At 69.8% G+C, this 115,343-nt stretch carries 108 protein-coding genes and 1 tRNA gene (2 of these 109 running past the window's edge); 25 read left to right on the top strand and 84 right to left on the bottom strand.

From position 1 onward, the window contains the following. A protein-coding gene (locus ACPW96_RS05595) for a RecQ family ATP-dependent DNA helicase (protein ID WP_425882299.1) crosses the window boundary here: on the top strand, positions 1–807 show its end. It extends 1,320 nt beyond the left edge of the window; only the last 807 of its 2,127 coding nucleotides appear in the window; the start codon falls outside the window, past its left edge; its stop codon occupies positions 805–807. Here ACPW96_RS05595 and ACPW96_RS05600 read toward each other — a convergent pair. From ACPW96_RS05600 to efeU, 4 genes are read right to left on the bottom strand one after another with little or no spacing between them, the layout of a single operon-like run. Next, entirely contained in the window at positions 804–1,505 is a 702-nt protein-coding gene (locus ACPW96_RS05600; RefSeq protein WP_425882300.1) for an NAD(P)H-hydrate epimerase, read from the bottom strand. The genes ACPW96_RS05595 and ACPW96_RS05600 overlap by 4 nt on opposite strands. 49 nt (positions 1,506–1,554) lie before the next feature. Then, on the bottom strand, positions 1,555–2,877 hold the full coding sequence (gene efeB, locus ACPW96_RS05605; RefSeq protein WP_425882301.1) for an iron uptake transporter deferrochelatase/peroxidase subunit: 1,323 nt from the start codon (positions 2,875–2,877) through the stop codon (positions 1,555–1,557). A 1-nt stretch (position 2,878) separates the two neighbouring features. Continuing rightward, positions 2,879–4,108 (bottom strand): iron uptake system protein EfeO, encoded by a 1,230-nt coding sequence (efeO, locus tag ACPW96_RS05610; protein WP_425882302.1) that lies wholly within the window; start codon positions 4,106–4,108, stop codon positions 2,879–2,881. Beyond that, on the bottom strand, positions 4,105–5,109 hold the full coding sequence (gene efeU / locus ACPW96_RS05615) for an iron uptake transporter permease EfeU (protein WP_425882303.1): 1,005 nt from the start codon (positions 5,107–5,109) through the stop codon (positions 4,105–4,107). Before efeU ends, efeO begins: the two co-directional genes overlap by 4 nt. A gap of 206 nt (positions 5,110–5,315) precedes the next feature. Between efeU and ACPW96_RS05620 the strand changes: the two genes are divergently transcribed. Next, positions 5,316–6,341 (top strand): isopenicillin N synthase family dioxygenase, encoded by a 1,026-nt coding sequence (locus ACPW96_RS05620; protein ID WP_425882304.1) that lies wholly within the window; start codon positions 5,316–5,318, stop codon positions 6,339–6,341. 216 nt (positions 6,342–6,557) lie between these two features. Here ACPW96_RS05620 and rpsO read toward each other — a convergent pair whose 3' ends face one another. Then, positions 6,558–6,827 carry a 30S ribosomal protein S15 gene (rpsO, locus tag ACPW96_RS05625; protein WP_325485341.1) on the bottom strand — a complete coding sequence of 90 codons (270 nt, stop codon included), beginning with the start codon at positions 6,825–6,827 and terminating at the stop codon, positions 6,558–6,560. Between the two features lie 216 nt (positions 6,828–7,043). Between rpsO and ACPW96_RS05630 the strand changes: the two genes are divergently transcribed. Beyond that, positions 7,044–8,351: an MFS transporter gene (locus ACPW96_RS05630; RefSeq protein WP_425882305.1), complete on the top strand. Its 1,308-nt coding sequence runs from the start codon at positions 7,044–7,046 to the stop codon at positions 8,349–8,351. 89 nt (positions 8,352–8,440) lie between these two features. Beyond that, positions 8,441–9,517: a DMT family transporter gene (locus tag ACPW96_RS05635; RefSeq protein ID WP_425882306.1), complete on the top strand. Its 1,077-nt coding sequence runs from the start codon at positions 8,441–8,443 to the stop codon at positions 9,515–9,517. Here ACPW96_RS05635 and ACPW96_RS05640 read toward each other — a convergent pair. The 3 genes from ACPW96_RS05640 to ACPW96_RS05650 all read right to left on the bottom strand — a co-directional run bounded on the left by ACPW96_RS05640 (position 9,480) and on the right by ACPW96_RS05650 (position 11,991). Beyond that, positions 9,480–10,049, bottom strand: a complete 570-nt coding sequence (locus ACPW96_RS05640; RefSeq protein ID WP_425817511.1) for a YceI family protein — start codon at positions 10,047–10,049, stop codon at positions 9,480–9,482. The two genes, ACPW96_RS05635 and ACPW96_RS05640, sit on opposite strands and share 38 nt — an antisense overlap. Before the next feature lie 157 nt (positions 10,050–10,206). Further along, positions 10,207–10,578, bottom strand: coding sequence for an FKBP-type peptidyl-prolyl cis-trans isomerase (locus ACPW96_RS05645; protein WP_425817509.1), 372 nt, complete (start codon positions 10,576–10,578; stop codon positions 10,207–10,209). A 207-nt stretch (positions 10,579–10,785) separates the two neighbouring features. After that, a complete protein-coding gene (locus ACPW96_RS05650; protein WP_425882307.1) occupies positions 10,786–11,991 on the bottom strand; it encodes a PrsW family intramembrane metalloprotease in 1,206 nt (401 codons plus the stop codon). Positions 11,992–12,050: 59 nt separating this feature from the next. On the opposite strand from ACPW96_RS05650, the gene ACPW96_RS05655 reads away from it, so the two are divergent. Beyond that, positions 12,051–12,926, top strand: a complete 876-nt coding sequence (locus ACPW96_RS05655; protein ID WP_425882308.1) for a fumarylacetoacetate hydrolase family protein — start codon at positions 12,051–12,053, stop codon at positions 12,924–12,926. 45 nt (positions 12,927–12,971) lie between these two features. On the opposite strand, the gene ACPW96_RS05660 is transcribed toward ACPW96_RS05655, so the two are convergent. From ACPW96_RS05660 to ACPW96_RS05690, 7 genes are all read right to left on the bottom strand, one after another. Next, positions 12,972–13,415 carry a DUF4190 domain-containing protein gene (locus tag ACPW96_RS05660; RefSeq protein WP_425817503.1) on the bottom strand — a complete coding sequence of 148 codons (444 nt, stop codon included), beginning with the start codon at positions 13,413–13,415 and terminating at the stop codon, positions 12,972–12,974. A gap of 82 nt (positions 13,416–13,497) precedes the next feature. Beyond that, on the bottom strand, positions 13,498–14,964 hold the full coding sequence (locus tag ACPW96_RS05665; RefSeq protein WP_425817501.1) for an aspartate ammonia-lyase: 1,467 nt from the start codon (positions 14,962–14,964) through the stop codon (positions 13,498–13,500). 100 nt (positions 14,965–15,064) lie between these two features. Next, positions 15,065–16,042, bottom strand: coding sequence for an aldo/keto reductase (locus ACPW96_RS05670; protein ID WP_425817499.1), 978 nt, complete (start codon positions 16,040–16,042; stop codon positions 15,065–15,067). Beyond that, positions 16,039–16,419 carry a MerR family transcriptional regulator gene (locus tag ACPW96_RS05675; protein ID WP_425817497.1) on the bottom strand — a complete coding sequence of 127 codons (381 nt, stop codon included), beginning with the start codon at positions 16,417–16,419 and terminating at the stop codon, positions 16,039–16,041. The genes ACPW96_RS05670 and ACPW96_RS05675 overlap by 4 nt, the downstream gene beginning before the upstream one ends. A 33-nt stretch (positions 16,420–16,452) precedes the next feature. Beyond that, the gene (locus ACPW96_RS05680; RefSeq protein ID WP_425882309.1) at positions 16,453–17,379 is read right to left on the bottom strand and encodes a phosphodiesterase; all 927 of its coding nucleotides are present in this window, start codon (positions 17,377–17,379) and stop codon (positions 16,453–16,455) included. A gap of 51 nt (positions 17,380–17,430) precedes the next feature. Then, positions 17,431–17,766 (bottom strand): peptidase, encoded by a 336-nt coding sequence (locus ACPW96_RS05685; protein ID WP_425817493.1) that lies wholly within the window; start codon positions 17,764–17,766, stop codon positions 17,431–17,433. Continuing rightward, positions 17,763–19,136, bottom strand: coding sequence for an anion permease (locus tag ACPW96_RS05690; protein ID WP_425817491.1), 1,374 nt, complete (start codon positions 19,134–19,136; stop codon positions 17,763–17,765). The genes ACPW96_RS05685 and ACPW96_RS05690 overlap by 4 nt, the downstream gene beginning before the upstream one ends. A 175-nt stretch (positions 19,137–19,311) precedes the next feature. Here ACPW96_RS05690 and ACPW96_RS05695 point away from each other — a divergent pair, with 175 nt between their 5' ends. Both ACPW96_RS05695 and ACPW96_RS05700 read left to right on the top strand, forming a co-directional pair. Further along, positions 19,312–21,429, top strand: coding sequence for a S9 family peptidase (locus ACPW96_RS05695; RefSeq protein WP_425882310.1), 2,118 nt, complete (start codon positions 19,312–19,314; stop codon positions 21,427–21,429). A 179-nt stretch (positions 21,430–21,608) separates the two neighbouring features. Then, positions 21,609–22,445, top strand: coding sequence for a DUF559 domain-containing protein (locus ACPW96_RS05700; protein ID WP_425882311.1), 837 nt, complete (start codon positions 21,609–21,611; stop codon positions 22,443–22,445). A gap of 78 nt (positions 22,446–22,523) precedes the next feature. Here ACPW96_RS05700 and ACPW96_RS05705 read toward each other — a convergent pair whose 3' ends face one another. From ACPW96_RS05705 to ACPW96_RS05770, 14 genes are all read right to left on the bottom strand, one after another. Next, entirely contained in the window at positions 22,524–23,552 is a 1,029-nt protein-coding gene (locus ACPW96_RS05705; RefSeq protein ID WP_425817485.1) for an ATP-dependent 6-phosphofructokinase, read from the bottom strand. Positions 23,553–23,652: 100 nt separating this feature from the next. After that, positions 23,653–25,806 carry a DEAD/DEAH box helicase gene (locus ACPW96_RS05710; RefSeq protein WP_425882312.1) on the bottom strand — a complete coding sequence of 718 codons (2,154 nt, stop codon included), beginning with the start codon at positions 25,804–25,806 and terminating at the stop codon, positions 23,653–23,655. Between the two features lie 200 nt (positions 25,807–26,006). After that, positions 26,007–26,672, bottom strand: a complete 666-nt coding sequence (locus ACPW96_RS05715) for a hypothetical protein (RefSeq protein WP_425817481.1) — start codon at positions 26,670–26,672, stop codon at positions 26,007–26,009. Between the two features lie 111 nt (positions 26,673–26,783). Beyond that, the gene (locus tag ACPW96_RS05720; protein ID WP_425882313.1) at positions 26,784–27,677 is read right to left on the bottom strand and encodes a glycerophosphodiester phosphodiesterase; all 894 of its coding nucleotides are present in this window, start codon (positions 27,675–27,677) and stop codon (positions 26,784–26,786) included. Between the two features lie 96 nt (positions 27,678–27,773). Further along, on the bottom strand, positions 27,774–28,637 hold the full coding sequence (locus ACPW96_RS05725; protein WP_425817477.1) for an aldehyde dehydrogenase family protein: 864 nt from the start codon (positions 28,635–28,637) through the stop codon (positions 27,774–27,776). Beyond that, the gene (locus tag ACPW96_RS05730; protein WP_425817475.1) at positions 28,634–30,076 is read right to left on the bottom strand and encodes an aldehyde dehydrogenase family protein; all 1,443 of its coding nucleotides are present in this window, start codon (positions 30,074–30,076) and stop codon (positions 28,634–28,636) included. The genes ACPW96_RS05725 and ACPW96_RS05730 overlap by 4 nt, the downstream gene beginning before the upstream one ends. Positions 30,077–30,088: 12 nt before the next feature. Continuing rightward, positions 30,089–31,078, bottom strand: coding sequence for a deoxyribose-phosphate aldolase (gene deoC, locus ACPW96_RS05735; protein ID WP_425882592.1), 990 nt, complete (start codon positions 31,076–31,078; stop codon positions 30,089–30,091). Positions 31,079–31,182: 104 nt separating this feature from the next. Next, a complete protein-coding gene (locus tag ACPW96_RS05740; RefSeq protein WP_425817471.1) occupies positions 31,183–31,962 on the bottom strand; it encodes a hypothetical protein in 780 nt (259 codons plus the stop codon). Further along, positions 31,959–32,918, bottom strand: coding sequence for a bifunctional riboflavin kinase/FAD synthetase (locus ACPW96_RS05745; protein WP_425817469.1), 960 nt, complete (start codon positions 32,916–32,918; stop codon positions 31,959–31,961). The genes ACPW96_RS05740 and ACPW96_RS05745 overlap by 4 nt, the downstream gene beginning before the upstream one ends. Next, entirely contained in the window at positions 32,915–33,352 is a 438-nt protein-coding gene (locus ACPW96_RS05750; RefSeq protein WP_425817467.1) for a hypothetical protein, read from the bottom strand. The genes ACPW96_RS05745 and ACPW96_RS05750 overlap by 4 nt, the downstream gene beginning before the upstream one ends. Before the next feature lie 129 nt (positions 33,353–33,481). Continuing rightward, positions 33,482–33,850: a hypothetical protein gene (locus ACPW96_RS05755; protein ID WP_425817465.1), complete on the bottom strand. Its 369-nt coding sequence runs from the start codon at positions 33,848–33,850 to the stop codon at positions 33,482–33,484. Then, positions 33,847–34,749 carry a tRNA pseudouridine(55) synthase TruB gene (truB, locus tag ACPW96_RS05760; RefSeq protein ID WP_425882314.1) on the bottom strand — a complete coding sequence of 301 codons (903 nt, stop codon included), beginning with the start codon at positions 34,747–34,749 and terminating at the stop codon, positions 33,847–33,849. Before truB ends, ACPW96_RS05755 begins: the two co-directional genes overlap by 4 nt. Then, positions 34,749–35,435 carry a uridine kinase gene (locus ACPW96_RS05765; RefSeq protein ID WP_425882315.1) on the bottom strand — a complete coding sequence of 229 codons (687 nt, stop codon included), beginning with the start codon at positions 35,433–35,435 and terminating at the stop codon, positions 34,749–34,751. Before ACPW96_RS05765 ends, truB begins: the two co-directional genes overlap by 1 nt. A 15-nt stretch (positions 35,436–35,450) precedes the next feature. After that, positions 35,451–36,107 carry a hypothetical protein gene (locus ACPW96_RS05770; RefSeq protein WP_425882316.1) on the bottom strand — a complete coding sequence of 219 codons (657 nt, stop codon included), beginning with the start codon at positions 36,105–36,107 and terminating at the stop codon, positions 35,451–35,453. Positions 36,108–36,212: 105 nt separating this feature from the next. On the opposite strand from ACPW96_RS05770, the gene ACPW96_RS05775 reads away from it, so the two are divergent. After that, on the top strand, positions 36,213–37,088 hold the full coding sequence (locus tag ACPW96_RS05775) for an A/G-specific adenine glycosylase (RefSeq protein ID WP_425882593.1): 876 nt from the start codon (positions 36,213–36,215) through the stop codon (positions 37,086–37,088). A gap of 85 nt (positions 37,089–37,173) precedes the next feature. On the opposite strand, the gene rbfA is transcribed toward ACPW96_RS05775, so the two are convergent. The 5 genes from rbfA to ACPW96_RS05800 form a co-directional block, all read right to left on the bottom strand. After that, positions 37,174–37,680: a 30S ribosome-binding factor RbfA gene (gene rbfA, locus ACPW96_RS05780; RefSeq protein ID WP_425882317.1), complete on the bottom strand. Its 507-nt coding sequence runs from the start codon at positions 37,678–37,680 to the stop codon at positions 37,174–37,176. A 145-nt stretch (positions 37,681–37,825) separates the two neighbouring features. Then, on the bottom strand, positions 37,826–40,645 hold the full coding sequence (gene infB / locus ACPW96_RS05785; RefSeq protein WP_425817453.1) for a translation initiation factor IF-2: 2,820 nt from the start codon (positions 40,643–40,645) through the stop codon (positions 37,826–37,828). A 58-nt stretch (positions 40,646–40,703) separates the two neighbouring features. Then, complete coding sequence (locus ACPW96_RS05790) at positions 40,704–40,988, bottom strand: YlxR family protein (protein WP_425817451.1); 285 nt, start codon at positions 40,986–40,988, stop codon at positions 40,704–40,706. A 49-nt stretch (positions 40,989–41,037) separates the two neighbouring features. Continuing rightward, entirely contained in the window at positions 41,038–42,027 is a 990-nt protein-coding gene (gene nusA, locus ACPW96_RS05795; RefSeq protein WP_425817449.1) for a transcription termination factor NusA, read from the bottom strand. A gap of 88 nt (positions 42,028–42,115) precedes the next feature. Then, a complete protein-coding gene (locus tag ACPW96_RS05800) occupies positions 42,116–43,939 on the bottom strand; it encodes a lipase family protein (RefSeq protein WP_425817447.1) in 1,824 nt (607 codons plus the stop codon). A 31-nt stretch (positions 43,940–43,970) separates the two neighbouring features. Between ACPW96_RS05800 and ACPW96_RS05805 the strand changes: the two genes are divergently transcribed. Together ACPW96_RS05805 and ACPW96_RS05810 are read left to right on the top strand one after the other, a co-directional pair. Next, positions 43,971–44,792, top strand: a complete 822-nt coding sequence (locus tag ACPW96_RS05805) for a DUF1206 domain-containing protein (protein ID WP_425817445.1) — start codon at positions 43,971–43,973, stop codon at positions 44,790–44,792. Between the two features lie 69 nt (positions 44,793–44,861). Continuing rightward, positions 44,862–45,368: a pyridoxamine 5'-phosphate oxidase family protein gene (locus ACPW96_RS05810; RefSeq protein WP_425817443.1), complete on the top strand. Its 507-nt coding sequence runs from the start codon at positions 44,862–44,864 to the stop codon at positions 45,366–45,368. A gap of 4 nt (positions 45,369–45,372) precedes the next feature. On the opposite strand, the gene ACPW96_RS05815 is transcribed toward ACPW96_RS05810, so the two are convergent. The 3 genes from ACPW96_RS05815 to ACPW96_RS05825 all read right to left on the bottom strand — a co-directional run bounded on the left by ACPW96_RS05815 (position 45,373) and on the right by ACPW96_RS05825 (position 50,964). Continuing rightward, entirely contained in the window at positions 45,373–47,454 is a 2,082-nt protein-coding gene (locus ACPW96_RS05815) for a PhoX family protein (RefSeq protein ID WP_425882318.1), read from the bottom strand. A 161-nt stretch (positions 47,455–47,615) separates the two neighbouring features. After that, complete coding sequence (locus tag ACPW96_RS05820; RefSeq protein WP_425882319.1) at positions 47,616–49,415, bottom strand: proline--tRNA ligase; 1,800 nt, start codon at positions 49,413–49,415, stop codon at positions 47,616–47,618. Between the two features lie 208 nt (positions 49,416–49,623). Then, positions 49,624–50,964: a DUF222 domain-containing protein gene (locus ACPW96_RS05825; RefSeq protein WP_425882320.1), complete on the bottom strand. Its 1,341-nt coding sequence runs from the start codon at positions 50,962–50,964 to the stop codon at positions 49,624–49,626. Positions 50,965–51,287: 323 nt separating this feature from the next. Here ACPW96_RS05825 and ACPW96_RS05830 point away from each other — a divergent pair, with 323 nt between their 5' ends. Then, positions 51,288–52,307 (top strand): 1-aminocyclopropane-1-carboxylate deaminase, encoded by a 1,020-nt coding sequence (locus ACPW96_RS05830; RefSeq protein WP_425882321.1) that lies wholly within the window; start codon positions 51,288–51,290, stop codon positions 52,305–52,307. An 81-nt stretch (positions 52,308–52,388) separates the two neighbouring features. On the opposite strand, the gene ACPW96_RS05835 is transcribed toward ACPW96_RS05830, so the two are convergent. After that, entirely contained in the window at positions 52,389–54,668 is a 2,280-nt protein-coding gene (locus tag ACPW96_RS05835; RefSeq protein ID WP_425882322.1) for a PKD domain-containing protein, read from the bottom strand. Between the two features lie 11 nt (positions 54,669–54,679). Here ACPW96_RS05835 and ACPW96_RS05840 point away from each other — a divergent pair, with 11 nt between their 5' ends. Further along, positions 54,680–54,910 carry a hypothetical protein gene (locus tag ACPW96_RS05840; protein ID WP_425882323.1) on the top strand — a complete coding sequence of 77 codons (231 nt, stop codon included), beginning with the start codon at positions 54,680–54,682 and terminating at the stop codon, positions 54,908–54,910. Positions 54,911–54,913: 3 nt separating this feature from the next. On the opposite strand, the gene ispG is transcribed toward ACPW96_RS05840, so the two are convergent. Further along, entirely contained in the window at positions 54,914–56,065 is a 1,152-nt protein-coding gene (gene ispG, locus ACPW96_RS05845; RefSeq protein WP_425882324.1) for a flavodoxin-dependent (E)-4-hydroxy-3-methylbut-2-enyl-diphosphate synthase, read from the bottom strand. A gap of 203 nt (positions 56,066–56,268) precedes the next feature. Here ispG and ACPW96_RS05850 point away from each other — a divergent pair, with 203 nt between their 5' ends. Continuing rightward, the gene (locus tag ACPW96_RS05850) at positions 56,269–58,224 is read left to right on the top strand and encodes an anthranilate synthase family protein (protein WP_425882325.1); all 1,956 of its coding nucleotides are present in this window, start codon (positions 56,269–56,271) and stop codon (positions 58,222–58,224) included. Positions 58,225–58,237: 13 nt separating this feature from the next. Here ACPW96_RS05850 and ACPW96_RS05855 read toward each other — a convergent pair whose 3' ends face one another. From ACPW96_RS05855 to ACPW96_RS05865, 3 genes are all read right to left on the bottom strand, one after another. Beyond that, a complete protein-coding gene (locus ACPW96_RS05855) occupies positions 58,238–59,473 on the bottom strand; it encodes an RNA polymerase sigma factor (protein WP_425882326.1) in 1,236 nt (411 codons plus the stop codon). 3 nt (positions 59,474–59,476) lie between these two features. Continuing rightward, complete coding sequence (locus tag ACPW96_RS05860) at positions 59,477–59,845, bottom strand: YciI family protein (RefSeq protein ID WP_425817426.1); 369 nt, start codon at positions 59,843–59,845, stop codon at positions 59,477–59,479. A 166-nt stretch (positions 59,846–60,011) separates the two neighbouring features. Continuing rightward, positions 60,012–61,358 (bottom strand): M50 family metallopeptidase, encoded by a 1,347-nt coding sequence (locus ACPW96_RS05865; protein ID WP_425882327.1) that lies wholly within the window; start codon positions 61,356–61,358, stop codon positions 60,012–60,014. Between the two features lie 100 nt (positions 61,359–61,458). On the opposite strand from ACPW96_RS05865, the gene ACPW96_RS05870 reads away from it, so the two are divergent. Next, on the top strand, positions 61,459–63,084 hold the full coding sequence (locus tag ACPW96_RS05870) for a Mur ligase family protein (RefSeq protein WP_425817420.1): 1,626 nt from the start codon (positions 61,459–61,461) through the stop codon (positions 63,082–63,084). A gap of 188 nt (positions 63,085–63,272) precedes the next feature. On the opposite strand, the gene dxr is transcribed toward ACPW96_RS05870, so the two are convergent. Together dxr and ACPW96_RS05880 are read right to left on the bottom strand one after the other, a co-directional pair. Beyond that, on the bottom strand, positions 63,273–64,358 hold the full coding sequence (gene dxr, locus ACPW96_RS05875; RefSeq protein ID WP_425882328.1) for a 1-deoxy-D-xylulose-5-phosphate reductoisomerase: 1,086 nt from the start codon (positions 64,356–64,358) through the stop codon (positions 63,273–63,275). 75 nt (positions 64,359–64,433) lie between these two features. Next, complete coding sequence (locus ACPW96_RS05880; protein WP_425817417.1) at positions 64,434–65,378, bottom strand: FKBP-type peptidyl-prolyl cis-trans isomerase; 945 nt, start codon at positions 65,376–65,378, stop codon at positions 64,434–64,436. Positions 65,379–65,492: 114 nt separating this feature from the next. On the opposite strand from ACPW96_RS05880, the gene ACPW96_RS05885 reads away from it, so the two are divergent. Beyond that, positions 65,493–66,269 (top strand): lysophospholipid acyltransferase family protein, encoded by a 777-nt coding sequence (locus ACPW96_RS05885; RefSeq protein WP_425817415.1) that lies wholly within the window; start codon positions 65,493–65,495, stop codon positions 66,267–66,269. Between the two features lie 33 nt (positions 66,270–66,302). Here the strand turns inward: ACPW96_RS05885 and ACPW96_RS05890 are convergent, their stop codons facing one another. Beyond that, positions 66,303–66,782 (bottom strand): OsmC family protein, encoded by a 480-nt coding sequence (locus ACPW96_RS05890; protein ID WP_425817413.1) that lies wholly within the window; start codon positions 66,780–66,782, stop codon positions 66,303–66,305. Between the two features lie 69 nt (positions 66,783–66,851). Here ACPW96_RS05890 and ACPW96_RS05895 point away from each other — a divergent pair, with 69 nt between their 5' ends. Next, on the top strand, positions 66,852–67,847 hold the full coding sequence (locus ACPW96_RS05895; RefSeq protein ID WP_425882329.1) for an asparaginase: 996 nt from the start codon (positions 66,852–66,854) through the stop codon (positions 67,845–67,847). Positions 67,848–67,885: 38 nt separating this feature from the next. After that, on the top strand, positions 67,886–69,001 hold the full coding sequence (gene ald / locus ACPW96_RS05900; protein WP_425882330.1) for an alanine dehydrogenase: 1,116 nt from the start codon (positions 67,886–67,888) through the stop codon (positions 68,999–69,001). Between the two features lie 54 nt (positions 69,002–69,055). On the opposite strand, the gene ACPW96_RS05905 is transcribed toward ald, so the two are convergent. The 18 genes from ACPW96_RS05905 to prmC form a co-directional block, all read right to left on the bottom strand. Beyond that, entirely contained in the window at positions 69,056–70,603 is a 1,548-nt protein-coding gene (locus tag ACPW96_RS05905) for an APC family permease (protein WP_425882331.1), read from the bottom strand. Positions 70,604–70,675: 72 nt separating this feature from the next. Continuing rightward, complete coding sequence (locus ACPW96_RS05910; protein ID WP_425882332.1) at positions 70,676–73,453, bottom strand: FtsK/SpoIIIE domain-containing protein; 2,778 nt, start codon at positions 73,451–73,453, stop codon at positions 70,676–70,678. Positions 73,454–73,510: 57 nt separating this feature from the next. Further along, a complete protein-coding gene (locus ACPW96_RS05915) occupies positions 73,511–74,341 on the bottom strand; it encodes a PP2C family protein-serine/threonine phosphatase (protein ID WP_425882333.1) in 831 nt (276 codons plus the stop codon). Positions 74,342–74,465: 124 nt separating this feature from the next. After that, positions 74,466–75,446, bottom strand: coding sequence for an aldo/keto reductase (locus tag ACPW96_RS05920; protein ID WP_425882334.1), 981 nt, complete (start codon positions 75,444–75,446; stop codon positions 74,466–74,468). A gap of 136 nt (positions 75,447–75,582) precedes the next feature. Next, the gene (locus ACPW96_RS05925; protein WP_425882335.1) at positions 75,583–76,446 is read right to left on the bottom strand and encodes a hypothetical protein; all 864 of its coding nucleotides are present in this window, start codon (positions 76,444–76,446) and stop codon (positions 75,583–75,585) included. 78 nt (positions 76,447–76,524) lie between these two features. Further along, on the bottom strand, positions 76,525–77,325 hold the full coding sequence (locus ACPW96_RS05930; RefSeq protein ID WP_425882336.1) for a YaaA family protein: 801 nt from the start codon (positions 77,323–77,325) through the stop codon (positions 76,525–76,527). Between the two features lie 81 nt (positions 77,326–77,406). Beyond that, positions 77,407–77,667: a F0F1 ATP synthase subunit epsilon gene (locus tag ACPW96_RS05935; RefSeq protein ID WP_425817395.1), complete on the bottom strand. Its 261-nt coding sequence runs from the start codon at positions 77,665–77,667 to the stop codon at positions 77,407–77,409. A 2-nt stretch (positions 77,668–77,669) separates the two neighbouring features. Next, positions 77,670–79,127, bottom strand: coding sequence for a F0F1 ATP synthase subunit beta (gene atpD, locus ACPW96_RS05940; RefSeq protein WP_425817393.1), 1,458 nt, complete (start codon positions 79,125–79,127; stop codon positions 77,670–77,672). A 61-nt stretch (positions 79,128–79,188) separates the two neighbouring features. Beyond that, positions 79,189–80,088, bottom strand: coding sequence for a F0F1 ATP synthase subunit gamma (locus ACPW96_RS05945; protein ID WP_425882337.1), 900 nt, complete (start codon positions 80,086–80,088; stop codon positions 79,189–79,191). A gap of 18 nt (positions 80,089–80,106) precedes the next feature. Beyond that, positions 80,107–81,747, bottom strand: a complete 1,641-nt coding sequence (atpA, locus tag ACPW96_RS05950) for a F0F1 ATP synthase subunit alpha (protein WP_425882338.1) — start codon at positions 81,745–81,747, stop codon at positions 80,107–80,109. A 58-nt stretch (positions 81,748–81,805) separates the two neighbouring features. Further along, complete coding sequence (locus ACPW96_RS05955) at positions 81,806–82,597, bottom strand: F0F1 ATP synthase subunit delta (protein ID WP_425817387.1); 792 nt, start codon at positions 82,595–82,597, stop codon at positions 81,806–81,808. After that, positions 82,597–83,169 (bottom strand): F0F1 ATP synthase subunit B, encoded by a 573-nt coding sequence (locus tag ACPW96_RS05960; protein WP_425817385.1) that lies wholly within the window; start codon positions 83,167–83,169, stop codon positions 82,597–82,599. The genes ACPW96_RS05955 and ACPW96_RS05960 overlap by 1 nt, the downstream gene beginning before the upstream one ends. Positions 83,170–83,197: 28 nt before the next feature. Beyond that, complete coding sequence (atpE, locus tag ACPW96_RS05965; protein WP_425882339.1) at positions 83,198–83,434, bottom strand: F0F1 ATP synthase subunit C; 237 nt, start codon at positions 83,432–83,434, stop codon at positions 83,198–83,200. Between the two features lie 40 nt (positions 83,435–83,474). Beyond that, on the bottom strand, positions 83,475–84,284 hold the full coding sequence (gene atpB, locus ACPW96_RS05970) for a F0F1 ATP synthase subunit A (protein WP_425882340.1): 810 nt from the start codon (positions 84,282–84,284) through the stop codon (positions 83,475–83,477). A 144-nt stretch (positions 84,285–84,428) separates the two neighbouring features. Continuing rightward, on the bottom strand, positions 84,429–84,920 hold the full coding sequence (locus ACPW96_RS05975) for a hypothetical protein (RefSeq protein WP_425882341.1): 492 nt from the start codon (positions 84,918–84,920) through the stop codon (positions 84,429–84,431). After that, on the bottom strand, positions 84,917–86,140 hold the full coding sequence (locus ACPW96_RS05980) for an MraY family glycosyltransferase (protein ID WP_425817377.1): 1,224 nt from the start codon (positions 86,138–86,140) through the stop codon (positions 84,917–84,919). The genes ACPW96_RS05975 and ACPW96_RS05980 overlap by 4 nt, the downstream gene beginning before the upstream one ends. Next, positions 86,137–86,841 carry an L-threonylcarbamoyladenylate synthase gene (locus tag ACPW96_RS05985; protein WP_425882342.1) on the bottom strand — a complete coding sequence of 235 codons (705 nt, stop codon included), beginning with the start codon at positions 86,839–86,841 and terminating at the stop codon, positions 86,137–86,139. Before ACPW96_RS05985 ends, ACPW96_RS05980 begins: the two co-directional genes overlap by 4 nt. 34 nt (positions 86,842–86,875) lie before the next feature. After that, entirely contained in the window at positions 86,876–87,772 is an 897-nt protein-coding gene (gene prmC, locus ACPW96_RS05990; RefSeq protein WP_425817373.1) for a peptide chain release factor N(5)-glutamine methyltransferase, read from the bottom strand. A 125-nt stretch (positions 87,773–87,897) separates the two neighbouring features. Between prmC and cysK the strand changes: the two genes are divergently transcribed. After that, the gene (cysK, locus tag ACPW96_RS05995) at positions 87,898–88,836 is read left to right on the top strand and encodes a cysteine synthase A (protein WP_425817371.1); all 939 of its coding nucleotides are present in this window, start codon (positions 87,898–87,900) and stop codon (positions 88,834–88,836) included. Between the two features lie 2 nt (positions 88,837–88,838). Continuing rightward, a complete protein-coding gene (gene epsC, locus ACPW96_RS06000) occupies positions 88,839–89,408 on the top strand; it encodes a serine O-acetyltransferase EpsC (RefSeq protein ID WP_425882343.1) in 570 nt (189 codons plus the stop codon). Between the two features lie 4 nt (positions 89,409–89,412). Here epsC and ACPW96_RS06005 read toward each other — a convergent pair whose 3' ends face one another. The 11 genes from ACPW96_RS06005 to ACPW96_RS06055 form a co-directional block, all read right to left on the bottom strand. Further along, positions 89,413–89,823: a phage holin family protein gene (locus ACPW96_RS06005; RefSeq protein WP_425882344.1), complete on the bottom strand. Its 411-nt coding sequence runs from the start codon at positions 89,821–89,823 to the stop codon at positions 89,413–89,415. A 65-nt stretch (positions 89,824–89,888) separates the two neighbouring features. After that, positions 89,889–90,659, bottom strand: a complete 771-nt coding sequence (locus ACPW96_RS06010) for a hypothetical protein (RefSeq protein ID WP_425882345.1) — start codon at positions 90,657–90,659, stop codon at positions 89,889–89,891. Between the two features lie 101 nt (positions 90,660–90,760). Further along, entirely contained in the window at positions 90,761–91,840 is a 1,080-nt protein-coding gene (gene prfA, locus ACPW96_RS06015; protein WP_425817367.1) for a peptide chain release factor 1, read from the bottom strand. A gap of 21 nt (positions 91,841–91,861) precedes the next feature. Next, positions 91,862–94,057, bottom strand: coding sequence for a transcription termination factor Rho (gene rho, locus ACPW96_RS06020; protein WP_425882346.1), 2,196 nt, complete (start codon positions 94,055–94,057; stop codon positions 91,862–91,864). Between the two features lie 171 nt (positions 94,058–94,228). Continuing rightward, entirely contained in the window at positions 94,229–95,179 is a 951-nt protein-coding gene (gene thrB / locus ACPW96_RS06025; protein ID WP_425882347.1) for a homoserine kinase, read from the bottom strand. After that, entirely contained in the window at positions 95,176–96,264 is a 1,089-nt protein-coding gene (gene thrC / locus ACPW96_RS06030; protein WP_425882348.1) for a threonine synthase, read from the bottom strand. Before thrC ends, thrB begins: the two co-directional genes overlap by 4 nt. A 1-nt stretch (position 96,265) precedes the next feature. Further along, positions 96,266–97,672: a homoserine dehydrogenase gene (locus ACPW96_RS06035; RefSeq protein ID WP_425882594.1), complete on the bottom strand. Its 1,407-nt coding sequence runs from the start codon at positions 97,670–97,672 to the stop codon at positions 96,266–96,268. Between the two features lie 49 nt (positions 97,673–97,721). Then, on the bottom strand, positions 97,722–99,146 hold the full coding sequence (gene lysA / locus ACPW96_RS06040; RefSeq protein WP_425882349.1) for a diaminopimelate decarboxylase: 1,425 nt from the start codon (positions 99,144–99,146) through the stop codon (positions 97,722–97,724). Between the two features lie 149 nt (positions 99,147–99,295). Continuing rightward, positions 99,296–100,138 (bottom strand): DUF2993 domain-containing protein, encoded by an 843-nt coding sequence (locus ACPW96_RS06045; protein WP_425817355.1) that lies wholly within the window; start codon positions 100,136–100,138, stop codon positions 99,296–99,298. A 2-nt stretch (positions 100,139–100,140) separates the two neighbouring features. Then, positions 100,141–101,805: an arginine--tRNA ligase gene (locus tag ACPW96_RS06050; protein ID WP_425882350.1), complete on the bottom strand. Its 1,665-nt coding sequence runs from the start codon at positions 101,803–101,805 to the stop codon at positions 100,141–100,143. A gap of 59 nt (positions 101,806–101,864) precedes the next feature. Next, positions 101,865–102,683, bottom strand: a complete 819-nt coding sequence (locus ACPW96_RS06055) for a transglutaminase-like domain-containing protein (protein WP_425882351.1) — start codon at positions 102,681–102,683, stop codon at positions 101,865–101,867. A 159-nt stretch (positions 102,684–102,842) separates the two neighbouring features. Here ACPW96_RS06055 and ACPW96_RS06060 point away from each other — a divergent pair, with 159 nt between their 5' ends. Next, a complete protein-coding gene (locus ACPW96_RS06060) occupies positions 102,843–103,649 on the top strand; it encodes an SGNH/GDSL hydrolase family protein (RefSeq protein ID WP_425882352.1) in 807 nt (268 codons plus the stop codon). Positions 103,650–103,751: 102 nt separating this feature from the next. Here ACPW96_RS06060 and ACPW96_RS06065 read toward each other — a convergent pair. The 6 genes from ACPW96_RS06065 to ACPW96_RS06090 all read right to left on the bottom strand — a co-directional run bounded on the left by ACPW96_RS06065 (position 103,752) and on the right by ACPW96_RS06090 (position 108,327). Beyond that, positions 103,752–103,827: transfer RNA gene (locus ACPW96_RS06065), tRNA-Arg, on the bottom strand. A gap of 16 nt (positions 103,828–103,843) precedes the next feature. Beyond that, complete coding sequence (locus ACPW96_RS06070) at positions 103,844–104,257, bottom strand: hypothetical protein (protein WP_425882353.1); 414 nt, start codon at positions 104,255–104,257, stop codon at positions 103,844–103,846. A 213-nt stretch (positions 104,258–104,470) separates the two neighbouring features. Next, the gene (locus tag ACPW96_RS06075; protein WP_425817345.1) at positions 104,471–105,328 is read right to left on the bottom strand and encodes a CPBP family intramembrane glutamic endopeptidase; all 858 of its coding nucleotides are present in this window, start codon (positions 105,326–105,328) and stop codon (positions 104,471–104,473) included. A gap of 4 nt (positions 105,329–105,332) precedes the next feature. Next, a complete protein-coding gene (locus tag ACPW96_RS06080; protein ID WP_425818591.1) occupies positions 105,333–106,577 on the bottom strand; it encodes an MFS transporter in 1,245 nt (414 codons plus the stop codon). Positions 106,578–106,651: 74 nt separating this feature from the next. Then, the gene (gene trmB / locus ACPW96_RS06085) at positions 106,652–107,386 is read right to left on the bottom strand and encodes a tRNA (guanosine(46)-N7)-methyltransferase TrmB (RefSeq protein ID WP_425882354.1); all 735 of its coding nucleotides are present in this window, start codon (positions 107,384–107,386) and stop codon (positions 106,652–106,654) included. A gap of 107 nt (positions 107,387–107,493) precedes the next feature. Then, positions 107,494–108,327: a DUF3097 domain-containing protein gene (locus tag ACPW96_RS06090; RefSeq protein WP_425882355.1), complete on the bottom strand. Its 834-nt coding sequence runs from the start codon at positions 108,325–108,327 to the stop codon at positions 107,494–107,496. Positions 108,328–108,514: 187 nt separating this feature from the next. Here ACPW96_RS06090 and ACPW96_RS06095 point away from each other — a divergent pair, with 187 nt between their 5' ends. From ACPW96_RS06095 to ACPW96_RS06110, 4 genes are all read left to right on the top strand, one after another. Further along, positions 108,515–110,545 carry a TPM domain-containing protein gene (locus tag ACPW96_RS06095; RefSeq protein ID WP_425882356.1) on the top strand — a complete coding sequence of 677 codons (2,031 nt, stop codon included), beginning with the start codon at positions 108,515–108,517 and terminating at the stop codon, positions 110,543–110,545. Positions 110,546–110,627: 82 nt separating this feature from the next. Further along, positions 110,628–111,392, top strand: coding sequence for a PspA/IM30 family protein (locus ACPW96_RS06100; protein WP_425882357.1), 765 nt, complete (start codon positions 110,628–110,630; stop codon positions 111,390–111,392). A 132-nt stretch (positions 111,393–111,524) separates the two neighbouring features. After that, positions 111,525–112,346, top strand: coding sequence for an arginase family protein (locus ACPW96_RS06105; RefSeq protein WP_425817339.1), 822 nt, complete (start codon positions 111,525–111,527; stop codon positions 112,344–112,346). Further along, on the top strand, positions 112,343–112,801 hold the full coding sequence (locus ACPW96_RS06110) for a Fe-S oxidoreductase (RefSeq protein ID WP_425817337.1): 459 nt from the start codon (positions 112,343–112,345) through the stop codon (positions 112,799–112,801). The genes ACPW96_RS06105 and ACPW96_RS06110 overlap by 4 nt, the downstream gene beginning before the upstream one ends. Positions 112,802–112,860: 59 nt before the next feature. On the opposite strand, the gene ACPW96_RS06115 is transcribed toward ACPW96_RS06110, so the two are convergent. The 4 genes from ACPW96_RS06115 to ACPW96_RS06130 form a co-directional block, all read right to left on the bottom strand. Next, positions 112,861–113,172 carry a hypothetical protein gene (locus ACPW96_RS06115; RefSeq protein WP_425882358.1) on the bottom strand — a complete coding sequence of 104 codons (312 nt, stop codon included), beginning with the start codon at positions 113,170–113,172 and terminating at the stop codon, positions 112,861–112,863. 185 nt (positions 113,173–113,357) lie between these two features. After that, positions 113,358–113,822: an SIP domain-containing protein gene (locus ACPW96_RS06120; protein ID WP_425882359.1), complete on the bottom strand. Its 465-nt coding sequence runs from the start codon at positions 113,820–113,822 to the stop codon at positions 113,358–113,360. 49 nt (positions 113,823–113,871) lie between these two features. After that, the gene (locus tag ACPW96_RS06125; protein WP_425817331.1) at positions 113,872–114,603 is read right to left on the bottom strand and encodes a tyrosine-protein phosphatase; all 732 of its coding nucleotides are present in this window, start codon (positions 114,601–114,603) and stop codon (positions 113,872–113,874) included. Further along, on the bottom strand, positions 114,600–115,067 hold the full coding sequence (locus ACPW96_RS06130) for a carboxymuconolactone decarboxylase family protein (RefSeq protein WP_425882360.1): 468 nt from the start codon (positions 115,065–115,067) through the stop codon (positions 114,600–114,602). Before ACPW96_RS06130 ends, ACPW96_RS06125 begins: the two co-directional genes overlap by 4 nt. A 238-nt stretch (positions 115,068–115,305) precedes the next feature. Between ACPW96_RS06130 and ACPW96_RS06135 the strand changes: the two genes are divergently transcribed. Continuing rightward, on the top strand, positions 115,306–115,343 hold the 5' portion of the coding sequence (locus tag ACPW96_RS06135) for an alpha/beta fold hydrolase (protein ID WP_425882361.1). 934 nt of this gene lie beyond the right edge of the window; only the first 38 of its 972 coding nucleotides appear in the window; it begins with the start codon at positions 115,306–115,308; its stop codon lies beyond the right edge, outside the window.

Genomic DNA, 115,343 nt, shown 5'->3' on the forward strand with positions numbered 1-115,343 from the left:
TACGGTCGCATCGCGGCGGCGCGACGCCACGAGCAGGACGCGATGCTCGAGTACGAGAGGACATCCGGATGCCGCATGGAGTTCTTGCAGCGCGCGCTTGACGACCCCGCCGCAGCGCCGTGCGGCCGCTGCGACACCTGCACATCGGCGTGGTACCCGACGGGCATCGAAGAGGCGACCGCCGTGGCTGCGGACGCGGCGCTGAACCGGGTCGGCGTCCTCATCGAGCCGCGCGCGCAGTGGCCGAGCGGCATGCCGAGACTCGGACTGGAGCTGCGCGGGAACATCCCACCGGGCGAGCGGCTCGAGCCGGGGCGCGCACTCGCGCGGCTCACCGATCTCGGCTGGGGCGGCCCGCTGCGGGAGCTCTTCGCCCCCGGGAGCCCCGATGCCGAGATCTCGTCGGCGATGGCCGCGGCCTGCGTCCGCGTGCTGGCGGACTGGGGCTGGGACACGCGACCCGCGGCGGTCGTCTCGATGCCGTCCCGTTCGCACCCCCGCCTCATCGGCTCCCTGGCCCGCACGGTCTCCGAGCTCGGACGCCTACCGCTGCTCGGCACGCTGGAGCTCACCGGCAAGGGTCCCGGCGGGAGCGGCGGCAACAGCGCCTATCGCCTGGCCGGGGTGGCCGAGAGCTTCGCGGTGGGGCCCGAACTGGCCTCCTCGCTCAGCGACCTCCGGGCCGCTCCCGTGCTGCTGGTCGATGATCTGGTCGACAGCCGCTGGACGCTCACGGTGGCGGGACGGCTGCTGCGGCGCGCCGGAGCGGGAGCGGTGCTTCCCTTCGTGCTCGCGGCACGCGCCTAGCCGCCACCCTGCACGATCGCCGCCACCGCAGCCGTGCCCACCGAGCCTGCCGCGGCCAACCGCGGACCCAGCCCGATGTCGACCAGCACGATCCGCCCGGCGAGCTCGGGTCCCCTTCCCCGCACCAGGCCCGCCTTCACCGCTCCGAAGGTGACCGTGACGGATGCGGGGAGCACGACGTCATCGCTCGATCCGTCGTCGGGCTGCAGCCCGCTCGGCACGTCGACGGCGATCACCCTCGGCCTGCCGGCGTGCACTGCGGGCAGCAGCCCGGCGACGATCACACGCGCGTCGCCGCGGAGCGCCGCGGACGTCGACGCGCCGATGCCGAGGATCCCGTCGAGCAGCAGGTCGTGACCGGATGCCGCGGAGACGGCTTCCGCCAGCCCGATCGTTCGCGCCCCCGCCTCCACCGCCGCCTCGAACCCGGCGGTGTGCACCCGGTCGGACGTGAGCAGCAGGTCGACCGCCACGCCTGCTTCCGCGGCGAGGTGCGCGCCCGCGAACAGGGCGTCGCCCCCGTTGTCGCCGCTGCCGGCGAGCACCAGCACTCGGCCTCCGCGCGCGCCCAGCTCACCCAGAGCGATGCGCGCGAGGGCCCCCGCGGCGCGCAGCATGAGCGGTTCGCCCGCATCGAGCAGCGGCTTCTCTGCGGCTCGAACCTGCGCGGCGAGGTAGACGGGCGCGCTCTCAGCCACCGACGCCTCCTTCACCGGGTCGTCTCCTCAACCGGATCGTCGCGGCGGATCAGGCGAAGAGCCCGGCCCCGACGTACGAACCAGGGGCGGCGCCGGGCGGCACGGCGAACAACGCCGATCCGACGGGCCGAATGTACTCGTTTAGCGCGTCGCTCGCCAGTGCTCGCTGCACGGTGATGAACTGCTCCGGCGAGCGCTGGTAGGAGAGGAAGAAGAGCCCGGCGTCGAGGCGGCCGAGGTCATTGTTGCCGTCGACGAAGTTGTAGCCGCGCCGCAGCATGCGGGCCCCCGAGTTGTGAGCGGGATGCGCCAGCCGCACGTGCGCCGCCATGTCGATGGCCGGCGCGCCGGCCGCATCCGCCTTCTCGAAATCAGGAGCGGTGAACTCGTTCCCGCCCGAAAGCGGTGCCCCCTCCCCCTTGGATCGCCCGATGATGCGGTCCTGCTCGGCGAGCCGCACGCGGTCCCACGACTCGATCAGCTGCGCGATCTTGCGGGCGACGAGATACGAACCGCCGGTCATCCACGCCGGCTGATCGCCTGCCGCGACCCACACGTGGTCTTGGAGCGCCTCGCGGTCATCGGCGAGGATGTTGGCGGTGCCGTCTTTGTAGCCGAACAGGTTGCGCGGCGTGGCCTGAGCGGCCGTCGTCTTGGAGGTGCGGCCGAAGCCGAGCTGCGACCAGCGGAGGCGGGCCCGCCCGAAGGCGATGCGGCTGAGGTTGCGGACGGCGTGGACGGCCACCTGCGGATCGTCGGCGCACGCCTGGATGCACAGATCGCCGTCGCTCGTGAGGGGGTCGAGGTCGTCGCCCAAAAACGCCGGCAGCTCGTGGAGCTCGGGCGGGCGGCGCGACGCGATGCCGAATCGGTCGACGCCGTCCGCCTCGAACAGGGTCGGACCGAACCCGAACGTGATCGTCAGGTTGCTGGCGGGAAGGCCCTGCGCCTCCCCCGTGTCATCCGGCGGCGCCATCGGCGAGCCGCCCACGGCGCCGGTGGCGCTGACGTCGAGACCGCGCGTCATCCGCGCAGCCGCATACGACCACTCCTCGAGCAGCGACACGAGGTCGGCGCGCGTCGCACCGGCCATCATGTCGAAAGCCGCGAAGTGCAGGTGGTCCTGGACGGGCGTGGTGACGCCGGCCTGATGCGTGCCGTAGAAGTCGTAGGCGGATGCGCCCGCTCCCGTGTCGGCGGCACGAGCGACGGCGACGCCGCCCGCCAGTCCCGCACCGGCGCCCAGGGCAAGGCCGGCTGCTCCCGCCCCGACGAAGCCGAGCAGACCACGCCGGCTCACACCGGCCGCTGCGGCGTCGTCGGTAAGCGAATCGGGCCCCGAGCCTGTCGAGGGGTCGTGAGGATCCGTCATCTCACTCCAGCACGGTCACCGTGAGCTGGGACAGCGGCTCGGCGAGCGCGTTGATGAGGTCGGTGAACTCGCGCTTGTCGGCATCCGTCAGCGCGGAGTAGGTCACGAAGCCGGTCGCGAGAGATCCGTGGGCGGCCAGGGAGCTCTCGAGCGCCGCGTAGCCGGCGTCGATCTCCTCGACGAGGGCCGCGCCGGACTCGCCCTTGGATGCCGCGAAGTCGCGCGCGAGCGAGAACGCCATCTTCGAGCCCTCGACGTTGGCGGCGAAATCCCAGAGATCGGTGCCCGACCACCAGTCCTCCTCGCCGGAGATCTTGCCGGTGGCGACCTCGTCGAGGAGCGCGATCGCTCCGTTGCTCAGCCCGGCGACACCCTGCGCGTCGATCGCGGCCTGGAAATCGGCGGAGTGCACGTAGTCGTAGAGCTCCGCGACGTCGGCGACCAGGAGGTCGCCGAACTCGGCGCGCTGCTCGGGGGTCGATGGCGCCCAGTTTTGCCATGCCGGCGTCTCGCCGTCGGCGTTCAGCGCGTCCGTCGCCGGCACCCACAGGTCCTTCTCGATGCGATGGAAGCCCGTCCAGTCGAGGCCTTCGGCAACGGCATCCACCTCGCGGTAGTCGATGCGAGGGTCGAGGTCGCCGAGCGCCTCCGCCACGGGCTCGATGCGCTCGTAGTACGCGCGCACCTGCGGGAATGCGGCGCGCGCCGCTTCGTCGTCGCCCGCAGTATAGGCGGCGGCGAACTCCTCGGCCCGCGGCACCAGCTGCGAGACCTGGTCCTTCACGAACGCCGCGTAGAGGTCGACGGCCTGCTGCTTCAGCTCGGCATCCGGACCATCGACGGCGACCGCGTCGCCCGAGACGGTGAAGCCCGTCCGGCCAACGCCCTCGCCGATCATCCCCGGCTTGCAGAGGGTGAAGTACTCCCCCGGCTGGGCCACCACGGTCAGACTGCGAGACGCGCCGGGTGCCACGTTCTCGACCTCGCCCACGATGCGCAGCCCGTCGTCGGCGAGCAGGTAGAACTCCGTGACGTCGGCGCCGGCGTTCGTGACCTCGAAGGCCACCGTTCCGCTCTCGGCGGTCGTGGCGGAGACGTCGCACGATCCGTCGGTGGACGTGACGGTGATGGCCTCGGATGCGGTGGCGTCGGCCTTGGCGACGCAGCCGGTCACGACGAGGCCGGCGGCGGCGGTCGCGGCGAGACCGGCGAGGATCCTGTTCGGGGTCATGATGCTCCTAGCGGGGGTGGGGAGGAGGTCGATGCGGCGGAGGAGGGAGTGACCGCCGAGGCAAGCGCGGCCGAAGCCGGCGTGGACGCGGTCGGGGCGCCTGCCGCAGAGGGGGCTGCCGCCCGGGGCTTGGAGTGCAGCGAGCGCACCAGGAAGATCGAGCCGACGATGCCGACGTACAGCACCCACGCGATGATCTGCAGCCACGACATCCGCGGGGTGAAGCCGATCGTGGCCTGCAGGATCGCGGCCAGTGGGCTGCCGGGCGGGATCGCCGCGCTGACGTCGAACGCCCAGCCGAACGGGAAGGCGCTCGCGCCTACCGCGACGGCGCCCGTTGCCTGTGCGACGGGCGCAAGAGCGGAGAAGGGACCCGGCAGCGCGCCCGCCTCCTGCAGGTCGTGGATGCCGTACGCCAGCACGCCGGCGGCGACGATGATGAGGAAGGCACCGGTCCAGGTGAAGAAGCGCCGAAGGTTTAGGCGCAGCATCCCGCGGGCGAGCAGCCAGCCGAGGGCCACCGCCGTCAGGATGCCGAGCAGCGCGCCGAGCAGCGCGGAGGGCGCGTCGCCGAAGGACTGCACCATCGACCACAGCAGCAGAGTGGTCTCGATGCCCTCCCTGGCCACGGAGACGAAGCCCAGCACGACCAGTCCCCAGACGGTGCCGCGTGCCAGCGCCCGGTCGATGCCGCCCTCCAGCGTGCGCTTGAGCGTGCGTCCGGCCTTCTGCATCCAGAAGATCATCCACGTGACCATCGCCACGGCGATCAGCGAGAGAGTGCCGCCGATGAGCTCCTGCGCCTCGAACGTCAGGCTGTACGCGCCGAAGGTGAGCACCGCGCCGATGACCAGTGCCATCAGGGCGGCCAGCCCGATGCCGATCCACAGGCGGGGCAGCACATCCCGCCGGCCCATGCGGGTCAGGTAGGCCACGAGGATGCCGACGACCAGCGCGGCCTCGAGGCCCTCGCGGAGGCCGATCAGGAAGGTTGCAAGCACGGGATTCCGGGTGGGTGAGAAGGAGAGGGGCGTCCTGCGTGACGCTCGGCTTGCGCCGTCGAGTGTTCGAGGAAGGTAAGCCTTACCTTGCAAGGGTATTCAGGGTGTGCACCGCTGTCCAATCGAGGAGGCTTCGCGCGCGGCACCGTCAGTAACGATCGGCAACAAACGAGCGGATGCCGCGAGCCGTGCCTAGCCTCGTGTGCATGTCCGAGCTCAGCCTGCCGATCCTCGACCTCTCGCAGTTGGATGCCGGGAATGACGCCGCGGCCCGATTCCGGGCGGACCTTCGTGCCGCGACCCACGACGTCGGCTTCTTCTACCTCACGGGCACCGGTGAGACACCGCGGCTCGAGCAGCGCCTGCACCGGGCGGCGCGCGACTTCTTCGCCCTCCCCGAGGCGGACAAGCTCGCGATCGAGAACGTGCAGAGCCCGCACTTCCGCGGGTACACGCGGGTCGGCGGAGAGCGGACGCAGGGGAAGGTCGACTGGCGCGAGCAGATCGACATCGGCCCCGAGCGGGCCGCGATCACCGATCCGGACGCGCCGGACTTCGCGCGCCTGATCGGGCCGAACCTCTGGCCGGCGGCACAGCCGGAGCTTCGCGAGGTGGTCGCGGAGTGGCACGAGCGCCTGACGACGGTGGCTCGGCGGCTGCTGCGGGCGTGGGCCCAGACGCTCGGCGCACCGGAGGACTACTTCGACGAGCACTTCGGGGAACCGTCGACCCTGATCAAGATCGTGCGCTATCCGGGCACCAGGGAGCCCGAGCCGCAGCAGGGCGTCGGAGCGCACAAGGATTCCGGCGTGCTGACCCTGCTCTGGGTCGAACCGGGCAAGGGCGGCCTGCAGGTGGAGCGCGACGGAGCGTGGGTGGATGCGCCATCCGTGCCCGGCGCGTTCGTGGTCAACATCGGGGAGCTCCTGGAGTACGCCACGCAGGGCTATCTGAAGGCGACGAACCACCGCGTGGTCTCGCCCCGCTACCCGGATGACCGCATCTCGGTCCCGTTCTTCTTCAACCCCGCGCTCGATCGGCGGCTGCCGATCATCGAACTGCCGGCCGAGCTGGCGGCGGAGGCGACCGGTGTGACCCAGGACCCGGACAACCCCATCTACGCCCTCTACGGCGAGAACGCGCTCAAGTCGCGGCTGCGCGCGCACCCCGACGTGGCCGAGCGTCACCACAGCGACCTTCTCGCGGCGCGGGCCGCGGCATCCGCCCGCTGACCGCCCTCTGACCGCCCTCGCCGCCGCGATACCGGCGCAGGCGACTCCCCTTGTCCTCGTCGTGAGAATCGGTCCGGCGGCCGAGAATCGGTGCGACGCGCCGAGTTTCTGACGCCCCACCGATTCTCGCGACAGCGACGACGTCCGCGGACAACAGCGAAGGGCCGCCCCACACCTGGGACGGCCCTTCGAGAAGTGCGATGTACGCTGGTGCGCCTAGCGGCGGAGCCCCAGACGCTCGATCAGCGAGCGGTAGCGCGCGATGTCGATGTCCTGGAGGTAGCCGAGCAGACGGCGGCGCTGACCGACCATCAGGAACAAGCCACGACGCGAGTGGTGGTCGTGCTTGTGGTCCTTCAGGTGCTCTGTGAGGTCTTTGATGCGCTGCGTCAGCATTGCGACCTGCACCTCGGGGGATCCGGTGTCGCCGGGGTGCGTCGCGTACTCTTCGATGATCGCCTTCTTGGCGTCGAATTCAAGTGCCATAGATGGGATCCCCTTTCTCCTCATTGCGCGGCGCCCATCGCCTGATGCGTGAGCTCTCTTTATCCGCGGCCGATCGAACGGCAACCTGAAGAGTCTACCAGCCGGGCACCGCAGGGGTGAACGCGGCGGCGACCGGGCGCCGAATGCGCGTTAGCCTCGATGGATGCCCCCGCTCGACGTCGTCGCCGCGTGATGATTCGTCGAGGCCCGACGAGGATGCCGCGCCTGCGTCGCGACCACTTCCTCGACCTGCGGCCCCTCACGACGAGTCCCGCGTTCGCGCGCATGTGGATCGGCTCCACCCTCGCCGGGCTCGGCGGCCAGCTCACGATCGTCGCGATCATGCTGCAGATGTACGAGCTGACGGAGTCGACGTTCGCAGTGGCCATGATCGCCGTGGCGGGGCTCGTGCCGATGATCTTCGCCGGCCTGTACGGCGGGATGCTCGCCGACGCGTTCGACCGCCGGCGCGTCGCTCTGCTTGCCGCGACGGTCACCTTCGCGTCGACCGCCGTGCTCTGCGCACTCACCTGGGCCCAGCTCGAGACGGTGTGGTGGCTGTACGTGATCAGCATCGTGAACTCCTCGGCGAACTCGATCGTCATGGCCGCGCGTCAGTCGATCGTCCCGCGCCTCATCCCGAGGGAGCTGCTCCCCGCGGCATCCGCGCTCGGCGGCATCACGGTCGGGGTGATGGTGACGATCGGACCGGCCCTCGCCGGCGTGCTCGTGGCCTTCTCGGGGTACGGCTGGACCTACACGATCGACCTCGTACTGATGTCGTCGCTGTTCCTCGGGCTGTGGGGCCTCCCCCGCATCCAGCCCGAGGGAGTTCTCGTGCGCCCCGGCCTGCGGTCGCTCGCCGACGGCTGGGCGTTCCTCAAGCGTGCGGGCAATATCCGCCTGCAGTTCGTGCTGGACATCGTCGCGATGACGTTCGGAAACCCGCTCGCGCTCTTCCCCGCCATTGGCGCGGTGCTGCTCGGCGGCGGACCGATCACGACGGGCATCCTCACGGCAGCCGTGGCGGTGGGCGCATTCTTCTCGAGCCTCTTCTCCGGGCCGGTCGGCCGGGTGCGCCACCATGGCGTCGGCATCCAGCGCGCCATCGCGGTCTATGGAGGCGCGATCTCCGTCTTCGGCGTGATCCTGCTCGCCGGGGCCCTGGGCGTCTTCGCACCGGAGACCGTCGGCATCGACAGTCCCAATTCCGTGCTCATCGTGGCCGCCGTGGCCGCGCTGATCGTCTCCGGTGCCGCCGACAACGTGAGCTCGATCTACCGCAACACGATGGTGCAGGCGGCCGTCCCCGACGCGATCCGCGGTCGCCTGCAGGGTCTGTTCATCGTCGTGGTGGCCGGCGGACCGCGCCTCGGCGCGCTCTACGCCGGCACGCTGGCGACGGTCACCACGCTGTGGTTCCCACCGCTGCTCGGCGGGTTCCTCATCATCGCGCTGGTCGCTGCGCTCGTGCGCCTCAATCCGCGCTTCCGCGCATACGACGCGGAGTTCCCCGAGCCCTGATCGACGCCGAACAGCCAACCATCGGCGGGATTCGGACGTGGCATCCGCGCGGCCCGCAGAACGTCGGATGCCGCGCGTAGAGTCGCCCCGTGACTTCGACCAGCCCCCTCCTCGCCCGTGCGGCGAAGACCCCGTCGCCGGCGTGGGTCGCCATCCAGTTCACCCTGACGGGCATCATCTGGGGCTCCAGCTTCCTCTTCATGAAGGTCGCTCTCGAGGGGCTCTCGCCCGCCCAGGTGGCCTGGTCCCGCCTGCTGCTCGGCGCGCTCACCCTCGGCCTCTTCGTCGCGCTGCGACGCGACCGGCTCCCCCGCAGCATCCGGATCTGGGCACATATGAGCGTGCTCGCCGTCTCGTTCTGCGTCGTGCCGTTCCTGCTCTTCTCGTGGGCCCAGCAGCACGTCACATCCGGGCTCGCCAGCATCTACAACGCGACGACGCCGATCATGACCGCGATCATGGCGGGGCTGCTGTTCCGGGTGGAGAAGCTCAAGGCGGTGCAGGTCGCCGGCATCCTCGTCGGGATCCTCGGCGTCATGGTGATCATCGCGCCGTGGCAGGGCCTGGACTTCAGCCAGAGCCTCGTCGCACAGCTGGCCATCCTCGGCGCGACGGCCTGCTACGGCTTCAGCCTCGCGTACATGCGCAAGTTCGTCGGGAACACCGGCATGAGCGCGCTCGTCTTCTCGTTCCTCAACATCGGCATCGCGGCGGCGATCATGGCGCTGCTGACACCGGTGCTCGTGCTCACGCCGGTACGGCTCGACCCGTGGATCGTCGGCAGCATCGTGCTGCTCGGATGCCTCGGCACCGGCGTCGCGTACATCTGGAACCAGAACGCGCTGCGGGCGTGGGGCCCGACGCGCGCGTCGACCGTCACCTACATCACGCCGGTGGTGGGAGTCCTGCTCGGCATCCTGGTGCTCGGCGAGAGCCTGTCCTGGAACGAGCCGGTCGGTGCCGTCATCGTCTTCCTCGGCATCCTGCTCGCGCAGGATCGCCTCCGTCGTCGGCGCGCCGCCACGGCCCCCGGTGAGGCGCTCGCGTCGGTTGACGAGCAGAGGGCGGATGCTTCGCCGGTGCTCCCACAGAGCGCCGACGAGGCATCCGCCCCCTTCGAACCGGTGGTCAGTCCTGCTGCAGCGCGCCCTGGAGGTCGAGCGTGATGGTGACGTCCTTGCCGACCAGCACCCCGCCGGTCTCGAGCGCCGCGTTCCACGTCAGGCCGAAGTCCTCGCGGTTGATGACGGTCGTGGCGGTCGCACCCGCCTTGTAGTTGCCCCACGGGTCGGTGCCGAAGCCGCCGAAGTCGAACTCGAGCGTGACGGGCTTGGTGACGCCGCGGATGGTCAGGTCGCCGTCGACGAGCATCTCGCCCTTCTCGATGCGCACGCCCGTCGAGACGAACTCCATCGTCGGGTAGTTCTCGACGTCGAAGAAGTCGGCGGAGCGCAGGTGCTGGTCGCGACCCTGGTCCTTGGTGTCGAGGGAGGTGACATCCACGCTCGCGGTGACGCGGGCATCGAGGGGGTTCTCCGGCGCGATCAATGTGGCGGACTTCATGCCGAAGGTGCCCCGCACCTTGGAGATCATCATGTGACGAACGCTGAACTGCACCTCGCTGTGCGAGGGGTCGAGCACCCAGGTTCCTGCGCGGTAGCCCGGGATGTCGAGCGCGTGATCGGTGGAAGTGGACATGAGTGCTCCTTGAGGTTGGGGGTGCGGATCTCCGCGACGGTCCCCCCTCTCAACCGACCCCCGGACTATTCCATTCCCGTGAATGGAAATTTCCTCCGGGTCGGCATGAGGAACGGCCCGGGGCGCCGAAGCGCCGCGGGCCGTTCGAGCGTCGAGCTCAGCCGACGGCGATCAGATCGATGATGAAGATGAGGGTCTTGCCGGAGAGGAAGTGGCCGCCCCCGGCGGGGCCGTATGCGAGCTCCGGCGGGATCACGAGCTCGCGGCGCCCGCCGACCTTCATGCCGGGGATGCCCTCCTGCCAGCCCTGGATGAGCCCGCGGAGCGGGAACTGGATGCTCTCGCCACGGTTCCACGACGAGTCGAACTCCTCGCCGGACTCGTACTCCACGCCGGCGTAGTGCACCGTCACGGTGTCGCCCGGCTTCGCCTCAGGGCCGTCGCCCTCGATGAGGTCGCGGATCTGCATGGTGTCCGGAGCGGGGCCCTGCGGGGCGTCGAATTCGGGCTTGGTGCGGTCTTCAGTCATGCCTCCATCCAACCGGCGAAGCCCCCGAGAAGCAATCCGATGCGCCAGGCGCGAACACCGCCGCACGCGCACATGAGAGGGCGTAGAACGGCCCCACGGCGCTTGACACGCCTGCGGGCTCGGGCCACCCTGGTTCTACGACAGAGACCGACTCAGCGCTCGGTTGACACGCAGGCATCGCCGCGGCACCGAGCGCTGAGTTCTGCCTCAGCGCATGAGCAGGGCTGATCGAGTGGCGGCCGTGCGCGCCAGCAGCATGCGTTCGTCGTCCACGGCGCGCGGGTCGCGCCCGGAGATCCCCCGCTGCCGCGCGGCTGCCAGTGCGGTGGCGTCCTCGATGAAGGTCTTCATCGTGTCCGTGCGGTCGCCCGTGAGGGTCTTCGCCCAGGCAAGCCCCGTTCGGCGCCCGCCGGGTGTCGCGAGCATCTCGACCTCCTGGGGCGTGAACCATCCAGCGGCGGCATAGTCCCCGAGCCGGTTGCGGGTCAGCCGGGCCTCTTCCCTCCTCAGCGCCAGCACACCGAGGATGAAGATCACGAAGAGCGGGATCTGCAGCGTGATGTACAGCTGGAAGAAGTCGCCGAAGACGGCCGAGCCGTTCCAGAGCGCGTGCAGGATAACGGCGCCGGTGAGTCCTCCCAGCCACGGGCCGAGGGCGCCACCGAAGGAGGCGCCCCTTCGGGCCGCGAGCCCCAGCGCCAGGCCGGTGACGCTGGTGAACATCGCATGAGCGAACGGCGAGAGGATGCCGCGGACGAAGAACGTCGTGGTGAGATCCGCGGCACCACCCTCGATGAAGGCGATCGCGAAGTACTGGATGTTCTCGGTGAAGGCGAAGCCGGCGCCGATCAGCGCGCCGTACACGACCCCGTCGACAGGACCGTCGAAGGCGCGGCGGGCCGTCACGAACAGCAACAGCAGGCCGAGACCCTTGCCGACCTCTTCGACGATCGGGGCCTGCACCACCGCGCGCAGCACCTCACGGGCCTCGGTGGGCGCACTGCCGACGGCCTGCGAGAGCACCAGGTCGACGAGCAGGGCGAAGGCGACCGCCGCGATCGCGCCCCACGCGATGGCGAAGACCACGAGACTCCGAGGCTCCGGCTCCCACCGGTCGACGAGCCGCACGGCGAAGAGCACGATGAGGAACGGCACGACGGCGACCACCAGGCCGATGAGCGACGCCGCAGGCCCGAGCGCACTCAGGAAGTACCCGACCAGCCCGACGAGCACGAGCACCAGAAGGCCGAAGAGCCATACGGAGGCGACGCGGCCACGTCGCGGCGGAACCGGCGGTGTCGGTATCCCGACCGGAGTCGGGGGTGCCGGCGGGATCAGAGCGCCCGCACCGCGGCGGGGCTGCGCGAGTGAAGAGGCGAACTCCCCAGGTGGCGGCGGCGGGCTGTACGTCACACCGCCAGCCTAGGACGCCGAGCCCGCATGAAGGGGCGCGGGCCGGGTAGCGTGGGGGGATGCGCTTCGCCCACGTCCGCCCCGGCGACGCGGCAGATCCCGTTCTGGCCGTCGTTCTCGAGACCGAGGCGATTCCCGTGCCGACGCTCTTCGACGGCGCTCCCGCCGACCTGCAGACCCTCATCGACGGCGGCGACGAGACGCTCGCTCGGGTGCGCACCGCCCTCGAACAGCACTCGGGCGACGGGCCGCGGCATCCGCTCGCCGACGTGCGTTTCGAGTCCGCCCTGAACGCTCCCCCGGTCATCCTCGCGATCGGGCTCAACTATGCCGCCCACTCCGGGGAGCTCGGGCTGAAGACGGACTCCACGCCCACGGTCTTCGTGCTGTGGCCGAACTCCCTCAGCGGCCACGAGCACACGACGTCGTGGCCGCGCTCGCTCAGCGAGTCGGTCGACTACGAGGCCGAGCTCGGTGTGATCATGGGGCGCCCGGCGAAGGATGTGTCCGAAGAGGATGCCCTCGAGCACGTGTGGGGATACACCGTCGTCAACGACATCACGGCGCGTGACATCCAGTTCAGCGAAGCGCAGTGGTCGCGCTGCAAATCGTTCGACGGCTTCACTCCGACGGGACCCTTCGTCGTCACCGCCGACGAGATCCCCGACCCGCAGGACCTGCACATCTGGACCGTCGTGGACGGGCACAGGGTGCAGGACGCCAGCACGGGCCAGATGGTGCGCTCGGTCGCCAAGCTGATCGCCCACCTGTCGAAGTCCGTGACACTCCTGCCGGGAACGCTGATCTCGACCGGAAGCCCCGGCGGCGCCGGCTACTCGCGCGACCCCCAGATCTTCCTTCGCGACCGCTCCACGGTCACGGTGGGCGTCGACGGAATCGGCGAGCTCACCACGCACTGCCGCATCCTCGACTGAGCGACCGGGCGGGAGCGGCCGAAATCGACGCCCGCCCGGGCGATCTCAGTTCGACGGGCAGTTCAGGGTGACGGTGACCCCATTGATGTCATGGGTGCCGGAGCCGTACTCGGCGCAGAGCCGTGCGAATTCGCCCGCCGCCGCGACCACGCCGCTGATCACGACGATGCCGACGATGATCCCGACGACCATGAGCACGGAGCTGACGATGATGGCCCACACGGCCGGAGTGTTCTTGTAGCCGGCCCTCTTGCTCTGCACCAGGGCGATGATGCCCAGGATCAAGGCCACGAGCTGGACGAAGAACGCGAGGATGAGCGCGACGATGCCCATCGTCTTGCCCGGAATGGTGCCCTGCGCCTGCCCGCCGTACGGGGCCGGCGGTGCCGCGCCATAGGACGGGGCGGGCGGTGTCGAGCCGTATGCGGGCGGGGGCGGCGTCGCGCCGTACGGCGGCGGGGAGTTCTGGGGGTCCTGGGGGTCGGTCACGGTGGTCTCCTCGTGTTGAGCTGTGTGCTCGAACGCTATCGCTCCGGTCCGACCCCCGGCAACGCAGAACCCGCGGGGATGCCTAGAGCGACTCTTTGGGAGCTCCGGGCGGCGGCACGATCGGGATCGCCGCGGTGACCGCCTCGAGCCCCGACAGCCGCGCCGGTGAGAGCTGCTTCATGCACTCCTCCCGGGTCATGAGGCCGCCCTCCACCACGAGGTCGGCGATGTTGTGGCCGGTGAGCAGGGCCGTCTTGGCGAGCGCCGCGGCGGCCGCGTAGCCGATGAACGGGGTGAGTGCGGTGATGACTCCCACCGACGAGCCGACCATCCCGCCGAGGCGTTCGCGGTTGGCCGTGATGCCCTCGACGCAGTTGACGCGCAGGGTCCACATGGCCTGCCGCATCCACGTGATCGACTGGAAGATCGAGTGCGCGATGACCGGCTCGAACGCGTTGAGCTGAAGCTGCCCGCCCTCGACCGCCATCGTGACGGTCATGTCGGCGCCCACGACGGCGAAGGCCACCTGGTTCACGACCTCGGGGATCACCGGGTTCACCTTGCCCGGCATGATGCTCGAGCCGGCCTGGCGCGCCGGCAGGTTGATCTCGCCGAACCCCGCCTGGGGACCGCTGGAGAGGAGGCGAAGATCATTGCAGATCTTCGACAGCTTGATGGCATTGCGCTTGAGCGACGAGGAGAACGACATGAACGCCCCGGTGTCGCTCGTGGACTCGACGAGGTCGACGGCGGTCTCTAGGTCGAGCCCGCTGATCTCGCGCAGGTGACGCAGAACGCCGGCCGCGTAGTCGGGATGAGCGGTGATGCCCGTGCCGATGGCCGTCGCACCCATGTTGATCTCGAACAGCAGGTAGGCGTTCTCCGTCAGGCGGTTGTAGTCCTCGCGAAGGGTCGTCGCGAAGCCGTGGAACTCCTGACCGAGCGTCATCGGCACCGCGTCCTGCAGCTGGGTGCGGCCCACCTTCAGCACGTCGTGGAATTCGACCGCCTTGGCCAGGAACGCCTTCCGCAGCAGGTCGAGCTCTTCGAGAAGGCTGCGAAGGGTGAGCGAGAGGCCCACCTTGATGGCCGTGGGATACACGTCGTTGGTCGACTGGCTGCGGTTCGTGTCATCGATCGGCGAGAGGTAGGCGTAGTCGCCCTTCTCGCGGCCCGCCATCTCGAGGGCGACGTTGGTGATGACCTCGTTCGCGTTCATGTTCGTCGACGTGCCGGCGCCGCCCTGGATGACGCCGACGACGAACTGGTCGTGGAACTCGCCGTCGATGACGCGCTGGCTCGCGCGGTCGATCAGGTCTGCGGTCGCCGGCTCGAGATCGCCGAGATCACGATTCGCGCGCGCGGCGGCCTGCTTCACCATCGCCAGCGCGACGACGAGGTCCGGATAGACGGAGATCGGGCGCTTGCTGATCGGGAAGTTGTCCAGCGCACGGGCGGTGTGGATGCCCCAGTAGGCGTCTGCGGGGATCTCCATCGATCCCAACGAGTCGGTTTCTATACGGGTGCGCGTCATTGCGTCCAGTGCCATGGTGTGTGGGTCCTTTTGGGTCACGAGAGGCGGGTGCTTCGAGCCTATCGCCGGACGACCGGCGATTCTGCCCGGGGTACCCGCCCCCTGTGTCCGAGCGCTACCGGTTCACCGAGCTCATATCGGCGTAGCGGTCGCCGACCGGAGACTCGAGGTCGCCCAGCGCCTGGAGCTGGTCCGCGCTCAGTTCGAGCGCGTCGGCCGCGACGTTCTCCTCGAGATACGGGATCCTCTTCGTCCCCGGAATGGGCGCGATGTCATCCCCCTGCGCGAGCAGCCAGGCAAGTGCCACCTGCCCCGGCTTGGCTCCGAGCTCGGCGGCCACGGCATCCACTTTCTCGACGATCGCGATGTTGCGCTCGAGGTTGCCGTCCGCGAACCGCGGGTTGGAGCGCCGGAAGTCGGTCGCATCGAGCTCGTCGAGCGACCGGATCGACCCGGTGAGGAACCCGCGACCCAGCGGCGAGTACGGCACGAATCCGATCCCCAGCTCGCGCACGGTGGGGAGGATCTCCGCCTCCGGGTCGCGCGTCCAGAGCGAGTACTCGGTCTGCAGCGCCGTCACCGGGTGCACGGCATGCGCGCGGCGGATCGTCTCGGGCCGCGCCTCCGAGAGGCCGTAGTGCAGGATCTTGCCTTCCTGGATCAGCTCCGCGAGGGCACCGACGGTGTCCTCGATCGGGGTGCCGGGATCCATGCGGTGCTGGTAGTACAGGTCGATGCGATCGGTGCCGAGGCGCTTCAGAGAGCCGTCCACCGAGAGCCGGAGGTTCTCGGGGCTGCCGTCGATGCCGTAAGAGTCATCGGTGCGGTGGCGCAGGGTGCCGAACTTGGTGGCGATCACGACGTCGTCCCGTCGCCCCGCGATCGCCTTGGCGAGGAGCTCCTCGTTCAGGTACGGCCCGTACATCTCGGCCGTGTCCAGGAACGTGACTCCGAGCTCGAGAGCGCGGTGGATCGTGCGGATCGAGCCGGCGTCATCCTGCGCGGCTCCGGTGTAGAACGCGCTCATTCCCATCAGGCCGAGGCCGATGCGGCCGACGGACGGCCCCTGTGCGCCGAGGGTGATCTTCTTCATTCGAGTGTCGCTTTCTGATAGAGGTCGATCTTGTAGTCGATGGCCGCGAGGCTCTGGGTGATCTCTTCGAGCTGGGCCAGCACCGAGATGCGGTGGCGGAGCAGCAGCTCGAGGCGGTCGCCGGTCGTCCCGTCCCCCGCGCGCGCCAGCTCGACGTACTCGCGCACCGTGGCGATCGGCATCCCGGTCGAGCGCAGTTTGGTGAGGAATCTCACCCATCCCACATCGGCCTCGCTGTAGCGTCGATGGCTCGAGGACGCCCGGTCTACGGGAACGAGCAGAAGGCCCGCACGCTCGTAGTACCGCAGCGTGTGCGTGGTCAGGCCGGTGAGCTCCGCCACGTCGGAGATGCTGAGGCGGGCGTCGGTGACGGTCATAGCCCCAGGCTAGAACTTAGAGCGCGCTCTAAGTCAATCGTTCCGAGGCGGCTTTCTCGAGAACTCCTCCAGGCGCTGCTCGGGGCTGAGCCGTGCCATCCGCTCGACCCATTCCGCCGAGAAGTAGTCGCCGGTAGGCGCCTGAGTCACGGGCACGACGGAATGGGTGATCGTGTCGTCGTAGACGTGCACCAGGTGGAACGACTGTCCGGCGTCCATGCCGTTCACCGCGTCGCCCGGTCGTGCCAGGTTCATCGTGTAGCAGGTTGCCGCCGCGACGCTGACGGGAACCCCGGCGAACGTCCCGCTCGTGGAATAGTGCAGGTGCCCCGCGAGGATGCCGCGCACGTCCGTGCCCTCGATCGCCTCCGCCAGCCGGCCCTGATCGCGCAGCTCGAGGATGTCGAACAGCGGGACGTGCGAGGGCAGCGGCGGATGGTGAAGGGCCAGCAGGGTGCCCAGGGGCGCCGCCGTGCTCAGAACATCGCGCAGCCAGCGGAGCTGCGCCGCGTCGAGGTCGCCGTGGTGCCAGCCGGGAACGCTCGTGTCGAGGGCGATCAGTCGGAGCCCGCCGAGGTCCCAGACGCCGGTCACCGGCTCCTCCGTCGGTGCCAGGCCGAGCATCGCCTCGCGGAGCGCGGGGCGTTCGTCATGGTTGCCGGCGACCCAGATGAGCGGGGCATCGAGCCGCTCGGCGACGGGGTCGACGGCGGCCCGCAGCCTGCGGTAGGCGTCCGGCTCGCCGAGGTCGGTCAGGTCACCGGTGAAGACGAGGGCGTCGGGGCGGATGCCGAGCGCCTCGACGGCGCGAAGCGTCTCGGCGAGGTTCGCCTCGGTGTCGTACCGGCCGCCCAGCGGTGCGTTGCCCGCGAGAAGGTGGGTGTCACTCAGGTGCACGATCGTGCGCCGCGCGGGCGGGTGCTGTCCGAAGGAGACGGATGCGGCCGGGGTGGGGACCATACGCCCCAGCCTAGGGGCGGCCGCCGACGCGCCCGCCGACGCGCAAGCAGCTCAGTGGTTGAAGAGGATGAGCAGCAGCCCACCGAGCACGGCGAGCCCCGCCATCCCGAAGCAGAAGTACGCCCCTATCAGCGACACCCGCTTCTGCACGTCGGTGAGCGGGTTCTTGCGGGCCGCCTTCGCGGCAGCCTTCGCCGCGCGCTCGGCATCCTTCCGAGTGATCACGGTGATGGCGTCGGTGAACTCGGCGGGCGTCACCACGGGGGCCCTGCCCGCACGAACGAGCAGCCGGAGGCCCGACGAGTAGAAGCCCACGACGAGGACCGCCCCGATCATGGCGGCGACGAATACCTGCACGAAGGCGATCCAGTCGATGCTGAAGGTCACAGCGATCCCCCTCCGTTCTTGTCCGCTCCCCTGCGCGCGTCGGCCTTCGCCTTCTCCTTGGCGGCCTGCTTCGCGGTGGCGGCGACACGGGCTCGCTCTTCGGTGGCGCGGCGCTCCGCGGCTTTGCTCTCCGCCTTCACCCGTGCCGCCTCCTCCGCCTCGCGGCGCTGCTCCTCACGCTGGATGGCCCTTTGGCGTCGCGTGGGAGGCGGGTTGCGCTTCACCTTCACGGCCCGACCCGAGTCCGCGACCTCGCTCATGGCATTGGACGCGGTGACGGCATTGCGGCGCGAGCGCAGGAAGATGCTCAGGATGACGAGAACGGCGAGCACGGCATCCACGAGGATGCCCCACATGCCGAACCAGACCACGACGAGGGCCGCGGCCGCGCCGACCGCGCCCGCGGCGGGAAGGGTCAGGAGCCAGCCGACCATGATGCGGAACACCATGCGCCAGCGCACCGTCGAGCCACGGCGGCCGAGGCCGGATCCGATGACGGAGCCCGAAGCCACCTGGGTCGTCGAGAGCGCGAAGCCCAGGGCACTGGAGGCCAGGATCGTGGCCGCGGTCGAGGACTCGGCGGAGAATCCCTGCGCGGGCTTGACGTCCGTGAGCCCCTTGCCGAGCGTGCGGATGATGCGCCAGCCGCCCATGTAGGTGCCGAGGGCGATCGTGATGGCGCAGGCGAAGACGACCCAGGTCTGCGGGTCCGGATCGCTGGCGCTCTGAAAGCCGGCGGTGATGAGGAGCAGCGTGATGACGCCCATCGTCTTCTGGGCGTCGTTGGTGCCGTGCGCCAGCGCGACCAGCGACGAGGTGAAGATCTGTCCGATGCGGAACCCATCGCGCCCGTCGGGCTTGGAGTCGTAGCGCCGCGTGACGACATACGCGATCTTCGTGGCCGTGTAGGCGATGATGCCCGCGGTGAGCGGGGCGATGACCGCCGGGAGGATGACCTTCGACATCACGACGCTGAAGTCGATCGCCGCGGCCCCGACGCCGACGAGCGTCGCGCCGATCAGGCCGCCGAAGAGTGCGTGGGACGAGCTCGAGGGCAGACCGAGCAGCCACGTCAGCATGTTCCAGGTGATGGCGCCGATGAGCCCGGCGAAGATGATGGCCGGGAAGATCGCCGAATCGATCTGATCCTCTCGGATCATGCCGCCGGAGATCGTCTTGGCCACCTCGGTGGACAGGAACGCGCCGACCAGATTCAGCACAGCGGCGAGGAGGACCGCGACCTTCGGCTTGAGGGCCCCGGTCGCGATGGGCGTCGCCATCGCGTTCGCGGTGTCGTGGAAGCCGTTCGTGAAGTCGAAGAAGAGTGCCAGCGCGATGACCAGCACGATGATCAGGGCTGCGGCTTCCACCGTTCGCTTTCCTTTGGTTCAGGAATGAAGAGGTGCCGACGGGATCGGCGTGACGAACGAACAGTTCACCGTGAATTAAGCATCCGGCAACCGGGCCGTAAGAATCCTCGCACCCTGCCCCTCTTCGGTCAACTCGGGCGGGTCCCGTGTCGAGACGCTCGACTAGCGTGGACGCGTGACCGTTCACCCACCAGCATCCACCGCCCCCGTCGCCGCCCGCACGTCCACGATCCGCACCCACCACGGCGATGCCTTCGATGACCCGTACGAGTGGCTGCGCGCCAAGGAGGACGACGAGGTTCTCGCTCACCTGCGGGCAGAGAACGCGCACACCGAGGGGGCCACGGCGCACCTGGAGGGTCTGCGGACCCGCATCTTCGACGAGATCAAGGGTCGCACCCTGGAGACCGATCTGTCGGTGCCGTCGCGCCGCGGCGACTGGTGGTACTACGGCCGCACCGTCGAGGGTCAGCAGTACGGCATCCAGTGCCGCGCCCCGCTCGCCTCCCCCGACGACTGGACTCCTCCGCAGCTCGAGCCGGGTGTCGATGTGCCGGGCGAGCAGGTGCTGCTCGATGCGAACGTCGAGGCGGAGGGCCACGAGTTCTTCTCGCTCGGCAGCTTCGACGTCTCGAAGGACGGCACCCGGATGCTCTTCGGGGTGGATGTCGCCGGCGACGAGCGCTACACGGTGCGCGTGCGCGACCTCGTCTCCGGTCAGCCGCTGCCCGACGAGATCCCCGGCACCTTCTCGGGCGCCGAGTTCACGCCGGATGGCAGCGGCATCCTGTACACCACCGTCGATGACGCGTGGCGGCCCGACACCCTGTGGCTGCACGCGGTCGGCACCGACGTCGCGTCCGATGTCACGCTCTTCCACGAGCCGGACGAGAAGTACTGGCTGGGCGCGGGCATCACCCGCAGCGACAAGTACCTCGTGATCTCGGTGGGCTCGAGCATCACGTCGGAGGCCCGCATCCTCGACACCGCCGACCTGACGGCCGAGCCGAAGCTGGTGTGGCCGCGCACCGAGGGCGTCGAGTACTCGGTCGATCACGCCGTCGTGGACGGCGAGGACGTGCTCCTCATCGTGCACAACGACGAGGCGCTGGATTTCGAGCTGGTACGGGTCTCGGCGGAGGACCCGCAGGGTGAGCGCCGGGTGCTGCTCCCCCACACTCCCGGGCAGCGTCTGCTCGATGTCGACTGCTTCCGCGACTTCGCCGTCGTGGAGTACCGCCGGGGTGGGCTCGCACGCGTGGGGCTTCTGGACTACGGCTCGGGCAAGGTGGACGAGCTGCCCTTCGACGAGCCGCTGTACACGGCGGGGACCGGGGGCAACCCGGAGTGGGCTCCCCCGCTGATCCGCCTCGGCTACGACTCGTTCGTCACGCCGGGCACCGTCTATGACTACGAGCTGTCGACGCGCGAGCTGCTGCTGCGCAAACGGCAGCCCGTGCTGGGGGGCTACGACCCCGGGGACTACGACCAGGCGCGGGTGTGGGCGACGGCGTCGGACGGCACGCGGCTGCCGATCTCCCTCGTCTGGAAGCGATCGTTCGGCGACGCCGGCCGGTCTCCGAGGCCGCTGCACATGTATGGGTACGGCTCCTACGAGCACTCCATCGAACCGCGCTTCTCGATCGCCCGCCTCTCCGAACTCGACCGGGGCGTCGTCTTCGCCGTCGCGCATGTCCGGGGCGGCGGGGAGATGGGCCGGCAGTGGTACGAGGACGGCAAGCTGTTGCAGAAGCGCAACACCTTCACCGACTTCGTCGACTGCGCACGGCATCTCATCGACAGCGGCTACACCTCACCCGACCGGCTCGTCGCCGAGGGCGGGAGCGCAGGCGGCCTGCTGATGGGTGCGGTGGCCAACATCGCGCCGGAGCTGTTCGCCGGCATCCTCGCCGCCGTGCCGTTCGTCGATGCGCTCACGACGATCCTCGACCCGTCGCTGCCGTTGACCGTCATCGAGTGGGACGAGTGGGGCGACCCGCTGCACGAGAAGACCGTCTACGAGTACATGAAGTCGTACTCGCCCTACGAGAACGTGCGGGCGGATGTCGCATATCCGCGCATCCTCGCCGTCACCTCGCTCAACGACACCCGTGTGCTCTACGTCGAGCCCGCCAAGTGGGTCGCGCGGCTGCGCGAGGTGGGTGCCGACGCGCTGCTGAAGTGCGAGATGGTGGCAGGGCACGGCGGCGTCAGCGGACGGTACAACTCCTGGAAGGAGCGGGCGTTCGAGCTCGCCTGGCTGCTCGACGTGCTCGGCCTCGCCCACGACTGAGCCTCGGCGACGGAGAAATCGCCAGGGCAGGACGTTTCCGCGCGGAACCTCCTGCTTCGGAGATTCGTCCTGTCCGGGCGAGGGCGTCGGCGAGTCCTCCTCAGGATGCGCCGTCGCCGCGCCCTCCCCGAGTCCGGGCCTGGGGCGCTTTCGATCCTGCCGGCGCGCGAGCATGGGGTATGCGCGCTGCGGAGCTCGACAGCTGGATGCTGTCACACCACGGCATCGCCCACTCGTCGGTGCTGAGATCACAGGGGTTCACCGAGCACGACGTGCGCCGTGCCATCTCGGCGGGCGTCCTCAGGCGCGTGCGACGGTCGTGGCTCGTCGCACCATCCTGCGATCACCGGCGTGTCTCGGCGGCCTCGGCCGGCGGAAGGGCGACGTGCGTCACGGCGGCTGCGCTGCGGGGACTGTGGACGCCGGCTCACGAGCACACCCACGTCGCCGTTGCGTCGACGACCGCCCGGGTCGACCGCACCGGCCTGCGGGTGCACTGGTCGAGCGGACCTGTCGCCCTGCCGGCGTCGACCGCGGAGGAACACCCGATCAACATGCTGTTCCATGTCGCGAAGTGCCTCCCCCCGGCTGAGGCGCTGGCGGTGTGGGAGTCCGCCTTGCGGCGCAAGGTGGTCGAACCCGAGGTCCTTCGACGGGTGAAATGGCGAAGCCCGAGAGCCCGCGAGCTGGCCTCCGTGGCATCGGTCCTGTCCGACTCCGGAGTGGAATCGCACTTCCTCGACCTGATGCGGTCGGTGGGCGTGCAGGTTCGACAGCAGGTGTGGATCGACGGCCACCCGGTCGACGGACTCATCGGTCGCGCCCTGGCCATCCAACTCGACGGGTTCGCGCACCACAGCACCGCGCAGGACCGCCGCCGGGATCTCCGCGCCGACGCCAGGCTGACCCTTCTCGGCTACACGGTCATCCGGTTCGACTATCAGCAGGTGCTCTTCGATCACTCGCACGTCATCGACACCGTGCTCACCGCCATCGCGCAGGGGCTCGACAGGTGATGTCGCCTGAGCAGGAAGAACCGCCGTCGATCGTCCTGCGTCGGCGATCACTCCTGCACCGGGGCGACCGCGGAACCCTCAGCCGAAGAGCGCCGCCGCCTCTTCGTAGCGGTAGAGCGGCACCTTGTTCAGCTCGCCGAGCGCCTCGGCGAAGGGCACGCGGACGATGTCGGTGCCCTTCAAGGCCACCATGCGGCCCCAGTCGCCGTCGACGACCGCATCAGCCGCGTGCAGGCCCAGGCGCGTGGCCAGCACCCGATCGAAGCCGGAGGGCGATCCACCTCGCTGGATGTGGCCGAGCACGGTCGCCCGCGTCTCGATGCCCGTGATCCGCTCGATCTCGGGGGCCAGGATCTCGCTGATCCCGCCGAGACGCGGCCGGTTGAAGGAGTCGAGGCCCTTGTCGCTGTAAGCCTCGTCCATGTCCTTGAGAGTGAAACCCTCCGAGACCACGACGAGGGGCGCCCGGCCGCGGTCGTGGGCCTTCGTCACAAGATGGCAGATCTCCTCGATCGTCATCGGGACCTCGGGGATGAGGATGGCGTGGGCACCGGCGGCGATGCCGGCGTGCAGGGCGATCCAGCCGACGTGGCGTCCCATGACCTCGGCCACCATGCACCGCTGGTGGGAGTCCCCGGTGGTGCGCAGGCGATCCATCGCCTCGGAGGCGATGTTCACGGCCGTGTCGAATCCGAACGAGTAGTCGGTCGCCCGCAGGTCGTTGTCGATCGTCTTCGGAACCCCGAGCACGTTGATGCCGTCCTTCGACAGGCGGTCGGCCGCCGCGAGGGTTCCCTCGCCGCCGATCGCGATGATGCCGTCGAGCCGGTGGCCGTACATCGTCTTGGCGATGTTGTCGGCACCGCCGCGGGGACCGTCGTACGGGTTCGTGCGGCTTGTTCCGAGGATCGTGCCGCCCACCTTCGAGAGCCCCTTGACCTCGTGGCGTGTCAGCGGGAAGAAGTCGCCGTCGACGACACCGCGCCAGCCGTCGCGGATGCCGACGAACTCGAGGTCGTACGTGGTGGTGCCCTTGAGCACCACGCCGCGGATGACCGCGTTGAGCCCGGGGCAGTCGCCGCCGCTCGTCAGGATGCCGATCTTCATGCTGTGGTCCTCGCTGTCGGGAATCGCAAACCGGCGACACTGCCACAGACGACACTAGCGCCGGTGGCGATCACCCTGCCACACGGCCGGGACAGGCGCCTCAGGCGGCGCCGAGCGCCTGCCTCAGCAGGTGCATCAGGGCGCTGAGCTGCACGGATTCGCTCGATGCCGCATCCACTGCCTGCCCGTCGAGCGCCCGCAGCGCGAGCCCCTGCTTCTGGTCGATGAGCTCGGCGATCTTCGTGTCGATCGTGTGCGCGGCGATGATCCTCCATGCCGTGACGGGTTCGTCCTGCCCGATGCGGTGCACCCGGTCGATCGCCTGCGTCTGCTCGGCTGCGGTCCAGCTGAGCTCGGCCAGCACCACGTTGGACGCCGCCTGCATGTTCAGGCCGACACCGGCCGCGGTGAGCGAGCAGACGGCGATGCCGACGCCCGGATCGTTGTTGAAGGCGTCGATGGCGGCCTGGCGGGACTGCGTGGTCTGATCGCCTCGTACCGAGATCGTGCGCAGCCCGGCCGACGCGAAGTGGTTCTCCGCGGCATCCATCACGTCGATGTGCTTCGCGAAGAACACGACCTTGCCGACCGAGCGCTGCAGCTGCACCGCGTAATCAGCGGCGAGCAGCGCCTTGGCCTGACCGATCTTGCGCACCATCGTGAAGACGTTGTCGCCACCGGCGCCCGCAGCCTTCGACTCCTCCAGCTCGTTGTGAGCCACGAGGCGGATGATGTCCTCGTCCACGTCGTCGTATACACGACCGCGTTCGCCGCGCGCTTCGATGATTCGTCGGTACTTCGCCGCCATCCGCGAGCCGAGCTCGCGTTCGGCCTGACGGATGCTGCGCCCGAACTCGTCGTCGAGCTGCACCGGAAGGTCGGCGATGAGCTTGTCGGGCAGGTCGGCCGCGACGTCCTTCTTCTTGCGACGGACGATCCCCATCGAGATCACGGCATCGCGCGCCTCGGGATAGAACGACTTGTCCGCCGGGGTCAGCCCCGTCTGGTCCAGCTTCTCCATGAGCTCAGGACCGGGCTTGTCGCCCGTCGTCCAGCCGAGGAAGCGCCAGATCGCGTCGAAGTCCTCGACATCGTTGATGAGGGGGGTACCCGTGAGCGCCAGCATCAGCGGGTCCGGCGTGGTCTCGCGGATACGCGTCGCGAGCGCGAGCACATTCTGCGACCGCTGGCTCGTGAGGTTCTTGATGAAGTGCGCCTCGTCGACCACCATGCCCTTGAGCCCGAGCGAGCCGAGCCACGACAGATGCCGGTCGAGGATCTCGTAGTTGACGATGAACACGTCGGCGAAGGCGTCGATGTCGTCGCCGTCGCCCTGGATCACGGTTGCACGGCGCTGCGGCGTCCACCGCTCGACCTCGCGCGCCCAGTTCATCTTGACGACGTTCGGCACGACGGCCAGCAGCGGGTACGCGCCGGCGACGGATGCGGCGATGACCGACTCGGCGGTCTTGCCGAGTCCCGGCTCGTCGGCCAGCAGGAAGCTGCGGTGGCCGAGACGCACCGCCTCGAGGAAGCGCGACTGGTGCGGCATGACCTCGAGGCCCTTCGGCGAGAGCCGGTCGTACTCGGGAACCTCGGGCAGCTCCATCGATGCGGCCGAGCCGCCCGCGCCGATCTCGAACGCCTTGTACAGGGGTCCCATCAGCTCCCACCCGTCCAGGCGGCGGCGAGGCGCCTCCTTGCGAGCGGGCTTGGAGAGATCAGGGGCGAGGAAGGGGTTGGCGAGCTGGCGCGCCTCGATCGCCAGAGGGGTCACCTGCCGCTCGGCCAGCGCCGCCGGTACGACACTCGTGCTCTTGGGCGCCTCGTCCGTGATGATCAGCTCGTCGGGGGCCAGCTCGGCACCCGACTCGAGCAGCCAGTCCCTGCGCATCCGCCTGGCCACCGGGCTCGTCGCCTGGTCGACCTCGAGCAGCTGGATCAGCGAGGTGTCGCGCGCGGCTGTCTTGGCGAGGATCGTCGCGACGCCGTCCAGGCGCTTCAGCAGCTCCGAGCGCACGGCGTCGGTGAACCCGGCGTCGGCCTTCACGCGCGCGCGCTCCTCGCGCACCAGGAACGCGATCACCTGGAACTTCACCCGGTTGGTGGGTCCCAGCTTGCCTCGCTGCGCCTTCGCCTCGACCTCTCGCACCTTGCGGGCGAGGATCGGGATGATGGGTGCGTCGTCGTCGCGTCGCGCGGATGACGACGTCTTCCTGCGACGCTGGGGTGCGGATGTCGCCGTAGTCGGCATGCTCCTCCTGAGCGTGAATGCCGGGTGAACCGGCGGGTTCCAGCCGAGACTGGGGTAAGTCAGCGGGTCCCCGCGGGCGGCTCGGATGCCGGGACGGACGCGGGTGGTGGTGGTTCTCGCATCCCTGCCGCCGGCTCCCGCTTCAGCGGGGCGACGTCACGGGCGAGTGCACCGATGTCATTCTACGCCTTTTGGGCGACTCAGCCCCACAGGGTCGCGACGATGTCCTCGGTGTAGCCTTCGGGCGCGAAGTTGATCCAGTGCGTGGAGACCCATCCGTTGCCGCGGAGGTAGTGCGTCTCGCCGGTCTTGGCCACGACGTCGTCCTCCCCCAGGTGCTCGGTCTCGATGCGGCAGAGGGTGCCCTGTTCGTAGTCCGCGCACTCCATGCCGGTGTCTCGCATCGACTGCTCGAGCGACTGCGTCTGCGCTGCATCGACGATCGTGACGTTCGTCGCGAGCCCGAAATCGGAGGGCAGTCCCCACGAGCACCGGATGGTCGGGGCCGTCTCGAGGATCTCGAGCCCGGCGGTCATCTCCGTGGAGAGGAGGGTCACCCCGGGGTCGTTCAGGGGCATGTCCGCGATGGTGGCGAGCAGCTCCTCGGAGTAGATGTCCTCGCACGCGGCCGGCAGATCGATGCTCGAGCCCGGGTCCTCGGTCGCCACCGGGGTCGGCGACTCCGACGGCGCCGCGCTTCCGGTCGCCGTGGGACGCGGCGTGCTCGAGGGGCTCTCCGACGGGGTCGTCGCCGGAGGAGTCTGCGGCGCGCAGGCCGCCAGCACGGCGATCAGCGCGACGGATGCGGTCAGCCATGCCGCGCGCCGTGCGGGGGCGGTGCGGGGGCCGGTGGCAACGGGGAGCATGGATCCTCCGAGATCTGGGGAGACGCTTTTTCAGAGGCTAGCGACCCGACGGCCCGCAGCCGCGGCGACGGAGCGAACAGTGACGGGATCGATACGTCGGGCGTGTCCCCGTCAGCGCGAGGCGTCCGCCTGCCACGCGTTCAGCGAGCCGGGGTCGTCCGTGACGATGCCGTCGACCCCGAGGGCGGTGGCCTCCAGCCACTGGGCACCATCGTTGAGGGTGTAGACGACGACGCGCATTCCGTGCGCGTGCAGCTCGTCGACGATCTCCGGTCGGGCGATGACCGCCATGTCCTTCGCCACGATGCCGCGGACGCCCATCGTGCGCGCGGCGGCCACGACGTCATCGGGAAGCGCCCGGAAGATCGCCAGCCGGTAGATGACGGATGACGCGGTCGAGATGTGGGCGAGCGTGCGCGTGTCGAAGCTCGCCACCGCGACGTTCCGCTCCATTCCGCGCGCCACCACCGCGCTCGCGAACCGCGCGGCGGCATCGGCATCCCACACCCCCTTCAGCTCGATCAGGGCCTTCGATTCCGACGCGGCGAGCACGTCGAGGAACTCTTCCAGCGTCGGTACGCGGGTTCCGGCGAATGCCGGGTCGAACCAGGAGCCGGCATCGAGTGCTCGCACCTCGGCCAGGGTGAGCTCGGCGATGCGGCCCCGCCCATCCGTGGTGCGGTTGACGGTGCGGTCGTGCATGAGAACGGGGTGCCGGTCCTCGGTGAGCGCGACGTCGACCTCGACATACGGGAACCCTCCCGCGATCGCGCTCTCCACGGCCGGCAGGGTGTTCTCCGGAGCGGATGCCGAGTCTCCGCGGTGGCTGGCGACGAAGGCCGCCTCTCCGGGACTGCGGGCGTGCCCCATCAGCTCGCTCGTGCTCACGCGGGCGGGTGTGGCGCCGAGCATCGCGATCGCCAGGCTGGCCACAGCGAGCACGCACACGGTCATGAGCGCCTGCATCCGATCCCGGGCAGGGTCGGATGACGGGTCGTCGGGCATCGGGCATGTCCTCCGGTGATCCACGCGTCGGCGTCGACGCGTGTGCTCACACTACATGCTTGCGTTACCCATTCGTTACCGCGGGCGCGACCGGCGCTAGACGAGGCTCTTGGTGTGCCAGACGGTCTTGATTTCGGTGAACGCGGTGATGCGCTGCAGGCTCGGCGCCGCCGCATCCGCTCCCCCTTCGGGAGGGAGCACCCGCTTCAGCGTCTCCGCCGCCGCGATCTGCAGCTCCACCCAGTCCAGGGCCCCCGCGCCGACGAGATCGAGCGCACCGACGTCGGCATGCGAGGCGAGCCACGGCGCGATCTCCGCGGGCGATCCCGTCAGGACGTTGACCACTCCGCCCGGCACGTCGGAGGTGGCGAGCACCTCGGCCAGGCTGATCGCGGAGAGCGGGAACCGCTCGCTCGCGAGGACCACCACGGTGTTGCCGGCGACCAGCGCGGGGGCGATGGACGATACGAGACCCAGCAGCGCGGAGTCCTGAGGCGCGATCACGGCCACGACGCCGGTCGGCTCCGGCACGGAGATGTTGAAGTACGGACCGGAGACGGGGTTGGCATTGCCCGAGACCTGCGCGAACTTGTCGCACCAGCCGGCGTACCAGACCCACCGGTCGATCGCCTCGTCGACCTGAGCGCCGGCGGCCGCCTCGGAGACGCCCTGCTGCCCGCTGATCTCCTCGATGAACTGGGCCCTGCGGCCCTCGAGCAGTTCCGCGATGCGGTACAGCACCTGGCCGCGGTTGTACGCCGTCGCGCTCGCCCAGCCCTTGAGTGCACCACGCGCCGCGACGACGGCATCCCGAGCGTCCTTCCGCGAGCCCATCGCGGCGTTGGCCAGGAACTCGCCCTTGGCCGAGACCACCTCGTAGGTGCGGCCCGATTCGCTGCGGGGGAACTTGCCGCCGATGTAGAGCTTGTACGTCTTGGGAACGGTCAGTCGCGCGCTCATGCTCGCGCCCCTTTCAGGTAGGCGAGAAGGCCGTGCCGGCCGCCTTCGCGGCCGTAGCCGGATTCCTTATAGCCGCCGAACGGGGAGGCGGGGTCGAAGCGGTTGAACGTGTTCGCCCAGACCACACCGGCCCGCAGGCGATCGGCCACGGCGAGGATGCGGCTGCCCTTGTCGGACCAGATGCCCGCCGAGAGTCCGTAGGGAGTGTTGTTCGCCTTCTCGATGGCCTCCCCCGGCGTGCGGAAGGTGAGAACCGAGAGGACCGGCCCGAACACCTCCTCGCGCGCGATCCGGTGGCTGGCCTGCACGTTGGTGAAGATCGTCGGCGCGAACCAGAAGCCGTTGGCGGGGATCACGCAGTCGGCGCTCCAGCGCTCGGCACCCTCGTCCTCGCCGACCTGGCTCAGTTCGCGGATGCGGTCGAGCTGGGCACGCGAGTTGATCGCCCCGATGTCGGTGTTCTTGTCGAGCGGGTCGCCGAGGCGCAGGGTCGACAGCCGCTCCTTGAGTCGATCGACGACCTCGTCGTGCACCGACTCCTGCACCAGCAGGCGGCTGCCGGCGCAGCACACGTGACCCTGGTTGAAGAAGATGCCGTTGACGATGCCCTCGATGGCCTGGTCGATCGGCGCGTCGTCGAACACGATGTTGGCGGCCTTGCCGCCGAGCTCGAGGGTAACCTTCTTGTTCGTCCCCGCGACGGCCTTGGCGATCTCCCGTCCGACGCCGGTCGATCCGGTGAACGCCACCTTGTCGACATCCGGATGCCGCACGACGGCCGCGCCGGTCGCGCCGGCGCCCGTGACGATGTTGACGACACCGGCGGGGAGGTCGGCCTGCTGCAGGATCTCAGCGAAGATCAGCGCCGAGAGTGGCGTCGTCTCTGCGGGCTTCAGGACCACCGTGTTGCCGGCCGCGAGAGCGGGGGCCAGCTTCCACGCGAGCATGAGCAGCGGGAAGTTCCAGGGGATGACCTGGCCCGCCACGCCGAGGGCGCGGGGGTTGGCGCCCAGCCCCGCGTAGTCGAGCTTGTCGGCCCAGCCGGCGTAGTAGAAGAACCACGAGGCCACGAGGGGAACGTCGACGTCGCGGCTCTCCTTGATGGGCTTGCCGTTGTCGAGGCTCTCTGCCACCGCGAGCTCGCGGGCGCGCTCCTGCACGAGGCGGGCGATCCGGAACAGGTACTTGCCGCGGTCCCGGCCCGACATCTTCGACCAGACCTTGTCGTGCGCGCGGCGTGCGGCCGCGACGGCGGCATCGACATCCGCTTCCGACGCCGCTGAGATGGTGGCGATGTGGGTCTCGTCCGCCGGAGAGATCGTCGCGAACGACGCTCCCCGGCCCTCGACGAACTCACCGCCGATGAACAGCCCGTACTCCTCCCGGAGGTTCAGGATTGCGCGCGACTCGGGCGCGGGGGCGTACTCGAGAAAGCTCATTGAATCTTCGCCTCAGTCGATCGTCACGTAGTCGGGACCGGAGTAGGCACCGGTGGTCAGCTTCTGGCGCTGCAGCAGCACGTCGTTCAGCAGGCTCGACGCACCGAAGCGGAAGAGGTGCGGCTGCAGCCACTCCTCGCCGACCGTCTCTGCGACGGTGACGAGGTACTTGATGGCGTCCTTCGACGCGCGGATGCCGCCGGCGGGCTTCACACCGACCTTCTCCCCCGTCGCACGGTGCCAGTCGCGCACGACCTCGAGCATCAGGAGCGTGACCGGCAGGGTCGCGGCCGGCTGCACCTTTCCGGTGGAGGTCTTGATGAAGTCGCCACCCGCCAGGATCGACAGCCACGACGCGCGCTTGACGTTGTCGTAGGTGTTCAGTTCGCCGGTCTCGAGGATGACCTTGAGGGATGCGTACGAACCGTCAGCGCGGCGGCAGGCCTGTTTGACGCGCGCGATCTGGTCGAAGACGACGCCGTACCGTCCGGCGAGGAAGGCACCGCGGTCGATCACCATGTCGATCTCGTCGGCCCCGTTCGCCACGGCCTCCGCCGTGTCGGCGAGCTTCACCTCGAGCGACGCGCGGCCGCTGGGGAAGGCGGTCGCGACCGCCGCCACGCTGACCAGCCCCTTGTCGGGGTCACCATGGGCGGCGCCGAGGGCCTCGACGGCGTGGGGCACCATGTCGCCGTAGACGCACACCGCCGCGACACGGGGGCACGACTGGTCCGAGGCATCCGGGTTGAGTGCCTTCGCGACCAGGGATCGCACCTTCCCGGGGGTGTCGGCACCCTCGAGGGTCGTCAGGTCGATGAGCTGGATGATGCGGTCAAGGGCCCAGGCCTTGGAGGTCGTCTTGATGGATCGCGTGCCGAGGCCGGCCGCCCGCTGCTCGAGACCCACGGCGTCGACCCCGGGGAGCCCCTGCAGGTAGCGCCGCAGCGTGACGTCGTCCGGCTCGCCTCCGAGCAGCTCGACGGCGCGCTCGGGCAGGGTCATCAGATCTGTGCGGCTCATACGTCCCTCCGTGTCTGCGGCTCGGATGTCGCGAATCCTGGCGGGCTCAGTCGACCGTCCAGCCTAACCCGCCCGCGGACGCCGGTCTACGGCGCGCGGTCGGCGGATCCGTCGCGCCCGTCGCCGAGCAGGGCCGTGACGAGGGCGTCGACCGTGACGCCGCGACGGGACGCCTCGGCGCGGAGTCGGGCTGCGGCGTCCGACGAGATCCCGTTCGACTCGGCGGCGGGCGCAGCTGGTCGCTCCGCCGACCCTGGTTCGCGGAAGAGCAGCGACAGCACCGGCACCACCACTGCCCCCAGTGCGGCCAGGATCCCGAGGATTCCGAGCGCCCGCGGAAAGACGTCGTCGTCTATGTCGGCGGGGAACCAGATCAGGTAGAGGACCATCGCCACGACGACACCGAACAGCCCGAGCGTGATCCAGAGCCCGGCCCGCACCGCCGGCCGGCGGCGGTTCGACAGCAGCAGCAGGAGCGAGCCGAGGGCGAGCGCGGCGGTGATCGTGACACCAGACCACAGCACCCGCCACAGCCCATCGGGAGGCGGCTGGCCGAAGTCCCACCAGATCAAGACGATCGTCAGCGCAGCCGTGGCGACCGACACGGCCGCTCCGATCGTGCCGAAGACCTGCAGCCGACGCCCCGCGAGCGCCGCGCAGCACAGCACGGCGACGCTGTAGGCGCCGACGACCGCCGTCGTTCCCAGCACACGCCCCGCCGTCGGCCCGAAGTCGCCGCCGAGCAGCACGGCGATGCCGCCGACCGCGGCGAGCGCGAACGAGACGACGATGACGCCGACGATGACCCTGCGCACGAGCGAAACTCGCTGCCCGACGGGACCTGTGCCCTCGGCATCCGATGTCATCTCAGCGCCTCGCGCACGCGCCTCACATCGTCGCCGATCTGGTCGATGAGCGCATCGATGCCCCGAAACGCGACCATTCCGCGCACGCGCTGCACGAACTGGATCTCCACACGCCGACCGTACAGGTCCAGGTCGGTCTCATCGAGCACGTACGCCTCGACCTGCCGAGCGTGGACGTCGTCGAAGGTGGGATTGAGTCCGACCGAGATGGCGGCGGGGTAGCGGATGCCGGAGCGGAGCCCGTCGGCGGAGCCCTGGTCGATGAGCCACCCGGCGTAGACGCCGTCGGCCGGCACGAAGCCCTCCAGCTCGGCGCTCAGGTTCGCCGTCGGGTAGCCGAGCTCGCGGCCCCGCTTCAGTCCGTGCACGACCTCGCCCCACACGGAGGCCGGTCGCCCGAGCAGCCGCTGGGCTGTGGCGACATCGCCCTCATCCAGCAGCTCGCGGATCCAGGTCGAAGAGACCCGCCGCCCCTCATCGATGGCCCGCACGTCCTGCACGACATCCACCGTGAAGCCCCACTCGCCGCCGAGTTCGCCGAGCAGGTCGACGTTGCCCGCTCCCCCTCGGCCGAACCGGAAGTCCTGACCGACGAGCACCGTCTTGACCCCGAGGGCCCCGACCAGCACGTGCTCGACGAACTCCCGCGCCGGCAGGGCGGCGAGTTCCTCGTCGAAGTGCAGCATCAGGGTGGCGTCCACGCCGGCCTCTGCGAGCAGCTGCAGCTTCTGGTGCACGCCGATCAGCTGGGGCGGGCAGATCTCGGGGCGCAGCACGCTCAGCGGGTTGCGGTCGAAGGTCACCGCGACCACTCGCGCGCCCGTCGCCGCGGCATCCACCTTCGCCTTCTCGATCAGCGCACGGTGACCGGCGTGCACGCCGTCGAACTTGCCGATCGCCACGACGGATGGGCCGAATCCCTCGGGGACCTCCGCCGGCTCCCGGAAGACGATCACGGTGCCACCGGCTTGTGGGTGGCGAGCCACCAGATGCCGAGGAAGGGGAGCACGAGCGGCACGAACAGGTACCCGGACCCGAATCCCGACCAGACGGTGGGGTGCGCGAAGAGTTCGGGCAGCACGACCGAGAGGGTGCCGACGACGAGCACACCGGCCAGCTCGAAGACGATCGCGATCCAGGCGACGCGGTACCAGGCGCGGCTTCCCGCGAAGATGAGGGCGAGGGTGGCGACGATGTAGACCGCGGCCGAGACCGCCGACAGCGTATAGGCGAGCGGTGCCTCGTCGAAGCGCTCGGCGATCTGCACGAAGGAGCGGCCGGTCGCTCCGAGCGCCATGACGGCGTAGACCACGACGAGGACGCGTCCGATCCCGCTCATGCGCCGGCGGGCCGGTGCGGCGGCTTCGGTGGGCGAGGAGGCTGTGCTCATAACGCACTCAATCCTAGGCGCGGGCGGTAGGGCCGATCCTCGGCGGGCGGCGACGCCGATCCCCTGCGGGCGGCGCCGCCGATCCTCTGCGGGCGGCGCCTGCCGATCCTCTGCGGGCGGCGCCTGGGCCTAGGCGACCTGGATCGTCCAGATGACCTGCATGCGCCAGACCATGACGGCGACGGCGAGCGCGACGACGCCCATGATCACCGTGCTCCACCGGCTGCGCTCCACGAGCGCCCACGCGACACCGGCCGGAGGCAGCAGCGCCGCCGAGACGAGGTAGACCCAGAACTCGAGCAGGCTGCCCGTCGGGACGTTGCCGGTGAGCGGCGCCACGATCGCGACCACGACCTGGACGAGCAGCAGCAGCTCCAGCAGGGCGAGTGCGCCGACGGTGAGGTCGCTCGGCCGGCGCCCCGCCACCCCGAGCACGATGCACAGCACACCGGCGAGCGTGGCCACCGCTACCTGGATGTAGGTGAACCACAGGATCACGGGGCCTCCCCCTGCGTCGTCGGCATGTTCATCCCGCTCTTCAGGTCGGCACCTCGGCGTTCGAGGATCCCCACCAGCGCGCCGGCCGGGTCGACCGCGGCCGCCGCGTCGCCCGTCATGCGGGCGCCCGCACCGCTCAGGCGCTTCCCGTGGCGAAGGTCGCGCGCCTCCTCAGCGGTGACATCCACGCGACCGAGCACGGCCGACGCGACATGGGCCGGCGCCAGCAGAGGCCGGTCGGCGAGGTCGTCGATGGAGGCCGCACGGGCGACGTCGAAAGGGCCGACGTGCGTTCGCCGCAGGGCGATGAGGTGGCCGCCGATGCCGAGGGCCGCCCCCAGATCGCGGGCGAGAGCCCTGATGTACGTCCCGCTCGAGCAGTCGATGACCACGTCGAGCTCGATGCCCTCCTCGCCTCTCGTCGAGCCGAGCACCTCGAACCGCGAGACGGTCACGTTCCTGGCCTTGAGCTCGACGTCTACGCCCTCCCGTGCGAGGTCGTACGCGCGCCGGCCGCCGACCTTGATGGCCGAGACCGTGCTCGGGATCTGGGAGATCGGCCCGGTCAGCGCGGCGACGCCGGAGGCGATGGCCTCAGGGGTGACGGCGGCCAGCGTCGCGGCATCCGCTCTCGCTGTCTCGACGCCGTCGGCGTCGTCGCTGTCGGTCGACACGCCCAGCCGGATGGTGGCCTCGTAGGTCTTGTCGAGCCCCACGAGGAAGGTGAGCAGGCGGGTGGCACCCTCCACCCCGAGCACGAGCAGCCCCGTCGCCATCGGGTCGAGCGTGCCGGCGTGCCCGATCTTGCGGGTCCCGAGCCCCTTCCTGGCACGTGCGACGACGTCGTGGCTGGTCATCCCGCCGGGCTTGTCCACGAGCGCGATGCCCGATGACGCCATCAGCGGAAGTCCCGATAGACGCGGGCCGGATGCGACGGGTCGGTGTTGTCGATGACCGCGGGTGCCGCGAGCCTCGGATCCGCCTCGAGGACATACAGCCGCTGCCCCTCGACGTAACGGGCATTGGAGGGGGCCTGCGGGTCCGGGTCGGAGCCGTCGCGTTCGGCCATGCGCGCGTACGTCACCTCGAGCGGCACCTCGAGCCACACGGACCAGTCCCAGAGCCCGCGCAGCTCCGGGCGGTGCAGGAAGATGCCGTCGACGACGAGCACGGCGTCCTCGGGGGCGGTGACCCACCGCGATCCCACCTGGGCGTCACGGGCGACGTCGAACGCGCTGAGCTGGAACCCGGTGGTGCCTCGCGTCTGCAGTCCGTCCCGGAACGGCTCGACCAGCACGCGCCGGAACAGGGAGTAGTCGAACGAATCGCGGTAGAAGCCCTCCGGAGAGTCCCGCCCTCGCACGTAGCGCTCGGCACGCGGACGGTGGAATCCGTCGATCGACGCGCGGAACACCGCGGACCCGTCCTCGGCGAACACCTCCGCGAGGGCGTCCGCGAACGTCGTCTTCCCCGCTCCGTCCACGCCGTCGACGGCGACGAGCACGCGGCCGCCCCGGTAGTGCAGGCGCACCTCGTCGCGCAGTTCGCGCAACAGGGTCGTGGCCGGCGTGATGGGGAGTCGCACTCCCCCAGCCTACGGTCAGGCGCAGAGCTCGTACGGCGGCGTGGCGTGCGTCGTCACCGTGATCTCGGACACCGTCTCCGCGCCCTCGTAGAAGGTCAGGAAGATCGTTCCCTCGAGCTGGATGAACCGCCGGCCTCCGACGGCGGAGCCGTCGGACGTGTCCATGAAGTCTGCGCCGGGGTACGCGGCCTGCACCTCTTCGAGCGTCGACCCGACCCCGATGCCCTCGGGCGTGAGGGGTCCGGTGACCCCTGTCGACTCCGGCAGCGTCATCGAGGCCACCAGGTCGACCGGTCCGTCCTCCGAGGCATCACCGGGGCGGGCGGTGACGACCTGGTAGCCGCCGTCGGGTGCCGACCACCACGCCGCCCACGCGCACCTGTCGGTGTCGTTGGTGGTGCCCTCGGGCATCACGCCGATCGCATCCGGGAGCGTCATCCCGAGCTCGACCGGGCCGATTCCGGCAGCGGTGACGACCCACGTCGAGGGATCCTGAGCATCGACGGGGGTCTCACTCGTCGTCGGCGACGGGGCGGCGGTGGGCTCCTGTGTCGACGCGCCGGTGGGTGTGGGCTCCGCGACCGTACCCCCGCCAGCGGTCGCGCACGCGGTGAGGGCGAGCGCGAGAGCGGATGCCGCGATGCCTGCGAAGAGGCGCGAAGAGTTGAGCACGGGAGACCTCCGGGGGGTTAAGGACCGTCTCCACCTTAGGCACCTCGGGCACGAGGCCGTGGGATGGCACGGCAGCCTCTCAGCCGCGAGCGGGAGTTTAGGCTGATCGGCATGCCCGATCTCGCCGCTCCTCTTGTGGCGTGGTACCGCCAGAACGCCCGGGTGCTGCCGTGGCGGCATCCCGAGTTCGGGGCGTGGGGCATCCTCGTGAGCGAGTTCATGCTGCAGCAGACGCCCGTCAACCGGGTGATCCCGCACCTCGAGGCGTGGCTCGACCGTTGGCCGACGCCGGCCGCGCTGGCCGCCGCGCCGCCCGCCGAGGCGGTGCGGCAGTGGGCGAACCTGGGCTACCCTCGGCGTGCACTGTGGCTGCACCGGGCGGCGGTCGAGATCGCGGAGCGGCACGGCGGCGTCGTACCGCGAGATGTGGATGCGCTGCTCTCGCTCAGCGGGATCGGCGACTACACGGCGCGCGCCGTGGCGGTGTTCGCCTACGGCGACCGGCATCCGGTGGTGGATACGAACACGCGTCGGGTGCTGGCCCGTGCGGTGGACGGCCGGTCGCAGCCCGGCCCGCCGTCGAGGCGAGACCTGGCCGCGATGGAGGCCGAGCTTCCCGAGAGCGACCTGGATGCGGCGATCGTGAACGCCGCCGCCATGGAGCTGGGCGCCGTCGTCTGCACCGCGCGGGCGCCGCGGTGCGACGCATGCCCGCTGGCGAATGGGTGCGCCTGGCGTGCGGCCGGGTACCCGGACACCGGGGATGACCGCCGTCGGCAGGCGCGTTACGAGGGCAGCGACCGGCAAGCCCGCGGCGCGGTGCTGAAGGTGCTGCGGGATGCCTCGGCCGTCGGCATCAAGATCGAAGACCTGCTCCCCGATTGGCCGGATCGACACCAGCGGGATCGCGCCATCACATCACTTGCGGACGACGGCCTCGTGGAGCTGGTCGGCGCGGCCGCGCGACTGCCGGACGCCTGAGGCGCACGAACTTCGGAGGAACGCACGAAACTCGGACGATCCGGCGGGGATCGTCCGAGTTTCGCGTCATTCTCCGAAGTCGGTGCTACTCCGCGCGCTGGCGCTGCAGGTCGTCCGCCTCGGACTCGGACTGCTCCGCCGCGGCCTCGCCGTCGACCGGCGCCTCGTCGAACTCGCGCGGCTTGACGTACGGGTCGGCATCGCCGGCGTACTGGGCGGATGCCGCGAGTCCGGCCACCGCCTGGTCGCGCTCACGCGCCTCGCGCAGGAGGTCGGCGATGTGGTCGGCGTTCTCGGGGATCGCGTCGGCGATGAACTCCAGCGACGGGGTCAGGCGCACGTTGAGGTGCTTGCCCACTTCGGAGCGGAGCATCCCCGTCGCGGCCTTGAGCGCCTCGGCGGATGACTGGCGCTCCTCCGCAGTGCCGAGCACCGTGTAGAACACCGATGCGTGCTGCAGGTCGCCCGTCACCTTCACGTCGGTGATGGTGACGAACCCCAGACGAGGATCGCGGAGCCCGCGCTCCAGGCGCTCCGCCAGGATGACTCGGATGCGGTCGCTCAGTCGAGCGGCCCGGCTGTTGTCGGCCATAGCCTCTTCCTTTCCTCGTCCCCAGCCAACGGGGCTGAGCATTCTCGTGTGCCAGGAGGCGCATGATGTCGCCGCTGAGGCAATCGGGGTAGGGGCCCCGCTCTTGCCGAAGCGGCGACATCATGCGCCGGCCCGCGAAGGAGGATCAGCCGCGCGGCTTCTCCACCATTTCGGTCGTCTCGATCTCGTCGCCGATCTGGATGTCGTTGAACCTGCCGAGACCGATACCGGCCTCGAAGTCCGTCCGAACCTCGGTGACGTCGTCCTTGAAGCGACGCAGCGACTCGATGGCCAGGCCATCGGCGATGACGACGCCGTCGCGGATGACACGGGCCTTCGCGTTGCGGGTGATCGTTCCGCTGCGCACGATGACACCGGCGATGTTGCCGAACTTGGAGGAGCGGAACACCTCGCGGATCTCGGCCACACCCGACTGCACCTCTTCGAACTCCGGCTTGAGCATGCCCTTGAGGGACTGCTCGACGTCGTCGATCGCGTTGTAGATGACCGAGTAGAAGCGGGTGTCGACGCCCTCGCGGGACGCCCGCTCGCGGGCCTTGGTGTCCGGCCGGACGTTGAAGCCGATGATGATCGCGTTGTCGATCGTCGCCAGGTTCACATCCGACTCGGTGATCGCACCCACACCGCGGTGGATGATCCGCAGCTGCACGGACTCGTCGACCTCGATCTTGAGGAGCGACTCCTCGAGCGCCTCGACGGCACCCGACACGTCACCCTTGATGATGAGGTTGAGCGACTCGACCTTGCCCTCCTGGAGAGCGCGGGTGAAGTCTTCGAGCGAGATGCGCTTGCGGGCCTTGGCCAGCTGGGCGTTGCGCTCGGCCGCTTCACGCTTCTCGGCGATCTGGCGGGCCAGGCGGTCCTCGTCCGTGACGATGAACGTGTCACCGGCGCGGGGCACGGAGTTGAGGCCCTGCACCTGCACGGGCCGCGAAGGCGCTGCCTCGAGCACGGGGTCGCCGTTCTCGTCGGCCATGGCGCGGACGCGTCCGTACGCCGTGCCTGCGACGATCGCGTCGCCGACCCGGAGCGTTCCGGACTGGATGAGCACCGTGGCGACCGAGCCGCGGCCCTTGTCGAGCTTGGCCTCGATCGCGACACCGCGCGCCGCCTTGTTGGGGTTGGCCGTGAGGTCAAGACCCGCGTCGGCGGTCAGCAGCACTGCGTCGAGCAGCTCCTGGATGTTCGTGCCCGCGCGGGCCGAGACATCCACGAAGATGACGTCGCCGCCGTACTCCTCTGCGACCAGGCCGTACTCGGTGAGCTGCTGACGCACCTTGGCCGGGTTTGCGTCGGGCTTGTCGATCTTGTTCACCGCGACCACGATCGGCACACCGGCAGCCTGGGCGTGGTTCAGCGCCTCGACCGTCTGCGGCATGATGCCGTCGTCGGCCGCGACCACGAGGATCGCGAGGTCGGTGACCTGCGCACCACGGGCACGCATGGCGGTGAACGCCTCGTGACCGGGGGTGTCGATGAAGGTGATGGCCCTCTCGATGCCGTCGTGCTCGGTCCAGACCTGGTACGCACCGATGTGCTGCGTGATGCCGCCCGCTTCGCCCGCGACCACGTTGGTCTGGCGGATGGCGTCGAGCAGTCGCGTCTTACCGTGGTCGACGTGACCCATGACGGTCACGACCGGCGGACGGATCTCGAGGTCGCTCTCGTCCTCGTTCTCCAGTTCCGCGTCGAGGTCGAGGCCGAAGCCCTCGAGGAGCTCCTTGTCCTCGTCCTCGGGCGAGACCATCTGGATCTTGTAGCCGAGCTCGGCGCCGAGCACCTCGAAGGTGGCCTCGTCGAGCGATTCGGTCGCGGTCGCCATCTCACCCAGGTTGAACAGGATGGTGACGAGCGTTCCGGGCTGCACCGTGTAGCCGGTCAGCGTCTCGATCTTGTCCGCGAAGTCCGAGATCGACGCGCCACGGCGCATGCGAATGATCTCGCCGTTGCCCTTCGTGACGTTGACGCCGCCGACGACCGGGGCATCCCTCATCTCGAATTCCTGGCGCTTCGCCCTGCGCGACTTGCGCTGCTTGGACTTGCCGCCGCCCTTGCCGAAGGCACCTGCCGTGCCGCCGCCGGGTCCACGGCCACGGCCGCCGCCGCCACCGGGGCGACCGGCGAAACCGCCGGCCGGGGCGCCACCGGGCGCGCCGCCACCGCCGGGGCGCTGGAAGCCGCCGCCCGCCGGACGGCCGGGGCCGCCGGGGCGCTGCTGGAACGGGGCGCCGGGGCGACCTGCGCCACCCGGGCGACCGGGGCCGCCGGGGCGCGCACCTGGTGCACCGGGACGCGGGGCGCCGGGGCGGGGCGCCTGCGGGCGCGGGATGTTGCCGGGGGTGGGCGTGGGCCGCTGGCCCATGCCCTGCTGGCTCGCGAAGGGGTTGTTGCCCGGGCGCGGTCCGGCCGGGCGCTGGCCCATGCCCTGCGCGCTCGAGAACGGGTTGTTGCCGGGGCGCGGCGCAGCGCCGCCGGGGCGCGGGGCGCTGTCGGTCGCGGACTCCGCCGGAGCGGATGCCGCCGGAGCGGATGCCGCCGGAGCGGGAGCCGCCGGAGCGGGAGCCGCGGGCGCAGCGGGCGCCGGAGCCGGAGCCGAGGGTGCGGCGGCCGCAGGTGCGGCCGGCGCCGCCGCGGCCGGAGCCGGAGCGGGTGCGGCCGGACGGGGGGCGCCAGGTCGGGCACCGTTGGGCCGAGCCGGAGCGCTCTTCGCCGGCGCGGACGCGGAGGCGGTGACGGATCCGGACGCCGGGGTCGACGCGGCGGCGGCGGCCTTGCCGGCGCCGTCAGCCTCGAGCGCGGCGCGAAGCTTGCGAGCCACGGGGGGCTCGATGGTGGATGAGGGGCTCTTGACGAATTCGCCGAGCTCCTTGAGCTTTGCAAGTGCGAGCTTGCTGTCTACACCGAGTTCGGATGCGATCTCGTGTACGCGTGGTTTGGCAGCCACAATTCTCCTGTCTGGGTTGGTCTACCCAGGCAGGGCAGACCTCAATCGAGGACGGGTCTCATTTCGAGCCGTTCACTTTGTTTCCATAGCCGTTCAGCCTTTTCGTGAAGGTCTGGGTGAAGGTCTGCGTGTCGAGCTGGCCCGACACACGCAATGCTCGTACGAAGGCCCGGCGCCGCACCGCGGCATCCACGCACTCGTTCGACGGATGAACCCACGCGCCCCGTCCGGGCAGAGACTTCCGCTCATCGAGGACGAGGGAGGAATCCACTGCGACCACCCTCAGGAGGTCGGACCGGGAGGCACGGGCGCGACAGCCGACGCACGTTCGTACGGGTTCCATGGTACACCTCCCGCCTGTGCGCTGGATGAGCCGGGGAGCGGGCGCCGAGTCAGTTGTCCTCGAGGATGCTGTCGGGCTGGATGTCGATCTTGGCACCGGTGAGCTTGGCGGCGAGGCGGGCGTTCTGCCCCTCCTTGCCGATGGCGAGGGACAGCTGGTAGTCGGGCACGAGGGCCCGGACGGCCTTGATGGATGCGTCGAGCACGAATGCGCTGGTCACCTTGGCCGGCGACAGCGCGTTGGCCACGAACCGCGGAAGCTCCGGGTCGTAGTCCACGATGTCGATCTTCTCGCCGCTGAGCTCCTCCGTCACCGCGCGCACCCGGCGGCCGAGCTCGCCGATGCATGCGCCCTTGGCGTTGATCGAGGGGTCGTTGGCCTTGACCGCGATCTTGGTGCGGTGACCGGCTTCGCGGGCGAGCGAGACGATCTCGACGAGCCCGGACGCGATCTCCGGCACCTCGAGCGCGAAGAGCTTGCGGACCAGTCCGGGGTGCGTGCGCGAGACGGTGATCTGGGGGCCCTTCGTGCCCTTCGAGACGCTCGTGACGTAGACGCGCAGGCGCGACCCGTGGGCGTAGTCCTCGCTCGGAACCTGCTCCTCCGGGGGAAGGATCGCCTCGATGGAGCCGAGGTCGACGTGGATCATGCGCGGGTTCGGTCCCTGCTGCACGACGCCCGCCACGATGTCGCCCTCCTTGCCGCGGAACTCGCCGAGCACCGCGTCATCGGCGATGTCGCGCAGCCGCTGGCTGATGACCTGCTTCGCGGCGAAGGCGGCGATGCGCCCGAAGTCGTCGGGAGTCGTCTCCTCCTCGCCGATGATGGCGCCCTCGTCGTCGGTGAGCGGGAGGAACACCGCGACGTGACCGGTCTTGCGGTCGAGGACGGCGCGCGCGCCTTCCGGCGCCTCACCGGTGCCGGTCGTGTGCTTGCCGTAAGCCGTGAGGATGGCCTGCTCGATGATGCGGACGAGTTCGTCGAAGGGGATCTCCTTCTCGCGCTCGATCGTGCGCAGCAGCCCCAGGTCGATGTCCATCGCGGCCTCCTCTATTCAGCTCTGTCGCCCCCGAGGTTGTCGGAGGCGTATCGACCCACGATACCCGATGGGGCCCCGGCCCGTCGCGTCACCCGGGGCAGTGCGAGACGTTGGAGTCGTCGCCCGCGAAGCGTTCGGCGGTCCACCGCACCAGGGTGGGCAGGAACCGCGATGTCGGCATCAGGACGCCGCGGTGATCGGTTGCGTGGTACTCGATCGACCGTACCGATGCGCCCCCCTCGCACAGACTCGCGACGAAGTCACTGGTGAGCTCGGGCGGGATCACCTCGTCGGCGGATCCCCAGGCCAATATGAGGGGCGCGGCCCAGGGTCCGTCCGGAACGTTCTGCGCGAGGCGCCTGCCGAGGGCGCCCGCTGTGAGGTCGGCCGGGTACAGCGGCCGGTCGCCCGATACGCCGAGCGACGTGATCGCCGAGAGGAAGAGTCCCGGCTCGGAGAGGCAGCGCTGCGTCATCTCCCGAACGATCGCCCGGCCGGAGGTCGCGACGTAATCCTGGATCGCGACGTCGGGATACAGGTCGGCGTACGGAACGAGCACCCAGGATATGAGGATCGACAGCTCCGCCGAGGCATCCGATCTCGTCAGCTCCTTGGCGACGGCGAGCGGGTCGGCGACGGGCGCCAGGGCGGCGGTCCCGCGGATGCCGAACTCGGGTGCGTAGCTCGCCGCCACCTGTTCCGTCCAGAGCGCGGCGTGCCCGCCCTGCGAGTGGCCCCAGACCACGACATCCGATGACAGCGACAGACCGCTGATCTGGTCGGCCGCCCGCACCGCGTCGAGGCTCGATCGCGCCTCGCCCGGACCGACCAGATAGGGGAAGAGCCCGTCGGCGCCCTGACCGCTGTAGTCGGAGCCGACGATCACCCAGCCCCGGTCAAGGGCCTGCTCGACGGCCGGGATCGCCCACTTGGTGGCCGACCCGTCCATCAGGCTCGGCGCGCACCCCCGTGCGACACCGGTGGTCCCGTGGTTCCACGAGATGACCGGCCTCGACCCGGGTGGCGGATCGATCGGCACGACGACGAGCGCGCTCGCGACGGCGCTGCGTCCGAAGGCGTCGGTCGTCGTGTAGAGGATGCGGGACACCTCTCCCCCGGCGGGTGCGCGGCCTGCGTAGTCGTCGACCCGGATCAGCTCTCCCGGTCGCAGAGGCAGGTCCTGCGGCGCGTCGTAGAACGCGTCGACCACGGGCGCGCCCTCCGCCAGCCAGCCGTTGAGCAGCCAGGCGCTGCCGGTCACGACGACGAGGACCGCCGCGGCGGAGTAACGGCCGACATCCAGCCAGACCCGCCGCGCCCGGCCGGCCGCGACCGGTTCCTCGTGCCGCGGCCGGCCCCAGACGCGCCGACCGGCGCGCCAGGCGAGCGACACCCCGAACAGGAGGGTGCGTGCACCGAAGATCACGGCGACGACGAGCAGAGTGACGTCCGGCCACAGCAGCGCGAGCACGCCGAATGCCACCTGACTGAGGCCCACCGCGACGGCGAGCACCCGCTCGCTGACCCGACCGCGAGCGACCCCGGCGAGCGACCCCAGGCCGCCCACCACCAGCAGCACCGCGAGCGCGGCGGGCAGGAGCTCGAGACTCCGACCCAGCCAGACCAGGATCGCCAGGCCGCCGAGGATCCAGACGGAGGAGACGAGGCGATTCCACCAGACCGGGGTGCGCCGCACGTCGCCGAGATCGGCGATCCCCGACACGATCGCGCTCACGCCGACATACACCCCGAGCAGCCATAGCGATGTGAGGGGGCGCGTGAGGATGAAGAGGCCGAGAAGCGCCAGCCCGAGCCCGATCAGCACCGCCAGCCGGGGCGGCGCGGACTCGATGATCCTCAGCAGCCGCCCCCACCGCGGCGGCTGCCGGCGGCGAGGGGGCGACGTGGTCATCCGAGCAATCCTAGGGATCTAGGCTGACCGGGTGGATTCGATCGCACCCCGGCGGGCGGCCCAAGAGGCGCAGTCGCACCGTGCGTTCCGGTGGACCGCTCGGGCCGGTTACGCGGCGAGCGGTGTGGTGCACATCCTCATCGGAGTGATCACCCTGTGGGTCGCCTTCGGCGGAGACGGCGAAACGGATCAGTCCGGGGCCCTGATGGCGATCGCCGCGGCGCCGCTCGGATACATCGTCCTGTGGCTGATCGCGATCACCCTGTGCGCCCTCGGTGTCTGGCACCTGCTGGAGGGCATCCTCGTGCGCAAGCCGACGGACGACGCCCCCGGCGACGCCAAGAAGTGGGGGGCGCGGGTCGGCGAATGGGGTCAGGCGCTCGTCTTCATCGCCCTGGGCCTTCTCTCGGCATCCGTCGCCCTCGGCGCTCATGTCGACGCCGAGGATGCCACCGAGAGCGCCAGTCGCGGCGTGCTCCAGGTACCGGGCGGCTCGATCGTGCTCGGGCTCGTCGGCATCGGAGTCGGGATCGGGGGCGTCGTCTTCGTGGTGATGGGCGTCAGGCGCAGCTTCAGGAGCAAGGTCGACATCCCGGAGCACGGCATCGGCCGCGCCGTTGCGGGGCTCGGCCTCGTCGGATTCGTAGCCAAGGGGCTCGCGCTGATGATCGTGGGCGTGCTGCTCGTCGTCGCCGCGGTGACCACCGACGCCGACGTGGCGGGGGCCCTGGACGGGGCGTTGCGGGCCCTGCTCGCGCTGGCGTACGGCCCCTGGCTCGTGGCCGCCGTGGGCATCGGTCTCATCGCGTATGGGATCTTCTGCCTGTTCCGGGCTGTCTTCGCGCGCCTCTGAGAAGCACGCGCGGCATCCGGCGCTGTCAATCCCCTGGCCCGCGCGAGCGTGCGGTGTGAGTCTGAAACCATGGCAGATCAGGAAATGACCCAGGTCGACGCGATCAAGCGCGTGAAGGAGCTCGTCGAGGACATCGACTTCACGATGCTGACGACGGTGGATGTCGCGGGCAACCTCGTCTCGCGCCCGATGAGCACCCGCCAGATGGACGAGAACGGCGCCATCTGGTTCTTCACCGGCGATGACACGAAGAAGGTCGACGAGGTGGAGAAGGACCACGACGTGGGGCTCTCCTACCTCGACGCCAAGGGCATGCGCTTCGTCTCGGTGGCGGGCAAGGCCGTCGTGGTGCACGACGAGGCGAAGATGAAGGAGCTGTACACCCCCTCACTGGACATCTGGTTCGAGGACGGGCTGGACACCCCCGGCGTCGCGCTGCTGAAGGTCACCCCCGTCGAGTGCGAGTTCTGGGAGCCCAAGCACGGCAAGATCGTGATGGCCGCCGGCATGCTGAAGGCGCTTGTGACCAAGGACACCCCGGACGACACGATGCGCCACGAGAAGATCAGCTGCTGAGCGCTCAGGCGCGATACACCTGCACCACCGACGGTCGCGGGGCGGTCGGGACGTCGCCGGGAACGGGCGCCGACTTGTAGCCGTCGGGGAACACCGAGGTCTGCAGCTCGTAGGTGCCGCCCTCTCCCGGATGCTGCACGGCGACGAAGACCATGCCCTCCCAGTCGTGGATGACCGGGCCGCACGTCTCGGCCTGACGCGGCACGGCGAGGAACTGCTGCACGTGCCCGCGGTCGTCGCCGGTGAGCGGCACCTTGAAGAGGCCGTCGTTGTAGCCGATCGTGCTCGGCGCGCCGTCGGTCGCGATCCACAGGTTTCCGGCGGCGTCGAAGGCGAGGTTGTCCGGGCAGGAGATGGGCGACACCATGTCGGCCGGGAAGCCCGCGAAGTAGGTGTTCGCCACCTGCGCCGGGTCTCCGCAGAGCAGCAGGATGTTCCAGGCGAAGCTCGTGCCCGCGTGGCCAGCGGTCTCGGTCAGCTCGATGACGTGGCCGTAGCGGTTGCCCGTCACGGGGTTCGCCTCATCGAGCGGGCTCTTCGTGCCTCTCTCCGAGTTGTTCGTGAGCGCGACATAGACCTTGCCCGTCCACGGGTTCGGCTGGACGTCCTCGGGGCGGTCCATCTTTGTGGCTCCGACGGCGTCTGCGGCGAGGCGGGTGAAGACGAGGACCTCTTCGGTCGTGAACCCGGGGACGACGCTCTTGCCGTTCTTCGTGAGCGGGACCCACTGGCCGGTGCCGTCGAACTGTCCGTCGCTCGGCAGCTGTCCGGTGCCGAGGATCTCGTTCGCGGGCGAGTCGCCGGAGAACTTCGCGACATACAGGTCGCCCTCCGAGAGCAGCGTCATGTTCTTCGCCCGCGAGGCGGAGATCTTGTTCTTCGACACGAACTTGTACAGGTAGTCGTTGCGCTGATCATCGCCCATGTAGGCGACCACCCTGCGGTCCTTCGAGACGTATACGTTGGCGCCCTCGTGCTTCATCCGGCCCATCGCGGTGTGCTTCTTCGGCACGGAGTCGGGGTCGTACGGGTCGATCTCCACGATGTACCCGAAGCGGTTCGGCTCGTTGACGTAGCCGGCGTCATGGGCGTTGAAGCGGGGGTCGTAGGTCTCCCAGCCGGTCGAGGTCGACGTGGTCGACGTGGAGCTGTACCGCGCGTGACCCGGAGCCTCCGCGTTCCACGCGAAATAGCCGTCGAAGTTCTCCTCCCCGGAGAGGATCGTGCCCCACGGTGTCGTGCCGCCGGCGCAGTTGCCCAGTGTGCCGCGCACCCAGCGGCCCTCCGGATCGTCCGCGGTCTTCACCAGGGCGCTCCCGGCAGCCGGGCCCGTGAGCTCGAAGACGGTCTCCACGGTGATGCGGCGGTTGCGACGGCCGCCCTGGACGTAGGACCACGGCGTGCCGGAGCCCGAACGCGAGATCTCGACGACCGAGAGGCCCTGGGCCATCTTGGCGATGTCACCCCGCCGGCGCACCTCCTCCGGCGGGAGCACCTGGCCCGCCGGAACGCTCGGGAACATGATGTTCGCGTTGACGTACTCGTGATTGTTCACGAGCACGCCCGTCTTCAGGCTCTTGTCCGGGATGATCTCGAGGTAGTCGCTGTTGTACCCGAACTGGCGCGCCTGCGCCTCGGGGGTCTGCGCGGCGATGTCGAACGCGGGGGCGTCGGCGAAGAGCGGGTCGCCCCAGCGGATCAGCGGCATCCAGTTGTAGCCACCAGGAACGACGAACTGGTCGATGTTGGCCGGCACGGGCTTGATGGGCTCGAAGGGGAGCTTCGACCAGCCCGGCTTCGGCAGACCCAACCCGCCGAGGCCCTCGTAGTCGGCCGCGACGGCGCGACCGGCGGAACCCGCCTGCGAGAAGGTGAGCGCCACTGCGCCCGCCGCTCCGAGACCGAGCACCGCGCGTCGCGAGAGGGCCGCGCCGGCGATCTCCCGGAACGTCGGATTCGACGAGGTGTTGCAGTCCGGCTTCATGCACGCGTTGGCGCACTTCAGTTCGCAGGTGACCGCCAGACGCTTGCCTCTCGCGTGCTCGACCATAGGCAGCGAGCGGCGGAAGTTCTCGATGATCGTCACGGTGTGCGTCCTCCATGTCGGGTGTGCGACTTCCAGCATTCCCGCACACTTTGACGCGGAGGAGAACCGCAGGGTGAACGTCGGGTGACGAATCGGGATCGGGATGCCCCGCGCCGATGCGTTGTCGCTGCCGGCCCCGCGTCGCTGCCGGCCCCGCGTCGCTACCGCGAGCGAAGTCGCTGCACGGCGTCGGCGACGGGAACAGTGTCGCGCGCTCCGGATCGCCGATCCCACAGCTCCACGTGCCCTTCCGCCGCGGCGCGCCCGACGACGATGAGCTGGGGAACACCGACGAGCTCGGCGTCGCCGAACTTCACGCCCGGCGAGACCTTCGGACGGTCGTCGAAGAGGACGTCCAGACCGGCGGCTTCCAGATCGGCGGAGAGCTGCTCGGCGACCTCGAAGACGACGGGATCCTTGCCGGCGGCCACCACGTGAACGTCGAACGGCGCGACGGAAGCGGGCCAGATGAGCCCCTTCTCGTCGTTGTTGAGCTCGGCGATGTTGGCGAGGATGCGCGTGACGCCGATGCCGTAAGAGCCCATCGTCACCGTGACCAGCTTGCCGTTCTCATCGAGCACCTTGAGCCCCAGTACGTCGGCGAAGAATCGGCCGAGCTGGAACACGTGCCCGATCTCCATGCCGCGGGCGAGCTCGACGGGACCCGAGCCGTCCGGAGCCGGATCGCCCTCTCGCACGTCGGCGACCTCGATGAATCCGTCGCCGAAGAAGTCGCGACCGGCGACCAGAGTATGCACGTGCTTCTCATCGGCGTTGGCGCCGGTGATCCAGGCGGTGCCGTCGACGACGCGCGGGTCCAGCAGATACCGGATGCCGGTGGCCGACTCTTCGCCGAACACGGCGCCGGTCGGCGACCACGGTCCGATGTACCCCTTGACGAGGAGCGGGTTCTTCTCGAAGTCCGCCTCCGTCGCCTGCTCTACGGCCGCCGGAGCGAACGCGACCTCCACCCGCTTCTCGTCGATATCCCGATCCCCCGGGATGCCGACGATGACGACCTCGCGCGTGCCGTCGAGGTGGGTGAGGGCGAGCACCACGTTCTTGAGCGTGTGCGCGGCCGTCCACTCCGCTGCGGCGTCCGTCGCCGGACCCGCGATACCGGGCGCCGGGGCGTCGAGGTGCGCATTTGCGTGGGCGACGAGTGTCGCGATCGTGGGGGTGTTCGGGGAATCGAAGATGACGGGTTCGGCAAGATCGTCGAAGGGGATCGCCTCGGGCGCGACGGTCGTGAAGGCCTCCACGTTCGCCGCGTAGCCGCCTGCCGAGCGGACGAAGGTGTCCTCGCCGATCGCCGTGGGGTGCAGGAACTCCTCGCTGCGGGCACCACCCATCAGCCCGTTGTCGGCCGCGACGATGACGTACTCGAGTCCGAGCCGTTGGAAGATGCGCTCGTACGCGTCCCGCTGTCGCTGGTAGGAGGCATCCAGCCCCTCGTCGGTGTAGTCGAACGAGTACGCATCCTTCATCGTGAACTCGCGACCGCGCAGGAGACCGGCACGCGGGCGGGCCTCGTCCCGGTACTTGTCCTGGATCTGATAGATCGCCAGCGGAAGATCCTTGTACGAGGAGTAGAGATCTTTCACGAGCAGCGTGAACAGCTCTTCGTGCGTGGGCGCGAGCAGGTAGTCGGCGTCCTTGCGGTCCTTCAGACGGAAGATGCCGTTGCCGTACGTCTCCCATCGGCCGGACTGCTCATACGGGTCCCGCGGCACGAGCGCGGGGAAGTGCACCTCGTACGCACCGGCGTTCGCCATCTCGTCGCGGATGATCGCCTCGATCTTGGCCTTGACCTTGAGTCCGAGCGGCAGCCACGCGAAGATCCCCGGCGCCTGGCGGCGGATGTAGCCGGCGCGCACGAGCAGCCGGTGGGAGGTGACCTCCGCATCGGCGGGGTCTTCGCGGAGCGTGCGGAGGAAGTAGTGCGAGAGACGGGTGACCACGAGGGTCAAGTCTAGGGGCGCGCGTCAGCGAGCCAGGGGCGTGGGGCGGAGCCCCACACAGAGGCGCGCGTCAGCGAGTCAGGGGCGTGGGGCGGAGCCCCACACAGAGGCGCGCGTCAGCGAGCCAGGGGCGTGGGGCGGAGCCCCACACAGAGGCGCGCGTCAGCGAGCCAGGGGCGTGGGGCGGAGCCCCCGCACGGGGTCTACCTCAGAACGTTGCGGCTGCCTCGTCGGAAGGAACGAATACCGGCACGCTTCGTTCCGGCTCGACACGGTAGGACCGGCCGGTCGGCGACGTCCACAGAATCGCGCCGCCGCTGCCCTCGATCTGCTCCACCCGCCATCGCCCGTGGTGTTTCACGGTGTGGTGGCCCTGGCAGAACGGCGCCAGATTTTCGAGTGCCGTCATCCCGCCGTGCTCCCAGGCCATGTTGTGGTCGATCTGGCATCGAGAAGCCGGTATCCCACATCCCGGCGCCATGCACCGCTCCGCCCGCCATCGCACGAGCCGACGGAGTTCGGGCGGCGGCCGGTAGTGCGTCCGACCGACGGATAACACGATTCCCGTCTCGGGGTGGGTCAGCACCCGCATCCACCCCGCGGCACCGCTGCAGAGCTCGCGAGCCCGCTCCATCGTGATCGGCCCCACGCCCTCGACGGTCGCGGGCTCGCTGCTCCCACCGCCGTTTCGGTCGAGGAGAGCGAGCGCGGGGACGGTGACGACCACCGTCGGTCGAATCCCCCGCACCTCGGGCGGCAGGAGGTCGGTGACACCGTCGAGAAGGATGTCGCCGAGGACATCAGCGCGGAGCTGGTCGAGCGACCGCAGCTCGCCTTCGCCCTCCGCGAGCAGCTTCGCGGTCGCGGTCAGCCGGCCGTGCACAGCATGCGCCTCGACCGCCGGAATGTAGGCACCCAACCACGCCATCCCGTCATCGGCGGGCTCGATGACCACCCTTCGCGTCGTCACCGCTCGCTCGTGGCGTTCTGCGAGTGTGATGGATCGAACCGAATCGATGACGGCGCGCAGCTTTCGCCGGAACGCTCCCACGGGCAGCGACTCCGCCAACTCGACCGCGCGGGGCAGAAGCCGGGCTCGCAGCTCGGGCTCCACCCCGTCGATCGCCCCGACCAGGATGGCCGCGTGACGCGCGGTCATACGCGCTGCCGCGAGCGACTCGAGAGCGGCGGGATAGCGGTGGACGAGCGCCTCAGCGTGCTCGATCAGGTCGCTCGCGGCAGCTTCGGTGATCGCGAGCGCCGACGCCAGCTCCAGCCGGATCGAGCGCTCGATGACCTGCGTCAGCTCGAAGCCGTGGAGGAGCGCATCCCCCAGAGCGCCGAGGCGCATCGCATCCACACGGACGAACTGCTGCGCCGCGAAGACGGAGAGCATCGTCTGAGTCTCGACGACGAGATCCACGGCATCCGGGATCGGCGGCGCCCACTCGGCGCGCACGTCCCACTCGCCTTCGCAATCGGCGTCGCGCTCGGGCTCGGGATCCTTAGCGGGATCCGGATGGAGGCCATCGGCGGGATCGTTCAGCATGCCTCAAGGTTAGAACATACCTCCGACACTCTACCGACGGCTCAGGCTAGCCGCAAGCGGGAGCCCGCCTCCAACTCGCGCCCCCTAGCCGGATCTCGAGCCGAGAGCCCCCAAGTTGACAACGGCCGCCGTGCTGTATGCAATATATTGCAGGCAACCCGCGATCCATGAAAGCGCGCACCGAGGCGAAAGAGGCTCGCGGACCACATCATCCACAGAACGCAACGCCCGGACCGATCCGCGCACGACCGCCTAGACGCCTCGCTCTCAGCCCGTATACCCGCACCTCTTCCCTGATCATCCAAACCCGAGGACGAACCGACATGAAGCTCGCCGAATTCCCCCGCTATCCGCTCACCTTCGGACCGAGCCCGCTCCAGCACCTGAAGCGACTCACGCAGCACCTGGGCGGGGCACAGGTGTGGGCCAAGCGGGAAGACGTCTCGAGCGGACTCGCGTACGGCGGCAACAAGACGCGCAAGCTGGAGTACATCGTGCCGGATGTGCTGGCCTCCGGCGCCGACACGCTGGTCTCCATCGGGGGCTACCAGTCGAACCACACCCGGCAGGTCGCCGCCGTTGCGGCGCACCTCGGCCTCAAGGCACGGCTCGTCCAGGAGAAGTGGGTCCCCTGGGACGACCCGACCAACGACCGCGTCGGGAACCTACTCCTCTCCCGCATGATGGGCGCGGACTCCCGCCTCGACGACGCCGGATTCGACATCGGCGTCCGGGACTCATGGAAGGCCGCGTTGCAGGAGGTCGAGGCATCCGGTGGCAAGCCCTACGCCATCCCTGCAGGCGCCTCGGAGCACCCGCTCGGCGGACTGGGGTTCGCGCACTGGGCGTTCGAGCTCGCCGAGCAGGAGAAGGCCCTGGGCATCACCTTCGACACGATCATCGTCTGCACCGTGACCGGCTCCACGCACGCCGGCATGATCGCCGGCTTCGCCGCCCTCGAAGAGCTCACCGGGGTGAGGCGGAGGGTGCTCGGGATCGACGCGTCGGCCACGCTCGCCAAGACGACCGAGCAGGTGAGCCGCATCGCCCGCAACACGGCCGAGCTGATCGAACTGGGTCGCGAACTGAGGGATGACGAGATCCAGGTGCTCGACGGATGGGCGGGGGAACTCTACGGCCTCCCCGTCGAGTCGACGATGGAGGCGATGGCGCTCGGCGCACAGCTCGAGGCGATGATCACCGATCCCGTCTACGAAGGGAAGTCGCTCGCGGGGCTCATCGATCTCGTGCGGTCGGGCGACATCCCGTCGACGTCGAACGTGCTGTATGCCCACCTCGGAGGGCAGCCGGCGATAAACGCGTATCACTCCCTCTGGCCGTAATGCGGAGAGAGTGACGCGGGGGCGGATGCTGGGCGGCGAGATCCGCATGCCGGATCCCCGACGCCCGGATGCACGACGCACTCAGTCGGCGTGGACCACCCTCTGCAGGTCCTTCTCGAGATCGCGCAACTCGGTCTTCGTTGCGGACGGGTCCAGAATCGTCTCCTCCGCGGTGAACATCAGCTCGAGGTACTCCACCGCCGCGCCTCCCTGCAGAGATACCGTCGCGTCGTACTCCACCGCGCCGCTGGCGAACTGAAGCCACGCGATCAGCAGCTCCGCGGTTGCTCGCGCGCGCGGGTCGCCGCCTGAGGAGAGCACGTCGTGGGCCTCGGGTGGGGTCGATGCGGCGACGTGCTCGGAGAAGACGCTGGAGACCGCCCCCACGATGTCGAGGTACGCGACCGCCGTCGCCTCGTCGATGTGCGGGGCACCTGACCCGGAGTACTGGTGCTTCCACCATCCGCTGCTGCGGGCATCATCGGCGATCCCGGTGACGAGAGCCCCGGCATCCGTTGCGTCGGTTCCACCGTCGTCATCCGACAGCGTCAGCGTCAGCACCTGTGCGCCGGGCGAGTCCGCCACGGCGTCGATCGCGTCATCGGCCCCGAACGGGAACGTCCCGAGAGGGCTCAGCGGTGGATCGGGCGTCTCGGCGGGATCGTTGTAGTAGGTGTTCACATCGCCCGTGCTCCAGGCGAACGTCAGGTCGTCCGAGCCGGCGTCGGTGCCCTCGGCGGCGAGTGGCAGCACCTCCCCTGCGCCCACGACGAAGTAATCCCCGCCGGGGAACGAGATCTGACCCGACAGGTCCAGGTCGACTACGGGATCGAGGTTCGCGACGCTCACGACGGCCACGTCGCTCCCCGCCCCCGCGTCGTCGTCGGTCACCGTGACGGTGACCTCGTAGTCCCCGTTGTCCCCGTAGACGTGATCGACGCCCGCGGCGAGCGCGGCGATGGAAACGGGCGCCGGAGCGGTTCCGTCACCCCAGTCGATCGTCGCGGTGTGAGTGTCGAGCGTGCCCGGATCGGTGAAGGTGGCGCTCACCGTCGCCGTTCCGGCCTCGTCGATCGCATCGCCGGTCGCGGTCACCGTCGGCGGCACGTTCAGCACCGTGACCGTGGCCGTGGCGGTGTCCGTCAGTGCGGTGCCCGCCGTCACGTCTCCGCCGATGTCGCTGACCGTCAGGTCGATGTCATCGACGGTGTCATCGAGCGCCGTGTAGGTCGGCGTCGCCAGGCTCGGGTCGTCGAGCCGGTCGGCGGGCGACCACGAGTAGGTGAGGATGGCGTTCTCGGGGTCGCTGCTTCCGGTGCCATCGAGCTGGGTCGCGGAGCCCTCATCGACGGCGTACGGCCCACCGGCGGACGCGGTGGGGGCGGTGTTCGTGCACGGATTCGCGGTGAATGCGTCGTTGCCGGGACTGCTGGTGCTGTCGGCGTAGAGGTTGCCCGGGATGTCGCAGACGAACGGGACGAGGTTCGAGCCCTGGATGAATCCACCGGCGTAGTACCCGGTGACGGCGGGACCGGTCGGCGACTCGTTCCCCCCGCCCGGGATGGCGCCGGGGATGAAGGAGCCGCTCGAGAACGGAGTGTCATCGGTGGGATCGGTGCGGACCGCCACCTCGTGGTGCAGGTGGCGGCCGGTCGCCCTCCCGATGTCCGCCTCGATTCCGAGGGGGTCTCCGACCTGCACCGTGTCGCCGACCGAGAGGTTGCCGGGTCCGCCCGTGATCGAACCGGTCTGCAGGTGCGTGTACTTGCTCCATTCCCCGTTCGGATGCTCGATCCAGATGTAGTTGTTGTAGTTCTGGCAGACGGTGATGACTGCGCTGTTGGGTACCGTCGTGTCCAGCACCCCATCGGCATCCAGATCCTCGCCGGGATCGAGGACGCCGTCCGAGTCGAGGTCCTCGGACGCGTCCTGGCAGCTGTGCTCGAGCGCGTCCGCGTGGACCGTCACCCCATCGGCCAGGAGCTGACCGGAGAGGCCGTTGACGTCGCGACCGTCCCCGTTGCCCACGCCGTCTCCGTCGGGGTCCGAGTTGCCGTGGATGTCGACGATCGCCATGACCACTCCCGAGGCGGCGGCCACAACGGTCGTCGGCGTCGCGTCGGCGCGCATGTCGATGCGGTCATTTCCCTGGTTCGGGGTCGGGTTGCCGTGGTTGTGGTGGTCGTTCGTCACGATCAGAGTCGTGCCGTTCGCGTAGGGGATCCGGTAGATGCCCGCCGAGACCGTGAAGGTGCCGTGGCCGGCGATCGCGGGCGGCGCGCCGGTCAAGGCGGCCAGCACGAGAGCGGTGGAACCGACCAGCGCGAGAGAGACGGTCCGGCGGTTTCGGTTGGCGCGCATCGCGAACCTCCATGTTCGCGCGAACCCCGCGGGCACCGGAGTGGTCGCCGTCGGCGGGGAGGGCAGCTCAGTCCCGGACTCTACTCCGCCCTCGCAACTCCTGCCAGCCCGCGGACGAACGCCTCTCGGGCGACATCCCGACGCTTCCGCTCACCGAAATCGCGCGCGCCCTCACGATCGCGGTCCGCACGACCCTCGACACCGGAAACGACGTCCGGGACAGCGGCGGCTCGCTCTACTGAGCGCTAGCTCGTAACGACCTGCGCCGTGCCGATCGCGGCATCCGGCCCCATCTCGTCGGCGAGCCGGTTCGCCTCCTCGATGAGGGTCGCGACGATGTCGGCCTCGGGCACCGTCTTGATGACCTGGCCCTTGACGAAGATCTGGCCCTTGCCGTTGCCGGAGGCGACCCCGAGGTCCGCCTCCCGTGCTTCGCCCGGGCCGTTCACCACGCAGCCCATGACGGCCACACGCAGCGGAACGGTCATGTCCTTGAGCCCCTCGGTGACATCATCGGCCAGGGTGTAGACATCGACCTGGGCACGCCCGCACGAGGGGCAGGAGACGATCTCGAGCTTGCGTTCCCGCAGGTTGAGCGACTGCAGGATCTGGTGCCCGACCTTGACCTCTTCGGCCGGAGGCGCCGAGAGCGAGACGCGGATCGTGTCGCCGATGCCCTCGCCCAGCAGGATGCCGAACGCCGTGGCGCTCTTGATCGTGCCCTGGAACGCGGGGCCCGCCTCGGTCACGCCGAGGTGCAGCGGCCAATCGCCCATCGCGGCGAGCAGGCGGTAGGCCTTGACCATGATGACCGGGTCGTTGTGCTTGACCGAGATCTTGAAGTCGTGGAAGTCGTGCTCCTCGAACAGCGACGCCTCCCAGCGTGCGCTCTCGGCGAGCGCCTCGGGTGTCGCCTTGCCGTACTTCTCGAGCAGGCGCGGATCGAGCGAGCCCGCGTTGACGCCGATGCGCAGGCTGACGTCGGCGTCCTTCGCGGCCTTCGCGATGGCACCGACCTGGTCGTCGAACTTGCGGATGTTGCCCGGGTTCACGCGCACCGCGGCGCATCCCGCGTCGATCGCCTGAAAGACGTACTTGGGCTGGAAATGGATGTCGGCGATGACCGGGATCTGGCTCTTCTTGGCGATGATGTGCAGCACGTCGGCGTCGTCCTGCGACGGCACGGCGACGCGCACGATCTCGCACCCGGATGCCGTCAGCTCGGCGATCTGCTGCAGGGTGGCGTTGATGTTCGTGGTCGGCGTCGTCGTCATCGACTGCACGCTCACCGGTGCGTTGCCGCCCACGAGCACCTTGCCGACCTTGATCTGGCGGGACTTGCGACGGGGGGCGAGGACCTCGGGCACTTTCGGCATCCCGATATTCACAGCTGGCACGCTCCTCAGCCTACGCGGTGCCCACCCTCCGGGGCTGGAGGGCGGCTGAGCGAGCGGGGGTGCCCTGTGGTAGGTTCGCCCCATGTTCGCGCACACCTCCTGGTGGCCCGCCTCCTAGGCGGTGTGTTCGCGTTCCCAGATCACAGACCGCCGCACGGCGGTCTTTCTGCGTGAGCGACCGCCCGGACCACGAAAGGCCGACGATGACCGGGACTGTCCCCGACATCCTCCCCCTCCTGCGCGAAGGCGACGCCCCGTTCGCGCTCATCGCCCGTGAGGGCTCCCCCGACGTCGAGATCCTGACCGGTGACGTCGTCGACGTCGAACTGCTCGCCGACATCCCTCTGCTGGATGCCGCGGGCACCGCCCAGGAGGTGCTCGCGCTCGTCCCCTACCGGCAGGTGCGGGAGCGCGGCTTCGCCGCTCACGACGACGGGGCGCCGCTGCGGTGCCTGATCGTTCGGGATCGCACACGAGTGCCCGTGGAGCTCGCCCTCACGCTGCTTCCCAGCGAACCCATCCCCCTCGAGCGACCCGGCTTCGACATCGCCGACGACGTCTACGCCGGCATCGTCGAGACGGTGATCGCCGACGAGATCGGGCGGGGCGAGGGGGCGAACTTCGTCATCAGGCGCGATTTCAGGGCGGGGGTGGATGCCGATCCGCGCGTCGCCGCGCTGACCTGGTTCCGCGCCCTGCTCGCGCACGAGCGCGGCGCATACTGGACCTTCGCGATCGTCACGCCGGGGCACGTCGCGGTGGGGGCGAGCCCCGAGGCGCACGTCAGCGCGCGCGGCGGCTTGGTCACCATGAACCCGATCTCCGGCACGTTCCGCCACCCGGCCGGCGGCGCGACGGCCGAGACCCTGACGGAGTTCCTCTCCAGCACGAAGGAGACGGAGGAGCTGTTCATGGTGGTCGATGAGGAGCTCAAGATGATGAGCGCCGTCTGCACCGACGGCGGCCGTATCACCGGCCCGCATCTCAAGGAGATGTCGCGCCTGACCCACACGGAGTACATGCTCAGCGGCCGGAGCCGTCTGGATCCGCGCGACATCCTGCGCGAGACGATGTTCGCCCCGACGGTGACCGGTTCGCCGATGCAGAACGCCTGCACGGTCATCCAGCGCCACGAGCGGTCACCCCGCGGCTACTACTCCGGGGTCGCGGCGCTGTTCACGCCGGCCGCCGGCGCGGCCGGCCAGGGTGCCGCATCACATGACGGCGCCGCATCTCACGACCTCGACGCGCCGATCCTCATCCGCACGGCCTACCTGGTCGACGGGATGCTGCGGGTGCCGGTCGGGGCGACACTCGTGCGGCACTCGGACCCCTACGGCGAGGTGAGCGAGACCCACGGCAAGGCGGCCGGCGTGCTCGGTGCCATCGGGGCGGTCCCGCGGGACATCCCGGCCGTGCCGCAGGGCGGCCCCGGCGCAGAGGATCCGGATGCGCCGGCCGCGCCGCGCGCGCTCGGCGACGACCCGCAGATCGCGGGGCTGCTGGCCTCGCGGAACTCCCGGCTGGCGCCGTTCTGGCTGAATCCGCAGGATGCCGCCGACGGCGGCCCGTTCGCCGGGCACAGCGCCCTGGTGGTCGATGCCGAAGATCGCTTCACCACGATGCTCGCTCACCAGCTGCGGCACCTCGGGCTCGACGCCCGCATCGTGCCGTGGAACGAGGTGACCGATGAGCAGGTCGACGACGCCGAGCTCGTCGTCTCGGGCCCCGGCCCCGGAGACCCCCGCGAACCGGGCAATCCGCGCATGAAACGGATGCGCGACGTCGTGGCTCGCCGATTGGATGCCGGGCGGCCACTGCTGGCCGTGTGCCTGAGCCACCAGATCCTGGCCGACCGCCTCGGGATCGAGCTGGCCCCCCTCGACCGACCGCACCAGGGACTTCAGAAGAGCGTGGAGGTGTTCGGGGCAGAGGCGTCGATCGGCTTCTACAACACCTTCACCGCCCGCGTCGCGCCGGATACCACCCGCAGGGGCCCGGCGGAGATCGCCGCGGACCCGGTCACCGGAGACGTCTACGCCCTCCGCGGCCCGTCGTTCTCGTCGGTGCAGGGTCACCTCGAGTCGATCCTGTCGCACGACGGCATGGAGACCCTCGAAAGGCTCATCACCCAGGCCCTCGCGCCCGTGCCGGCCTGATCTCGCGGGCGGGCTACAGCCCCGCCCGGGTCGAGAGCAGGCGACGCTCGGCCTCGTTCGCGGTCAGCTCCAGCGCTTGCAGGTCCGCGTCCGTCGCCTCCCGATCGCGGCCGACCCCCCGCAGCATCTCCGCCCGCACCGCGTGCCAGAGGTGGAATCCCGCGAGCGCGTCGCGCAGGGCGTCGACTTCGGCGAGTGCGGCGGAGGGACCATCGACCCTACCGAGCGCGACCGCCCGATTCAGGCGAACGACCGGCGAGTCGTCCCACCGCAGCAGCACGTCGTAAAGCGTCAGGATCTGCAGCCAGTCGGTGTCCGCGGGCGTCGCGGCGTCCGCATGGCACGCGGCGATCGCTGCCTGCAGCTGGAAGCGTCCCGGTCGCTTGGCCTCGGCGCAGCGCTCGAGCTGGGCGCGCCCTTCCTGCAGAAGCGCGGGGTCCCAGGCGGCGCGGTCCTGAGCGTCGAGCAGCACGAGCTCCCCGTCGTTGTCGCGGGCGTCGTCGCGGGCTCGGTGGAAGAGCAGCAGCGCGAGCAGTCCCCGCGCCTCGGGCTCTCGCGGCAGCGCGTCGCTCACCACGCGTGCCAGCCAGATGGCGTCGTCGGCGACATCGCGATCCGTGGCGGCGCCGCTGCCCGGCATCAGATGCGCCTGCGTGTACATGGCCGAGACGACGGTCAGCACGATATCGAGGCGCTCCGCCAGTTCGCTTCCCTCGGGCACCCGCAGGGGCACGCCCGCCGCGGCGATCTTGCGCTTTGCCCGCACGATCCGCTGTGCGATCGTGGCCTCCGGCGTGATCGTGACCCGCGCGATCTGCGCGGTGGTCACGCCGCATACGGCCCGGAGCGTGAGTGCCAGCTGCGCGGCCGGCGCGATCGCCGGGTGACAGCAGCCGAACAGCAGCGGCAGCCGTTCGTCCACGTCGACCGGCGCCGGCTCTCGCGCGAGCAGCGACAGCTTGTCGCGGTACACGCGCTCGCGTCGCAGGCGGTCGAGCGCGTTGTGCCGCGCCGCCGTCGACAGCCAGGCGGCCGGGTTCGGCGGGATGCCGCGCTGCCGCCACTCACGCAGCGCTTCGGCGACGGCATCCGCCACCGCCTCCTCGGCGACGTCGAGATCGCCGATCCGCGCCGCCAGTGACCCGACGAGCCGGGCGTTCTCGGCGCGCACGACACGGGCGAGGGCGAGATCGGATGCCGCGGCCGGGCCTCGCTGGGCGAAGCCGTCACTCCCCGCCGCGGCATCCATCGCTCACGCCTCGAACTGGCTGTAGTCCTCGACCATCGGACGGATCTCGATGGCGACACCAGGAAGGTCGAGGGACGGCCACGTCTTCGCGAGGGCGATCGCGGCGTCGAGGTCGGGCACATCGATGACGCTGAAGCCCCCGATCACCTCCTTGCTCTCGGCGAACGGGCCATCGACGACGACGGGGCCGGACTCGCCGTGCTTGACCGTCGTCGCGGTGGTGGCCGGCTGCAACTCGGCACCGGAGTCCGTGATGACGGTGGCGTGCTCCCCGAACCACTCGTAGATGCGGCCGTAGACCTCCTGCGCGCGTTCGGGCGGGACGGCGGCGTCGAGGTCGGGCCGGCTCGTGAACATGATGACGTACTTCATGGTTCGTCTCCTTCGGTCGATGTGAACCTTGCACCCCTACAGCGAACGGGCAAGACCGAATTCGACATCCGCCGAGAAAACCCCTCGCGAAAGGACGCAAATGGCGCTTCCTGGGGCCCGGGAAGCGCCGTTTGCGTCCTTTCGCGGGACGTAGTGGCGCGGGCCGCTAGTTGAAGAGCTGCACCGGGTTGAAGATGTCCGCGAGCAGCAGGAGTGCGCCCATGGCGATGAGCAGCACCACGACCACGAACGTGACGGGAACGAGCTTGGTCGCATCGACCGGCTTCGGCGGCGGACGCCGGAAGACCTTCGCCCACACCCGCTTGACGCCCTCCCACAGGGCGACGGCGATGTGGCCGCCGTCGAGTGGCAGCAGCGGGATCAGGTTGAAGACGAACAGCGCGATGTTCAGCGACGCCACCAGGCCCAGCATGGCGGCCACTCGGCTCAGGATCGGCGCGTCCTGCGCGGCGACTTCGCCGGCGATGAGACCGACGCCGACGACGCTGAGAGGGCCTTCCGGATCCCGCTCGCCGCCCGTGAGCAGCGACTCGGCGATCCCGTACAGCTTGACGGGAAGCTGCACCACGATGCCCGCGACGGCGCCCACGTTCTCGAACGCCGCCTCCGGTCCCGCAGAGATCGGCTGACGAACGAGGCCCGACACCGGTCGGACGCCGAGGAATCCGACCTCGACGGTGACCAGGTCACCGTTCTCGTCGACGACCTCCTGCCCTGCGGCGTCGTAGGTGGGACGCTCCGCGAGGAGGGGCGTCGCCTGCAGGGTGAGCTGCTCGCCGTCGCGCTCGACGACGATCGCCAGCTGCTGTCCGGGGGACTCACGAATGATCGTGGAGGCGTCATCGAAGGTCGACACCTCTGTGCCGTCGATCGAGAGGATGACATCGCCGGGCAGCATGCCGGCGGCAGCCGCGGGGGCCACGGGGTCGGACGCGGTGCAATCGGTCTGCGTCGAACCGGCGGGCACCACGCATTCGGAGACCGTTGCGACGGTGGTCGTGCCCTGCTGGATGCCGATGGCGCTGAAGAGCACGGTGAAGAGGAAGATCGCAAAGAGCAGGTTCATCACCGGTCCGCCGAGCATGATGATGATGCGCTTGTAGACCGGCAGCTTGTAGAAGACGCGATCGTCGTCTTCGCCGTGCAGCGTCTCGTCGTTGGCTGACCGGGCATCCTGCACCATCGTGGCGAAGAAGCCGCCGCCTGCGCGGCCGTCGCGGTGCCGGGCCGCCGCTCTCGCCGCCTCCTTGGGCGACGGCGGATACATGCCTGCCATGGAGATGTAGCCGCCGAGCGGAATCGCCTTCACCCCGTACTGCGTCTCCCCGTACGTGCGCGACCACAGCGTGGGCCCGAACCCGATCATGTACTGGCCGACGCGGACGCCGAACCTCTTCGCCGGCACGAGATGGCCGATCTCGTGCAGGGCGATCGAGACGGCCAGTCCCACGACGATGACGGCGATGCCGATGAGGTACGGGACGACGTTCACACCGCAACGGTACTCGCCGTTGCTTTGAGAACGCCCAGGTTCTTCGACGAGATCGGCCGCCTGCGGGAGCGGGGGCGGCGTATGAGAACATGGATGCGCCATGCCGACCGACGACGCCGCCGCCGCGCGCATTCCTCCCGTTCTCCGTCCGGAGCGGCCTCCTCGCAGATCGCTCACCGAACTGGCGGAGCGCTTCGGCGCTGAACTCCGCGGCGACGCCGCGGGCGTGACCCTGACGGGCATCACCCTCGCGACGGCCGACCTGCGGGCTGGCGAGGCCTTCGTCGCGATCCGCGGGGTTCACCGACACGGCGCGGAGTTGGCCGAGGCGGCAGCCGAGAAGGGCGCCGTCGCCATCGTCACGGATGCCGAGGGGGCCGAGATCGCGGCATCCAGCGGTCTCCCCATCGCCGTCGTCGACGATCCCCGAGGGGTGCTCGGCACCCTCTCCGCGTGGGTGTACGGCACGGGTCAGGACGATGACCTGCCGATCCTCTTCGGCACGACGGGCACGAACGGCAAGACCAGCGTGTCGCACGTGCTCGAGGGGCTGCTCTCGCAGCTCGGCGTCACGACCGGCCTGTCCTCGACCGCTGAGCGGCACATCGCCGGGCACGTCATCGTGTCCCGGCTGACCACTCCGGAGGCATCCGAGATGCACGCCCTGCTCGCGCTCATGCGCGAGCGGGGGGTGGAAGCGGTGGCCGTCGAGGTGAGCGCACAGGCGCTCTCGCGGCGACGGGTCGACGGCATCGTGTTCGATGTCGCGGCCTTCACCAACCTGAGCCACGACCACCTCGACGACTACGCCGACATGCGGGAGTACTTCGAGGCGAAGCTGCCCCTGTTCCGCCCCGACCGGGCGCGCAGGGCCGTCATCTCGCTCGATTCCGCCGCCGGGGGCGAGGTCGTCGCGCGGGCCGAGGTGCCGGTCACGACTGTCGGCACGCCCGCGATCGCCGCCGACCCGGCCGAGGCCGAGGCTGCGGACTGGGTCGTGACGATCGGAGAGGAGCGCCAGACCGGCACGGAGTTCACTCTGACGGGGCGGAACGGTCGCGCACTGACGTCCATCGTGCCCGTGATCGGTCCGCACATGGCGGCCAACGCCGGTATGTCGATCGTGATGATGCTCGAGGGCGGCTACGAGTGGGACGACATCGTGGCGGCGCTCGCGCGCGATCGCGGCATCCGCGCCTATCTGCCGGGGCGCACCGAGCGTGTTTCCGGCGACAGCGGACCCGCCGTCTTCGTCGACTTCGGCCATTCCCCCGACGCGTTCGAGAAGACGCTGGCCGCCGTTCGTCGCGTGACCCCGGGCAAGGTCGTGATGCTCTTCGGCGCGGACGGCGACCGGGATGCGACGAAGCGCCACGACATGGGCCGGACGGCCGTCGAGGGCAGCGACATCCTGATCATCACCGACCACCATCCCCGCTTCGAGGATCCGGCATCCATCAGGGCGACCCTGCTGGAAGGCGCACGCCGGGCGCGGCCGGATGCCGAGATCTACGAGTACTCACCGCCCGAGACCGCGATCGTCGAGGCCGTGAAGCTCGTCGGCGAGGGCGATGCGATCCTCTGGGCCGGTCCGGGTCACCAGGACTACCGGGACATCCGCGGGGTGCGCACCCCGTACTCCGCGCGCGAGCTCGCGCGCCGCGCGCTGCGCGACGCCGGCTGGCCGGTACCGGAGCCGCACTGGCCGGTCCCGTACCCCGACTGAGTCGCCGCCCGAGCGCACGGCTTCGCGACGCAGCTTCCCGAGCGCACGGCTTCGCGACGCGGCTTCCCGAGCGCACGGCTTCGCGTCCGGCGCACGGCTTAGTGACGCAGCTTGGCCGTGCGCCGGGCGGCAAGCCGTGCGTTCGGCGCGGTCGCACGCGGAACGGTAGGGAGAGGAAGCCGGGTGGCTCAGGATGCCGCGGCGATCGCCCGGTCGGCGGCATCCCGCGCCCACGTCTCGGCCGCAGCGAGTGACTCGCGCGTGAGGGGGCTCTCCGGCTCGTGCGACTCCACCACCCGCTCCACGAGTTCCACGATGCCCGGGAAGCTGAGCCGACCCTCGTGGAACGCATCGACGGCCTGTTCGTTGGCGGCGTTGAAGACCGCGGGGAACGTGCCGCCGGCGCGGCCGACGCGCTTGGCGAGCCGCACGGCCGGGAACGCGGCGTCGTCCAGCGGTTCGAAGGTCCAGGATGTCGCGGTCGTCCAGTCCAGCGGCCGCCCCACTCCGCCGACGCGGTTCGGCCAGTCCAGCCCGAGCGAGATGGGAAGCCTCATATCGGGGGGCGATGCCTGGGCGATCGTCGAGCCGTCGACGAACTCCACCATCGAGTGCACGATTGACTGGGGGTGAACGACGACGTCGATGTCGTCGTAGTCCATGTCGAAGAGCAGGTGGGCCTCGATCACCTCGAGTCCCTTGTTCACCAGGGTCGCCGAATTCGTCGTGACGACGCGCCCCATGTCCCATGTGGGGTGAGCGAGCGCCTCGGCCGGTGTGACGCCCTCGAGCTCGGCGCGCGAGCGGCCGCGGAAGGGCCCGCCCGAGGCGGTCAGCACGATGCGCCGCACCTCCGAGTCGGACCCCGATCGCAGAGCCTGCGCGATCGCCGAGTGCTCGGAGTCGACCGGGACGATCTGGCCCGGTGCGGCGATCGCGGTGACGAGCTCGCCGCCCACGATGAGCGACTCCTTGTTCGCGAGGGCCAGGGTGCGCCCGCACTCCAGGGCGGCGAGCGTCGGTCCGAGGCCGACCGAGCCGGTGATGCCGTTCAGCACGACATCGGCCTCGACATCCCGTACGAGCTGCTCCGCCTCGTCGGCACCCAGCGCGGTGTGCTCGACGGCGAATGACGCGGCCTGGGCCTCCATGCCGACGCGGTCCGAGCCGGCCGCGAGGCCCACCACCTCGAATCGCCGGGGATTCGCGCGGATCACCTCCAGCGCCTGCGTGCCGATTGACCCGGTTGACCCCAGAACGAGAACGCGGCGCATCCCGTCAGCCTAGCGAGCACGCAGAAGCGACCCGGCCCCCGAGGGGCGCGGGTCGCTTCCGGAAGAGCTGTCGGACTACTCCGGACGCGCGGCCTCGACGATGTCGACGACGAAGACGAGGGTCTCACCGGCGAGCTCATGCTGGCTCGTCCCGGTCTCGCCGTAACCGCAGACGGGAGGCATGCTGACGACGACGGTGGATCCCACCTTCTGTCCCTCGAGGGCGCTCTTGAACCCCGCGACCACTCCGGTCGTGGTGAAGGTGGCGGGCTCGCCGCGCTCCCAGCTGGAATCGAACGTGGTGCCATCGCTCCACTTGACGCCTGTGTAGTTCACGGTGACGCTGTCACCGGGCTGGACGACGTCGCCGTCACCCTCGTTGAGAACCTCGAGCTGCACCTCGGCTGGCGGCTCGGTCGGAGGAATCGTGACCGTGGGTGCGGCATCCGCAGACCACTCCACCGAGGGGAAGCTCTCCCCCGGCTCCTCGGGGGCGCACCACTCGGCCGCTGGGGTGATCCCGAGGACGTCGATCACGTAGACCTGCGCTCCGCCTTCCTGGGCGGGCGGAACGGTCATCACGATGCGCGAACCCTCGGTCGCGCAGCCGAAGAACTGATCGGCGCCGGATCCGAGGGTGATCGGCTCGGCGGGAAGCGGCGCATCGCCGAATCCGGCCTCCTGCAGCGTCTCGCCGGTCGCGGCGTCGAAGACCGCAACGGCGTACTGGACGTAGTCGCCGTCACTGATCGCCGCACCATCGCCCTCGATGGCAACGGCGCGCTCTGCGCTGCTCACCTCGAGGGGCGCCGCGAATTCCGCGGCGGCGGACTGCCCCACTTCGCCGCTCACGGTGACGGCATCCACGACGTCTCCTCCCGGAGCGGCGACGGAGCACAGGTCGGCACCGGCAGAGCTCGAGGGCGACGGTGCCGCCTCTGGCGTCCCGCCGCTGCACCCTGCGAGCAGGACGGTCGCGAGCGCGACGGTGGACAGGGCGGCAAGGGGTCGGATGCGCACGGAAATCCTCGGTGTAGAGAGAAGGGGAGCTCCTCATCCTCCCGCACTTTGCCTAGGACTCCGCTGTGAACCCCCATGCCCATCCCGGCATGCGATCGGGAGTACCCTCATCGGATGACTTCCGACGAGACCGCCGACCCCGAATCGGCCCCCGTCGACCCGCCCGAGGCGCGTATGGGCTCCACCTACGCGATCGGCCGTGGCATCATCCGTCCGCTCGCGCGCCTCATCTACCGGCCGCACATCGAGGGCCGCGCGCATGTGCCCCTCACCGGCCCCGTCATCTTCGCCAGCAACCACCTGTCGTTCATCGACTCCATCGCCATCCCGGTCGCCGCCCCACGACCGGTGCACTTCCTCGCGAAGGCGGACTACTTCGAAGGCGCCGGAGTCTCCGGCTGGTTCTCGCGGACCTTCTTCACATCGATCGGCGCGATCGCCGTTCACCGCGGCGCGGGCAAGGCCGCGCTCGACGCCCTCGGCCAGCAGCGCACGCTGCTCGAATCCGGCAGCGCCGTCGCTCTGTACCCTGAGGGCACCCGCTCCCTCGACGGCCGGCTCTACAAGGGCCGCACCGGAGTGGCCTTCCTCGCCCTCCAGACCGGCGCGCCCGTCGTTCCCGTCGGGCTCATCGGCACCGACGACGTCATGCCCGTGGGCGCCAAGATGCCGTCGATCAACAAGCGCATCACGGTCCGCTTCGGCGAGCCCCTCGAACTCCGCCATCACGGGGCCGCGACCTCCGGCAGGGCGCGTCGCCTGGCCACCGATGACATCATGACCGCGATCCATGCGCTGTCGGGCCAGAAGCTGGCGAACGAGTTCAACGAGACCCCCGCACAGGGCACGGTAGAGAAGATCCGCCGCGTGCTGCCGCACGAGCGCCTCTAGCGCTTCGACACGCTCAGCGACCGGGGTTCCGCATCACGAAGGTGGGGCTACCTCGATCGTCGGCTCATGGCGCACCGGGAAGTTGACCGAGTTCGCGATGAAGCACCAGGCGTTCGCCTGCGCATGCGCCGCGGTCGCGGCATCCACCATCGACGCGTCGGCCACGGTCACGTGCGGGCGCAGCGTCACCTCGGCGAACGCTCCCCCACCCTTGCCGTCCTCCACCATCAGGCCGCTCGCGTCGTCGCGATACGCCACCACGACGACGCCCGCCGTGACGCACGCGTGCAGGTACGACAGCAGGTGGCACTCGGCGAGCGCCGACACCAGCAGGTCCTCCGGGTTCCAGCGGCCCGGGTCGCCCCGGAACGGCTTGTCCGACGACGCGAGCACGGAGGGCTTGCCCTCGATCTCGAGATCCACATCGCGCGCGTAATCGCGGTAGCCCGAGGTGCCGGATCCCCGGTTGCCCGTCCACGTCGCGGTGACCCGGTAGCGGTGCTCGCCCAACATGCCTCCCAGTCTTCCACAGCGGGGTGGCTGAGCCCCGGCCGTGGGAGCGGCCGGCGGTAGGCTGGCTGAGTGCCCCAGACCTTCGCCGTAGCCGATGCGGTCGAGCTCGCCGTCGTCGAACGCAGCGGCTTCGTGGAGTCCCGTCACGCCGGATCCGCCGTGGTCCTCGGGCCCGACGGCGAGGTGGTGGCCTCGTACGGCGATCCGGGTGCGCTCGTACTGCCGCGATCCAGCCTCAAGCCCCTCCAGGCGATCGCCTGCGTCACCGCCGGCGCCGCGCTCGAAGGCGAGCGCCTGGCGCTGGCCACGGCGAGCCACTCGGGCACCGATCGCCACGTCGCCGTGGTGCGCGACATCCTCGATCAGGCGGGCCTCGGCGAGGAGGCCCTCGCCTGCCCACCCGCGTGGCCGGGCGACCAGGCGACGCGCGACGAGCTCGTACGCGACCGGTCGGAGCCTTCCCGCATCCGCATGAACTGCTCCGGCAAGCACGCCGCCATGCTGCTGGCCTGCGCATCGACGGGCTGGGACACGGACGGCTACCTCGATCCGGCCCATCCGCTGCAGGTGCACGTCCGCGAGGTCGTCGAAAGACTGACCGGCGAGCGGGTTGCCGCGACGGCGATCGACGGATGCGGCGCCCCGGTGCACGCCATGACCCTGACGGGCCTCGCCCGCGGCATCCATCGCATCGGCACCGCGTCCGAGCGCTCCCCTTTCGCCCTGCATCGTGTCGCCGGCACCGTCGTGCGCGCCGTGCGTGAGAACCCTTGGACGATCGAGGGGCCCGGTCGTCCCGACTCGATCGTCATCGAGCGCCTCGGCGTCTTCGCCAAGGGCGGAGCCGAGTCGATCATGGTCATGGTGGCCCCCAACGGCACCACGGTGGCGCTCAAGGTTCTCGACGGCGGCTCCCGCGCGGCGAGCATCATCGCCGTGCACCTGCTCGGTCGGGCCGGTGCGCTGACGCCGGCGCAGGTCGCGGATGCCGCGGCCCATCTCCCTCTTGCCGTCCACGGTGGCGGACACGACGTGGGGGTCATCCGCCCCACCGTCGGAACCTGAAACGCTCCCCAGAAGGGAGCCGAAGAGAGGACAGTTCGATGAGGATCTCCGTCCCCACCGAGGTGAAGAACAATGAATACCGCGTGGCGCTGACGCCCTCCGGCGTGCACGATCTCGTGCTGGCGGGCCACGACGTCGTGGTGCAGCGCGGTGCCGGGCTCGGATCGTCGATGAGCGACGCCGAATACGAGGCGGCGGGTGCGACGCTGCTCGAGGATGCGGCGGAGGTGTGGGCGCGTGCCGATCTGCTGCTCAAGGTGAAGGAGCCGATCGAGAGCGAGTACGGGTACTTCCGCGACGACCTCGTGCTCTTCACGTATCTCCACCTCGCGGCCGACCGGCCGCTCACCGATCGGCTCGTGCAGGACGGCGTCACCGCCATCGCCTACGAGACGGTCCAGCTCTCGGGCGGTGGCCTGCCCCTGCTGGCGCCGATGAGCGAGGTCGCCGGCCGGCTGGCGCCGATCGTCGGGGCCAACACCCTGCTGCGGTCGCAGGGCGGACTCGGGCTCCTGATGTCGGGCGTGCCGGGCACGAGGCCGGCGCGTGTGACGGTCATCGGCGGCGGCGTCGCCGGTGCGAACGCCACGGTGATCGCCGCGGGGCTCGGAGCCGACGTCACGGTCTTCGACACGAACATCCAGCGCCTGCGCTACCTCGATGACCACTTCGCCGGCCGCATCAAGACCGCGGCGTCGAATCCGCTGGATCTCGACCGTGCCGTCACGGATTCGGACCTCGTCATCGGATCGGTGCTGATCCCCGGGGCGAAGGCGCCGAAGCTCGTCACCAACGCGATGGTGTCGCGCATGCGCGAGGGAAGCGTGCTCGTGGACATCGCGGTCGATCAGGGCGGATGCTTCGAGGACACGCGTCCGACGACGCACGCAGATCCCACTTTCCAGGTGCACGGCTCGGTGTTCTACTGCGTCGCGAACATGCCCGGCGCCGTACCCAACACGTCCACCTCGGCCCTGACGAACGCGACGATGCCGTACATCCGGCAGATCGCGCGCCACGGGTGGCGGGAGGCGTTGAAGGCGGATGCCGCGCTCGCGCACGGCCTCAACACGACCGCCGGCGCGATCGCGAACCCGGGCGTTGCCGCAGCGCACGGCCTGCCTGCGCGCTCGCTGGAGGAGGCGCTGGCCTGAGCCGGACGGCTTCGCCTGGGGCATACCTCAGGCGAGTCCGCCGTCGGAGTTCCGTCAGGCGAGTCCGCCGTCGATCGAGCGACCGGCCGACGCGGTGTCGTCGGGCACCAGCACCTCGGTGTCGCGGTTGAGGCTCTCGCCGCGGAAGAAGGGCTTCGACCGCGGGAAGATGAACCAGAGGAACATCAGGATCACCCCGAAGGCGAGCGCGCCAATGCCGAGCACGAACGTCCCGCCGATGCCGAACAGCACCGTGTAGCCGTAGTCGACGTCGTACATGTCGACCGCCGACTGGACGAACGCGTAGGTCAGCATCAGCGCGCCGAGCAGCGGGAGCAGCCCCTTGTAGAAGAAGTCGCGGGCGGATCGGAACAGGTCGCGCCGGAAGTACCAGACGCAGGCATAGCCGGTGATCGCGTAGTAGAAGGCGATGGCGAGGCCGAGCGAGAGGATCGAGTCCTGCAGGAAGTCGTCGCTGATGAGCGTCATGCCGATGTAGTAGACGCTCGCGACGATCCCCATGACGATGGTCGAGAACGACGGCGTCTTGAAGGTCGGGTGCACGGTGGCGAATCGCTTGGGGAGGGCCTTGTAGGCGGCCATCGCGAGGGTGCCTCGCGCGGTCGGCAGGATGGTGGTCTGCGTCGATGACACCGCGGAGATCATCACCGCGACGACCAGGATCCAGCCGTACGGCCCGAGCAGCCCGTCCTTGATCGCGAGGAAGAAGTCGTCGGCGTTCGCCTCGTTGCCGAGGCCGGTGCCGGTCTCGCCGAGCCCCGCGTACATCATCGCGGCGACGGTGACTCCGACGTACGTGACGAGCAGGATGACGGTCGTCAGCAGCGCGGCGCGGCCCGGGATGCGCTTCGGATCCTTGGTCTCCTCGTTGAGGGCGAGGCACGTGTCCCATCCCCAGTAGATGAAGAGGGCGAGCAGCACTGCTTCGGTGAAGCCGCTCCAGTCGGTGAAGCCGAGCGGGTTGAACCACTCCCACGTCGGTGCCGTGGCGTCGGGGGCGGTGCCGTTGAAGTAGTGCCAGAGCGCGGCGATGACGAAGATGGCGAGCGCGAGGTACTGGATGCCGAGCAGCACGTTCTGGATGCGCTCGCCGATCTCCACACCGCGCCAGCTGACCCACGTCATCGCGGCGATGAACGCGACGCCGGTCGCGGTGACCAGGGGGACGTTCTCGGAGAGGGACCCATCGCCGAACAGCGACCAGAAGTAGATGGCCGCGATCTGGGCGAGGTTGGCGAGCACGACCATCCCGGCCACGGCCACACCCCAGCCGCCCATCCACCCCACCCACGGGCCGAACGCTTTCGTCCCCCATGTGAAGGTGGTACCGCAGTCGGGCACCGCGTTGTTCAGCTCGCGGTACGCGAAGGCGATGAAGAGCATCGGCACGAAGGCCACGATGAACACGATGGGTGCCTGTGCCCCGACCGCGAGCACGACGAACCCGAGGGTCGCGACGAGCGAGTAGACGGGCGCAGTGGAGGCCAGTCCGATGACCGTCGAGCCCCAGAGGCCCAAGGTTCCGGCGGCGAGTCCTTTGCCTTCGGGGCGGGAAAGGTCGATGCGTGTCGGCGTCGTCACAAGGCTCAACTGTAGAGGAGCGCGGCCTCTCCGGCGTACCGACGAGCCGCACACCCTCAGAGCGGCGCCCGCTCAGGCACCGGTCAGGGGCAGTGCCACCCGCCGGGGCGGATGATCGGTGCTGCAGAGCCACGCCCGCCCCGCGCCTGCGCGAGCGAAGGGCGGCAGCTCCCGCTCGCCTGCGATGGTGCGCAGCTCCGTCGGGCACGCCGCATCCACCAGCAACGGGTGATCGACACGGAGGGTCTGCAGGAGGCCCCAGTGCGCCTGCCAGGACTCCCCGTCGCCGACCAGCACGATGCGTTCGTCGCCGGCCTCGCGGAGCAGGTCGGCCACCCGGGCGCCCGGGACGAGCGAGCCGATGCCGACCACTCGCGCATCCCACGCCTCCGACAGCTGCGCGGTGACACGCGCCACCCCGCGGGTCACCACGCCGGTGAGCGTCGTGCGAGGCATCCAGAACCGCTCGTCCGGCGATACGGCCAGCCATGCCTCCCCGTCGCCGGCGGGCGCCTCGGCGAACTGTACCTCCCGTCCCCCGAGACGGCCGCGGCCAGGGGGGCGCCACGGGAGGTACGACTCCGATTCACCGCCCGCCGCGAGGTGGTCGGCACGCGAGGGCAGTCCGAGCACGGCCCGGACCGGGAGCAGGTCGGCGACCCGGGAGAGTGCGCCGGTCGGGCGCTGAGCGCTGAGCATCAGGAAGGAGCCGGTGAGACCGGCATCGCGCGCGAAGTGCTCGAGCCGGTCCGCCAGTGCACGCGCGTGCTCCTGAGAGAGCCGCGCCAGGAGTGCGTCGGCGTCATCGAGCAGCACGACCGAGCCCGGCGGACACTCCGCGGTGAGCATGTCCCACGCGCCTTCCGGATCGCGCGGCACGACGAGTGCCCCGGGATGCTGAGCCGCGAACAGGCGAAGGATGCCGGTCTTGCCGGAGCCGGGGCCGCCCACCACCATCATCCCGCGGTCTCGTCCAAGGTCGATCGCGATCACCTCCTGTCGCTGCCGGTCCGGATCATCCGCGAGTCCGATGACCACTCCCCCGGTTCCTCCCGCGCCCTGCAGAGCGGCGAGCGGGACCCGCGTCGGAAGGGCGGGAAGCCATGGCCGCCGGGGGCGGGGCTCGGAGCCTCGGCGCTCGAGAATCGCGTCGATGTCGTTCTGCGCGGAGAGTGCCACACGCATCCGCCGCGGATGGGCGTCCTCGGCCCTGCGAACGAAGGCGACTCCCCGCGACGCCGCTTCGCCGGCCAGTTGCGCCGCGTCGTCGGTTCCGATGACCGCGCGGCTGTCCGCCGCATCCGTCACCCTCAGGCTGAGGCGAAGCGGGCAGTTGGCGAGCAGCGCATCGCGGACCACCCCCGACACACGCTGGGTGCCGAGCACGAGGTGCATGCCGAGCGCGCGCCCGCGGGCGGCGACGTCCGTGAAGACCGCGTGCAGGTCCGGATGCTCGGCGAGCATCGCGGCGAACTCATCCACGACGATGACGAGCCTCGGCATCTCGGCGCGCTCGTCGAGGATGTCTCTCGCACCGAGCCGGGCGAGCTCCGCCTCACGCCATCGCAGCTCGGCGCGGAGGCTCTCGACCGCCCGGCGCGAACCGGCCGCATCGAGGTCGGTGAGCACGCCGGTCACGTGCGGCAGCCGAGCGAGGGCATCGAATGCGGTCCCGCCCTTGAAATCAGCCAAGAGGAAGGAGACCTCTCGGGTCGAGTGGCCGGCGCAGATCGATGTGATCCAGGTGATCAGCAGCTCGCTCTTTCCGCTGCCGGTGACACCGGCCACAACGGCGTGCGGTCCGTCCCGCACGAGATCGAGCACGACGGGAGCCGTGCCGTCCATGCCGATGGCCGCGGCGAGTCCCGCCGAGCAGGGCGGAGCTGCATGCAGGGTGTCGGCCAGCGACACGGCCGGGGCCTCGAGCGGTGCCGCATCCGCCGCCCGCCTGCTCAGGGCGGCCGCGATGGCGCCCGCCTGGGCGCGGCTCACGTACTCGAGGGCGATCGCCGAGTTCTCGCCGTTCCACGACAGCTCGGCGGCCCCGGGGCGCGTCACCCTGACCAGCGCTCCGCAGCGGGTCGGGGGCGGGTTTCCCGCCTGGACGTGCGCGAGCACGACGTCGGCTCCCGGCGGTGCGGTGTCGCCCGGCCCCAGCACCGCCAGGCGCAGGCCCGCCCGAGACGGCCCGGCCGATGCGCGGTGCGGAAGCAGGCGGGTCCACTCCTCGTCCGACGAGGGCGTGGAGACGATCGTCAGAGCGTCGGGCGCATGGGCCAGGCAGAGCTGCACGACCAGGGACCGCAGCGCAGCCTCGGCGATCGCCGGTGGTCCCTCGACGCAGACACCGGCAGCCAATGGGACGCTCAGCGGCGCATCCTCCAGCGTCGCGGCTCTCGCGCGAAGCGCCGCGTCGCCTCCGACGACTCGCACGGCGCTGGCCGTGGTGCCGCGGCCGATGACCAGTTCCGGGGAGCCCCCGCCGATCGGCCTCCAGACCCGCTCCGGCGTCTGCACCAGGCCCGCGACATCCGGCCGGCGCGCGTCGAGTGCCTCGCGCTCCAGGCCGTGCCTCGTCGACATCTCCGCGAGGATCCTCGCGCGGTCGGCGGCGCCCTCACGAGCCGCCCGGCGCCGGTCGCGCCGCGCGGAGCCTGTGCCGTCGATCACCGATGCCACCGCCATCAGGGGTCCGAGCGCGGCGAAACAGAGGCCGAGCGGGGATCCGGTCACGAGCCACATCGCGACACCGCCCACGAGCGGCACGATCGAGGCGAGCAGCGGAAGCGGGCCGCGCCGTCGGGGCTCGGGCGGAGCGGGCAGGATCAGAGGCTCGGAGAGGGAGGTCACCCACCCAGTGAACGGGTCCTGGTTGCCGCCCGCGGACCGCGACCGACGATCAGCGCGTCAGTGCGAGCGGGAAGCGCCTGTGGAGGAGCCGGCGGAGTGTTCGGATGAACCAGCACTGCTGCGCGAGACGTCGAGCACGATGATCGTGATGTTGTCGCGGCCGCCATTCTCGAGGGCGGCGGCCAGCATGGCGTCCACGGCCTCGCCCGGGTCGGCGTGCTCGTTGAGGAAGTGGCCGATGCCGTAGTCGGTGAGCTCCTTCGTCAGGCCGTCCGAGCAGATGACGAAGCGATCACGGTCGACGATGTCGAGCCGTACGTAGTCCGGTGTCACCGCCTCGCTGGGTCCCACCGCGCGCGTGATGACATTGCCGTACGGGTGGCTCTCGGCCTCTTCCGGGCTCAGTCGGCCCGCCGCCACGAGTTCCTGCACCACGGAGTGGTCGGTGGTGATCTGGTCGAGCACACCGTCGCGCTGCAGATAGACGCGCGAGTCGCCGATGTTCAGCGTGACCCAGGCCTCGCCCTCGGTCGTGTCCAGGAACACGCCGGTCAGCGTCGTCCCGGTGCCCTCGTCGGTGGTCTCGGGGTGCGAGACGATGTCCTTGACGGCCTTCACGAGCGCCTTCTCGATACCCCTGGGTGTGACGGAGCCGCGCTCCACGAGGGCTTCGAGACGGCCGATGGTGCTGGCGCTCGCGATCTCCCCGCCGATGTGGCCACCCATCCCGTCGGCGACGACGAAGAGGGGGTACGCGGCGAGAACGGCGTCCTGGTTCACCTCGCGACGGCGACCCGTGTGCGTGACGCCGGCCCAGGAGAGGGTCACACGGTCCCCACCGGGAAGCTGCACAGTGTGCGTGTGTGTCGGCGATGCAAGATCGGGCACGCGTCTGCCTCCGAGTCGATGGGTCGCACGCCGCACCCTGGATGCCCGCGCGCGGTCCTCACATACTAGTCGAGGTGCCCATCCGGCCGCGGAGGGAGGTCATCGGGACCGGAGGGCCGGCTTCTCAGGCCGCCGGGTCGGCGGGCAGCGGGAACAGCGCGTCGATCGCCGCGAGGTCCTCGTCGGAGGGCCTCCAGCCCTCTCCGGCGCGGGCGTTCGCCGCGACCTGCTCGGGGGAGGTCGCTCCGGCGATGACGCTGGCCAGGCCCGGCTGAGCAAGCAGCCAGCCGAAGGTGGCCTCCAGCATCGAGATGCCACGTTCGTCGCAGAATGCCTGGTAGCCCTCGAGGGCATCCCAGGGAGCCTCCGCCCAGAGATGCGGCCGCTGAGCCATGATGCGGCTGCCCTCCGGCCCGCCGGCTCGGGTGAACTTACCGGTCAGCAGGCCGTTGTAGAGAGGGAAGTACGGGAGGAACCCGACCCCGAAGCGGTTCGCCGCCGGCAGCACCTCGCGCTCCGCGCCCCTCGCCAGCAGGCTGTAGTGATTCTGGGCCGACACGAACGGCACCGAGCCGCGGGAGCGCGCCGTGAAATGAGCCTCGGCGAGCTGCCAGGCCGTGAAGTTCGAGTTGCCGATGTAACGGACCTTCCCTTCGCGCACGAGCTCGGTGAGAGCATCCAGCGTCTCCTCGATCGGCGTCTCCGGATCGGGAACGTGCAATTGGTAGAGGTCGATCCAATCCGTCTGCAGACGCCGGAGGGAGGACTCCACGGCGTGCCGGATGTACGCGCGTCCCCCCTTCGCGCCGAATGCTCCTTCACCCATGTCCCTCCCCGAATGGCCGAACTTCGTGGCGAGCACGACCTTGTCGCGCTTGCCCTTCAGCGCCTGCCCCATGAGCGCTTCGCTCAGGCCCGGCTGGGCACCGTACATGTCGGCCGTATCCAGAAAGGTGACGCCCTCATCGATCGCGGCATCCAGCACCGCTTGAGTGCCCTTGAGGGATTCCGTCTTCGTGCCTGGGCGCCCGAAGTTGTTGCAACCGAGGCCGACGGGAGAGACGAGCAGTCCGGATGCGCCGACTCGGCGCGGAGTGAGAGCCATGCCTCCACGCTACTGGCGCGCGCCAGCAAGCCGGGGGTTTGGGGCGGAGCCCCATTGAGCGGCTCCGGAAAGGCGCAGCCCCGATCGGAGCCGGTTCGGGCTCGGATCGGGGCTGCGGATCGGGGCTGTGGAGGGTTCAGAACCGGGGCGGCGGGGGCGCGTCCGGGGTGCCGGGCGTTGCCGGCGGCTCCGGCGAACTCGGCGGCTCGGGCGACACCGGAGGCTCCGGCGAGACCGGGGGCTCGGGCGACAGCGGCGCGGGAGCCGGCGGCGCGGCCGGCGGCGCCGTCGGGGGTGCCGGCGGGCCGGCGGGCGGCTGCGGCGCCCCGGGCGGCGGGTACGAGGCAGCGGGCGGCTGCGGGGCGCCGGTGGGAGGAGCGTACGAGCCGGGAGGCGGGTACGACCCTGGAGGCGGGTACGCCCCGGGCGCGGCCGGTCCGGAATCGGGGTACCCCGCTGCGGCGGTGGCCGGAGCGAGGCCGGCGCCCGGTTGAACGGGGACGCCCTGCCAGACGGTCGTGTCCGTCAGGAACGAGGTGCGCGCCCACGGGGCGGGCCGCAGGGCCGGGTTCCAGCGCGAGGGGCCGAGGGCGAGGATGCCGAGCCAGATCAGCGGACCGACACCGGGGATCAGCCAGAGCAGAAGCCAGTACCACTCCTTGCCGAGCTTCTCGCCGACGCGCCATGCGACGGCCACACCGACGGCGAGCGCGGCCAGCGAGAGCAGCCAGCCGATGACCGCCACCTGGCTCAGCAGGCTGGAGGCGACGATGGCGCCCAGCATCACCCATGGAGAGAAGTCACCCAGCTTGGCCAGGATCATGGCGTTGTACACCGGCACCCAGGCGCGCCACCTGCCCTGCACACCCGCCTTCTCGAAGATCTTCATCAGGAAGAAGGAGCCGATGGTGTACCCGGCGAGGGCGAAGAGCAGGAAGAGTGGAAGGAAGATCAGGACGAAGGCGAGCCACGCCCCCATCCCTTCATAGTCGTCATACACGGATGTGCTCCTTTACGGATGAGTTCGGGCCGCGTGTGCGCGCGTCACCGGGGAGCCTTCCGGCCCGCGTGCTACATGCTAGCGAGGGCGGGAGCCGGGATGCAGGAGGCTGGCCCCCGTATGTCGTTCCGACACGACGAGGTGCAGGATGCCGGGCTCCCCCGATTCCCGGAGGGCCCAGCCGGCCTCATCGGCCCAGCGGAGCAGTCCGGCGCGCGAGGCGACCCGGGCCCGCTCCATGGCGAGGGCGCGCACGAAGGCGCCCTTGGCATGCTTGTTGAAGTGATTGAGAGCCCTCGTCCGCCCTCCGTCGTCGTCCGCCACGACGCGCACATACGCCGCGGGTGACGCGGAAGGCACGGGCCCGAGTGCCACGTATGCCTCGGAGCGCATGTCGAGCACGAAGGCGGAGCTGTCCGCGATCGCACGGGTGACGGCATCCGCCCACACCCGCCGCAGCGGCGGGAGCCCCGGCAGCGAGATCCCGGCACCGAGCCTGTAGGAGGGGATTCGGTCGAGCGCCCCCACCGGCCCGAACGGGGCGGAGTGGATCAGCACGTGCGCGGACAGCCACCGCCTGGCCCCGGCATCCAGCGATGCGGCGTCGAGCGCACCGTACAGCACACCCGTGTAGCGATCGACCGCCGGGAGCGTCGGCGCCGTGCGCAGCAGGGCGTTGGCGGAAGCCTCGAAGGCCTGCGTCGAACCGAGCTTCAGCACTCGACGCGCCGACTCCGGGTCACGGGACAGTGCGATCAGCGCATCGACGGTCGCCTCCCGCTCGGCGGTGAGCGAAGGCAGCGCGAGGCCGGCGATGTCGAGGGGACGACGACCGCCGCCCGGCCGCTTCGTCTCCGAAGGTGGAAGAAGGATCAGCACGTGCTCGCTCGCAGACGGCGAAACGCGCCGCTTCCTGCCATGGAGGGCAGGGGCGGCGCGTTCCGCGAGATGGTTGCCGGGTCAGGCGATCAGCGCCGCGTTGCCCGCGACGATGGTGAGGTCGTTTCCCTCCATCGAGAGGAACCCGTCCTGCGCGTTCGCGAGGATCTTGGTCCCGTCGGCCTTCGTGATGCGAACCTGACCCTCGGCGAGAATCGCCAGAAGAGGCTCGTGGCCGGTCATGATGCCGATCTCGCCCTCGACGGTGCGCGCGATCACGAGAGTCGCCTCACCGGACCACACCTCCGCATCGGCCGCGACCAGGCTCACGTTGATGGCCATGATCAGCCATTCTCCTTCTGGATGCGCGCCCAGGCCTCTTCGACGTCGTTGATGCCGCCGACGTTGAAGAACGCCTGCTCGGCGACGTGGTCGAAGTCGCCCTTCACGATCGCGTCGAAGGACTCGATGGTCTCCTTGATGGGCACCGTGGAGCCCTCGACACCGGTGAACTTCTTGGCCATGTAGGTGTTCTGCGAGAGGAACTGCTGGATGCGGCGGGCGCGTGAGACGACCACCTTGTCCTCCTCGGAGAGCTCGTCGACGCCGAGGATCGCGATGATCTCCTGCAGTTCCTTGTTCTTCTGCAGGATCTGCTTGACCGACGTCGCCACCCGGTAGTGGTCCTCGCCGATGTAGCGGGGGTCGAGGATGCGGCTGGTCGAGGTGAGGGGGTCGACGGCCGGGTAGAGGCCCTTCGACGCGATCTCACGCGACAGCTCCGTCGTCGCGTCGAGGTGCGCGAACGTCGTCGCCGGCGCGGGGTCGGTGTAGTCGTCGGCGGGCACGTAGATCGCCTGGAGCGATGTGATCGAGTGACCGCGGGTCGAGGTGATGCGCTCCTGGAGCACGCCCATCTCGTCGGCGAGGTTCGGCTGGTAGCCCACCGCGGAGGGCATGCGACCGAGCAGCGTGGACACCTCGGAGCCGGCCTGCGTGAAGCGGAAGATGTTGTCGATGAAGAGCAGGACGTCCTGCTTCTGCACATCGCGGAAGTACTCGGCCATGGTCAGGGCCGACAGCGCGACGCGCAGGCGCGTGCCCGGCGGCTCGTCCATCTGGCCGAAGACCAGCGCGGTCTTGTCGAAGACGCCGGCCTCCTCCATCTCGTGGATGAGGTCGTTGCCCTCACGGGTGCGCTCGCCGACACCGGCGAACACGGACACACCACCGTGGTCCTGGGCGACGCGCTGGATCATCTCCTGGATGAGGACGGTCTTGCCGACGCCCGCACCGCCGAAGAGGCCGATCTTGCCGCCGAGCACGTACGGCGTCAGCAGGTCGATGACCTTGATGCCGGTCTCGAACATCTGGGTCTTCGACTCGAGCTGGTCGAAGTTCGGAGCCTTGCGGTGGATGCCCCAGCGCTCGGTGATCTCGATCTTCTCACCGGGCTCGGCGTTGAGCACCTCGCCGATGACGTTGAAGACCTTGCCCTTGGTGACGTCGCCGACCGGAACCGTGATCGGCCCGCCCGTGTTGCGCACCTCCTGGCCGCGGACGATGCCGTCCGTCGGCTTCAGAGCGATGGCGCGCACGAGGTCGTCGCCGAGGTGCTGCGCGACCTCGAGGGTGATCTCGGTCGACTCGTCGCCGATCACGATGGTGGTCTTGAGCGCGTTGTAGATGTCGGGGAGCGAGTCGTGCGGGAACTCGACGTCGACGACGGGACCGGTGACGCGCGCGACGCGCCCGACGACCGCGGTCTCCGCCTTCTTCTCGGCGGGTGCAATGAGAGTCATTGTCTTCTTCTCTTTCAGCGGTGAATGGACTCAGCGGTGAACAGGAACCGGGAGTGGTGAACTACTTCGACGACAGCGCGTCGGCGCCGCCGACGATCTCGGCGATCTGCTGGGTGATCTCGGCCTGACGCGCGTTGTTGCGCAGCCGGGTGTAATCGGTGATGAGCTTGTCGGCGTTGTCGCTCGCCGACTTCATCGCCTTCTGCGTTGCCGCGTGCTTCGCGGCGGAGGACTGGAGCATGGCGTTGAAGACCCGGCTCTGGATGTACACGGGAAGCAGCGCGTCGAGCACCGTCTCGGCATCCGGCTCGAACTCGTAGAGCGGGTACACCTGGTTGTCCGCCGTGGCCGACGCATCGGCCTCGACGATCTGCAGGGGAAGCAGGCGCACGGTCTCGGGCGACTGCGTCATCATGCTCACGAAGCGGTTGTACACGAGGTGGATCTCGTCGACGCCGCCGGCCTCGTAGTCGCGCGCGAACGCATCCAGCAGCGTCGCGGCGATCTCCTCCGCGGTGTGGAAGTGCGGCGTGTCGGTGTCGCCCGTCCACTCGGCGGCGCTCTCGAGGCGACGGAACTGGAAGTAGCCGACCGCCTTGCGCCCCACGAGGTAATAGGTGACCTCGCGGCCCTGCGACTTCAGCAGCTCGGACATCTCCAGTCCCTCGCGGAGGATCTGCGAGTTGAAGGCGCCGGCGAGGCCGCGATCGGACGCGAAGATCACGACCGCCGAGCGGCGGACCACGTCGGGCTCGCGCGTCAGCGGGTGATCGACGTTGGAGTGCGTCGCAACCGCCGAGACGGCCCGCGTCACAGCCCGCGCGAACGGCGAGGATGCGCGGACGCGCGTCATCGCCTTCTGGATGCGCGAGGCAGCGATGAGCTCCATCGCCTTGGTGATCTTCTTGGTCGTCTGAGCAGTGTTGATCTTCTGCTTGTAGACCCTCAGTTGTGCGCCCATAGTGTGCCTGTCGGCTTCCTAACCCCGGCGTCCCTTGACGATCTGCTCCTGGTTGACGTCTTCGGCATCCGCCGGCGCGAACTCCTCGTGACCGGGGCGATCGATCGCCTGACCGCGGCCGCCCTGGAACTCCAGGATGAACTCGTCGGTGCGCTTGCCGAGCTCGGCGGCAGTGTCGTCATCGAGCACGTTGGTGTCGCGCAGGGTGTCGAGCACCGTCGTGTTGCGACGAAGGTAATCCAGCAGCTCGCGCTCGAAGCGCAGCACGTCCTCGACCTCGATCGTGTCGAGCTTGCCGTTCGTGCCGGCCCAGATCGAGACGACCTGCTCCTCGACGGGGTAGGGCGAGTACTGCGGCTGCTTGAGCAGCTCGGTGAGGCGCGCGCCACGGGAAAGCTGGCGCCGCGACGTCGCGTCGAGGTCGCTCGCGAACATCGCGAAGGCCTCGAGCGAGCGGTACTGGGCCAGCTCGAGCTTCAGCGTTCCCGAGACCTTCTTGATGGACTTGACCTGCGCGTCGCCGCCGACTCGCGACACCGAGATGCCGACGTCGACCGCGGGGCGCTGGTTGGCGTTGAAGAGGTCGGACTGCAGGAAGATCTGGCCGTCGGTGATCGAGATCACGTTGGTCGGGATGTAGGCCGACACGTCGTTGGCCTTCGTCTCGATGATCGGCAGGCCGGTCATCGAGCCCGCGCCGAGCTCGTCCGAGAGCTTCGCGCAGCGCTCGAGCAGGCGGGAGTGCAGGTAGAAGACGTCGCCGGGGTACGCCTCGCGGCCCGGCGGGCGGCGCAGCAGAAGCGACACGGCGCGGTACGCCTCGGCCTGCTTGGTCAGGTCGTCGAAGATGATCAGGACGTGCTTTCCGTCGTACATCCAGTGCTGGCCGATGGCAGAGCCGGTGTACGGGGCGAGGTACTTGAAGCCGGCGGGGTCGGATGCCGGGGCGGCGACGATCGTCGTGTACTCCAGTGCGCCCGCGTCCTCGAGCGCGCCCTTGACGGCCGCGATCGTGGAGCCCTTCTGCCCGATGGCGACGTAGATGCAGCGCACCTGCTTCGTCACATCGCCCGAGTCCCAGTTGGCCTTCTGGTTGATGATCGTGTCGAGCGCGATCGCGGTCTTGCCGGTCTGGCGGTCGCCGATGATGAGCTGGCGCTGGCCACGGCCCACCGGGATCATCGCGTCGATCGCCTTGATGCCCGTCTGCATCGGCTCGTGCACCGACTTGCGCTGCATGACGCCCGGTGCCTGCAGTTCGAGCGCGCGGCGCTCGGTGGAGACGACCTCGCCGAGCCCGTCGATGGGCTGGCCGAGGGGGTCGACCACGCGGCCGAGGTAGGCGTCGCCGACGGGGACCGAGAGGACCTCACCCGTGCGGGTGACTTCCTGGCCGGCCTCGATGCCGGAGAACTCGCCGAGCACGACGACACCGATCTCGTGTTCGTCGAGGTTGAGCGCGAGCCCCTTGGTGCCGTCCTGGAACGTCACGAGCTCGTTCGCCATGACGCCGGGGAGTCCCTCGACGTGGGCGATGCCGTCGGCGGCGTCGATGACGGTTCCGACCTCGGTCGCCGCGGCGCCGGTGGGCTCGTATGCGGCGACGAAGTCCTTCAGCGCGTCACGGATGACGTCGGGGCTGATCGATAGTTCTGCCATTGTCTTCCTTCGTGTTGTGGGGCTTTCGCCCCTCCGCGCGAGGCGGGAAATCCAGGTACTAGCCCGCGAGCTTCTGTCGGAGGTCCGCGAGGCGGGACGCGATGCTGCCATCAATGACATCATCGGCGATCTGCACGCGCAATCCGCCCACGACGGCCGGATCGATGACCTCGTTGAGCGAGACGCCCGAGCCGTAACGGCGGGAGAGCGTCTCGATGAGGCGGTTCTGCTGGGCGAGGCTCAGCGGTGCCGCGGTGACGACGGTGGCGACGGTGCGCCCCCGCTGGTCGGCGACGATCTGCATCGCGCGCGTCAGCAGCTGGCGAACGCGGCGCTCGCGAGGCTGCTGTACCAGCGATGACACGATGAGGGCCGTCGCCGTGTTGGCGCGGCCGTCGAGCAGCTTGTGCACCAGTGCGCCCTTGGCGCTCGTGTCGCCGAGGCGACTGCCCAGCGCGAGCTCCAGCTGCGGGTTCTCGGCGACGATCCGTGACACGCGGAACAGCTCGCCCTCGACGTCGGCGCGCTTGTCGGCGACGGTGGCCGCCCGCACCGCGAGCTCCTCGATGCCGTCGACCAGGTCGGCCGAGTTGGACCACCGCTGCCCGACGACCGAGGTCAGGAGGGCGATGGTGCCCGGCTGGAAGCTCGATCCGAAGATGTCCGACACGAGCCGCGAGCGCGACTCGAGGGCTGCCGTCGGGTCGGCCAGCGCGCCGCTCAGGTGCGACGACTCACCGATGACACGCGCCGCGGCGAAGAGCTCCTGGGCGGTCTCGAGGTCGACAGCCTTCTCGGCGTCGAGCGCGGCGACGATCGTCCCGAGTGCCTGAGTGGACGCGCTGCCCATCAGCGGGCTGCCTTTTCCGACGCCGTCTTCTCGGACGCCTCGAGCTCCGCGAGGAACCGGTCGACGACATTCTGCGCCTTCTGGTCGTCGGAGAGCGACTCGCCGATCACGCCCCCGGCGAGATCGAGAGCCAGGGTGCCGACCTCGGAGCGCAGCGACACGAGAGCGCTCTGGCGCTCCGCCTCGATCTGCGCGTGCGCGGTGGCCGTGATGCGAGCGGCGTCCGCCGATGCGGCATCCTTCGCCTCTGCGACGATCTGCTTGCCTTCATCCCGGGCGTGCTCGCGGATCTCGCCGGCTTCGCGCCGGGCGTCGGCGAGCTGAGCCGTGTACTGCGCCAGGGCCGCTTCGGCCTTCTTCTGGGCCTCGTCGGCCTTCTCGATGTTGCCCTCGATCGCGGCGGCGCGCTGGTCGAGCAGCGCCTGCATGCGAGGCAGGACGGCCCTCCAGAACACCAGCAGGATGACGATGAAGCACACGCCGGACCAGATGATGTCGTACCACGCCGGGATCAGCGGGTTCGACGCCGCCTCGCCCTCTTCGGCGGCGAGCGTGACAAGAGCGCTCAGCATCCTGTCTCCTTACGTCGTGAGCGGATGGCTAGTAGCCGAAGATGAAGCCGGTCGCGATACCGATGAACGCGAGCGCCTCGGTGAACGCGATACCGATGAACATGAGCACCTGGAGGCGCCCCGCGAGCTCGGGCTGACGCGCGACGCCCTCGATCGTCTTTCCGACGACGATGCCCACGCCGATGGCCGGGCCGATCGCAGCAAGGCCGTAGCCGACGGTGGCGATGGAGCCGGTGACCTCGGCGAGAACCGTAGTTGCATCCACGGGTGTTTTTCCTTTCGTTGTGGGCGGCGAAGCCTGCCCGCTAGTGCTCTTCCGCGACCGCGAGCTGGATGTAGACCGCGGTGAGGATCGTGAAGACGTACGCCTGGAGGAAAGCCACCAGGATTTCGAAGAGTGTGAAGACGAAGCCGAACGCAAGCGTTCCCGCTCCCAGCAGCGTCCACCAGCCACCGAGGGTGACGACGAAGAACTGCGTCGCGGAGAAGAACAGGACGAGCATCAGGTGGCCGACGATCATGTTCATCAGCAGTCGGAGCGTCAGAGTGATCGGCCGGATGATGAACGTCGAGAGGAACTCGAGCGGGATGATCAGGATGTAGAGCACCCACGGCAGGCCCGAGGGCATCAGCGAGTTCTTGAAGAAGTTGGACGGGCTCTTCTTGATGCCGGCGTAGATGAAGGTGACGTACGAGACGATCGCCAACAGCAGCGGGACCGCGATGACGCTCGTGCCGGCGATGTTCAGGAACGGGATGACACCCGTCATGTTCATGAACAGGATCATGAAGAAGAACGTCGTCAGGATCGGCAGGAACCGATTGCCGTCTTTGCGGCCGAGGAGGTCGTGCGCGATGTTGACGCGGACGAAGTCCAGCCCCATCTCGATGACGCTCTGGAACCGGCTCGGCACCATCCTCATGCGGCGCGTGCCGATCAGGAAGACGATGATGAGGACCACGGTCGCGAGCATCTGGATCAGATTGATCCGGGTGATGGCGAAGAGCGTGCCCTCGAAGAAGATCGGTTCGGGGAAGAACTCCTCGATGGACGGCGGATGGAACTCACCGTCGGATGAGGATGCCTTGGCGATGAAAGTCGCGGCTTGAGTCAACAGGGCTGGCTCCAGCTTCGGGGCACCGATTGGGGACCGATGCGACGATGAGTGATGAGCGTCATCCACGAGGCGGCATGACGCCAATGACGGCGATGTGCAGGCCCGCGGGAACGGATTCAGCCTACCAAGGATTCCGCGCGGTCAGAAACCGGACGGCCCCGAACCGGGTCGGTCCGCGGACGACGACTCGTCGCCGGGAAGGGTGACATCCGACGCGTGCGGCATCCGCATGCGCATCATCACGATGATGTCGATGATCAGCGACGCAAGGATGCTGACGACGATCGCTACGAAGAACACGGTCGGATTCACCCACGGCTGCCCCCGCACGAGGAGCAGGACGACGATGAACACCACGAATTTGAGGATCCAGCCGCCGAGGACGATGGCGAAGAAGACCGGCACGTAGAGGTCGCTTCCGAACCACCGATTCGCCACAAGGATGCTGGCCCCGGTGATCGCGAGGAAGACGGCCGCCAGCAGCACGCCGGCGAGGGCGCTCCACAGGCCGTCCTGGCCGGCGACGAGGTAGCCGATCACCGAGCCGACGACGGCGAGGGCGGCCGTCACGACGGCGCTCCACGTGAGGGTGGCGCGAAGGACGGGTGTGCTCGAGACGGTGGCGCCGCTCATCGGGCCTCCTCCAGGTTCTGCGCGTTCGCGCTCGGGGGGTTCGGCGCATCAGCGCGCGGGGGCTTCGGCGCGGTGGCGAGCGGGCGTGCCGCGGCTGATGCGCGACGGGAGGGCATGAGGGTCACCACGAGGCACGCGGCGGCGCCGACGACGCCGAAGGCGACGCCGATCCAGTACGTGCCGGGCCAGTCCTCGCGGACAGCGATGTACATGAGCAGCACGGCGATGCCGATCACGGCCGTCCATGCGTAGAAGATCAGCACAGCGTCGCGGTCTGTGTGGCCCATGTCGAGCATCCGGTGATGCAGGTGCTTGCGGTCGGGCGAGAAGGGCGACTTGCCTGCTTGCATGCGACGGATGACGGCAAGGCCGAAATCCAGCAGCGGCAGCATCACCACGACGACCGGCAGCAGGATCGGGATGAAGGCACCGAGCAGCTGGGAGCGGCCGATCTCGTCGGGGTCGAGTACCGCCGGATCGAGCTGTCCCGTGATCGCGATGGCAGAGGTGGCCATCAGCAGACCGAGGACCAAGGCCCCTGAGTCCCCCATGAAGATCTTCGCCGGGTTCCAGTTGAGCGGCAGGAAGCCGGCGCAGGCGCCGACCAGCACGGCTGCGAGGAAGGAAGCGAGGTTGAAGTAGGTGCTCGAGCCGATATCGCGGACCAGCATGTAGGAATAGGCGAAGAAGATGCCGTTCGAGATGAGGCATACGCCGGCGACGAGCCCGTCGAGTCCGTCGATGAAGTTCACCGCGTTCATCACGATGACGATCGCGAAGACGGTCAGGGTGACGCTCACGACGCTCGAGCCGACGGCCAGGCCGCCGATCGGCAGCGAATAGATCTGGAGCTCGCCGAACCACGCGATCACGCCGGCGGCCAGGAACTGCGCACCGAGCTTGATCATCCAGTCGAGGTCCCACAGGTCATCGGCGACGCCGATGAGGACGATGATGGTGCTCGCGATCAGGATGGCGACCACCGGTCTCGGATTCACCCAGAAGATCTCGAAGAACGGGTTCGCCGCCGAGACGGCGATGGCCGCGACGATCGCCAGATAGATCGCCACTCCCCCGAGCCGCGGTGTCGGGTTCTTGTGCACGTCCCGCTCGCGGATGCCGGGGTAGAGCTTGTACCGGAGGCTCAGCTGCCACACCGCCCAGGCGAGCGACAGCGTCATCGCGGCGGTGAAGAGGATGGTGAAGACGTACTGCTTCACTCGGCGCCGTCCGGTTGCTCGTCCGGGTCCTCTTCGAGGAGGTCGGCAAGCACCCCTCGCAACTGCTCGCGCGAGACCGCACCGTCGCGCAGCACGCGCACTCGCCGGTCCGCGTCGTCCGAGGAGGGGCCGACGAGGCTGGTGGCATCGATGATGGTTGACGCCACGCCCGTCGTGGACGGGCCGCCGTTCAGGTAGATCGACACGCTGTCCCCGAGCATCTGCAGCGCGGCGTCGACCCCCACGGCGGCCGGCCGCCCGGTGAGGTTGGCGCTGGAGACGGCGAGCGGACCGGTCTCCTCCAGCAGTTCGAGCGCGATGTGGTGAGCGGGCATCCGCACGGCGACCGTGCCGCGGGTCTCCCCGAGATCCCACGCGAGGGACGGCTGCGAAGGGAGCACGATCGTCAGGCCGCCGGGCCAGAACTCGGCGACCAGTCGCTCGATGGGTTCTGGGACCTCCTGCACGAGCGCGTTCAGCGTCGATACACCCGCCACCAGCACGGGCGGGGGCTGCTGTCGCCCTCGGCCCTTGGCATCGAGGAGGCGCTGCACCGCTCGGGCGCTGAACGCGTCGGCCGCGACGCCGTAGACGGTGTCGGTCGGCAGCACCACGAGCTCGCCGCGGCCGATCGCCTGGCGCGCGTGGCGCATGCCGGAGAGCAGCTGCGCCTCGTCGCTGCAGTCGTATACGGGAGACATGTCGCTTCGAGTCTACGGGGAGCAGGCTGGGAACTCAGGGCCGGACGGCCGTCGTCGCGCGGTCGCGGAGGGTGAGGTCCGGGTGGGTGGCGGCCGCGCGCCAGCCGTCCGCCGTGAGCAGCGCGCGGATGTCGGCTCCCTGCCACTCGCCATGCTCGATCACGACCGTGGCGCCGGGGTGTGCGAGACGGAGCGCAGCGCGGCTCACCTCTCGCACGACATCCAGGCCGTCCGGGCCCCCGTAGAGGGCCGCCTGCGGGTCGAAGAGACGCACCTCGGGGTCGCGGGGAATCGCGTTCTCCGGCACGTACGGTGGGTTGGAGACGATGACCGACACCGTACCGTCGAGCTCCGGGAAGGCCTTCGCCAGGTCGACGAAGGCGAGGCGGGCGTTATCCGCACCGACCCGCTCGAAGTTCTCCCTGGTCCAGATGAAGGCATCGACGGAGTTCTCCGCCGCGTAGACCCGGGCATGCGGCACTTCGGTCGCGAGCGCGAGGGCGATGGCCCCGCTGCCCGTGCCGAGATCGACGGCGATCGGTGACGCCGACGCGACCGCGCTCAGCGCGTCGATGGCTATCTGGGCGACGATCTCGGTCTCCGGGCGTGGCACGAAGACCCCGGGTCCCACCTTCAGCTCGAGATGCCGGAACGGCGCGACCCCGGTGATGTGCTGCAGCGGCTCGCGACCGGCCCGCCGTTCGGTCAGCTCATCGAGAGCGGCCACCGCCTCGGCCGGCAGAGCGTCGCCTCGCACCACCGCGGCCTGGACGGCGCCACGACTGACCTGCAGCACGTGCCCGAGCAGCAGCTCGGCATCCACCATCGGGTCGGCGATGCCCGCCCTCTCAAGACGCTCCGCGGTGCGCTCGAGGGTGGCACGCGCCGTCGCGGTCGCCGCGCGCTCGGGCTGGTCGGAGGATTCAGGCATGGGCGGCCCCAGCCTACCGGGGGCCTCCTGCGTTATTGCGTCACACGCGGCTCCGGCGCGGGGACCTCCTCTAGGCTTGGTCGGCGTTGGAACCCACTCGCTTACCCGTCCGCGAAAGGCAGGCCATGGCCGGCATCCACCCCGACATCACAACCGCATTCGGCAACACACCGCTGGTACGTCTGAACCGGCTTACAGAGGGCCTCGGCGCCGAGGTCCTCGTCAAGCTCGAGTTCTACAACCCCGTCTCCAGCGTGAAGGATCGCCTCGGCATCGCCATCGTCGATGCCGCGGAGGCATCCGGTGAGCTTCCCCCCGGTGGCACGATCGTGGAGTCCACGAGCGGCAACACCGGCATCGCCCTCGCGATGGTGGGCGCGGCCCGCGGCTACAAGGTCATCCTGACGATGCCGTCGTCGATGTCGAAGGAGCGCCGCACGCTGCTCAAGGCATTCGGCGCCGAGCTCGTGCTCACCGACCCCACCAAGGGCATGTCGGAGGCCGTCAACATCGCGAAGCAGATCGTCGCGGACACCCCCGGTGCGATCTGGGCCCGCCAGTTCGAGAACGAGGCGAATCCGGCCATCCACCGCAAGACGACAGCCGAGGAGATCTGGAACGACACCGACGGCGAGGTCGACATCTTCATCGCCGGCGTGGGCACGGGTGGAACGATCACCGGCGTCGGCCAGGTGCTCAAGGAGCGCAAGCCGGACGTGCAGATCATCGCGGTCGAGCCGAAGGACTCCCCCGTGCTGACCGAGGGACACCCCGGCCCCCACAAGATCCAGGGCATCGGCCCCAACTTCGTGCCGGCGATCCTCGACCGCAGCGTGCTCGACGAGGTCATCGACGTCGAATTCGACGACGCGATCCGCGTCGCCCGCGACACGGCGACGGAAGAGGGCATCCTCGTGGGCATGTCGAGCGGCGCCGCCATCTGGGCCGCCCTCGAGGTCGCCAAGCGTCCGGAGAACGCCGGCAAGAAGATCGTCGTGATCGTGCCCTCCGCGGGCGAGCGGTACCTCAGCACCGCCCTCTACGAGCACATCCGCGAGGACTGAGGGTGACGGTCTGGGGCCGCGTCCGCGAAGACGTCACCGCGGCCAAGCTTCGCGACCCCGCCGCGCGGGGCGGTCTGGAGATCGCCCTGCTCTACCCCGGCCTGCACGCCGTCTGGGCGTACCGGGTCACGCATGTGCTGTGGCGACGGGGCGCCCGCTTTCCGGCCCGCGCCCTGTCCCAGTTCACGCGCTGGCTGACGGGCATCGAGATCCACCCTGGTGCCGTCATCGGCCGGCGATTCTTCATCGACCACGGCATGGGCGTCGTCATCGGCGAGACGACCGAGATCGGCGACGACGTGATGCTCTACCACGGCGTCACGCTCGGCGGCCGTCAGCGCGAGGGCGGCAAGCGGCACCCGACGCTCGGCGACGGCGTCGCCGTCGGTGCGGGCGCGAAGGTGCTCGGGCCCATCACCATCGGCGCGGGCACGGTCATCGGCGCGAACGCGGTGGTGACACGCGATGCGGCACCGGATTCGGTGCTCGTCGGGGTGCCCGCGACGTCGCGCGTTCGTCGATCCGGTGAGGACACCCGGGCGCTGCTGACGGCGCCCGAGTACCACATCTGACCCGCTACAGGGCCGGTGCGCGGCGCTCTTCGACCTTCCTCTTGATGAAGACCATGGGCAGGAGCCACGTCGCGAGCGCGGTCACGAGCCACACGATCAGCGGCGCGAGGATCCACGTCAGCACGACGGGTGTCCCGATGTTCAATCCGTCGACCAGCCACTCGACGATCAGGAGCGACACGAACGTCGACAGGATTCCGATTCCGCCCAGGAAGGCGGGCGCGTGACGGTGGGTCATCTTCATGATGAACGGCGCGAGCACGCTCTGAAGGACGGCGAAGATCACGACCGCGAGGGCGAAGCCCTGCCAGTCGGACCAGTCGATCGAGAATCCGGGGAGCACCCAGTCGGCGACGATGAGACCCAGGGCGGCGGAGAGCAGGAAGATGAAGCCGCGCAAGAGGAGCATGATCACGTGCCGAGCGTAGCGCGAACCTCGGGCCGACGAGCTTCCGTCGCTCGCGCGGGGTTCCGAGCGGCTCAGCCTGGCAGCAGCCGGATGTCGCCCGCCGGCGACCGCGCGAGAAGCCGTTCATCGAGCACCTCGCGGTACTGGGCGATCGCGGCGAGGATGATCGCGACGCCGATCATCTCGGCCGCCTCCTCGAGATGCACCAGAACCTGATTCGACCCCGCGGGAAGCTGGCCGATGAATTCCATGCCCGCCGACCCGCCGACGAAGATCACTCCGGCCGCGGCGACCTGGTACGCGATCCGTCGCGGCAGCTTCCAGAGCAGGGGCGCCGTGGCGAGTGCGAACACGATCACCAGCGGCAGGAGCAGGGCGGAGACGATCGAGGATCCCTCGTGCATCTGGATCAGCTCATCCAGCGAGAGATACAGGAAGGTTGCGGAGAGGAACGCCCACGACCACCACGGTGACAGGCGAAAGGATCGCTCGACCCGCGCGACGTCCGATGCGACGAGGGCGACCACGGCCAGCAGGACGGTCGAGTACCAGGCGGGCAGATTCCGCTCGTTGTTCACGTCCAGCCAGAACCCCGCGAACTGGGTCGCCCGGTGGATGATGCCGTCGTCGGGGTGGGTCAGGGTCTCGAGGGTGACGGCGACGGCGCTTGCGAGCACGGCCAGGAGAGCCAGGCCCAGAAGCCAGCGCCGCAGGAGACGGGAGGGGACCGTGATACGAAGGATCGGATTGCCTCTCATGCCGACGACGACTCGCCGGCCTCGGGTAGGCAGGAGTTCGACGCCCGGCTGCGGGTGCACCCGTACGGTGGAGCGGGGCTGCACGGACGGTGACCAGTCTACAGACGGCGTGTGAACGACGCGTTACGGAGCGGAGACCGACGCTTCCGGATGCGGAGCGCGCCCCCGCCTGCAGAACGCCGAGCTCAGTCGTCGGAGCCGAGGGCGGCGAGCCGCAGCTCCTCGTCGGCCGCGATGCACGACTCGACGATGGGACCGAGGGCGCCGTCCATCACCTGGTCGAGGTTGTACGCCTTGTACCCCGTCCGATGGTCCGCGATGCGGTTCTCCGGGAAGTTGTACGTGCGGATGCGCTCGGATCGGTCCATACCGCGGATCTGCGACTTGCGGGCATCGGATGCCGCGGCATCCAGCTCCTCCTGCTGCTTGGCGAGGATGCGCGCGCGCAGCACGCGCATGCCGGCCTCGCGGTTCTGCAGCTGCGACTTCTCGTTCTGCATCGAGACGACGATCCCCGTCGGGAGGTGCGTGATGCGCACGGCCGAGTCGGTGGTGTTCACGGACTGCCCGCCGGGGCCGGAGGATCGGAAGACATCGATCTTCAGGTCGTTGGGGTTGATCTCGACCTCGTCGGGCTCGTCCACCTCGGGGAACACCAGCACGCCGGTGGTCGAGGTGTGGATGCGGCCCTGCGACTCGGTGGCGGGCACACGCTGCACGCGGTGCACGCCGCCCTCGTACTTGAGGTGCGCCCAGACGCCCTGCGCCGGGTCCGTCGAGGAGCCCTTGATGGCGACCTGCACGTCCTTGAAGCCGCCGAGATCGGACTCGGTGCGCTCCAGCAACTCGGTCTTCCAGCCCTTCGAGGCCGCGTACTGCATGTACATCCGGAGCAGGTCGGAGGCGAAGAGGGCGCTCTCGGCGCCGCCCTCACCGCCCTTGATCTCCATGATGACGTCGCGCGCGTCGTCGGGGTCGCGAGGGATCAGGAGGCGCCGGAGGCGCTCCTGAGTCGTCGCGAGGGCCTCTTCGAGGGCCGGGACCTCGGCGGCGAAGGCCTCGTCGTCGCGCGCCAGCTCGCGCGCGGCATCCAGATCATCGGATGCCGCGTTCCACGCGTCGTAGGCGGCGACGATCCTCGAGAGCTCTGCGTAACGCCGATTGACGCGCTTGGCGCGCGCCGCGTCGGCATGCACGGCCGGGTCGGAGAGCTCCTCCTGGACGGCTTTGTGCTCCTCGATGAGGGTCTTCACCGAATCGAACATGAATGCTCCGAACGACGCGGGTCAGCGAATGTTGTTCTCGTGCCCGTGGCTGTGCCCGCCGCCGGTGGGCGTCGGGATCGACTTCTGCATCTGCACCAGGAACTCGACGTTGGACTGCGTCTCCTTGAGCTTGCCGAGCACGACCTCGAGCGCCTGCTGCGTGTCGAGGCCTGCGAGGGCACGACGCAGCTTCCACGTGATCTTGACCTCGTCGGCCGAGAGCAGCATCTCTTCTCGGCGGGTGCTCGACGCGTTGACGTCGACGGCCGGGAAGATGCGCTTGTCGGCGAGCTGGCGGGACAGGCGCAGCTCGCTGTTGCCGGTGCCCTTGAACTCCTCGAAGATGACCTCGTCCATCTTGGATCCGGTCTCCACCAGCGCGGTCGCGAGGATCGTGAGCGATCCGCCGTTCTCGATGTTGCGGGCCGCGCCGAAGAAGCGCTTCGGCGGGTAGAGCGCCGAGGCGTCCACACCGCCCGTGAGCACTCGACCGGACGTCGGTGCAGAGATGTTGTACGCACGGCCGAGGCGGGTGATCGAATCCAGCAGCACGACGACATCGCGGCCGAGCTCGACGAGGCGCTTCGCCCGCTCGATGGCCAGCTCGGCGACGGTGGTGTGATCCTCCGCCGGACGGTCGAATGTCGAGGCGATCACTTCGCCGCGCACGGTGCGCTGCATGTCGGTGACCTCTTCCGGACGCTCATCGACGAGCACGACCATGAGGTGGACCTCGGGGTTGTTCGTCGCGATGGCGTTCGCGATCTGCTGCAGCACGATCGTCTTGCCCGCCTTGGGGGGCGCGACGATGAGGCCGCGCTGGCCCTTGCCGATGGGGGCGACGAGGTCGATGATCCGCTGGGTCAGCTTCTCGGGCGCCGTCTCCAGGCGCAGGCGCTCCTGCGGGTACAGCGGCGTCAGCTTGCCGAACTCGACGCGGGTCGCGGCGTCCTCGACGGACAGCCCGTTGACCGAGTCGACCTTGACGAGCGCGTTGTACTTCTGACGCCCCGACTGCTCGCCCTCGCGGGGCTGCTTGATCGCACCGACGACGGCGTCGCCCTTGCGGAGGTTGTACTTCTTGACCTGGCCGAGCGAGACGTAGACATCGCTCGTGCCCGGGAGGTAGCCGGTGGTGCGCACGAACGCGTAGTTGTCGAGCACGTCGAGGATGCCGGCCACGGGGATGAGGACGTCATCCTCGCCGATCTCGGTCTCGAACTCGTCGCCGACCTGACCGCGGCGCTTGTTGCGCTGTCGATTGCGGGCGCTCTGCGAGCTCTCGTCGTCGGCGTCGGCATCCTTCGAAGCCGCTTGCTGGGCGTTGTTGTTCTGCCCGCGCTGCGGCTGCTGCTGGCCCCCCTGCTGGCCCTGCGCGGCCGGCTGGGTCGCCTGGCCGTTGTCGCCGCCCTGGCCGCCCTGACCGCGGTTGCGGTTGCGGTTGCGGTTGCGGTTGCGACCGCGGCTGGGTGCGTCATCGCCGGCGTCGGCGGATGCCGCGGACTCGCCGCCCTCTTCGGCGGAGGAAGCCTCGTCGGCGGGCGTCTCGTCGGCGGGCGTCTCGTCGGCGGGCGTCTCGTCGGCGGGCGTCTCGTCAGCGGGCGACTCGTCGGCGGGCGACTCGTCGGCGGGCGACTCGTCGGCGGGCGCCTCGTCGGCGGGCGTCTGGGCCTCTTCGGCGGCAGGCACCTCGGCCGGGGCCTCGGTCGGCTCTGCGGCCTCCTCGGCGCCCGCGACGGGCGCTTCGGCCTGCTCGGACTCTTCGACCGGCGCCTCGGTCGGCTCGACCGGCGCTTCGATCAGCTCCGCCGGCGCCTCCGCCTGCTCGGCCGGCTCGACGGGCGCCTCGGCCGGTGCGACGTCGGCGGTCTTCGCTCGACGCGGAGCGCGTGCGCGCGGCGGTGCGCCTGCTGCGGTGTCGGCCGAGCTCGCCCGACGGGGCGCGCGCTTGCGTGCGGGCTTCTCGGCGGGGGCCTCGGCCGGCGCCTGCTCGGGCTCGACGGGTGCGACCGTCGAGGTCGAGAGCTCGGATGCCTCGATGGAGGTGATCGCCTCGGCGACCTCCGCCTGTGCGACGGCGTCCTCGGCTGGGGCCTGCGCGTCGGCTGCTGTCGCATCCTCGGCAGGGGCTTCGGTGCCCTGCGCCTCGGTCTGGTCGATCGACTCTTCGCCCTCGGCGGGCGCGTTGTCGGTGTGGATCTCGGAGATGGACTCCACGAGTTCTCCCTTGTAAACGTGTGGATGATCAGACTGCACGCGACGTACGCCACAACGACGTCGGCCCGCGCCGCCCTTCGACAAGCTCAGGGTCCGGTGGACATGCTCGATACCGGGAGGCGGGGTCGTGCAGGGTTTCGCAGATTGCGATCGGAGGCCAGAGTCACGCAGTTACGTGGAACCCTCCGTTATGTCCCTCACTGTACCACCCTTGAAGTCGACGGCCAGCATGAGCGCGTCCCACGGAGTGTCCGATCGGGCCACGATCTCGGCGGCCTCCAGCCGCCGCCCAGGCCCATCGGCGAGCACGAGGACGCTGGGGCCGGCACCCGATACCACCGCCGCATATCCGTGCGCCCGAAGGTCGCGGACGAGGCCGATGGTGACCGGCATGGCGTCGGCCCGGTAGTCCTGGTGCAGCTTGTCCTCGGTCGCCGCGAGCAGCAGTTCGGGGCTCTGGATGAGCGCCGCGATCAGCAGCGCGGACCTCGACACGTTGAACACGGCGTCCTCGCGGGGAACCTGCAACGGCTGCATGCTCCGGGCGAGGCTGGTGGACATGGTGAACTCGGGGACGAAGACGAGGGGGGAAACGCCCCGGTGCACGAGGAGCTTCTTGTGCTGGGGGCCGTCGTTCGACATCCAGGCGATCGTCAGCCCGCCGAAGAGCGCCGGCGCGACGTTGTCCGGGTGACCTTCGAGCTCGGTGGCCAGTCGCAGCAGGTCATCGCTGCTCATCTCGACGTCGCCCTCCAGCAGGCCCTTCGCGGCGAGCAGGCCCGCGACCACGGCGGCGCCCGATGAGCCCATCCCCCGCCCGTGCGGGATGACGTTGCGTGCGACGATGCGAAGCCCCGGCATCCGCCTGCCGAACGCCTCGTAGGCGTAGGCCATCGCGCGCACCACGAGGTGCGACGCGTCGCGCGGGACGTCGGCGGCGCCCTGCCCAGAGACCTCGATCTCCAGGCCCGGCTCCGGAAGCGATGTCACCTCGAGCTCGTCGTACACGGACAGGGCGAGCCCGAGGGTGTCGAAGCCGGGTCCGAGGTTGGCGCTCGTCGCCGGCACGCGCACGGCGACCGTGCGCCCTTCGACAGGCTCAGGAACCGGGGCTGGTGTCACGCGGGCGCCCCTACCGGCACCAATCCCAGCACGGACGCGACGTCCGACGTGGTGGCCTCCACGACGGTGGGGCGGATGTCGCTGCCGTCGGCGGCGCGGAGGGCCCACTGCGGGTCCTTGAGTCCGTGGCCCGTCACGGTCAGCACGACCCGCGCGCCCTGCGGCACGACGCCCGCCTCGACGCGGTCGAGCAGGCCCGCGACGCTGATCGCCGACGCGGGCTCGACGAAGATGCCGACCTCGCCCGCGAGCAGCTTCTGCGCCGCGAGGATGCGCGTGTCATCGATCGCGCCGAACCAGCCGTCGGTCGCCACCCGCGCCTCGAGGGCGAGGTCCCAGGATGCCGGGTTGCCGATGCGGATCGCGCTGGCGATGGTCTCGGGGTTCTTCACGATCTCGCCCCGCACCAGCGGCGCGCTGCCTTCGGCCTGGAATCCGAACATGCGAGGGACGCGCGTCGCGACCCCTCGTTCGGCCTCTTCGCGATAGCCGCGCGAGTAGGCGGTGTAGTTGCCGGCGTTGCCGACGGGGATGAAGTGGAAGTCGGGCGCGTCGCCCAGCACCTCCACGACCTCGTACGCTGCCGTCTTCTGGCCCTCGATCCGGTCGGGGTTGACGGAGTTCACCAGGTGCACCGGATAGGAGTCGGCGAGCTCGCGGGCGATTTCGAGGCAGTCGTCGAAGTTGCCGCGGATCTGGATGAGCTGGCCGTTGTGCGCGACGGCCTGGCTGAGCTTCCCCATGGCGATCTTGCCCTCGGGCACGAGCACCGCGGCCGTGATCCCGGCGTGGGCCGCATAGGCTGCGGCCGATGCCGAGGTGTTGCCCGTCGACGCGCAGATGACGGCCTTCGCGCCGTGCTCGACCGCGCGCGAGAGGGCGACGGTCATGCCGCGGTCCTTGAACGAGCCGGTCGGGTTCATCCCCTCGAACTTGACCCAGACATCGGTCCCCGTGCGGCGCGAGAGCGCCGGCGCCGGGAGGAGCGGCGTGCCGCCCTCTCCGAGGGTCACGACGGTCGAGGCGTCGGTCACTCCGAGTCGGTCGGCGTATTCGCGCAGAACTCCGCGCCAGACGTGTGCCATGTCACTCTCCTTCTACTCGCAGCACCGAGACGACCCGTTCGACGACGCCGCTTGCCGCGAGTCGATCGACGGTGTCGCTCAGGTCCTGCTCCCGTGCGGTGTGGGTTCCGATGACGAGACGGGCGACGCCGCCCTCCTCGCCCAGGTGATGACCGGCCAGCGCTTCGTCTCGCTTCGCGGTTCCTGAGCCAGGAGCGGAGCGATGAGACGAAGGGCGCTCAGCGACCGAGTCTGTGATGACGGTCTGCTCGACCGTCGCGACGGAGACGCCGCCGTCGCTGAGGATGCCGGCGACGGTGGCGAGCACGCCGGTCTCGTCGTCGACCTCGAGCGTGATCTGGTACCGGGTCGAGACGTGCCCGATCGGCACGAGGGGAAGGTTCGCGAGCGTGGACTCCCCCACGCCGACCCCGCCGGCGATGTGCCGTCGGGCGGCCGAGACGACGTCGCCGAGCACCGCCGAAGCGGTCTGCACGCCGCCGGCACCGGCGCCGTAGAACATGAGGTTGCCGGCGGCCTCCGCCTCGACGAACACGGCGTTGTTCGCCCCGTGCACGCTGGCGAGGGGGTGGTCGCGGTGGATCAGGGCCGGGTAGACACGCACGGAGATCGACTCGGATGCCGCACCCGCGGCATCCGCACCGCCGTTCGTGGCGGCGAGCCGTTCGCACACCGCGAGCAGCTTGATGACGTAGCCGGCATGGCGGGCGGAGTCGATCATCGCCTTGTCTATGCCCGTGATCCCCTCGCGGTGCACTGCGTCGAGCGGGACCGTCGTGTGGAACGCGAGGCTGGCGAGGATCGCCGCCTTCTGCGCCGCGTCGTAGCCCTCCACGTCGGCCGTCGGGTCGGACTCCGCATAGCCGAGCTGCTGCGCCTGCGCGAGCACGTCGGAGAAGTCGGCGCCCTCGGTGTCCATGCGGTCGAGGATGTAGTTGGTCGTGCCGTTGACGATGCCCATGATGCGCCGCACGCGGTCGCCCGCCAGGCTGTCACGAAGGGGCCGGATGATCGGTATCGCGCCCGCGGCGGCGGCCTCGTAGTACACCTGCGCGCCGACCTGGTCGGCGGCGTCGAACAGCTCCGGACCGTGCGTCGCGAGGAGGGCCTTGTTGGCCGTCACCACGTCGGCCCCGGAGTTGATCGCCTGCAGCACGTACTGCTTCGCGGGCTCGATGCCGCCCATCAGCTCGATGACGATGTCGGCGCCCATGATGAGCGTTTCGGCGTCGGTCGTGAAAAGCTCCGGCGGCAGCTCGGTGTCGCGGGGGGCGTCGATGTCGCGCACGGCGATGCCGACGAGCTCGAGCGCCGCGCCCGCGCGGTCGGCGAGCTCGTCCCCGTGCTTCAGCAGCAGCGCGGCGACCTGCGACCCCACGGCTCCGGCCCCGAGCAGGGCCACCCTCAAGCGGCGATAGTCGATCACTTCGACTCGCTCCGCTCGCTCAGTACAGGCATCAGGCTCCTCCGGTATCGGTCGTGAATGCGTCAGTCGAAGCGGCGCCGACATCGCGCGCGAGAAGGTCGTGCACGCTCTCGCCGCGCACGATGACCCGCGCCTCACCGTCGCGGATGGCGATGACGGGCGGGCGGGGCACGTAGTTGTAGTTGCTCGCGAGCGAGTAGCAGTAGGCGCCGGTGGCGGGCACGGCGAGCAGGTCGCCCGGGGTGACATCGCCCGGCAGATACTCCGCGTCGACGACGATGTCGCCCGATTCGCAATGCCGGCCGACGACCCGCGCGAGGGCGGCCTCGGCATCCGAGGTGCGAGAGGCGAGGCGAGCGGAGAAATCCGCCCCGTACAGCGCGTGGCGCGCGTTGTCGCTCATGCCGCCGTCGACGCTGACGTAGATGCGCTGAGCGCCGGCGCCGACCTCGACGGGCTTGACGGTGCCCACCTCGTAGAGCGTGATCCCCGGAGGTCCGACGATGATGCGCCCCGGCTCGAACGCGAGGGCGGGCAGCGGGATGCCGCGCACCGCGCACTCGGCGGCCACGACATCCACGATCCCCTCGGCGAGCTCCTCGATCGGCGTGGGGTCATCGGCGGATGTGTAGGCGATGCCGAAGCCGCCCCCGAGGTTCAGGACGGGGATGTCGCCGCCGTCGAGCAGCAGCGCGTGCAGCTCGAGCAGACGCGAGGCGGACTCACGGAACCCGGCCGTGCCGAAGATCTGCGATCCGATGTGGCAGTGCAGGCCTACGAACTCCAGACCAGGCAGCTGCCGCACCCGCGCGACGGCACCCACGGCGCTCTCGAGCGTGAACCCGAACTTCTGGTCCTCGTGCGCGGTGGCGAGGAAGTCGTGGGTCTCGGCGTGGACGCCGCTGTTGACGCGCACGAGCACGCTCTGACGGATGCCGCGGCGCTCGGCGATCGCCGAGAGCCGCTCGATCTCGATCGCGCTGTCGAGCACGATCGAGCCGATGCCGGCGTCCACGGCCCGCTCGAGCTCCCGTACCGTCTTGTTGTTGCCGTGGAAGCCGAGGCGCGCTGCGTCCACGCCCGCGGCGAGCGCGACGGCGAGCTCTCCCTCGGTGCAGACATCGACCCAGAGGCCCTCCTCGCTCACCCAGCGCGCGGCCTCCGTGGAGAGGAACGCCTTGCCGGCGTAGTAGATCCTTGCGCGGGTGCCGTGCTTCTCCGCGGCCGCGCCGAACGCGTCCAGGACTCGGCGCGCCCTGGCGCGCACTTCGGCCTCGTCCACGACGTAGAGGGGCGTGCCGAATGTGTCGCGCAGGCGGAGGGCGCTCACCCCGCCGATGTGGAGCACGCCCTCCCCATCCCGCTCGGCGGATTGCGGCCAGACCCCGGGCGCCAGCGCGTTCGCGTCGGCCGGCCGGACGAGCCAATCCGGGGCGAGCGGTGCGGGAGCGGACAACAGGAACCAATCGTGGGTGGGTGCTTCGGCGCGAGATGTCTGACACAGGACGGGCCGGGCTGCCGGCCCGAGCTCAGCGGGTGTGCCGCGGCAGCGGGGGACTCACGCGCCGGGCGTTTTCCAGAAGTCTAGGGCACGCGCCGCGGGCCTCACTCGCATGTTCCGAGCGCCTGCAGCGCGGGGTCATCCACGATGCCGCCGTCGATGTCGAGGTCTGCGACCACCGTCTCCCCCTCCACCGTGATGTCCACGAGCGTGGCTCCCGCGGGGAGGTACTCCGCGATGCAGACCGTCCAGTCGCGCAGCACCGCATCGGCGATCCCACCGAAGCGGGAGCGCAGGTCATCGGCCGAGAGCTGTGCTCCCGCGAGGTCCAGTCTCGCCGGGGTGAGCACGATGTCGCCGTCGACGGCCGACGGCTCCAGCGCCACGCCGACGGGGACGGCGAGGCCGAACACGTTCAGCTCCACCGACATCGCGACATTCGGCTCGGCGAGCGAGACCGTCTCGGCGGGAAAACCCTCCACCGTGGCGAGCAGGGCGCGCAGCTGCTCCTCGTCGAACGTCGCGGTGGCCGTCGCACCGTCGGCCGGACCGCCCCGCAGCGGGATGCCGGTGGCATGGACGACCACGTCGCCGGTGATCGAGGGGCTCAGCGTGACGTCGTCGGAGGACACCGTCACATCGTCGAGGCTTCCGGCGATGAGCTGCGGCACCACCGACCCCGCGACCGCCACCTCCACGTCTTCGGGGGCCAGCGAGAGCCGGTTGGCGACCTCGCTCTGGATGGTGCTGGTGACGAGCGAGCGCGCGATGAACTCGGCGGCGAACCAGAGGACGATCGCGAGCACCACGACGATCACCAGGGCGAGGATCCAGCCCCACCGGCGCTTGCGCCGGCGCTTCGGCTCCGCGGCCGCGCCCGGCGCCGAGAGCACCCACTGCGCCTGCGGATCTGGCAGCGGCTGCGTCGGCTGGGTGTCGCCCGACACGCTCACATCCGTTCCGGTGCCGCGACGCCGAGCAGATCCAGTCCGTTGCGCAGCACCTGGCCCGTCGCGTCGTTCAGCCAGAGGCGGGTGCGGTGCACGGCCTCGACCGGGTCGTCGCTGAGAGGGATGATGCGGCACAGGTCGTACCAGCGGTGATAGAGCCCCGCCAGCTCTTCGAGATACCGGGCGATGCGGTGCGGTTCGCGCACTTCGGCCGCGAAGGCCACCGTGCGGGGGAACTCCTGCAGTGCCCCGAGCAGCGCAGACTCCGTCTCATGGACGAGCAGCTCCGGGGCGAACTCGCTGCGGTCGACCCCGGAGGCGCCCGCGTTGCGCGCGACGTTGTGCGTCCGCGCGTGCGCGTACTGCACGTAGAACACGGGGTTGTCGTTCGTGCGCTTCTGCAGCAGCTCGGGGTCGAGCGTCAGCGGAGAGTCAGCCGGGTACCGCGCGAGCGAGTAGCGGAGGGCATCCGTCCCGAGCCATTCGCGCAGGTCGTCGAGCTCGATGATGTTGCCCGCCCGCTTGCTGAGGCGCGCGCCGTTGATCGACACCAGCTGGCCGATGAGCACCTCGATGTCGGCGTCGGGGTCATCGCCCGCCGCACCGGCGAGGGCCTTCAGCCGATGCACGTAGCCATGGTGGTCGGCGCCGAGCAGGTAGATCTTGTGCCGGAAGCCGCGATCGCCCTTGTTCAGGTAGTACGCCGCGTCGGCGGCGAAGTAGGTGTAGACGCCGTTGGCCCGGCGGATGACGCGATCGCGGTCATCGCCGAAGTCGGTGGTGCGCACCCACACGGCGCCCTCGTCGTCGTAGACGTGCCCCTGCTCGCGCAGGCGATCGACCGCCTCATCGACGAGGCTGCGGCCCGAGGCATCCGGAGTCTGCAGTGCGAGCTCCGAGAACCACACGTCGAAGTGCACGTTGAACTTCTCGAGAGATTCGCGGATCTCGCCCAGCTGCAGCTCGTAGGCGCGCGCCGTCACACGCGCGAGAAGCTCGTCGCCCTCGAGCGTCAGGATGTCGGGCTCGGCCGCGCGCACCCGCTCGGCCAGCACCTGGATGTACTCGCCGGGGTAGCCGTCCTCGGGGGTGGGCTCGCCGCGGAGCGCGGCGAGCACGGAGCCGCCGAAGCGCTCCATCTGCGCGCCGGCGTCGTTGATGTAGAACTCACGGACGATCGTCGCGCCCGACGCGGCGAGCACGCGGCCGATCGAGTCCCCGAGGGCCGCCCACCGGGTGTGCCCGATGTGGAGCGGTCCGGTGGGGTTCGCGCTGACGAACTCCAGGTTGATGGAGGCGCCGCGCTGCGTCTCGTTCGCGCCGAATGCGGCACCGGCCTCGACGATCTGCTTGGCCAGGAGGCCGGCGGCCGCCGCCTCGAGCCGGATGTTGATGAAACCAGGGCCCGCCACCTCGACGGAGGCGATGCCCGGCGTCTGTCCGAGCCCTCCGGCGATCTCCGCGGCCAGCTCCCGCGGGTTCGTCCCGAGGCTCCTCGCCAGCTTCATCGCGATGTTGGTCGCCCAGTCGCCGTGATCGCGATTCCTGGGGCGTTCCAGCGTGATGTCGGAGGCGACGATCCCGAGCGGCTCACCGGGGCGTCGCTGCTCGGCGATCGGGGTGACGACGGCGAGCAGGGAGGCGGTGAGGTTGTCCGGATTCATAACCGAACCAGTCTACGGGCGGGCCGCTCGCGCCCGAGACGGTCCCGAGGGTCGCGGTGTCAGGCGAGCTGGACGAGCGTCTCGAGGTCGTCGGCCGCGGCATCCGAGATCTCGAACCCCTCTTCGCCCCCGACCCACGCGTCGACCCGGAGGTGCTGCAGCCCCACGTTGCCGCCGTGGTAGCTGAGGAACGCGCAGTCGGCGGCATCCCGGCCGGTCGCGATGCGCACCAGGGAACGGCGGTTCGCCAGGCGGGTCGCATCGATCACGTACCAGGAGCCGTCGAGGTAGGCCTCGGCGACGGCGTGGAAGTCCATCGGCTGCAAGCCCGGCGCGTAGCAGGCGGCGTAGCGGGCGGGCACATCCATCGCGCGCAGCAGGGCGATGACGACGTGGGCGTAGTCGCGGCAGACACCCTGGCCCGTCATGAGGGTCGTCACGGCGCTGTCGGTGCCGAGGCTCAGTCCCGGGGTGTAGGTGATGCTCGACGAGGCGAACGCCGAGACGGCGGTGATCAGCTCCTGGCCCTGAATGCCGCGGAACTGCCGACGCGCCTGGGAGAACACCTCGTCGGACTGGCAGTACCGGCTCGGACGCAGATAGGTGATCGCCTCGAGGTCGCTGGTGTGCGTCGTTCCCGCCTGTCCTTCGACGGTGGCCTGGTAGCGCACCTGGAGCGGCCCGGCCTCGCCCGTGAGGCGGTGCAGGCGGCTGCCGGACTGGTCGACGATCTCGGTCGGGGTGTACACGCGATCGCCCGAGACGAAGGTGAGCTGCTCCGTCACCACCGGCATCGACTGGGCGGCGGTGAGCGAGAAGATGAGGTCGATCGACCCCCCTAGCTGGAGGTCCATCTCGGCGGTCACGACGCGTTGCACCGGGATATCCTCGCACGCCGGATCCACGGCCGAGAACGGTTGTGCGGAGCGTGATCCCGGAGCCCCCGTTCCCCAGTTTCACCTGTGGGTTTCCGCAGGTGAGGGCGGCCGGCGGCGCACGCATTCGACGGGGGCGGGATCGTCGTTTACCCTCGGTGCATGACCTCGCCCGAACGGGGCCGCTCCGCGCGGCGCCCATGGCCGCTCGCGGCCGTCGCCGTGGCGATCGCGCTGGTCTGCGCATTCGCGGCGTGGAGGCCATGGACGCCGGCGGTCGATGTCGCGCCGGTCGACATCGCGGCGGGCGAAAAGGTGACCGCCGTTCTCGCCCCGGCCGCGCTGAGCCTCCCCGACGAGCCTCGCGTACTGATCTTCGGTGACTCCTGGACCTTCGGCTCCGCCGCGAGCGCCCCGGACCTGGGCTACGCCTACGCGCTGGGCCGCAGCCTCGGCTGGGAGAGCATCGTGAACGGCGTGCGCGGCAGCGGCTACCTCAAGCCGGGACTCGACGGCGGCACCTTCGGCGAGCGCATCGCGGCCCTGGACCCGGCGCTCGATCCCGACCTCGTGATCCTGCAGGGATCGATCAACGATCGGGCGCAGGGGGCCGATGGCTATCGGGCGGCCGTGACCGCCGCGTGGGACGCTGTGGCGGCGCTGTACCCGGACACGCCGATCGTGATCCTCGGTCCCGCACCGCAGGCGCTTCCCGTGCAGGCCGCGACCCAGCGCATCGACCGCGATCTCGGGGAACTCGCCGCCGCGCGCGGCTGGTGGTACATCTCACCCCTGGCGGAGGACTGGATCACCGAGGCCAACTACGCCGCCGTGATCGACTCGTCGCCGATCGGCCGGAACCATCCGTCGACGGCAGGACACGAGTATCTGGCGAGCCGGCTGGCGGAGCACCTCTTGGCCCTCTCGGTGACGGCGGATGCCGCGGCCGAGGTGCCTGCCGGAGGCTGACCCGCGCGGCGGTCGGAGCGGGCCGGGTAGCGGGCGCCCGCTCCGCGCTTGGCCAGCGACTTCGCCGAAAAAGAAATCCCAGGCCGTGGCCTGGGATTTCAGTGGTGCCCCCGACAGGAATCGAACCTGCGACCTTTGATACCGGAAACCAACGCTCTATCCCCTGAGCTACGGAGGCGCACCGATCGAGGTTATCACCGCCGCGCGGTCTGCTCCGCACCGGGCCGGGTGTTGCCGTCCCTTCCGAGCGCCGCGAGAATCTCCAGCTCTTCCGTCCGGCTGAGCCCCGACCGTCGATCGCGATCCAGACCGCGCGCCCGCTCATCCTCGAGGGTCGCGAGCAGGGTCTCGCGCAGGGATCGGATCTGTCCGCCGGCACGGTCGTAGGCGGCATGGGAGCGGCGGGCGAAGCCCGCCATCTCCGCAGGGAGCGACAGGGGCAGCGAACGGGGACCCGACCAGTGCGCGACACCCAGGTCGCCGAGCTCGGCCGCGGACGCCTCGACGAACTCCCCCGAAAAGCCCGCGATACCCGCCAGCGCGAAGCGCGACGGCCAGTAGCCGACCACCGAGGTGCTCGGGGCGAAAATCCTGATCGTCGCGGACATGAGGAACGCCCTCGGCCGGAGCCGGGGGCGTTCATCAGTGCGATGTTAGGTTTCTGTTTCCCGTTCCCTTGCGGGTTCTTCTGTTCCCGTTTTCTCTTCGCACGCAACAAGATACTCCGCTGGGCTCGTTCGTCAAGACCCTCCCGAGAACTGATGTCACCCTGAACCTGAGAGTGAGATCCGACGCCCTCGCAAGTGCGCCGACGGGTGTGCTCAGACCAGGAAGAGCCCGTCCAGCGCCCCCGGGTTGTGGGCGTGCACGAGCACAAGGAAGACGACGGCGTCGAAGAGCAGATGCACCGTCACGACGTACGCGAGCGATCGCGTCCGAACGAAGATGTAGCCCTGCAGGAGTGCGAACGGGATCGTGAGCAGCGGGCCCCATGCCTGGTAGCCGAGCTCCCACAGGAAGGAGACGAAGACGATCGCCTGGAGGATGTTCGCCTGCCACATCGGGAAGTGCCGGCGGAGGAGTGCGAGCACGGTGCAGATGAAGAACAGCTCGTCCCAGATCCCCACGGCGCCGACGCCGACGAAGAGGCGGGCGATCAGCTCCGGCGAGTCGACCACCGGCCAGTTCATGTAGACCCCGGAGGTGATGAAGTAGAAGGGCAGGATCAGCCACCCCAGCCCCAGCACCGCCACCAGCCACGCCCACTGGAACCGGGTCCACCGGCCGCCGCCACGCCAGGGGAATCGCGTCGCGTAGTCGCGGAACGCGAACCGCGAGAGCACGTAGGGAACGACGACAGCGCCGCCGAGGGCGAGGGTGAAGCGCAGCATCGCGAAGTTGTCGAGCTCGGCCTTCAGCGGGATGGAGCTGACGATCAGCATGCCGAGCGCGATCAGCCCGAGGTCGCGGACGAGGTTCGGGCCGGGGCCCGTCACGCGTTCGGCGAGCGATCCCGTGCCGAGACCCAGGGCGACCAGCATCCCGACACCCAGCAGCAGGTAGCCCGCCCACGCGACCTGGATGCCGAAGAAGGCGACCGCGGCCGCGCACACGAGGAAGGCGGGGATGAGCGCGGTCGACCAGGCGGGCCGCACGGCGGTATCGGGGGCGGCGGGCACGTGTTCAGTCTGTCAGGGGATGCGCGATCTCATCCCGCGGCATCCGCGCGGCGAAGATCGCGATGATGCCGAAGAGCAGCGGCAGGATGCCGGCGGCGATGAAGATCGTCTGAATCGAGAGCACCTCCGAGAGCGGCCCGGCGAGTGCCATGGAGAGCGGCATGAGCGCCAGCGAGACGAAGAAGTCGAGGCTCGACACGCGGCCCAGCATGTGCCGCGGCACGCGCCGCTGCAGCAGCGTGCCCCAGATGACGTTGCCGTAGCTGAACCCGAAGCCGATCAGGAAGCACGAGGCGAGCAGCAGCCAGTACTGGTCGGTGATGCCGATCACGATGAAGGGCAGCGTGCTGACGCCCCACACCAGGTTCATGGTCGTGAGGTAGCGCCGGGGCAGCTTGCGGGAGGACACGACGATCGAGCCGACGACGCCGCCGGCGCCGTAGACGGCGAGGAGGAATCCGAACCATCGGGGGTCCTCGCCGATCCGCTCGCGCGTGAGGAACGGCAGCAGCACCTCCTCCGGGCCGACGGCGACGAGCACCCACATCGTCGCGTAGAGAAGCGTCCAGAGCAGCCACGGAGTGCGGACGGTGAACAGCACCGCCTCGCGGAGGTCGGAGAACACCCCGTTCCCCGACTGCTCGGCCGCGGCATCGCCTGTGGGCGGGGGCTCCGGCCGCAGGAACAGCAGCAGCACGAACGCCGCACCATGCGCGATGGCGATGACCGTCGCCGCCTGGGACGGGAGGAGCGCGGCGAGCAGCATGCCGGCGGCGGCCGGCCCGGCGGCCTGCTGGAGCGCGGGCCGGATGGCGCCCTCGAGTCCGTTGGCGGCGAGCAGCTGACCGGGCGGGAGGATGCGGGGCAGGAAGGCGCTGTAGGCCGGGAAGAAGAAGCCGGCACCGGCGCCGAGGACGAACGCCACCACGACGAGCTGAGGGATGCCGACGGGTGCGAACATGCCGACCACCACGATGGACGTGATCGCCAGGAAATTGACGAGCTCCACCACCCTCACGATCAGCCGCCTCGAGACGCGGTCGGCGACGATGCCGCCGGGGATGGCGCACAGCAGCAGGCCGGTGGCGTTCGACGCCGCGACGAGCGAGAGGTCGAGCGGCCCGCCGCCCGCGTCGATCACGGCATAGACCATGACGACCGCCCACATGCCGGCCGCGAAGACCGAGAGCACGACCGCGCTGAAGAGCATCCGAAAGTCGCGGTGCCCGAGCGGGCGCAGAACGCGCAGCCGATCGGGGGACGCGGACGTGGGTTGCGGGTCGGCGTCCGGGGTGCCGTGGGTGCGGTCGAGGGGGCTGCCGGTCACGGGCGGGGCTTCCGCCGGTACGTCAGATCGCGGATGTCACGCCCCTTGGCGGCGCCCTTGCGCTCGAACGCGGTGCGGACCCGCCCGTCGAAGCGCGGAGCCCAGTCGCCCTCGAAGCCCCGCTCGAGATCGGGCGCGGCATCCAGCACGTCCCGCATCTGCAGGGCGTAGTCCTCCCAGTCGGTGGCCAGCCGGACGACTCCCCCGTCCCGGAGGGCGCCCGCGACGATGTCGCCGAACGGCGGCTTCACCAGCCGTCGCTTGGTGTGCTTGTTCTTGTGCCACGGGTCTGGGAAGAAGACCCAGACCTCGTCGGCCGCACCGTCGGGGAGCAGCGTCTCGAGCACCTCGGGCGCGTTCGCCTCGATCAGCCGCAGGTTGCGGACGCCTGCGCGCTCCGCATCCAGCATCGTGCGCGCCAGGCCGGCCCGGAACACGTCGACCGCCAGGAAGTCGTCGCCAGGGCGGGATGTCGCGGCATGGATGATCGCGTGGCCCTGTCCGGAGCCGATCTCGACGATGAGCGGCGCGTCGCGCCCGTACGTCGCCCGATGATCGAGGCGGGCGTCCGGGTGCACGGAGGTGGCAGCCAGGGAGCGCGGGGGGACGAGCATGTAGAACTCGGAGTGAACGGCGAAGGCGCGCTCCTGGGCCTCCGACATCCGTCCGCTCCGCCGAACGAACGACACGGGTTGCTCACGGAAGGAGGACGGTGGGACTTCGGCGGACACCTCCCCAGGCTACGGCGTGCGGCAGACAGGCTCAGCAGCGGTGTGCGGCCCTGCGGCGGCTCTGGGCTGGCCACTCCTGCCCCGCCGAGCCTGCGCGCGGCACGCGCTCAGGCCGTGACGTAGTCGATGAGCTCCTCGACGCGGCCCAGCAGCGCGGGCTCGATATCCCGGTACGTCGACACGGAGGCGAGCACTCGCTGCCAGGCGCGCGCCTTGTCGGCCGGAGTGGAGTGCGGCCAGCCGAGCGCCCGGCAGACCCCGGTCTTCCAGTCGGTCCCCCTGGGAACCTCCGGCCACCGCTCGATGCCGAGCGCGCGCGGCGTCACGCACTGCCAGACGTCGACGAACGGGTGACCCACGATCTTGAGGTGACGACCGTGCGGGCCGCCCTCGACCGCCGCGGCCATCCGCGACTCCTTGGAACCGGGCACCAGGTGGTCCACGAGCACCCCGTACCGGCGCTCCGCCGACGGCGGCTCGTCGCGCAGCAGATCATCGAGCAGGTCGATGCCCTGCAGGTATTCGACGACGACTCCCTCCACGCGCAGGTCGTGGCCCCAGACCTTCTCCACGAGCTCGGCATCGTGGCGGCCCTCCACCAGGATGCGGCTCGGACGCGCCGTGCGGGCACGGCCGTCCGCGACGGCGAACGACCCCGACGCGGTGCGCGCCGGAGTGGATGCCGCGGCCTTCGCCGGCACCGCAAGCACGACGGGCCGGCCATCGATCAGGAACCCGGGACCGACGGGGAAGAGACGCTTCTTGCCGCGGCGATCCTCGAGTTCGACGAGGCGCCCGTCCGTCCGGGTCACCGCCCCGCAGAATCCGTCCTCGGCGACCTCGACGACGAGGTCTCGCGTTGCCAGCACCGTTGGCGGCTTCTTGTGCGCCGCCTCGCGCCACCCCGGCGCCAGCACATCGGAGCCATACCTGTCATCCATCGAACCTCCTGCGGCCGCCCAGCCTAGGCTCCGGGGCTCGCGGCGACGGCGAGGCGCGCGGGATCGAGGTGACCTGCCCCGGCCGGGCACGCGGCCTACCGCCTCATGCGCCCGGATGCATAGACTCGAAGCGAGGGCGACCCGTCGCCCGGATGGAGGGGGTGGCGCCATGCGAGCGCGTGGGTCGATGACGCTCGCGGCCGGTCTCACGGTTCTGCTGTCGGTGACGGCCCTTCCTGCTTCGGCGACCGACCCGGTGCAGCTGAGCACGGGCTATGTCTTCGACGACGTCGACGTCCTGACCCCCGCGGAGGAAGCCGAGGCGGACGCGCGCCTGCAGCAGCTGCGCACCGGCACCGGCATCGACCTCTGGGTCGTGTTCGTCGACGAGTTCACCAATCCCGCCAGCGCAGAGGACTGGGCGACCGAGACGGCGCTGGCGAACGGGCTCGGTCCGACGCAGTACCTGATGGCGGTCGCGACCGACGGCCGCCAGTTCTACATCTCCGGCGACAGCGAGGGACCGGTGTCCTCCGAGCAGCTCGGCCGCATCGAGCAGCAGCAGGTGCAGCCGGCGCTGGCGAACGAGGACTGGAGCGGTGCGGTGGATGCCGCGGCGGCGGGTTTCGAGGATGCGGCCGGAGGCGGCGGCGGGATACCCGGCGCCGGAGGCGGGGGCGCGGGGAGCGGTCTCTTCACCGGCATCCTCTGGCTCGTCGTGATCGGGCTCGGGGTTCTCCTCGTCGTGTGGCTGGTGATACGCAGCCGTCGCAAGAAGACCCAGCCGGCGGTCGCCGGTCAGGCAGCGCCGGCGGTCGAGCAGATCAGCGTGGAAGACCTGGCGCGGCAGGCGGGTTCGGCCCTCGTGCAGACGGATGACGCGGTGCGGACGAGCGAGGAGGAACTGGGCTTCGCCAAGGCGCAGTTCGGCGATGAGGCCACGCGGGAGTTCGAAGCCGCTCTCGCGACGGCGAAGCAGAATCTCACCCAGGCGTTCTCGCTGCAGCAGCAGCTGGATGATGCGACACCGGAGTCGGAGGAGCAGGTGCGCGCGTGGAACGCACAGATCATCCAGCTCTGCGCCGACGCGAACGCCGGGCTAGACGAGAAGGCCGCGGCCTTCGACGAGCTGCGCAAGCTGGAGCAGAACGCGCCGGAGGCGCTGGCACGGGTGCAGGAGGATCGAGCGGCGGTCGGCGCAGCGCTCGGCCCTGCCGAGACCGCCCTGGCCGGCCTCGCCCAGCGCTACTCCCCCGACGCACTGGCCACCGTGGCCGACAACCCTCAGCAGGCGCGGTCGCGTCTGGCATTCGCCGATCAACAGCTGACCGAGGCACAGCGCGACATCGGCGCGGGCAGGGGCGGCGAGGCCGCCGTCGGCATCCGTGCGGCGGAAGAGGCGGTCGCTCAGGCCCGGATGCTCGAAGCCGCGATCGACAAACTCGGGGCCGACCTCGCAGAAGGCGAGACTCGCGCCACGGCGCTGATCGCCGAACTCGAGCAGGACGTGGCGACGGCATCCGCTCTGCCCGACCCCGACGGCCGGCTCGCCGGTGTGATCGCGGCGACGCGCCAGCAGGTCGATCAGGCGCGCACACACCTCGCGGGGCCCGCTCGCCGGCCGCTCGTCGCGCTGCAGAGCCTGGAGGCCGCGAACGCGCAGATCGACTCGTGGATCCAGGGCGTCCGGGATGCCGCGGCGCAGGCGCAGCGCGCCCAGCAGATGCTCGGGCAGACGATGCTCCAGGCGCAGGCCCAGGTGTCGGCGGCCGAGGACTACATCGTCGCCAGACGCGGCGCCATCGGCGCCGAGGCGCGCACCCGGCTGGCCGAAGCAGGAGCCTCCCTCGTGCAGGCGCAGCAGCTGCAGGTCTCCGATCCGCAGCAGGCTCTGGGGCTCGCTCAGCGCGCGGCCCAGCTGGCCGGGCACGCGATCCAGTACGCCCAGCAGGATGTCAGCGCCTTCGAGAACCAGGGTGGCGGCATGTTCGGCGGAGGCGGCGGGGGAGGCGGACGCGGCGGCGGTGACATGATGGGCGCGGTGCTCGGCGGACTCGTGATCAACTCGCTGCTCGGGGGTGGCCTCGGCGGCGGCGGACGCGGTGGCGGCGGCTTCGGCGGCATGTTCGGCGGAGGCGGGGGCGGGGGCGGTCGCATGAGCCCCGGCAGCTTCGGCGGGGGCGGCACGCGGGGTCGCCGCGGCGGAGGTCGCTTCTGAGCCGGCCGGGCGGTCCGACATCCGCCTTCCCCCCATTGACCAATCGGAACAGATCTGACATCTCGATAGAAAGGAACCAGTAATGATGGCAAAGCAGTCCATCTTCGGCCGCATCTCCACCCTCCTCCGGGCGAACGTCAACGCGATGATCGACCAGGCCGAGGATCCCCAGAAGATGCTCGATCAGCTCGTTCGCGACTACACGAACAACATCGCCGACGCCGAGTCGGCGATCGCCGAGACGATCGGCAATCTTCGTCTGCTCGAGCGCGACCACCAGGAGGACGTGCAGGCAGCGGCCGAGTGGGGCAACAAGGCCCTCGCCGCCAGTCGCAAGGCCGACCAGCTGCGCGGCAGCGGCAACACCGCCGATGCCGACAAGTTCGACAACCTCGCCAAGATCGCGCTGCAGCGTCAGATCAGCAGCGAGAGCGAGGCGCGAACCGCCGAGCCTACGATCGCCTCGCAGACCGAGGTCGTCGACAAGCTCAAGGACGGCCTCAACGGCATGAAGCAGAAGCTCGACCAGCTGAAGAGCAAGCGCAGCGAACTGCTCGCGCGCGCCAAGACCGCCGAGGCGCAGATCAAGGTGCACGACGCGGTCAAGTCGATCGACGTGCTCGACCCGACCAGCGAACTCGGCCGCTTCGAAGACAAGATCCGCCGGCAGGAGTCCCTCGCCGCCGGCAAGCAGGAGCTCGCCGCGTCCAGCCTCGATGCTCAGTTCAACAGTCTCGAGGACATGGGCGAGCTGACCGAGGTGGAGGCGCGTCTCGCGGCTCTCAAGTCGGGAACCGCACCGGCGCAGGCGGCGATCGACGCGCCGAGCGCCCCCTACACGCCGTAGGGCGATCCGCTGGATGCCGGGCGCCGGCCCGCCGCTCGACGAGCGGCCGGGGAGGCGCCCGGCCCCTTCCCCGGGCATGGCGCACCCGTTGCCGCGTGGAACGACACGGCGGTCCTGAGGCAGGATGGGCGAATGACCCGTTTCCTCGTCGTCCCCCAGTGGCAGGGCAGCCCGTCGGCCCGCGCCATGCAGCTCATCGACGGCGCCAACGCCATCGCCGGCGACCTGCCACGATCGGCGACGACCGTGCTGGATGTGCCGATGGAGGCCGGCGAGTCCCTCGGCACCGGCGTCCATCGGCTGAGCGCACTGCTGCGAACCAAGGCGCTCGTCGACGAGGCGCTCGCACCGCAGTTCGAGCCCGTGCTGCTGATCGGCGGCGACTGCGGCATCTCGCTCGGAGGCATCGCGCACACCGCCCGCGCGCACGACGATCTTGCGGTCGTCTGGTTCGACGCCCACCCCGACCTGCACGGCCCCGAGACATCCACATCCGGCGCCTTCGGCGGCATGGTGCTGCGTGCGGTGCTGGGAGATGGGGTCGACGGCCTGTCGCTCGAACCGGGAACCGTGCTGCCGTCCCGCGTGGTGCTCGCGGGAGCGCGCTCTTTCGATGACGCCGAGCAGGAGTATGCCCAAGGGCGGCAGCTCAGGGAGCTCGCCCCCGCGGCACTCGCCGAACCCGGTGCCCTCGCGGAGGCGGTGCGAACAAGCGGCGCCCGCAGCGTCTTCGTGCACGTGGACCTGGATGTGCTGGATCCCTCGGAGATCTCGGGAGTGACATCCGCCCAGCCCTTCGGCGTCTCGCTGGTCGACCTCCTGGCCTCGATCGCCTCACTCCGCGCGCAGGTGCCCCTCGTCGGCGCGGCGATCACCGGGTTCTCTCCCTCATCGCCCACCGCCGCGATCGAGGACCTCGGCACCATCCTCCGCGTCGTCGGAGCGCTCGCGTGAGCCCCGCGCCTCCCCCGGCCGGCTGGCGGGCGGCGGCCGCGACCGCCGTGGCGAGGAGCCAGAGGATCGAGCGCATCATCCCGCCCGCGCTGCTCGACTCACCGATCAGTCGCCTCGGCTACTGGTACGGGTCCGCGGTGGGGTGGGTGTGGGGCTCGATCTGGAGCACCGGACGCATCGAGCGCCGCCACGGGCTGTGGGTCTTCCGCGGCATGCCGCGCTGGGCGTTCCCGCGGGGTGGAGTGTGCGTCGGCGGATGCTTCCTGACCGGCGACGGCGCTCCGGCCGCGACCGATCGGGTGCTGGCGCACGAGGCCGTGCACAAGCGCCAGTGGCAGCGGTACGGCATCCTCATGCCCCTGCTCTACACGCTCTCCGGCCGAGACCCGCTGCGCAACCGGTTCGAGATCGAGGCCGGACTCGCGGACGGCAACTACGTCCCGCGCGGAACGTAGCGGGCGCGACCGGAGCCTCCCCGGCCGCGCCCGTCGTCACGACGCGTTGCTTCGCGGCGTCACTTGTTCGGGTAGAGGTATGCGTTGCACCCTTCCTCGCCGAACGGCAGGACCACCTGCGCCGCCCCGTGCACGCTGAACATATCGCGCGCCTCCTTGGGGATCTGGCCCCAGTTCTGTGTCACACCGGGCTCCGGCGGCTGAGTGCCGTCGAAGTCCTCGAGACCCGAGAACGCGCAGAGCGAGCGGGCATTCTCCCCCGCCGGGGTCTCACCACCGTTGCCGCCGATCTCGCCCGCGAAAGCACCGCCGGCCGAACCGAAGACAAGCGCGGCCCCCACCGCAACCCCCCACAGAATCTTCCTACGCATATTCCTCCCCTTCCCAGATGGATGGCGAGCATCATCGCTCGTCGGCGGACATGCAACTCCTCTTTCGGGTCGCGCACAAGAGAGGGCCCGGTGGCGGACACATCGAATCCACGGGTCCGACCGAGCTTCGGCACTCGCGCCGCTCGATCGTGAGCGCGGTCACCAGCCGAAGCGCCGCCGAACTGTCAGCGCGCGGTCAGGAGCCCGAAGCGCTCCGGGGTGTGGATGGCGTCCGCGGCGACCCCGCACGCGGTCGTGAGGTGGTCGACGATGTCGGCAGTGCCGAGATAGCCGCCCAGCAGGAAGATGCGGGTGTGGTCCTCCTCGTTGCACAGCATCTCGTCGGCCCACGCCGTGACAGCACGGGACAGGGCGACGCCCGGCGCGCAGCCGCGAGCGGTGCCCGGTGCCCCGGATCGACGGGAGCGATCAAGCCAGGTGACTGTCATGCGGGCAGGGGCGTGCAGCTCGACGATGTCGGCGCCCTCCGGCACCTCGACGAAGAGGCGCCCGGTCGAGCAGATCGGAAGCGTGGCGAGCAGGACCTCGAGCTCTGCGAGCGAGTGCTCGTCGGCCGTGATGAGGTGCTGCACACGCGTGTGACGCGCGGACCGGCAGGCCGCGGCGTTGTGCTCGGGAAGGTTCGTCATGACGGTCCAACTATACCGCGAGAATAGGGTTGCCTAACCTTGCCTGACTTCACGCGTCATCGACGAGGATCCGTCGGAGCGCGTGGAGCTCGGTGTCGGTCAGGCCCAGGGCACGCAGATAGGCGGTCGGCGACCCGTATCGATCCGTCAGGTATGCCAGCAGTTCCCGCATCACTGCGGCCGGCGAGCGCGTCGCGAGCTCCTCGAGATTCACGGCTTCCGGATGCAGCGAGGAGAGCATGCGCACGATGTCGCGGTTGCGCCACTCCGGCAGCATGCCCTCTGTGCGTGCGTAGTCCGCGATCACGGCCTCCTCGTCGACGCCGGCCGCCACGAGGGCGAGTGCCACCGTCACGCCGGTGCGGTCCTTGCCGACCGTGCAGTGCACCAGCACCGGCTGGTCGGCGAGGAGTCCACGGATGACCTCGAGAACCCGAGCGCCGGACTCATCCACCAGCGCGCGGTACATCTGCCTCAGCGACGTGTCGCGCTCGAAGAACGACGCGACGGAACCAAGGAACAGCGGCACGCGCACCGTCTCGACCTCGAGAGCCTCGACGCGGCTCGGAGCGTGGAGCACCTCCTCGTCCGCACGCAGATCGATGATGCGGCGGATGGCGAGGGCCCGGAGCGCCTCGACACCCTCCTCCTCGAGGTGCGCGAGATTGCCCGAGCGGTACAGCACGCCGGGGCGCGTGGTGCCATTCCCCGCGGAAAGGCCCCCGGTGTCGCGGAAGTTGACCGCACCGGGAATGAGCGAGCCGAGCGCGTCGCCCGTCATGACTCGGACCGCGGCGGCACCGGATATCGACCGGCGATCGCGACGCGGTTGAAGGCATTGATCGAGACGCAGATCCAGCTCAGCGCGACGTACTCCTTCTCGCTGAGCACGCCGCCCACGCGGTCGTACACGTCGTCGGGGATGCCCCCTCGGTGAATGAAGGTGAAGGCCTCCGCCAGTTCGAGACCCGCTCGCTCGCGGTCGCTGAAGACGCCGGAGTCGCGCCAGGTCGGCAGCTGGCCGATCTCGTCGACGGTCACTCCTGCGGCGAGCGCCCGATCGACGTGGATCCGCACGCAGAACGCGCATCCGTTGAGCTGCGAGACGTGCAGCATCACGTACTCCTTCAGCCGGACATCGATCCCGTTTGCCTTCGCGATCCCGTGGACGGCCTTGGTGAAGGCTTCGAGCGTCTTGTAGGCCTCCGGCTCGGACCGGGAGAGATGAACGCGCGTCTCGGTCATGACTCCAGCCTAGGGTCCGGTGCGGCAGGCGGGAACGAGCGGCGACGGCTGTCCCAATGACCCGCTCGCCCGTGAACATAGCTTCGAGAAATGCAGAATGCTGAATCAAGAACCTAATAACTGGCAGATCGCTAATCCAAACTGCGGCTGCGCTGTGCACCCTGAAACTCGATTACGCATGCGCTCCGAAATGGGCGGACAATGAAGCGTCCCCGACCGCCACACCAGGAGTACGCGCGTGAGCACAGGCACGTCCGCCACGGACACCTTCGATGA

The organism is Micromonospora sp. DT81.3, assembly GCF_049847225.1.
Lineage (GTDB): Bacteria > Actinomycetota > Actinomycetes > Actinomycetales > Microbacteriaceae > Microbacterium.

Bases quoted from the DNA above. Each gene is read 5' to 3' on its own strand.
- efeB (WP_425882301.1), bottom strand. From the start codon at position 2,877: ATGACGGATCCTCACGACCCCTCGACAGGCTCGGGGCCCGATTCGCTT.
- efeO (WP_425882302.1), bottom strand. From the start codon at position 4,108: ATGACCCCGAACAGGATCCTCGCCGGTCTCGCCGCGACCGCCGCCGCC.
- ACPW96_RS05620 (WP_425882304.1), top strand. From the start codon at position 5,316: ATGTCCGAGCTCAGCCTGCCGATCCTCGACCTCTCGCAGTTGGATGCC.
- rpsO (WP_325485341.1), bottom strand. From the start codon at position 6,827: ATGGCACTTGAATTCGACGCCAAGAAGGCGATCATCGAAGAGTACGCG.
- ACPW96_RS05630 (WP_425882305.1), top strand. From the start codon at position 7,044: ATGCCGCGCCTGCGTCGCGACCACTTCCTCGACCTGCGGCCCCTCACG.
- ACPW96_RS05640 (WP_425817511.1), bottom strand. From the start codon at position 10,049: ATGTCCACTTCCACCGATCACGCGCTCGACATCCCGGGCTACCGCGCA.
- ACPW96_RS05645 (WP_425817509.1), bottom strand. From the start codon at position 10,578: ATGACTGAAGACCGCACCAAGCCCGAATTCGACGCCCCGCAGGGCCCC.
- ACPW96_RS05655 (WP_425882308.1), top strand. From the start codon at position 12,051: ATGCGCTTCGCCCACGTCCGCCCCGGCGACGCGGCAGATCCCGTTCTG.
- ACPW96_RS05665 (WP_425817501.1), bottom strand. From the start codon at position 14,964: ATGGCACTGGACGCAATGACGCGCACCCGTATAGAAACCGACTCGTTG.
- ACPW96_RS05670 (WP_425817499.1), bottom strand. From the start codon at position 16,042: ATGAAGAAGATCACCCTCGGCGCACAGGGGCCGTCCGTCGGCCGCATC.
- ACPW96_RS05675 (WP_425817497.1), bottom strand. From the start codon at position 16,419: ATGACCGTCACCGACGCCCGCCTCAGCATCTCCGACGTGGCGGAGCTC.
- ACPW96_RS05680 (WP_425882309.1), bottom strand. From the start codon at position 17,379: ATGGTCCCCACCCCGGCCGCATCCGTCTCCTTCGGACAGCACCCGCCC.
- ACPW96_RS05700 (WP_425882311.1), top strand. From the start codon at position 21,609: ATGCGCGCTGCGGAGCTCGACAGCTGGATGCTGTCACACCACGGCATC.
- ACPW96_RS05705 (WP_425817485.1), bottom strand. From the start codon at position 23,552: ATGAAGATCGGCATCCTGACGAGCGGCGGCGACTGCCCCGGGCTCAAC.
- ACPW96_RS05710 (WP_425882312.1), bottom strand. From the start codon at position 25,806: ATGCCGACTACGGCGACATCCGCACCCCAGCGTCGCAGGAAGACGTCG.
- ACPW96_RS05715 (WP_425817481.1), bottom strand. From the start codon at position 26,672: ATGCTCCCCGTTGCCACCGGCCCCCGCACCGCCCCCGCACGGCGCGCG.
- ACPW96_RS05720 (WP_425882313.1), bottom strand. From the start codon at position 27,677: ATGCCCGACGACCCGTCATCCGACCCTGCCCGGGATCGGATGCAGGCG.
- ACPW96_RS05725 (WP_425817477.1), bottom strand. From the start codon at position 28,637: ATGAGCGCGCGACTGACCGTTCCCAAGACGTACAAGCTCTACATCGGC.
- ACPW96_RS05730 (WP_425817475.1), bottom strand. From the start codon at position 30,076: ATGAGCTTTCTCGAGTACGCCCCCGCGCCCGAGTCGCGCGCAATCCTG.
- deoC (WP_425882592.1), bottom strand. From the start codon at position 31,078: ATGACCCTGCCCGAGCGCGCCGTCGAGCTGCTCGGAGGCGAGCCGGAC.
- ACPW96_RS05740 (WP_425817471.1), bottom strand. From the start codon at position 31,962: ATGACATCGGATGCCGAGGGCACAGGTCCCGTCGGGCAGCGAGTTTCG.
- ACPW96_RS05750 (WP_425817467.1), bottom strand. From the start codon at position 33,352: ATGAGCACAGCCTCCTCGCCCACCGAAGCCGCCGCACCGGCCCGCCGG.
- truB (WP_425882314.1), bottom strand. From the start codon at position 34,749: ATGGCGTCATCGGGCATCGCGCTCGTGGACAAGCCCGGCGGGATGACC.
- rbfA (WP_425882317.1), bottom strand. From the start codon at position 37,680: ATGGCCGACAACAGCCGGGCCGCTCGACTGAGCGACCGCATCCGAGTC.
- ACPW96_RS05790 (WP_425817451.1), bottom strand. From the start codon at position 40,988: ATGGAACCCGTACGAACGTGCGTCGGCTGTCGCGCCCGTGCCTCCCGG.
- nusA (WP_425817449.1), bottom strand. From the start codon at position 42,027: ATGGACATCGACCTGGGGCTGCTGCGCACGATCGAGCGCGAGAAGGAG.
- ACPW96_RS05800 (WP_425817447.1), bottom strand. From the start codon at position 43,939: ATGACCACGTCGCCCCCTCGCCGCCGGCAGCCGCCGCGGTGGGGGCGG.
- ACPW96_RS05810 (WP_425817443.1), top strand. From the start codon at position 44,862: ATGGCAGATCAGGAAATGACCCAGGTCGACGCGATCAAGCGCGTGAAG.
- ACPW96_RS05825 (WP_425882320.1), bottom strand. From the start codon at position 50,964: ATGCTGAACGATCCCGCCGATGGCCTCCATCCGGATCCCGCTAAGGAT.
- ACPW96_RS05830 (WP_425882321.1), top strand. From the start codon at position 51,288: ATGAAGCTCGCCGAATTCCCCCGCTATCCGCTCACCTTCGGACCGAGC.
- ACPW96_RS05835 (WP_425882322.1), bottom strand. From the start codon at position 54,668: ATGCGCGCCAACCGAAACCGCCGGACCGTCTCTCTCGCGCTGGTCGGT.
- ACPW96_RS05840 (WP_425882323.1), top strand. From the start codon at position 54,680: ATGTTCGCGCGAACCCCGCGGGCACCGGAGTGGTCGCCGTCGGCGGGG.
- ACPW96_RS05850 (WP_425882325.1), top strand. From the start codon at position 56,269: ATGACCGGGACTGTCCCCGACATCCTCCCCCTCCTGCGCGAAGGCGAC.
- ACPW96_RS05855 (WP_425882326.1), bottom strand. From the start codon at position 59,473: ATGGATGCCGCGGCGGGGAGTGACGGCTTCGCCCAGCGAGGCCCGGCC.
- ACPW96_RS05860 (WP_425817426.1), bottom strand. From the start codon at position 59,845: ATGAAGTACGTCATCATGTTCACGAGCCGGCCCGACCTCGACGCCGCC.
- ACPW96_RS05870 (WP_425817420.1), top strand. From the start codon at position 61,459: ATGCCGACCGACGACGCCGCCGCCGCGCGCATTCCTCCCGTTCTCCGT.
- dxr (WP_425882328.1), bottom strand. From the start codon at position 64,358: ATGCGCCGCGTTCTCGTTCTGGGGTCAACCGGGTCAATCGGCACGCAG.
- ACPW96_RS05885 (WP_425817415.1), top strand. From the start codon at position 65,493: ATGACTTCCGACGAGACCGCCGACCCCGAATCGGCCCCCGTCGACCCG.
- ACPW96_RS05890 (WP_425817413.1), bottom strand. From the start codon at position 66,782: ATGTTGGGCGAGCACCGCTACCGGGTCACCGCGACGTGGACGGGCAAC.
- ald (WP_425882330.1), top strand. From the start codon at position 67,886: ATGAGGATCTCCGTCCCCACCGAGGTGAAGAACAATGAATACCGCGTG.
- ACPW96_RS05920 (WP_425882334.1), bottom strand. From the start codon at position 75,446: ATGGCTCTCACTCCGCGCCGAGTCGGCGCATCCGGACTGCTCGTCTCT.
- ACPW96_RS05935 (WP_425817395.1), bottom strand. From the start codon at position 77,667: ATGGCCATCAACGTGAGCCTGGTCGCGGCCGATGCGGAGGTGTGGTCC.
- atpD (WP_425817393.1), bottom strand. From the start codon at position 79,127: ATGACTCTCATTGCACCCGCCGAGAAGAAGGCGGAGACCGCGGTCGTC.
- ACPW96_RS05945 (WP_425882337.1), bottom strand. From the start codon at position 80,088: ATGGGCGCACAACTGAGGGTCTACAAGCAGAAGATCAACACTGCTCAG.
- atpA (WP_425882338.1), bottom strand. From the start codon at position 81,747: ATGGCAGAACTATCGATCAGCCCCGACGTCATCCGTGACGCGCTGAAG.
- ACPW96_RS05955 (WP_425817387.1), bottom strand. From the start codon at position 82,597: ATGGGCAGCGCGTCCACTCAGGCACTCGGGACGATCGTCGCCGCGCTC.
- ACPW96_RS05960 (WP_425817385.1), bottom strand. From the start codon at position 83,169: ATGCTGAGCGCTCTTGTCACGCTCGCCGCCGAAGAGGGCGAGGCGGCG.
- ACPW96_RS05975 (WP_425882341.1), bottom strand. From the start codon at position 84,920: ATGAGCGGCGCCACCGTCTCGAGCACACCCGTCCTTCGCGCCACCCTC.
- ACPW96_RS05985 (WP_425882342.1), bottom strand. From the start codon at position 86,841: ATGTCTCCCGTATACGACTGCAGCGACGAGGCGCAGCTGCTCTCCGGC.
- prmC (WP_425817373.1), bottom strand. From the start codon at position 87,772: ATGCCTGAATCCTCCGACCAGCCCGAGCGCGCGGCGACCGCGACGGCG.
- cysK (WP_425817371.1), top strand. From the start codon at position 87,898: ATGGCCGGCATCCACCCCGACATCACAACCGCATTCGGCAACACACCG.
- prfA (WP_425817367.1), bottom strand. From the start codon at position 91,840: ATGTTCGATTCGGTGAAGACCCTCATCGAGGAGCACAAAGCCGTCCAG.
- thrC (WP_425882348.1), bottom strand. From the start codon at position 96,264: ATGGCACACGTCTGGCGCGGAGTTCTGCGCGAATACGCCGACCGACTC.
- ACPW96_RS06050 (WP_425882350.1), bottom strand. From the start codon at position 101,805: ATGAATCCGGACAACCTCACCGCCTCCCTGCTCGCCGTCGTCACCCCG.
- ACPW96_RS06060 (WP_425882352.1), top strand. From the start codon at position 102,843: ATGACCTCGCCCGAACGGGGCCGCTCCGCGCGGCGCCCATGGCCGCTC.
- ACPW96_RS06070 (WP_425882353.1), bottom strand. From the start codon at position 104,257: ATGTCCGCGACGATCAGGATTTTCGCCCCGAGCACCTCGGTGGTCGGC.
- ACPW96_RS06090 (WP_425882355.1), bottom strand. From the start codon at position 108,327: ATGGATGACAGGTATGGCTCCGATGTGCTGGCGCCGGGGTGGCGCGAG.
- ACPW96_RS06095 (WP_425882356.1), top strand. From the start codon at position 108,515: ATGACGCTCGCGGCCGGTCTCACGGTTCTGCTGTCGGTGACGGCCCTT.
- ACPW96_RS06100 (WP_425882357.1), top strand. From the start codon at position 110,628: ATGATGGCAAAGCAGTCCATCTTCGGCCGCATCTCCACCCTCCTCCGG.
- ACPW96_RS06105 (WP_425817339.1), top strand. From the start codon at position 111,525: ATGACCCGTTTCCTCGTCGTCCCCCAGTGGCAGGGCAGCCCGTCGGCC.
- ACPW96_RS06115 (WP_425882358.1), bottom strand. From the start codon at position 113,172: ATGCGTAGGAAGATTCTGTGGGGGGTTGCGGTGGGGGCCGCGCTTGTC.
- ACPW96_RS06120 (WP_425882359.1), bottom strand. From the start codon at position 113,822: ATGACGAACCTTCCCGAGCACAACGCCGCGGCCTGCCGGTCCGCGCGT.
- ACPW96_RS06125 (WP_425817331.1), bottom strand. From the start codon at position 114,603: ATGACGGGCGACGCGCTCGGCTCGCTCATTCCCGGTGCGGTCAACTTC.
- ACPW96_RS06130 (WP_425882360.1), bottom strand. From the start codon at position 115,067: ATGACCGAGACGCGCGTTCATCTCTCCCGGTCCGAGCCGGAGGCCTAC.